The sequence below is a fragment of the Sphingobium sp. GW821-FHT02B05 genome, assembly GCF_059421905.1.
The window spans coordinates 1-108761 of sequence record NZ_JBWKVW010000001.1 but is presented as its reverse complement, the minus strand read 5'-3'; the positions used below and the strand labels follow the sequence as shown (position 1 = coordinate 108761).

The 108761-nt window shown below is 64.1% G+C and carries 124 protein-coding genes and 3 tRNA genes (1 of these 127 running past the window's edge); 55 read left to right on the top strand and 72 right to left on the bottom strand.

What is annotated here, in order from left to right; translation table 11 throughout:
- Nucleotides 1–607: the final stretch of a threonine--tRNA ligase gene (gene thrS, locus AC07UX_RS00635; protein WP_495191740.1), read on the top strand. 1391 nt of this gene lie to the left of the window's left edge; the window shows 607 of its 1998 coding nt (coding positions 1392–1998); its start codon lies beyond the left edge, outside the window; it ends in the stop codon at nt 605–607.
- Nucleotides 608–737: 130 nt separating this feature from the next.
- Nucleotides 738–1271: a translation initiation factor IF-3 gene (gene infC, locus AC07UX_RS00630; RefSeq protein ID WP_495190109.1), complete on the top strand. Its 534-nt coding sequence runs from the start codon at nt 738–740 to the stop codon at nt 1269–1271.
- Nucleotides 1272–1362: 91 nt separating this feature from the next.
- On the opposite strand, the gene msrA is transcribed toward infC, so the two are convergent.
- From msrA to pabB, 5 genes are all read right to left on the bottom strand, one after another.
- Nucleotides 1363–2049, bottom strand: a complete 687-nt coding sequence (gene msrA, locus AC07UX_RS00625) for a peptide-methionine (S)-S-oxide reductase MsrA (protein WP_495190108.1) — start codon at nt 2047–2049, stop codon at nt 1363–1365.
- On the bottom strand, nt 2021–2185 hold the full coding sequence (locus AC07UX_RS00620) for a hypothetical protein (RefSeq protein WP_495190107.1): 165 nt from the start codon (nt 2183–2185) through the stop codon (nt 2021–2023). Before AC07UX_RS00620 ends, msrA begins: the two co-directional genes overlap by 29 nt.
- A 302-nt stretch (nt 2186–2487) precedes the next feature.
- Nucleotides 2488–3690 (bottom strand): pyridoxal phosphate-dependent aminotransferase, encoded by a 1203-nt coding sequence (locus tag AC07UX_RS00615; protein ID WP_495190106.1) that lies wholly within the window; start codon nt 3688–3690, stop codon nt 2488–2490.
- A gap of 140 nt (nt 3691–3830) precedes the next feature.
- The gene (locus AC07UX_RS00610; RefSeq protein WP_495190105.1) at nt 3831–4454 is read right to left on the bottom strand and encodes an aminotransferase class IV; all 624 of its coding nucleotides are present in this window, start codon (nt 4452–4454) and stop codon (nt 3831–3833) included.
- 47 nt (nt 4455–4501) lie between these two features.
- Nucleotides 4502–5683, bottom strand: a complete 1182-nt coding sequence (gene pabB / locus AC07UX_RS00605; RefSeq protein ID WP_495190104.1) for an aminodeoxychorismate synthase component I — start codon at nt 5681–5683, stop codon at nt 4502–4504.
- A 92-nt stretch (nt 5684–5775) separates the two neighbouring features.
- Here pabB and AC07UX_RS00600 point away from each other — a divergent pair, with 92 nt between their 5' ends.
- Nucleotides 5776–6153: a DUF983 domain-containing protein gene (locus AC07UX_RS00600; protein ID WP_495190103.1), complete on the top strand. Its 378-nt coding sequence runs from the start codon at nt 5776–5778 to the stop codon at nt 6151–6153.
- A 22-nt stretch (nt 6154–6175) separates the two neighbouring features.
- Here AC07UX_RS00600 and AC07UX_RS00595 read toward each other — a convergent pair whose 3' ends face one another.
- Nucleotides 6176–6613 (bottom strand): acyl-CoA thioesterase, encoded by a 438-nt coding sequence (locus AC07UX_RS00595; RefSeq protein ID WP_495190102.1) that lies wholly within the window; start codon nt 6611–6613, stop codon nt 6176–6178.
- 236 nt (nt 6614–6849) lie between these two features.
- On the opposite strand from AC07UX_RS00595, the gene AC07UX_RS00590 reads away from it, so the two are divergent.
- Both AC07UX_RS00590 and AC07UX_RS00585 read left to right on the top strand, forming a co-directional pair.
- Complete coding sequence (locus AC07UX_RS00590) at nt 6850–8094, top strand: YceI family protein (RefSeq protein ID WP_495190101.1); 1245 nt, start codon at nt 6850–6852, stop codon at nt 8092–8094.
- Nucleotides 8095–8223: 129 nt separating this feature from the next.
- A complete protein-coding gene (locus tag AC07UX_RS00585) occupies nt 8224–9594 on the top strand; it encodes a class II 3-deoxy-7-phosphoheptulonate synthase (protein ID WP_495190100.1) in 1371 nt (456 codons plus the stop codon).
- 118 nt (nt 9595–9712) lie between these two features.
- Here AC07UX_RS00585 and AC07UX_RS00580 read toward each other — a convergent pair whose 3' ends face one another.
- Nucleotides 9713–10057 carry a DUF2322 family protein gene (locus AC07UX_RS00580; RefSeq protein WP_495190099.1) on the bottom strand — a complete coding sequence of 115 codons (345 nt, stop codon included), beginning with the start codon at nt 10055–10057 and terminating at the stop codon, nt 9713–9715.
- Nucleotides 10058–10597: 540 nt separating this feature from the next.
- On the bottom strand, nt 10598–11383 hold the full coding sequence (locus tag AC07UX_RS00575; RefSeq protein ID WP_495190098.1) for a TerC family protein: 786 nt from the start codon (nt 11381–11383) through the stop codon (nt 10598–10600).
- A 232-nt stretch (nt 11384–11615) separates the two neighbouring features.
- Between AC07UX_RS00575 and AC07UX_RS00570 the strand changes: the two genes are divergently transcribed.
- Both AC07UX_RS00570 and AC07UX_RS00565 read left to right on the top strand, forming a co-directional pair.
- Nucleotides 11616–12632: a class 1 fructose-bisphosphatase gene (locus AC07UX_RS00570; RefSeq protein ID WP_495190097.1), complete on the top strand. Its 1017-nt coding sequence runs from the start codon at nt 11616–11618 to the stop codon at nt 12630–12632.
- 408 nt (nt 12633–13040) lie between these two features.
- The gene (locus AC07UX_RS00565; RefSeq protein ID WP_495190096.1) at nt 13041–14915 is read left to right on the top strand and encodes an acyltransferase family protein; all 1875 of its coding nucleotides are present in this window, start codon (nt 13041–13043) and stop codon (nt 14913–14915) included.
- Between the two features lie 2 nt (nt 14916–14917).
- Here AC07UX_RS00565 and AC07UX_RS00560 read toward each other — a convergent pair whose 3' ends face one another.
- A complete protein-coding gene (locus AC07UX_RS00560) occupies nt 14918–15811 on the bottom strand; it encodes an N-formylglutamate amidohydrolase (RefSeq protein WP_495190095.1) in 894 nt (297 codons plus the stop codon).
- A gap of 142 nt (nt 15812–15953) precedes the next feature.
- On the opposite strand from AC07UX_RS00560, the gene cpdR reads away from it, so the two are divergent.
- Nucleotides 15954–16340, top strand: a complete 387-nt coding sequence (gene cpdR / locus AC07UX_RS00555; RefSeq protein WP_495190094.1) for a cell cycle two-component system response regulator CpdR — start codon at nt 15954–15956, stop codon at nt 16338–16340.
- 24 nt (nt 16341–16364) lie between these two features.
- Here the strand turns inward: cpdR and AC07UX_RS00550 are convergent, their stop codons facing one another.
- The gene (locus AC07UX_RS00550; protein ID WP_495190093.1) at nt 16365–17696 is read right to left on the bottom strand and encodes a dicarboxylate/amino acid:cation symporter; all 1332 of its coding nucleotides are present in this window, start codon (nt 17694–17696) and stop codon (nt 16365–16367) included.
- Nucleotides 17697–17825: 129 nt separating this feature from the next.
- On the opposite strand from AC07UX_RS00550, the gene AC07UX_RS00545 reads away from it, so the two are divergent.
- Nucleotides 17826–17900 (top strand) — tRNA-Val (locus AC07UX_RS00545).
- A 65-nt stretch (nt 17901–17965) separates the two neighbouring features.
- Here AC07UX_RS00545 and AC07UX_RS00540 read toward each other — a convergent pair.
- Entirely contained in the window at nt 17966–18118 is a 153-nt protein-coding gene (locus AC07UX_RS00540) for a hypothetical protein (protein WP_495190092.1), read from the bottom strand.
- A gap of 108 nt (nt 18119–18226) precedes the next feature.
- On the opposite strand from AC07UX_RS00540, the gene AC07UX_RS00535 reads away from it, so the two are divergent.
- Nucleotides 18227–18889 (top strand): 5'-methylthioadenosine/S-adenosylhomocysteine nucleosidase, encoded by a 663-nt coding sequence (locus AC07UX_RS00535; RefSeq protein ID WP_495190091.1) that lies wholly within the window; start codon nt 18227–18229, stop codon nt 18887–18889.
- Here the strand turns inward: AC07UX_RS00535 and AC07UX_RS00530 are convergent.
- The 5 genes from AC07UX_RS00530 to petA all read right to left on the bottom strand — a co-directional run bounded on the left by AC07UX_RS00530 (nt 18844) and on the right by petA (nt 23365).
- A complete protein-coding gene (locus tag AC07UX_RS00530; RefSeq protein ID WP_495191739.1) occupies nt 18844–19899 on the bottom strand; it encodes an endonuclease/exonuclease/phosphatase family protein in 1056 nt (351 codons plus the stop codon). The genes AC07UX_RS00535 and AC07UX_RS00530 overlap by 46 nt on opposite strands.
- A 23-nt stretch (nt 19900–19922) precedes the next feature.
- Nucleotides 19923–20459 (bottom strand): adenine phosphoribosyltransferase, encoded by a 537-nt coding sequence (locus AC07UX_RS00525; protein ID WP_120251882.1) that lies wholly within the window; start codon nt 20457–20459, stop codon nt 19923–19925.
- A gap of 168 nt (nt 20460–20627) precedes the next feature.
- Nucleotides 20628–21479 carry a cytochrome c1 gene (locus AC07UX_RS00520; RefSeq protein ID WP_495190090.1) on the bottom strand — a complete coding sequence of 284 codons (852 nt, stop codon included), beginning with the start codon at nt 21477–21479 and terminating at the stop codon, nt 20628–20630.
- Between the two features lie 15 nt (nt 21480–21494).
- Nucleotides 21495–22787, bottom strand: a complete 1293-nt coding sequence (locus tag AC07UX_RS00515; RefSeq protein ID WP_495190089.1) for a cytochrome b — start codon at nt 22785–22787, stop codon at nt 21495–21497.
- Between the two features lie 11 nt (nt 22788–22798).
- Complete coding sequence (petA, locus tag AC07UX_RS00510; protein ID WP_495190088.1) at nt 22799–23365, bottom strand: ubiquinol-cytochrome c reductase iron-sulfur subunit; 567 nt, start codon at nt 23363–23365, stop codon at nt 22799–22801.
- 194 nt (nt 23366–23559) lie between these two features.
- On the opposite strand from petA, the gene AC07UX_RS00505 reads away from it, so the two are divergent.
- From AC07UX_RS00505 to AC07UX_RS00495, 3 genes are read left to right on the top strand one after another with little or no spacing between them, the layout of a single operon-like run.
- Nucleotides 23560–24030, top strand: a complete 471-nt coding sequence (locus AC07UX_RS00505) for a tRNA (cytidine(34)-2'-O)-methyltransferase (protein ID WP_495190087.1) — start codon at nt 23560–23562, stop codon at nt 24028–24030.
- Entirely contained in the window at nt 24027–24917 is an 891-nt protein-coding gene (hemF, locus tag AC07UX_RS00500; RefSeq protein ID WP_495190086.1) for an oxygen-dependent coproporphyrinogen oxidase, read from the top strand. The genes AC07UX_RS00505 and hemF overlap by 4 nt, the downstream gene beginning before the upstream one ends.
- On the top strand, nt 24917–25507 hold the full coding sequence (locus tag AC07UX_RS00495; RefSeq protein WP_495190085.1) for a GNAT family N-acetyltransferase: 591 nt from the start codon (nt 24917–24919) through the stop codon (nt 25505–25507). Before hemF ends, AC07UX_RS00495 begins: the two co-directional genes overlap by 1 nt.
- 4 nt (nt 25508–25511) lie before the next feature.
- On the opposite strand, the gene AC07UX_RS00490 is transcribed toward AC07UX_RS00495, so the two are convergent.
- Nucleotides 25512–26327 carry a DUF7847 domain-containing protein gene (locus AC07UX_RS00490; protein ID WP_495190084.1) on the bottom strand — a complete coding sequence of 272 codons (816 nt, stop codon included), beginning with the start codon at nt 26325–26327 and terminating at the stop codon, nt 25512–25514.
- Nucleotides 26328–26406: 79 nt separating this feature from the next.
- Here AC07UX_RS00490 and lipB point away from each other — a divergent pair, with 79 nt between their 5' ends.
- The 3 genes from lipB (at nt 26407) to AC07UX_RS00475 (ending at nt 28244) form a co-directional block, all read left to right on the top strand.
- Entirely contained in the window at nt 26407–27117 is a 711-nt protein-coding gene (gene lipB / locus AC07UX_RS00485) for a lipoyl(octanoyl) transferase LipB (RefSeq protein ID WP_495190083.1), read from the top strand.
- Nucleotides 27118–27176: 59 nt separating this feature from the next.
- Nucleotides 27177–27464, top strand: coding sequence for a hypothetical protein (locus tag AC07UX_RS00480; protein WP_495190082.1), 288 nt, complete (start codon nt 27177–27179; stop codon nt 27462–27464).
- Nucleotides 27465–27551: 87 nt separating this feature from the next.
- Nucleotides 27552–28244, top strand: a complete 693-nt coding sequence (locus AC07UX_RS00475) for a hypothetical protein (RefSeq protein WP_495190081.1) — start codon at nt 27552–27554, stop codon at nt 28242–28244.
- 13 nt (nt 28245–28257) lie between these two features.
- Here the strand turns inward: AC07UX_RS00475 and queE are convergent, their stop codons facing one another.
- The 26 genes from queE to AC07UX_RS00345 all read right to left on the bottom strand — a co-directional run bounded on the left by queE (nt 28258) and on the right by AC07UX_RS00345 (nt 51983).
- Complete coding sequence (gene queE / locus AC07UX_RS00470; protein WP_495190080.1) at nt 28258–28905, bottom strand: 7-carboxy-7-deazaguanine synthase; 648 nt, start codon at nt 28903–28905, stop codon at nt 28258–28260.
- A gap of 13 nt (nt 28906–28918) precedes the next feature.
- A complete protein-coding gene (gene queC / locus AC07UX_RS00465; protein ID WP_495190079.1) occupies nt 28919–29611 on the bottom strand; it encodes a 7-cyano-7-deazaguanine synthase QueC in 693 nt (230 codons plus the stop codon).
- Nucleotides 29612–29670: 59 nt separating this feature from the next.
- Nucleotides 29671–30096, bottom strand: coding sequence for a DUF3617 domain-containing protein (locus tag AC07UX_RS00460; protein ID WP_495190078.1), 426 nt, complete (start codon nt 30094–30096; stop codon nt 29671–29673).
- 146 nt (nt 30097–30242) lie between these two features.
- A complete protein-coding gene (gene hslO, locus AC07UX_RS00455) occupies nt 30243–31148 on the bottom strand; it encodes an Hsp33 family molecular chaperone HslO (protein WP_495190077.1) in 906 nt (301 codons plus the stop codon).
- A 125-nt stretch (nt 31149–31273) separates the two neighbouring features.
- The gene (gene argF, locus AC07UX_RS00450) at nt 31274–32200 is read right to left on the bottom strand and encodes an ornithine carbamoyltransferase (protein ID WP_495190076.1); all 927 of its coding nucleotides are present in this window, start codon (nt 32198–32200) and stop codon (nt 31274–31276) included.
- 115 nt (nt 32201–32315) lie between these two features.
- Nucleotides 32316–33512, bottom strand: a complete 1197-nt coding sequence (locus AC07UX_RS00445) for an aspartate aminotransferase family protein (RefSeq protein ID WP_495190075.1) — start codon at nt 33510–33512, stop codon at nt 32316–32318.
- A gap of 153 nt (nt 33513–33665) precedes the next feature.
- Nucleotides 33666–34064 carry a flagellar export chaperone FliS gene (locus AC07UX_RS00440; protein WP_495190074.1) on the bottom strand — a complete coding sequence of 133 codons (399 nt, stop codon included), beginning with the start codon at nt 34062–34064 and terminating at the stop codon, nt 33666–33668.
- A gap of 15 nt (nt 34065–34079) precedes the next feature.
- Nucleotides 34080–35471, bottom strand: a complete 1392-nt coding sequence (fliD, locus tag AC07UX_RS00435; protein WP_495190073.1) for a flagellar filament capping protein FliD — start codon at nt 35469–35471, stop codon at nt 34080–34082.
- A 158-nt stretch (nt 35472–35629) separates the two neighbouring features.
- Nucleotides 35630–36091, bottom strand: coding sequence for a hypothetical protein (locus tag AC07UX_RS00430; protein ID WP_495190072.1), 462 nt, complete (start codon nt 36089–36091; stop codon nt 35630–35632).
- A gap of 57 nt (nt 36092–36148) precedes the next feature.
- Nucleotides 36149–37297 (bottom strand): glycosyltransferase family 87 protein, encoded by a 1149-nt coding sequence (locus tag AC07UX_RS00425; RefSeq protein ID WP_495190071.1) that lies wholly within the window; start codon nt 37295–37297, stop codon nt 36149–36151.
- 6 nt (nt 37298–37303) lie between these two features.
- Entirely contained in the window at nt 37304–38440 is a 1137-nt protein-coding gene (gene flhB / locus AC07UX_RS00420) for a flagellar type III secretion system protein FlhB (RefSeq protein ID WP_495190070.1), read from the bottom strand.
- A gap of 3 nt (nt 38441–38443) precedes the next feature.
- Nucleotides 38444–39226 (bottom strand): flagellar biosynthetic protein FliR, encoded by a 783-nt coding sequence (fliR, locus tag AC07UX_RS00415; protein ID WP_495190069.1) that lies wholly within the window; start codon nt 39224–39226, stop codon nt 38444–38446.
- Nucleotides 39223–39495 (bottom strand): flagellar biosynthesis protein FliQ, encoded by a 273-nt coding sequence (gene fliQ, locus AC07UX_RS00410; protein ID WP_056691450.1) that lies wholly within the window; start codon nt 39493–39495, stop codon nt 39223–39225. Before fliQ ends, fliR begins: the two co-directional genes overlap by 4 nt.
- 38 nt (nt 39496–39533) lie before the next feature.
- Entirely contained in the window at nt 39534–40367 is an 834-nt protein-coding gene (gene fliP / locus AC07UX_RS00405) for a flagellar type III secretion system pore protein FliP (RefSeq protein WP_495190068.1), read from the bottom strand.
- Complete coding sequence (locus AC07UX_RS00400; RefSeq protein WP_495190067.1) at nt 40351–40614, bottom strand: FliO/MopB family protein; 264 nt, start codon at nt 40612–40614, stop codon at nt 40351–40353. Before AC07UX_RS00400 ends, fliP begins: the two co-directional genes overlap by 17 nt.
- Before the next feature lie 101 nt (nt 40615–40715).
- On the bottom strand, nt 40716–41051 hold the full coding sequence (fliN, locus tag AC07UX_RS00395; RefSeq protein ID WP_056691458.1) for a flagellar motor switch protein FliN: 336 nt from the start codon (nt 41049–41051) through the stop codon (nt 40716–40718).
- The gene (locus AC07UX_RS00390; RefSeq protein ID WP_495190066.1) at nt 41048–41932 is read right to left on the bottom strand and encodes a flagellar motor switch protein FliM; all 885 of its coding nucleotides are present in this window, start codon (nt 41930–41932) and stop codon (nt 41048–41050) included. Before AC07UX_RS00390 ends, fliN begins: the two co-directional genes overlap by 4 nt.
- Nucleotides 41933–42080: 148 nt before the next feature.
- The gene (locus AC07UX_RS00385; protein ID WP_495190065.1) at nt 42081–42746 is read right to left on the bottom strand and encodes a flagellar basal body-associated FliL family protein; all 666 of its coding nucleotides are present in this window, start codon (nt 42744–42746) and stop codon (nt 42081–42083) included.
- Nucleotides 42747–42774: 28 nt separating this feature from the next.
- A complete protein-coding gene (locus tag AC07UX_RS00380; protein WP_495190064.1) occupies nt 42775–44667 on the bottom strand; it encodes a flagellar hook-length control protein FliK in 1893 nt (630 codons plus the stop codon).
- A 464-nt stretch (nt 44668–45131) separates the two neighbouring features.
- Nucleotides 45132–45557 (bottom strand): hypothetical protein, encoded by a 426-nt coding sequence (locus tag AC07UX_RS00375; protein WP_495190063.1) that lies wholly within the window; start codon nt 45555–45557, stop codon nt 45132–45134.
- Nucleotides 45554–46882: a FliI/YscN family ATPase gene (locus AC07UX_RS00370; protein ID WP_495190062.1), complete on the bottom strand. Its 1329-nt coding sequence runs from the start codon at nt 46880–46882 to the stop codon at nt 45554–45556. Before AC07UX_RS00370 ends, AC07UX_RS00375 begins: the two co-directional genes overlap by 4 nt.
- Complete coding sequence (locus AC07UX_RS00365) at nt 46879–47508, bottom strand: FliH/SctL family protein (RefSeq protein WP_495191738.1); 630 nt, start codon at nt 47506–47508, stop codon at nt 46879–46881. The genes AC07UX_RS00370 and AC07UX_RS00365 overlap by 4 nt, the downstream gene beginning before the upstream one ends.
- 55 nt (nt 47509–47563) lie before the next feature.
- Nucleotides 47564–48580 (bottom strand): flagellar motor switch protein FliG, encoded by a 1017-nt coding sequence (gene fliG, locus AC07UX_RS00360; RefSeq protein ID WP_120251857.1) that lies wholly within the window; start codon nt 48578–48580, stop codon nt 47564–47566.
- The gene (gene fliF, locus AC07UX_RS00355; RefSeq protein WP_495190061.1) at nt 48573–50330 is read right to left on the bottom strand and encodes a flagellar basal-body MS-ring/collar protein FliF; all 1758 of its coding nucleotides are present in this window, start codon (nt 50328–50330) and stop codon (nt 48573–48575) included. The genes fliG and fliF overlap by 8 nt, the downstream gene beginning before the upstream one ends.
- 3 nt (nt 50331–50333) lie before the next feature.
- On the bottom strand, nt 50334–50690 hold the full coding sequence (gene fliE, locus AC07UX_RS00350) for a flagellar hook-basal body complex protein FliE (protein ID WP_495191737.1): 357 nt from the start codon (nt 50688–50690) through the stop codon (nt 50334–50336).
- Between the two features lie 21 nt (nt 50691–50711).
- Nucleotides 50712–51983 carry a sigma-54 interaction domain-containing protein gene (locus AC07UX_RS00345; RefSeq protein WP_495190060.1) on the bottom strand — a complete coding sequence of 424 codons (1272 nt, stop codon included), beginning with the start codon at nt 51981–51983 and terminating at the stop codon, nt 50712–50714.
- A 55-nt stretch (nt 51984–52038) separates the two neighbouring features.
- On the opposite strand from AC07UX_RS00345, the gene AC07UX_RS00340 reads away from it, so the two are divergent.
- The 4 genes from AC07UX_RS00340 (at nt 52039) to mdoH (ending at nt 56800) form a co-directional block, all read left to right on the top strand.
- Nucleotides 52039–52188 (top strand): hypothetical protein, encoded by a 150-nt coding sequence (locus AC07UX_RS00340; RefSeq protein ID WP_495190059.1) that lies wholly within the window; start codon nt 52039–52041, stop codon nt 52186–52188.
- Between the two features lie 150 nt (nt 52189–52338).
- Complete coding sequence (locus AC07UX_RS00335) at nt 52339–53148, top strand: flagellin N-terminal helical domain-containing protein (protein ID WP_495190058.1); 810 nt, start codon at nt 52339–52341, stop codon at nt 53146–53148.
- Nucleotides 53149–53360: 212 nt separating this feature from the next.
- Nucleotides 53361–54848: an OpgD/OpgG family glucan biosynthesis protein gene (locus tag AC07UX_RS00330; RefSeq protein WP_495190057.1), complete on the top strand. Its 1488-nt coding sequence runs from the start codon at nt 53361–53363 to the stop codon at nt 54846–54848.
- Nucleotides 54849–54910: 62 nt separating this feature from the next.
- Nucleotides 54911–56800, top strand: a complete 1890-nt coding sequence (gene mdoH / locus AC07UX_RS00325; RefSeq protein ID WP_495190056.1) for a glucans biosynthesis glucosyltransferase MdoH — start codon at nt 54911–54913, stop codon at nt 56798–56800.
- An 85-nt stretch (nt 56801–56885) separates the two neighbouring features.
- Here mdoH and AC07UX_RS00320 read toward each other — a convergent pair whose 3' ends face one another.
- The 8 genes from AC07UX_RS00320 to AC07UX_RS00285 all read right to left on the bottom strand — a co-directional run bounded on the left by AC07UX_RS00320 (nt 56886) and on the right by AC07UX_RS00285 (nt 63203).
- A complete protein-coding gene (locus AC07UX_RS00320; protein WP_495190055.1) occupies nt 56886–57617 on the bottom strand; it encodes a sigma-70 family RNA polymerase sigma factor in 732 nt (243 codons plus the stop codon).
- A gap of 15 nt (nt 57618–57632) precedes the next feature.
- Complete coding sequence (gene flhA, locus AC07UX_RS00315; protein ID WP_495190054.1) at nt 57633–59765, bottom strand: flagellar biosynthesis protein FlhA; 2133 nt, start codon at nt 59763–59765, stop codon at nt 57633–57635.
- A 9-nt stretch (nt 59766–59774) separates the two neighbouring features.
- Nucleotides 59775–60590, bottom strand: coding sequence for a lysozyme family protein (locus AC07UX_RS00310; protein WP_495190053.1), 816 nt, complete (start codon nt 60588–60590; stop codon nt 59775–59777).
- 152 nt (nt 60591–60742) lie between these two features.
- Nucleotides 60743–61051: a hypothetical protein gene (locus AC07UX_RS00305; RefSeq protein WP_495190052.1), complete on the bottom strand. Its 309-nt coding sequence runs from the start codon at nt 61049–61051 to the stop codon at nt 60743–60745.
- A 16-nt stretch (nt 61052–61067) separates the two neighbouring features.
- On the bottom strand, nt 61068–61343 hold the full coding sequence (gene flgM, locus AC07UX_RS00300; protein ID WP_495190051.1) for a flagellar biosynthesis anti-sigma factor FlgM: 276 nt from the start codon (nt 61341–61343) through the stop codon (nt 61068–61070).
- Nucleotides 61344–61386: 43 nt separating this feature from the next.
- Entirely contained in the window at nt 61387–61977 is a 591-nt protein-coding gene (locus AC07UX_RS00295) for a flagella basal body P-ring formation protein FlgA (protein ID WP_495190050.1), read from the bottom strand.
- A gap of 63 nt (nt 61978–62040) precedes the next feature.
- The gene (locus tag AC07UX_RS00290; RefSeq protein ID WP_495190049.1) at nt 62041–62538 is read right to left on the bottom strand and encodes a flagellar motor protein MotB; all 498 of its coding nucleotides are present in this window, start codon (nt 62536–62538) and stop codon (nt 62041–62043) included.
- The gene (locus AC07UX_RS00285; protein ID WP_495190048.1) at nt 62535–63203 is read right to left on the bottom strand and encodes a MotA/TolQ/ExbB proton channel family protein; all 669 of its coding nucleotides are present in this window, start codon (nt 63201–63203) and stop codon (nt 62535–62537) included. Before AC07UX_RS00285 ends, AC07UX_RS00290 begins: the two co-directional genes overlap by 4 nt.
- Nucleotides 63204–63446: 243 nt before the next feature.
- Between AC07UX_RS00285 and flgB the strand changes: the two genes are divergently transcribed.
- From flgB to AC07UX_RS00220, 13 genes are all read left to right on the top strand, one after another.
- Nucleotides 63447–63815: a flagellar basal body rod protein FlgB gene (flgB, locus tag AC07UX_RS00280; protein WP_495191736.1), complete on the top strand. Its 369-nt coding sequence runs from the start codon at nt 63447–63449 to the stop codon at nt 63813–63815.
- A gap of 2 nt (nt 63816–63817) precedes the next feature.
- The gene (flgC, locus tag AC07UX_RS00275) at nt 63818–64228 is read left to right on the top strand and encodes a flagellar basal body rod protein FlgC (protein WP_495190047.1); all 411 of its coding nucleotides are present in this window, start codon (nt 63818–63820) and stop codon (nt 64226–64228) included.
- The gene (locus tag AC07UX_RS00270) at nt 64225–64884 is read left to right on the top strand and encodes a flagellar hook assembly protein FlgD (RefSeq protein ID WP_495190046.1); all 660 of its coding nucleotides are present in this window, start codon (nt 64225–64227) and stop codon (nt 64882–64884) included. Before flgC ends, AC07UX_RS00270 begins: the two co-directional genes overlap by 4 nt.
- A gap of 64 nt (nt 64885–64948) precedes the next feature.
- Nucleotides 64949–65791: a flagellar hook-basal body complex protein gene (locus AC07UX_RS00265; RefSeq protein WP_495190045.1), complete on the top strand. Its 843-nt coding sequence runs from the start codon at nt 64949–64951 to the stop codon at nt 65789–65791.
- Between the two features lie 32 nt (nt 65792–65823).
- Complete coding sequence (locus tag AC07UX_RS00260) at nt 65824–66567, top strand: flagellar basal body rod protein FlgF (protein WP_495190044.1); 744 nt, start codon at nt 65824–65826, stop codon at nt 66565–66567.
- 93 nt (nt 66568–66660) lie between these two features.
- A complete protein-coding gene (flgG, locus tag AC07UX_RS00255) occupies nt 66661–67449 on the top strand; it encodes a flagellar basal-body rod protein FlgG (RefSeq protein WP_184267246.1) in 789 nt (262 codons plus the stop codon).
- A 9-nt stretch (nt 67450–67458) separates the two neighbouring features.
- Nucleotides 67459–68136, top strand: a complete 678-nt coding sequence (locus AC07UX_RS00250) for a flagellar basal body L-ring protein FlgH (protein ID WP_495191735.1) — start codon at nt 67459–67461, stop codon at nt 68134–68136.
- Nucleotides 68136–69251, top strand: a complete 1116-nt coding sequence (locus AC07UX_RS00245; protein ID WP_495190043.1) for a flagellar basal body P-ring protein FlgI — start codon at nt 68136–68138, stop codon at nt 69249–69251. Before AC07UX_RS00250 ends, AC07UX_RS00245 begins: the two co-directional genes overlap by 1 nt.
- Nucleotides 69251–69580 (top strand): rod-binding protein, encoded by a 330-nt coding sequence (locus tag AC07UX_RS00240; RefSeq protein WP_495190042.1) that lies wholly within the window; start codon nt 69251–69253, stop codon nt 69578–69580. Before AC07UX_RS00245 ends, AC07UX_RS00240 begins: the two co-directional genes overlap by 1 nt.
- On the top strand, nt 69577–70911 hold the full coding sequence (gene flgK, locus AC07UX_RS00235) for a flagellar hook-associated protein FlgK (RefSeq protein WP_495190041.1): 1335 nt from the start codon (nt 69577–69579) through the stop codon (nt 70909–70911). The genes AC07UX_RS00240 and flgK overlap by 4 nt, the downstream gene beginning before the upstream one ends.
- 14 nt (nt 70912–70925) lie before the next feature.
- The gene (locus AC07UX_RS00230) at nt 70926–71768 is read left to right on the top strand and encodes a flagellin (RefSeq protein ID WP_495190040.1); all 843 of its coding nucleotides are present in this window, start codon (nt 70926–70928) and stop codon (nt 71766–71768) included.
- A gap of 127 nt (nt 71769–71895) precedes the next feature.
- Complete coding sequence (motA, locus tag AC07UX_RS00225; RefSeq protein ID WP_184267251.1) at nt 71896–72759, top strand: flagellar motor stator protein MotA; 864 nt, start codon at nt 71896–71898, stop codon at nt 72757–72759.
- 3 nt (nt 72760–72762) lie between these two features.
- Nucleotides 72763–73812: a flagellar motor protein MotB gene (locus AC07UX_RS00220; RefSeq protein WP_495190039.1), complete on the top strand. Its 1050-nt coding sequence runs from the start codon at nt 72763–72765 to the stop codon at nt 73810–73812.
- A gap of 278 nt (nt 73813–74090) precedes the next feature.
- On the opposite strand, the gene AC07UX_RS00215 is transcribed toward AC07UX_RS00220, so the two are convergent.
- The 7 genes from AC07UX_RS00215 to AC07UX_RS00185 all read right to left on the bottom strand — a co-directional run bounded on the left by AC07UX_RS00215 (nt 74091) and on the right by AC07UX_RS00185 (nt 80723).
- Nucleotides 74091–75479, bottom strand: coding sequence for a sensor histidine kinase (locus AC07UX_RS00215; RefSeq protein ID WP_495190038.1), 1389 nt, complete (start codon nt 75477–75479; stop codon nt 74091–74093).
- Nucleotides 75476–76195, bottom strand: a complete 720-nt coding sequence (locus tag AC07UX_RS00210; protein WP_120251830.1) for a response regulator — start codon at nt 76193–76195, stop codon at nt 75476–75478. The genes AC07UX_RS00215 and AC07UX_RS00210 overlap by 4 nt, the downstream gene beginning before the upstream one ends.
- A 119-nt stretch (nt 76196–76314) precedes the next feature.
- Nucleotides 76315–77016: an EF-hand domain-containing protein gene (locus AC07UX_RS00205; RefSeq protein ID WP_495190037.1), complete on the bottom strand. Its 702-nt coding sequence runs from the start codon at nt 77014–77016 to the stop codon at nt 76315–76317.
- Between the two features lie 243 nt (nt 77017–77259).
- Nucleotides 77260–77913 (bottom strand): methyl-accepting chemotaxis protein, encoded by a 654-nt coding sequence (locus AC07UX_RS00200; RefSeq protein WP_495190036.1) that lies wholly within the window; start codon nt 77911–77913, stop codon nt 77260–77262.
- A 76-nt stretch (nt 77914–77989) separates the two neighbouring features.
- The gene (locus tag AC07UX_RS00195) at nt 77990–79207 is read right to left on the bottom strand and encodes an argininosuccinate synthase (RefSeq protein ID WP_261936230.1); all 1218 of its coding nucleotides are present in this window, start codon (nt 79205–79207) and stop codon (nt 77990–77992) included.
- Nucleotides 79208–79350: 143 nt separating this feature from the next.
- Nucleotides 79351–80355 carry a hypothetical protein gene (locus tag AC07UX_RS00190; RefSeq protein WP_495190035.1) on the bottom strand — a complete coding sequence of 335 codons (1005 nt, stop codon included), beginning with the start codon at nt 80353–80355 and terminating at the stop codon, nt 79351–79353.
- 179 nt (nt 80356–80534) lie between these two features.
- The gene (locus AC07UX_RS00185) at nt 80535–80723 is read right to left on the bottom strand and encodes a DUF4169 family protein (RefSeq protein ID WP_495190034.1); all 189 of its coding nucleotides are present in this window, start codon (nt 80721–80723) and stop codon (nt 80535–80537) included.
- 142 nt (nt 80724–80865) lie between these two features.
- On the opposite strand from AC07UX_RS00185, the gene AC07UX_RS00180 reads away from it, so the two are divergent.
- The gene (locus AC07UX_RS00180) at nt 80866–81864 is read left to right on the top strand and encodes a LacI family DNA-binding transcriptional regulator (RefSeq protein ID WP_495190033.1); all 999 of its coding nucleotides are present in this window, start codon (nt 80866–80868) and stop codon (nt 81862–81864) included.
- A 3-nt stretch (nt 81865–81867) separates the two neighbouring features.
- Here the strand turns inward: AC07UX_RS00180 and AC07UX_RS00175 are convergent.
- A tRNA-Gly gene (locus AC07UX_RS00175) sits at nt 81868–81941 on the bottom strand.
- Nucleotides 81942–82051: 110 nt separating this feature from the next.
- Here AC07UX_RS00175 and AC07UX_RS00170 point away from each other — a divergent pair.
- The 4 genes from AC07UX_RS00170 to AC07UX_RS00155 all read left to right on the top strand — a co-directional run bounded on the left by AC07UX_RS00170 (nt 82052) and on the right by AC07UX_RS00155 (nt 87698).
- Nucleotides 82052–83026 carry a LysR substrate-binding domain-containing protein gene (locus AC07UX_RS00170; protein ID WP_495190032.1) on the top strand — a complete coding sequence of 325 codons (975 nt, stop codon included), beginning with the start codon at nt 82052–82054 and terminating at the stop codon, nt 83024–83026.
- A gap of 116 nt (nt 83027–83142) precedes the next feature.
- Nucleotides 83143–85314: a TonB-dependent receptor domain-containing protein gene (locus tag AC07UX_RS00165; protein WP_495190031.1), complete on the top strand. Its 2172-nt coding sequence runs from the start codon at nt 83143–83145 to the stop codon at nt 85312–85314.
- A 208-nt stretch (nt 85315–85522) separates the two neighbouring features.
- Nucleotides 85523–86638 (top strand): DUF47 family protein, encoded by a 1116-nt coding sequence (locus tag AC07UX_RS00160; protein WP_495190030.1) that lies wholly within the window; start codon nt 85523–85525, stop codon nt 86636–86638.
- 61 nt (nt 86639–86699) lie between these two features.
- Nucleotides 86700–87698, top strand: a complete 999-nt coding sequence (locus AC07UX_RS00155) for an inorganic phosphate transporter (RefSeq protein WP_495190029.1) — start codon at nt 86700–86702, stop codon at nt 87696–87698.
- A gap of 75 nt (nt 87699–87773) precedes the next feature.
- On the opposite strand, the gene AC07UX_RS00150 is transcribed toward AC07UX_RS00155, so the two are convergent.
- Entirely contained in the window at nt 87774–87950 is a 177-nt protein-coding gene (locus tag AC07UX_RS00150; protein ID WP_495190028.1) for a hypothetical protein, read from the bottom strand.
- 141 nt (nt 87951–88091) lie between these two features.
- Here AC07UX_RS00150 and AC07UX_RS00145 point away from each other — a divergent pair, with 141 nt between their 5' ends.
- Entirely contained in the window at nt 88092–89495 is a 1404-nt protein-coding gene (locus AC07UX_RS00145; protein ID WP_495190027.1) for a helix-turn-helix domain-containing protein, read from the top strand.
- A gap of 81 nt (nt 89496–89576) precedes the next feature.
- Here AC07UX_RS00145 and AC07UX_RS00140 read toward each other — a convergent pair whose 3' ends face one another.
- Nucleotides 89577–90473 (bottom strand): LysR family transcriptional regulator, encoded by an 897-nt coding sequence (locus AC07UX_RS00140; protein ID WP_495190026.1) that lies wholly within the window; start codon nt 90471–90473, stop codon nt 89577–89579.
- 223 nt (nt 90474–90696) lie between these two features.
- On the opposite strand from AC07UX_RS00140, the gene AC07UX_RS00135 reads away from it, so the two are divergent.
- Entirely contained in the window at nt 90697–90933 is a 237-nt protein-coding gene (locus tag AC07UX_RS00135; RefSeq protein WP_495190025.1) for a hypothetical protein, read from the top strand.
- A gap of 12 nt (nt 90934–90945) precedes the next feature.
- Nucleotides 90946–91833 (top strand): bestrophin family protein, encoded by an 888-nt coding sequence (locus tag AC07UX_RS00130; RefSeq protein WP_495190024.1) that lies wholly within the window; start codon nt 90946–90948, stop codon nt 91831–91833.
- A gap of 56 nt (nt 91834–91889) precedes the next feature.
- Here the strand turns inward: AC07UX_RS00130 and AC07UX_RS00125 are convergent, their stop codons facing one another.
- On the bottom strand, nt 91890–92366 hold the full coding sequence (locus tag AC07UX_RS00125; protein ID WP_495190023.1) for an SspB family protein: 477 nt from the start codon (nt 92364–92366) through the stop codon (nt 91890–91892).
- A gap of 85 nt (nt 92367–92451) precedes the next feature.
- Between AC07UX_RS00125 and hisB the strand changes: the two genes are divergently transcribed.
- The 8 genes from hisB to AC07UX_RS00085 all read left to right on the top strand — a co-directional run bounded on the left by hisB (nt 92452) and on the right by AC07UX_RS00085 (nt 97095).
- Nucleotides 92452–93039, top strand: a complete 588-nt coding sequence (gene hisB / locus AC07UX_RS00120; protein WP_311269202.1) for an imidazoleglycerol-phosphate dehydratase HisB — start codon at nt 92452–92454, stop codon at nt 93037–93039.
- Between the two features lie 21 nt (nt 93040–93060).
- Nucleotides 93061–93351 carry a YciI family protein gene (locus AC07UX_RS00115; protein WP_495190022.1) on the top strand — a complete coding sequence of 97 codons (291 nt, stop codon included), beginning with the start codon at nt 93061–93063 and terminating at the stop codon, nt 93349–93351.
- A complete protein-coding gene (hisH, locus tag AC07UX_RS00110) occupies nt 93348–93962 on the top strand; it encodes an imidazole glycerol phosphate synthase subunit HisH (RefSeq protein WP_495190021.1) in 615 nt (204 codons plus the stop codon). The genes AC07UX_RS00115 and hisH overlap by 4 nt, the downstream gene beginning before the upstream one ends.
- A gap of 32 nt (nt 93963–93994) precedes the next feature.
- The gene (hisA, locus tag AC07UX_RS00105; protein WP_495190020.1) at nt 93995–94732 is read left to right on the top strand and encodes a 1-(5-phosphoribosyl)-5-[(5-phosphoribosylamino)methylideneamino]imidazole-4-carboxamide isomerase; all 738 of its coding nucleotides are present in this window, start codon (nt 93995–93997) and stop codon (nt 94730–94732) included.
- Between the two features lie 110 nt (nt 94733–94842).
- The gene (gene hisF, locus AC07UX_RS00100; protein ID WP_495190019.1) at nt 94843–95607 is read left to right on the top strand and encodes an imidazole glycerol phosphate synthase subunit HisF; all 765 of its coding nucleotides are present in this window, start codon (nt 94843–94845) and stop codon (nt 95605–95607) included.
- A 174-nt stretch (nt 95608–95781) separates the two neighbouring features.
- Complete coding sequence (locus AC07UX_RS00095) at nt 95782–96081, top strand: PEP-CTERM sorting domain-containing protein (RefSeq protein ID WP_495190018.1); 300 nt, start codon at nt 95782–95784, stop codon at nt 96079–96081.
- A 40-nt stretch (nt 96082–96121) separates the two neighbouring features.
- A complete protein-coding gene (locus tag AC07UX_RS00090) occupies nt 96122–96442 on the top strand; it encodes a phosphoribosyl-ATP diphosphatase (protein WP_495190017.1) in 321 nt (106 codons plus the stop codon).
- 71 nt (nt 96443–96513) lie between these two features.
- Entirely contained in the window at nt 96514–97095 is a 582-nt protein-coding gene (locus AC07UX_RS00085) for a hypothetical protein (RefSeq protein WP_495190016.1), read from the top strand.
- Between the two features lie 7 nt (nt 97096–97102).
- Here the strand turns inward: AC07UX_RS00085 and AC07UX_RS00080 are convergent, their stop codons facing one another.
- Nucleotides 97103–97996: a histone deacetylase family protein gene (locus AC07UX_RS00080; protein ID WP_495190015.1), complete on the bottom strand. Its 894-nt coding sequence runs from the start codon at nt 97994–97996 to the stop codon at nt 97103–97105.
- Between the two features lie 57 nt (nt 97997–98053).
- Here AC07UX_RS00080 and AC07UX_RS00075 point away from each other — a divergent pair, with 57 nt between their 5' ends.
- From AC07UX_RS00075 to AC07UX_RS00065, 3 genes are read left to right on the top strand one after another with little or no spacing between them, the layout of a single operon-like run.
- Nucleotides 98054–99502, top strand: coding sequence for a L,D-transpeptidase family protein (locus AC07UX_RS00075; RefSeq protein ID WP_495190014.1), 1449 nt, complete (start codon nt 98054–98056; stop codon nt 99500–99502).
- Between the two features lie 3 nt (nt 99503–99505).
- A complete protein-coding gene (locus AC07UX_RS00070) occupies nt 99506–99820 on the top strand; it encodes a hypothetical protein (protein ID WP_495190013.1) in 315 nt (104 codons plus the stop codon).
- Between the two features lie 52 nt (nt 99821–99872).
- Complete coding sequence (locus AC07UX_RS00065) at nt 99873–100550, top strand: murein L,D-transpeptidase catalytic domain family protein (RefSeq protein WP_495190012.1); 678 nt, start codon at nt 99873–99875, stop codon at nt 100548–100550.
- 47 nt (nt 100551–100597) lie between these two features.
- Here the strand turns inward: AC07UX_RS00065 and AC07UX_RS00060 are convergent, their stop codons facing one another.
- The 7 genes from AC07UX_RS00060 to AC07UX_RS00030 all read right to left on the bottom strand — a co-directional run bounded on the left by AC07UX_RS00060 (nt 100598) and on the right by AC07UX_RS00030 (nt 105904).
- Nucleotides 100598–101332, bottom strand: coding sequence for a hypothetical protein (locus AC07UX_RS00060; protein ID WP_495190011.1), 735 nt, complete (start codon nt 101330–101332; stop codon nt 100598–100600).
- 143 nt (nt 101333–101475) lie between these two features.
- Nucleotides 101476–102171, bottom strand: coding sequence for an ATP12 family chaperone protein (locus tag AC07UX_RS00055; protein ID WP_495190010.1), 696 nt, complete (start codon nt 102169–102171; stop codon nt 101476–101478).
- Nucleotides 102168–102425, bottom strand: coding sequence for a hypothetical protein (locus AC07UX_RS00050; RefSeq protein WP_120251742.1), 258 nt, complete (start codon nt 102423–102425; stop codon nt 102168–102170). The genes AC07UX_RS00055 and AC07UX_RS00050 overlap by 4 nt, the downstream gene beginning before the upstream one ends.
- A complete protein-coding gene (locus AC07UX_RS00045) occupies nt 102422–103081 on the bottom strand; it encodes an HAD-IA family hydrolase (RefSeq protein ID WP_495190009.1) in 660 nt (219 codons plus the stop codon). Before AC07UX_RS00045 ends, AC07UX_RS00050 begins: the two co-directional genes overlap by 4 nt.
- Nucleotides 103078–104490 carry an RluA family pseudouridine synthase gene (locus AC07UX_RS00040; protein WP_495190008.1) on the bottom strand — a complete coding sequence of 471 codons (1413 nt, stop codon included), beginning with the start codon at nt 104488–104490 and terminating at the stop codon, nt 103078–103080. The genes AC07UX_RS00045 and AC07UX_RS00040 overlap by 4 nt, the downstream gene beginning before the upstream one ends.
- Nucleotides 104487–104873 carry a fluoride efflux transporter CrcB gene (gene crcB / locus AC07UX_RS00035; protein ID WP_495190007.1) on the bottom strand — a complete coding sequence of 129 codons (387 nt, stop codon included), beginning with the start codon at nt 104871–104873 and terminating at the stop codon, nt 104487–104489. Before crcB ends, AC07UX_RS00040 begins: the two co-directional genes overlap by 4 nt.
- A gap of 71 nt (nt 104874–104944) precedes the next feature.
- Nucleotides 104945–105904: a DMT family transporter gene (locus AC07UX_RS00030; protein ID WP_495191734.1), complete on the bottom strand. Its 960-nt coding sequence runs from the start codon at nt 105902–105904 to the stop codon at nt 104945–104947.
- 93 nt (nt 105905–105997) lie between these two features.
- On the opposite strand from AC07UX_RS00030, the gene AC07UX_RS00025 reads away from it, so the two are divergent.
- Nucleotides 105998–106483: an Lrp/AsnC family transcriptional regulator gene (locus AC07UX_RS00025; protein WP_495190006.1), complete on the top strand. Its 486-nt coding sequence runs from the start codon at nt 105998–106000 to the stop codon at nt 106481–106483.
- 189 nt (nt 106484–106672) lie between these two features.
- Nucleotides 106673–106969, top strand: coding sequence for a hypothetical protein (locus tag AC07UX_RS00020; protein WP_495190005.1), 297 nt, complete (start codon nt 106673–106675; stop codon nt 106967–106969).
- Between the two features lie 88 nt (nt 106970–107057).
- Here AC07UX_RS00020 and AC07UX_RS00015 read toward each other — a convergent pair whose 3' ends face one another.
- Both AC07UX_RS00015 and AC07UX_RS00010 read right to left on the bottom strand, forming a co-directional pair.
- Nucleotides 107058–107288 carry a hypothetical protein gene (locus tag AC07UX_RS00015; protein ID WP_495190004.1) on the bottom strand — a complete coding sequence of 77 codons (231 nt, stop codon included), beginning with the start codon at nt 107286–107288 and terminating at the stop codon, nt 107058–107060.
- A gap of 329 nt (nt 107289–107617) precedes the next feature.
- A tRNA-Ser gene (locus AC07UX_RS00010) sits at nt 107618–107708 on the bottom strand.
- Between the two features lie 102 nt (nt 107709–107810).
- Between AC07UX_RS00010 and AC07UX_RS00005 the strand changes: the two genes are divergently transcribed.
- On the top strand, nt 107811–108692 hold the full coding sequence (locus tag AC07UX_RS00005; RefSeq protein WP_495190003.1) for a peptidylprolyl isomerase: 882 nt from the start codon (nt 107811–107813) through the stop codon (nt 108690–108692).
- Nucleotides 108693–108761 lie beyond the last annotated feature (69 nt).

The following is a 108761-nucleotide window of genomic DNA, read 5'->3' as shown; positions in this document are numbered from 1 at the left end:
CAACGCGGTCGCCGCCGCTGGCCTCAACACACCCGAATATGGCTGGGAAGAATTGCCGGGCGAAGGCGCCTTCTACGCGCCGAAGCTGGAATGGCACCTGACCGACGCGATCGGCCGCACCTGGCAGGTCGGCACGATCCAGTCGGACCGCGTGCTGCCCGAACGACTCGACGCCAGCTACATCGCCGAAGATGGCGAACGGCATCGTCCGGTCATGCTGCATCGGGCGATCTTCGGCAGCTATGAACGCTTCATCGGTATCCTGATCGAACATTATGCGGGCAAATTCCCGCTGTGGCTCGCCCCGGTGCAGGCGGTGGTCGCGACCATCGTGTCGGACGCGGACGACTATGCGAAGGCGGCCGTCGAAAAGCTGCGCGCCGCCGGCATCCGTGCGGAAATCGACGTTCGGAACGAGAAGATCAACTACAAGGTGCGCGAACATAGCCTGGCCAAAGTCCCCAATCTGCTGGTCGTGGGCCGGCGCGAGGCGGATGAGGGCACGGTCGCGCTGCGCGCGCTGGGCAAGGAGGGGCAAAGCCTGCTTTCGCTCGACGATGTCATTTCTCGCCTTGCAATCGAGGCGCGCGCACCCGATATGCAGTGAGGCAGCAATGCCACAAGGGTTCGTAATTCCGTTACGGCGGGACTACGGACCCCTTTCGGCTTTGTTCAAAAGCCGCTAAGAGCCACTCGTTTCTGCAACGACCATAGGAGATACTGCTATACGTCCCCCGATGATGCGCCGCCCGCTGGCGCCGCCGCCGAAGTCCGGCCCTCGCTATAATGAATTCATCACCGTGCCCAAGGTGCGCGTGATCGATGATGAAGGCGAAAATCTCGGTGTGATGTTTACGCAGGAGGCGATCGAACAGGCCGCCGATGTGGGCCTCGACCTGGTCGAAGTGTCCCCGAACGCCGATCCGCCGGTCTGCAAGTTTCTGGACATCGGCAAGTTCAAGTACGAAGCCCAGAAAAAGGCGAATATCGCCCGCAAGACTCAGAAGACGCAGGAACTCAAAGAGATCAAGATGCGTCCGAACATCGACGATCATGACTATGATACGAAGATGAAGAAGGTCCATGATTTCATCGGCGACGGCGACAAGGTGAAGATCACCCTGCGCTTCCGCGGCCGCGAACTCAGCCACCAGCAGCTGGGCATGGCCCTGCTCCAGCGCGTGGCCGAAAATGTCCAGGAAGTCGCGAAGGTCGAAGCCTATCCGCGCATGGAAGGTCGCCAGATGCTGATGGTGCTGGCGCCCAAATAAGCCGTTCGATCATATGAACCGCAAAAAGGGCGGGGTCTGGATGCAGACCCCGCCCTTTTGCTTTACCACCCATAGCGCGATGGCAAGCCGGTCAGGCCGCCGGCTTTTCGCGATAGAATGTCGGAAACATCGCCTTGAATGCGGCCAGCTTGGGCACATCCCAGCGCATGATATAGGGATGGCGCGGATTTTTTCGCATGAAGTCCTGATGGTCGCGGGCTGCATTCTGAAAGCCGGTGAACCGCTCGACCCTGGTCACTACCGGGTCGCGCCAAAGGCCGCTCCTGCCAAGCTGCAACAGATAGGCGCTGGCCGCTTTCGCCTGCTCGTTATTCAATGGAAAGAGCGCGCCGCGATATTGGGTGCCACGGTCCGGCACCTGATAATTCAGCGTCGTGGGATCGGCGACGACCGAGAAGAAGATGCGGAGCAACGTGCCATAGCTGACCTGGCGCGGGTCATAAGTGACGCGGACCGCCTCGGCATAGCCGGTATCGCCGCCGCTCACGGTCTCATAATCGACCTTGCGGCCCCGCGGCCCGCCGGCAAAGCCCGTGACGACGAGCTGGACGCCTTTGACGTGGGAAAACACGCCCTCCACGCCCCAATAGCAACCGCCGGCAAATACGGCCGTTTCCAGCGCCCGCGTGGGCGCGGCATCGATGGTGGGGACAGGAGCGAGGATCGCGCGCTCGGCGCGCAAGGGGGTGGCGACGGCCAGCGCCGCCAGAGCAATCAAGGCAAGGCAGTTAGAGCGCAGCACCGGTGACGGGGGCATCGGTCGAGGTCGCCGCGATCGCGGTAGCGCCCAGCATCGGCGCTTCCTCTGGCTGAAGCAGGAACATGCCCACCGCACCAATGGCGAACCCGCCCAGGAAGCGCAGGAACAGGTCGGACTTCATGAATGCCAACATGGCAGACGCCTTTCTCATATATCTTTCAGGCCCTATCGACCTGCCGACTATCTCCATGCGCCTTGCCCCTGACTGAACGGTCCCCTGCCCTTCAGCAGGTTTCGACCAACGCCAGCCACAGAACGACGAATGGATGCAGCCTTTTAATCAGTTTCTCTATGCAACGGGCATATAAGCCATACTGCGTCAATCGCAAGACGGTGCGGTGCGAAAAACACCGTTTCCATTTTATGACGCATCGGAAAAAAACCGGCGCTTTCACGCCGGCCCTTCCCGTGTCGCACATGCGAAGTGGCAGACGCCTATTTCAGCGCGGCGCAGGCTTCCTGGATACGGGTGCATGCCTTCTTCAGCACCTCGTCCGACGTCGCGTAGCTGATGCGGAAGGCCGGCGACAGGCCAAAGGCGGCGCCATGCACGGCTGCAACCTTGGCCTCATCCAGGAAGTAGCCGATCAGCGTTTCGTCGCTGTCGATCCGTACGCCCTTGGGCGTCACCTTGCCGATCACGCCGCTGGCGTCGGGATAGACGTAGAAGGCGCCTTCGGGCGTCGGGCAGTCGAGGCCCGGCGCGTCGTTCAGCATGGCGACGACCATGTCGCGGCGCTTCTTGAACACGCCGTTGCGCTCTTCCAGGAAATCCTGCGGACCGGTCAGCGCGGCGACGGCGGCGGCCTGGCTGATCGAGCAGGGGTTGCTGGTCGATTGCGATTGCAGCTTGCTCATCGCCTTGATGATCCATTCGGGGCCACCGGCAAAACCGATGCGCCAGCCGGTCATGGAAAAGGCCTTGGAGCAGCCATTGACCGTCAGCGTGCGGTCATACAGTTCCGGGCAGACCTGCGCGATGGTGGCGAACGGCGTGGAAGCGTACCAGACATGTTCATACATATCGTCGGTCATCACCAGCACATGCGGATGGCGCAGCAGCACGTCGGCCAGGGCCTTCAGCTCATCGGCCGAATAGGCCGCGCCCGACGGGTTGGACGGCGAATTGAGCATCACCCATTTGGTGCGCGGCGTGATCGCGGCTTCCAGCTGGGCGGCGGTGATCTTGTAACCCTGGCTCGCGGGGCCTTCGATGAAGACCGGCTTGCCGCCCGCGAAATTCACGATGTCGGGATAGCTGACCCAATAGGGCGCCGGGATGATGACCTCATCGCCCGCATCGACGGTCGCGACCAGCGCGTTGAACAGCGTATGCTTGCCGCCCGAATTGACGCTGATCTGGCTGCGCTTGTAGATCAGGCCATTGTCGCGCTTGAACTTGAAGGCGACCGCTTCCTTGACGTCGGCGGTGCCGTCCACGTCGGTATAGCGGGTCAGGTTCTTGCGAATGGCCTCGATGCCCGCCTCTTTCACGAAATCAGGCGTATCGAAATCAGGCTCACCGGCGGACAGGCCAATAACGTCCACGCCTTCGGCTTTGAGCGCGTTCACGCGAGCGCTCATGGCGAGCGTGGCGGACGGCTGGATGCGACCGAGGGCAGCGGAAGTCTGGCTCATGGTAATAATCTTTCGAAAGAATCCCCGAGGCCCGCAATAAGGCGGACGCGGAGCGCCTTAGTGCGCAACGGACGATCCGGCAACCGGCCACTGGCCGCTTATTGGCTTTACGGCAGGATAGTGTGGCTATCGCGCCCCAATCAGTGCTGCAATGTCGCCGCCACCATGCCGCGCGAAGCGTTGCCGATGAAGAAGCCGCGCTCCAGATCATGGACGCGCAGGTCGCCTTCCACCGCTTCGCCCATCTCGATCAGGCTGCGGCGCAATATGCCCGGCAACAGGCCGCGTGATAGCGGCGGCGTCACCAGCTTGTCGCCACGCTCCACGAAGATGGAGGAAAAGCAGCCTTCCGTCAGATAGCCGGCTGCGTCGATCAGCACCACTTCATAGGTGCCGCCCCGTTTCAGCGCATCCTTGTAGAGGCTGCGATCGCTGGTCTTGTGCAGCAGGCGCTGGTCGTCGGCCGGCGCACGCCGCGGCACGGCGGCAACCCGCATGATCGCGTCGGGCCAGGTCCGATGGTCCCGCACCTCGATCGCCAGCGATCCGCCACGCGACGCCATCAGCCGCACCCGGCTGCGTTCGCGCAGGCGGAAGGTCGCGGCCTGCAATTCGTTGCGCACATCATGGCGATCGAACTGGAAGCCGAGCGCGTCGGCGCTCGCCTTGATCCGTTCAAGATGCAGGTCCAGCAACCTGATGCCTTCGAGTGGATCGAAAGCCATGGTTTCCAACAGGTCGAACTGTCCGTCAGCCAATGCCATTGAAACGTCTCAAGCCCCACAGCGCCAAAAGTCAAGCGCCCCAAAGATCATAGGAATGAAAGGAAACGCCCCTTGGCCAGGCACTCCGCCCATTCCGACCCACAATCGGAATCCGCGACGACGCCCGAGCCAAGGCCGAGCCGCCCCACCCCTGCGCCTTCTTCGACGCAAAGGGTGCGAATGGCAACATTGAACGCCGCGTCGCCCTCCGGATCGATCCAGCCCATCGTGCCGGTATAGGCGCCGCGCGGGTGCGGCTCGACCGCATCGATAATCTCCATCGCCCGCACCTTGGGCGCACCGGTGATGGAACCGCAGGGGAAGAGAATGCGCAGCACGTCGACCGGGGACAGGCCGGGCAGGATGCGCGCGCGGACCGTCGATACTAGCTGATGCACGGTGGGATAGGTTTCGACCTTGAACAGGTCCGGCACCGTCACGCTGCCGGCCTGCGACACGCGCGACAGGTCGTTGCGCAGCAGGTCGACGATCATCAGATTTTCGGCGCGCTGCTTGGCATCGCTTTCCAGCCAGCGCATCTGCGCTTCGTCCTCGACCGGGTCGGCGGCGCGGGTCGCGGTGCCTTTCATCGGCCGGGCGGTCAGCTGGCCCCGCACCTGGGTGAAGAAGAGTTCCGGCGAGAAGGACAGGATGGACTGCCCACCCGTGCGGATGACGCCGCCATAGCCCGCCGCCGCGCGCGGCCGGATCGCGGCATAAAGCGCCATCGGATCGCCCGACAGCGCCACTTCGCACGGAAAGGTCAGGTTGACCTGATAGATGTCGCCGGCGCGGATATAATCCTGCACCTGGGCAAAGGCGGCGGCATAGGCAGCCTCATCGACCATCGGCCGCAACGGACCGACCGTAGCGCCCGACGGATCGGGCAGCAGGCCGGGCACATCGGCGGACGGGATCAGCCTGACCCCTTCGAACAGCCCGAACCAGAGCAGAGGGGCAGCCGCGTCGCCCTGCGCGGCATGGGACCGGCCAAGGGCGATCGGCGCCAGCCGATCCTCCAGCGCAAGCCCCGCTTCATAGGCCATATAGCCCGCCACATGCAGCCCCTGCTCGCGCGCCTCCGCCAGCCGGTCGAGCGCAGGCTGCACTTGCGCCATGCTGTGCGCGGCGATGACCTCCACCGGATCGCGATAGAGACGCGCCGCCGCGCCGCGCGCGCGGGCATCGTCGAACAGGCAGAATTCTTCATGAGGACCAGGAAGGCGCATGGCGCTTCCTAACAGACTTTACGATCAGCGGAAGGCGATAAGGCGGCAATGCGGCGTTGCGCCGCGTCGCCAAAGCCCCTAGCGCACGGGCCATGACCGATCCCACGCCGCCTGCTGACCGTCCCGTCGCTCCCGCGATCGGCCATGGCCTGCGCGGTCGGTGCCCGGCCTGCGGCGAAGGGCGGATGTTCGCCCGCTTCCTGAAACCGGCTCCCGCCTGCCCGCAGTGCGGCCTCGCGCTGGACGGGCATCAGGCGGACGATTTCCCCGCCTATATCGTGATCCTGCTCCTGGGTCATATCCTGGTGCCGTTGATGATAGAGGTGAACGGTGCGCTGGCCATACCACTGGGCTGGCAGGCACTGATCTGGCCCGGCCTGGCGATCATCCTGGCCCTGGCGATGATCCAGCCGGTCAAGGGCGCGGTCATCGCCGTGCAATGGAGCCGGCGCATGGCCGGCTTCCGCTAGAGAAGGTCTGGTCCGGCCGTCTCTACTCAGGCTGGCGCAGGAAATTCAGCTCCATCGCCTCGCGCAGCGTGTCGTCGATCAGGCGGCGGCCTTCGGCGCCATGGGTGACGACCGTGGTGTCGCAAGTGGCGACGCACACGCCCTTCTGGAAGCCGGCCGAGCTGATGGTCCAGCTGGTGCGGCCGATATGGCCGATCGCGCAATGCACTTCGAACGGATAGGGGAAATGCGATTCCTCGACGAAGTTCAGGTTCACGTTCGCCACCAGCCAGCGCACGCCCTGTTCCTGCGGATGGCGGCCCATATGATGATGGAAACGGATGCGCGCGGTTTCGAAAATGCCGGAAATCGCCACATTGTTGATGTGGCCCATGGTGTCGAGATCCTGGAACCGCGTGTCGATGCTGGTCACGAAGCGATAGGCTTGCGGGTTCAGACGCCAGGATTCGGGTTTGGCCATGTCCTGCAATTCCTTGTCATGATCGTTGCTAGCCTCTTAACCCGGATGGCGGGTGATGCAATCATACCCGCAAAAAGTGGCACCAGTGCGGCCTTTTGGACACATAGGGCCGGCATGTGGCAACGAAGCGTTTCCGGCGCGACCGATGGACTTGGCCGGCCCGCCCTCCTAGTTTCGCGACCGATATGATAATGGATGACGCATAGGCCATGAAAGCCGTGCCAGGGAAAACGACCATGCAACGCTACAGCCGCGCCGCCATCTTCCTGCACTGGGCCATTGCCGCCCTGCTCGCGTTCCAGATCGCCGTCGGCTGGGCGCTGGAGGATCTGGGGTCGCACGGCTTCTTCCTCTATCAATGGCACAAGTCGGTCGGCATGCTGATCCTGGCGCTGACGCTCGCCCGCATCGCGATCCGTTACTGGAAGCCGCGCCCGGCAAAGCTGGAGGGCGGTTGGCAGGGCGCGCTCGCCTCGGCCGTGCATGTCGGCCTCTACGCCTTCATGCTGGGCGCGCCGCTGACCGGCTGGGCGCTGGTATCGACGGCGAAGGTCAAGGTGCCGACGCTGCTCTTCGGCATCCTTCCCTTGCCGCACCTGCCCCTCCCGGCGGCGAGCCATGCGCTCGCCGAAAACGGTCATGGCCTGCTCGCCTGGCTCGGCATCGCGCTGTTCCTGCTGCATGTCGCAGGGGCGCTGCGCCATCATGTGATGATGGGCGATGGCCTGATCTGGCGCATGATACCGGGCCGATCGCCGATCCTGCTGGTCGGCCTGCCCGCACTGATCGCCGTCGGCTTCCTTGCCGGCCGCGCGATCCTGCCGGCGCCGCGAGCCGCAACCCCCGCGCCCGTCGCCGCGCCAGCGGACAATGCGGTCGATCCGGAAACCAACATGGCGGAAACCGCCAACCTCGCCGCGCCCGCCGACAATGCCGCCGCCAACGCCAGCGAGGCCGCTGCCCAAGAACCCGCCGGCCCGCCGCCCGCCTGGACGGTGCTGCCCGGCGGCCGCATCGGCTTTTCGGTCGGCAATGATGGCGACACGATCAGCGGCAGCTTCGCCAAATGGACGGCGGCCATCGTGATGGACCCCGACCATCCCGACAGCGCCGATATCCAGGTGACGATCGGCATGGCCTCGGCCAGCGTGGGTGACGCCTATAAGGACGGCATGCTGCCGGGCGACGAGTTTTTCGGCGTCGCCGCCCATCCCACGGCAACCTTCATAGCCAAGGGCGCGGAGGCGACCGGTCCCAACAGCTACCGCGCCCGCGGCACGCTGACGCTCAAGGGCGTGTCCAAGCCGCAGAGCATCCGCTTCACCCTGTCGGGCGGCAAGGGGATGGGGGACGCCACGCGCAAGATAGCGGGCAGCGCCACCATCGCCCGCGCGCCCTTTGGCGTGGGCAATGGCGACAGCAGCAACGGCCTCGCGGCACAGGTGGCGGTGACGTTCGCCTTCACGGCGAAGCGGAAATAGGGGCATCCGATCAGCCTGATCGCGACAATTCATTGCGCACATCCATGGCCTAACTGGTACATTCTTGCCTTGGCCCCCGCTAAAGCGTAGGGGCGGCGCCTATTTTATCTTGTGCGAAGGAGACTCGACGTGGCGGCGAAGTGGACGCCGGAAAGCTGGCGGGAGCATAAGGGCATCCAGATGCCCTTTTACAGGGACGCAGAGGCGCTTGCCTCGGTAGAGGCCCAGCTTGGCCAGTTTCCGCCCCTCGTCTTTGCGGGCGAGGCACGCAATCTGAAGGCGGACCTGGCCAAGGTCGTGACCGGCGACGCTTTCCTGTTGCAGGGTGGCGATTGCGCGGAAAGCTTTGCCGAATTCCATCCCAACAATATCCGCGACACCTTCCGCGTGCTGCTTCAGATGGCGGTGGTCCTGACCTTCGCATCGAAGCTGCCGGTGGTGAAGGTCGGCCGCATGGCGGGACAGTTCGCCAAGCCCCGCTCGGCCGATACCGAGACGATCGGCGGCGTGGAACTGCCCAGCTATCGCGGCGACAATGTCAACGACATCGCCTTCACGCCGCAAGCGCGCGAACCGAACCCGCAGCGCATGGTGCAGGCCTATAACCAGTCGGCCGCGACGCTCAATCTGGTGCGCGCCTTCTCGACCGGCGGCTATGCGTCGCTGGATCGCGTCCATGGCTGGATGCTCGATTTCATGGGCCGTTCGCCCTGGGCCGCCAAGTTCGAGGCGATGGCCGACCAGATCGGTCAGGCGCTCGACTTCATGCGCGCCTGCGGCCTGTCGGCGGACACGGTGCCCCAGCTCGGCGGCACCAGCTTCTACACCAGCCATGAAGCGCTGCTGCTGCCGTTCGAACAGGCGCTGACCCGCCAGGATTCGCTGACCGGCGACTGGTATGACACGTCGGCGCACATGCTGTGGATCGGCGACCGCACCCGTTTCGAAGGGTCGGCCCATGTCGAATATCTGCGCGGCATCGGCAATCCGATCGGCCTGAAATGCGGTCCCAGCCTGGAGCCGGACGCCCTGCTGCGCCTGCTCGACACGCTGAACCCGGCCCGTGAAGCCGGGCGCATCACGCTCATCACCCGCTATGGTCATGACAAGATCGAGGCCGGCCTGCCCAAGCTGGTGCGCGCCGTGCTGCGCGAAGGGCATCCGGTCATCTGGTCCTGCGACCCGATGCACGGCAACGTCATCAAGGCGGCCAATGGCTACAAGACCCGCCCGTTCGAGCGCATCCTGGCCGAAGTGCGCGGCTTCTTTGCCGTGCATCGGGCCGAGGGCAGCTTCGCCGGCGGCATCCATGCCGAAATGACCGGGCAGAATGTCACCGAATGTACCGGGGGCGCCATCGCCATCACCGACGAAGGCCTGGCCGACCGCTACCACACCCATTGCGATCCGCGTCTGAACGCGGCGCAGAGCCTGGAGCTGGCTTTCCTGCTGGCCGAAATGCTCAACGAGGAACTGAAGGAACGCCGCGCCGCGGCCTGACCATAAAAGGGCGGGATCGCATGATCCCGCCCTTTTATGCGGCGCGACCCAAGGCAAATCTGTTCCCCGGCGCAGGCCGGCGAACGCTCAGGTCATGCACAGGGGCTGCTGCGCCCCGTCAGCCTTCCGCAGCCACCACCACGATATTCAACGCAGCGCCGCCCTCCGCGATCGCAATCAGCCGATCGACATTGGGATGCGCACCCGGACGGCTACGAGCATCGGCCACATGCTCGCCGAAAACCGCCAGCCCATGCTCTGCGGCCGCCGCGTCGAGCGCCCCGAACGCCCGCGCCAGATAATGATAGAGCGCCAGCGACCCCTGCTTGCCCGGCTGGTTCTCGATCGTCGCGACGATCCCGCCATTCGCGTCGATCAGGTCGATCCGCGCCAGCCCGTCGATCGGCGGCAATTGCGCCAGATTATCCTTGAAGTTCGCGCCTGGTTCGATGGTTGCCAGCATATGTCATGTTCCCGCATTGATAGGTCGCGGCGCCTCTCGCATCTTATAACGCCCGCTGCAATCGGCTGTCCTTCGGGCGGAGGCGGACATGGGTAGCAGTCGGAACGGCGACTTTCAGGTCCACCCCCGGAATAGCGTCATCCCAGCCTTCGCTGGGGTGACGATGAGGGTTGGGGCGATTCTGCCCATCAGCATCCCTTCCCCAATCCAACACGCTTCCAATGTAGGATTTTATCTGATCCACCCTGACAGATGGATCACCGCCTCGATCAGCATCCGCCCCTACCAACGCCGTCGCGCGCACGACGCGCCTTAGTCGCGTCATCGGCGCACAGGTGGCGCGTTTCTGTCGCCCACCTGTCGCGCCGATGGCGCATACCCGACGCATCACGGACGCGCAGATGGCGCGCGCCAGTGACCCCTATGTCGCGCCGGTGGCGCATCGGGGACGCTTCGCGAGCGCCTTGCGAGCGCTTGCGCCGCAATAGGGCCGACAACGGTGTGAACTTCGCCCCTGTCGCGTCGCAGGCGCGTTGCGACTTATGCCCCGCCGGCCCGTGCCTTGGCCTTGCGCGCGAAGATGTTCAGCACCTCGACCAATGTCGAAAAGGCCATGGCGGCGTAGATATAGCCCTTGGGCACATGCACACCGAAACCATCGGCGATCAGCACCGCGCCGATCATCAGCAGAAAGCCCAGCGCCAGCATCACCACCGTCGGGTTGCGGGCGATGAAGTTGGCGAGCGGATCGGCCGCGATCAGCATAACCGTCACCGCCACGATCACCGCGATATACATGACCGCCAGATTATCGGTCATGCCCACCGCCGTCAGGATCGAATCAAGCGAGAAGATCATGTCCAGCACGATGATCTGCGCGATCGCCGCGCCGAAGGTCATGGTCGCCACGCCCTTCTTGTCCAGCACGCCGTCCGCTGGCGCCGGATCCACGCTGTGATGGATTTCCTTGGTCGCCTTCCAGATCAGGAACAGGCCACCCGCGATCAGGATGAGGTCGCGCCAGGAAAAATCGGTTTCGAACGTCGGCGCGCCATGCTGGTCCAGCGGTCCCGAAAAGCCGAGGTTGAACACCGGCTGCGTCAGGCCGACGATCCACGCGATCATCGACAGCAAAATCAGGCGCATCACCAGCGCCAGCCCGATGCCGATCCTGCGCGCCTTGGGCCGTTGCGCTTCGGGCAGTTTATTGGTGAGGATCGAAATGAACACCAGATTGTCGATGCCCAGCACCACCTCCATCACCACCAGCGCGATCAGCGCCGCCAGGGCTGTAGGGTCGGTAAAGGCGGTAATCAGACTGTCCATGACGCTCCTCTTGGCCAATGCCCATATGGGGCCATTTGGCACGGCATCGCAACGATGGGGACGCCCGCCTGTTCCAACAGACATTGTTTGTCACATGACAGCGCTATCAAGCCACGAATGACATTGCCTGCCGCTGGACTAGGCCGCGTTGCTGCCCTAGCGAGACTGTCATTGTCCTTTTCCGTCCGGCTTTACCGTCGCGACATTCCGCCCATCTGACGAAAGGCGTTTCATGGCTCGTACCACCCTGACCCGTTTCCTGATCGAACAGCAGCGCGAGGCGAACGCGCTGCCGGGCGAGTTGCGCCTGCTGATCGAAACCGTGGCGCGCGCCTGCAAGACGATCAGCCATGCGGTCGGCAAGGGTGCGCTGGGCGAAGTGCTGGGCAGCCTGACCAGCGAAAATGTGCAGGGCGAAGTGCAAAAGAAACTGGACGTCATCGCCAACGAATTGCTGCTCGACGCCAATGAATGGGGCGGGCACCTGGCCGCCATGGCGTCGGAGGAGATGGAGACGCTCTATCCCATCCCCAACCGCTATCCCAAGGGCGAATATCTGATGCTGTTCGATCCGATCGACGGGTCCAGCAATATCGACGTCGATCTGTCGGTCGGCACCATCTTCTCGGTGCTCAAGGCGCCCGACGGCTGCGCCGGTCGCGATGTGACCGAAGAGGATTTCCTTCAGGACGGTCGCCAGCAGGTTGCCGCCGGCTACGCCATTTACGGTCCGCAGACGATCCTGGTCCTGAGCGTGGGCACCGGCGTCTTCGAATTCACCCTCGACCGCGAAGTCGGCAGCTGGGTCATGACCGATGCCGATATGAAGATGCCGCAGGGCAAGTGCGAATTTGCGATCAACATGTCGAACCGCCGCCAATGGTCGCCGGCCATTGCCCGCTATGTCGAGGAGCGCGTATCGGGCACCGCCGGCCCGTGCGGCAAGGATTACAACATGCGCTGGACCGCCTCCATGGTGGCGGACGTCCATCGCATCCTCAAGCGCGGCGGGATCTTCATGTATCCCTACGACCACCGCACGCCGGGCAAGGCCAAGCTGCGCCTGATGTATGAAGCCAATCCGATGAGCTACCTGATCGAACAGGCCGGCGGCGCGGCGAGCGATGGCTTCATGCCGATCATGGACGTCACCGCCACCGGCCTGCATCAGCGCGTCGGCGTGGTGCTGGGCGACAGCGCGGAAGTGGCGACGGTCGTCGCCTATGGCAAGGAAGCCGTGGCCGCCTGATCTGGAGCGGAGGCGGCGAGCGACAAGCGCCCCCTCCGTTCGTTTCGGGCGAAGGCGCGCGACGCTCGCATGGCGTTGAAAAAGAAAAAAGGGGGGAGAGCATGTCGCTCGATCCCCCCTGCTTCGGCTCGCCGTGCCGGTCTTAACCGGCGGCTCCTCTCCAGAAACTTTTTATATGGCGCGCCAAACAGCGATGTCGCTCTAGCCCAGTGCGATGACAAAAAAAAGGCTGATCGCGAGACCAGCCTGAAAGTTTTTAGGAGAGGATGCCTGAAAGGCACAGCCCTTTTGTCCTGACGGCCGAATTCTCGCAAATGCGAAGGGCGGAACCATGGTTGCATCAAACGCAATCCATTGCCGATGCGTGGTGCTAAGCAAATATCAGGGCTTGGCCGCTATGCCGCACCGATGCACGGCACCACTTCCCAGATGACCGGCCTGATTCGCTACCGCCGCGACATTGACGGCCTGCGGGCGCTGGCCATCGCCCCGGTGCTGCTATTCCACGCCCATGTGCCCGGCTTTTCAGGCGGCTATGTCGGGGTCGACATCTTCTTCGTCATTTCCGGCTATCTGATCACCGGCATCATCGCCCGCGAAGTGGACGAAGGGCATTTCTCGCTCGTCCGATTCTACGAACGCCGCTTCCGCCGGATCATGCCGGCTCTGGCCTTGATGATCCTGGTGGTGCTGGCTGCCGCCGCATGGCTCTATCTGCCCGGCGATCTGGAAGGCGTGCCCAAATCCGCCCTGGCCGCGACGCTGTTTGCATCCAACCTCTGGTTCTTTACCGACACCGGTTATTTTTCGGGCGGCGCGGATGTGAAACCGCTGCTCCACACATGGTCGCTGGCGGTGGAGGAGCAATATTATATCGGCTTCCCGATCCTCCTGATGCTCCTTGCCCGCTTCGCGCCGCGCTGGCGCAGGGTGGTGGTGGCGGGAATCGCCGCCCTGTCACTGGCGATCGCCATCGCGATGCAGCGCGACACCAGCGGCTTCACCTTCTATCTGCTGCCGACCCGCGCCTGGGAATTGTTCGCCGGGGCATTGCTGGCGCTGGGCGCCGTGCCGCCCCTGCGATCGCCCTGGCTGCGCGAACTGGTGGCCTGGATTGGCGTAACGGCTGTCTCGCTCGCTGTCGCACTATATGATCGCAACACCGTTTTCCCCGGCATCACCGCCCTTGCCCCGGTACTGGGCGCGGCAGCATTGATCCACGCGGCGCCGGGCACCTCCATCGGTCGGCTGCTTGGCTGGGCGCCGATGGTGGGCGTGGGGCTGATCTCCTACTCGCTCTATCTATGGCACTGGCCGCTGATCGTCTTCACCGAATATGCGACCGATCTGCCTCTGTCGGGTGGTACGCGAATCATCGTGATCGGCGTGGCGCTTTTGGCGGGAACAGCCTCCTGGCGCTTCGTCGAACGCCCCTTCCGCGATGTACGGCGCATGCCGGCGCGCATCATCTTCCGTTTCACCGGGGGCGCCATGACGACCCTCTGCCTGCTGTCGCTGGCGTTGATGGCCATGGGCGGCTGGCCCTCCCGCTTCACGCCGCAGGTGTTGGCGCGGATGGCGGGGCAGACGGATTTCGCGCCTTCACGCAAACAATGCCACGACACATATATGCGCGGTGCCCAGCCCTGCACATTGGGTGCGGATGTATCGCCCGACGCGATGCTGTGGGGGGACAGCCATGGCGTCGAACTGGCCTATGCCCTGTCGCTCGACGCGCGGGCAAACGGACGGTCGCTGGTCGAGCGCACGACATCGAGCTGCCCGCCAGTGCTGGGCTATGATGCAAAGGATCCGCGCTGCGCCGCCGCCAACCGCGCCGCCTTCGATGCCATCCGTGCCGACACGCGCATCAAGCGCATCTATCTCGCCGCCTTCTGGGCCAATGGCGATTTCGACGATCCCGCCTTCGTGGCGAGGCTGGACCGCACCATCGCCGCCATCCGTGCAGAGGGGCGGGAGGTGGTGCTGGTTGGGCCGGTCCCTCCCCAGCCCTTCGACGTGCCGCGTCACCTTGCCCATCTGGCGCAGGCAGGGCGGTCAGCGGACGCGCGGGGCGTGGATGTGGCCTGGGTAGAAGCACGGACCGTGCATCTGCGCACCCTGTTCGCGCGATGGCAGGCACGGGGCGTCCGGCTTATCGATCCGATCGCCACGCTCTGCGCAAGCGGACGTTGCGCCATCGAACATGACGGCCGGCCCCTCTACTTCGATTCGCATCATCTGAGCGTCGCCGGCGCGCGGCTGGTTACGGGAGCGCGATGATTCTATTCGGCCGCCAGCGCATAGTCGGACCGTGGCAGCTCCGCCGCCAGCGCCTCGACCATGCGGGTGACGACCGCCTGCATCCGCGCCACCCCCGGCCCCGGCCGGTCCAGGGTCACGTCCAGATAGAGCGCCCGGTCGATCTCCACCTGCAACGCATGAATGCCTTGCTCCGGCCGGCCATGGCGATCGATCATATGGTCGCCGGCATAGGGATGATTTTGCGCGACGATAAGGCCATGGCCGGTCGCGACATCGGCCGCCAGCGTCATCAACCGGCTGGATGCGCTGCGCCCGAACCGGTCGCCCAGCACCATGTTCGGGGCCAGCTGGCCAGCGGCGGGCGGCGGCAGAGGCGGCATGGAATGGAGGTCGATCAGGATCGCATGCCCATGCGCTTGTCTCGCCGCCAACAGCATGTCGGCCAGCATTGCATGATAGGGTTGGTGCACAGTCTCGATCCGACGGCGCGCCTCCGCCCAGCGCATCGGACCGCGCCACAATTCATGCGCGCCGGGCAAGCGGCGGGGAAAGAGGCCAAGGCCCCCGCGCAGCTTCGCGCTGCTCTGCAATGTGGCGTCCCGCGGCAGGTCCGCGATCATGCCGGGGTCGATTTCCCGCTCATGCCGGTTCAGGTCGATCGTGGCGCGCGAGGCGCGAGCGACGAGAACGGAAAATCCGCGCGCGATCAATGGATGGGCGAGCAGATCGACCCAGCGATCCTCCAGCCGGCGCAGGCTTTGCGGCTGAACGCGGGCGGCGGCGAGCAGATCCTCGTCATAGACGCGCCCGGCATGGGGCACGGACAGGATGACGGGCCGATCGGGCAGCGCCGGGCCATAGCGATCGAAGGCGGTCTGGCTGATGGTCGGGCAACACGGCGCGGGATGATCCAATATGGCTCCTTTCACCGGCGCGCCAAAAAAGGTTACCCGGCTGGCAAATATTTAAACCTTGTCGCATATAAGCGGGCTTCGCGCCACCCGGTCGGGTTGGCGCCAAGTGCCGTGGGACGGCCGAATGGGAATGTTGGGGGCAATGGTTCGCATTTTATTGGCCGAAGATGACGAAAGCATGCGGGTCTATCTGGCTCGTGCGCTCGAACGGTCGGGTTATGACGTCGTATCGGTGGCAACCGGACGGGAGGCCGTGCCGCATATCGAATCGGATCGGTTCGATCTGTTGCTGACGGATATCGTCATGCCTGAAATGGACGGGATCGAATTGGCGCAGCATGCTGCGTCGGTCGCACCGGACATGCGCATCATGTTCATCACCGGCTTTGCCGCCGTCACGCTGAAGGCGGGCAAGGCCGTGCCGCAGGCGAAGGTGCTGTCCAAGCCCTTCCACCTGCGCGATCTGGTGCTGGAGGTCGAACGGATGTTCGGCAGCGAGAGCGTGCCGGCGTCGACCGACACGCCCTGATCGCAGCGCGAATTCTACCCGGACTCAGTCGGGCACCACTTCCTGCATGTCTGGCGTGGGATCGAGCGGGCGGCCGGCCATCGCGGCATTGAACCGATCGCGATCCAGCCCCTTTTCCCAGACCGATACCACGACCGTCGCCACGGCATTGCCGACGAAGTTGGTGAGCGCGCGCACTTCACTCATGAAGCGATCGACGCCCAGAATCAGCGTCATGCCCGCGACCGGCACCGACGGCACGATCGATAGCGTCGCCGCCAGGGTGATGAAGCCTGCACCCGTCACGCCCGCCGCGCCCTTGGACGAAATCATCGCCACCAGCAGCAGCAAGATCTGCTGCTCCAGGCTGAGATGGACGTTGCACGCCTGCGCGATGAACAGCGCCGCCAGCGTCATGTAGATGTTGGTCCCATCCAGGTTGAAGCTGTATCCGGTCGGCACGACCAGCCCGACCACCGACTTGCGGCAACCCGCCCGCTCCATCTTCTCGATCAGGCTGGGCAGCGCAGCTTCCGACGATGATGTGCCCAACACCAGCAGCAGTTCCGCCTTCAGATAGCGGATCAGGTGCAGGATGTTGAACCCCACTGCCCATGCGACCGTCCCCAACACGACCAGCACGAACAGGAGCGCCGTCAGATAGAAAGTCGCGACCAGCCCGGCGAGATTGGCAAGCGTACCGACGCCATATTCAGCAATCGTGAAGGCCATCGCACCGAAAGCGCCGATCGGCGCCGCCTTCATCAGGATCGACACCAGTTTGAAGACGGCATGGCTGGCCGATTCCAGCACGGTCATCAGCGGCTGCGCCTTATCCCCGATCAGGGTCAGGGCGATGCCGAACAAAATCGCCACGAACAGCACCTGAAGGATATTGCCGTCCGCCACCGCCGACACCATGGTCGATGGGATGATGCTCATCAGGAAGCCGGTCAGGGTACGCTCATGCGCCTGATGCGCGTAATCGGCGACCTTGCCGGCATCCAGCGTCGCCGGATCGATGTTGAGGCCGGCGCCCGGCTGTATGAGATTGGCAACGATCAGGCCGACGATCAGCGCCAGAGTGGAAAAGGTCAGGAAGTAGGCGAAGGCCTTGGCCGCCACGCGGCCGATCGCGCCCAATTCCTTCATGCCGGCAATGCCGGTAACGATCGTCAGGAAGATGACCGGCGCAATGACCATCTTCACCAGCTTGATGAAGGCTTCGCCCAAAGGCTTCAACTGCTTGCCGGCGTCCGGCCAGACATGGCCGATCAGCACGCCCAGCGCGATCGCGGCCAATACCTGAACATAAAGCTGACGGTAGAAAGGCAGCCGTGGCGTCGCCTGAACCGGCGATGTTGGCGATGGCAGCATGATGGTCGGCGTCCCCCTGTTTGGGTCGCAGCATATGGGCGGCCCCTGCCCTGTCCAGAAGAATATCGACCTGTTCCAATTTCCTGCTTGCGCGAGTCAGCGACCCTCGTTATTGGCCCCCTCCACGGCGGGCGTGTAGCTCAGTGGTAGAGCACTGTGTTGACATCGCAGGGGTCGCAAGTTCAATCCTTGCCACGCCCACCATGACAAAGCCCGTCGCTTCATTCGAAGCGGCGGGCTTTCTCTTTTTCAGCTTTGTCCGGATCAGATCAACGAGAGGCGGCCTTGCCTTTGCTGTGCGTGCGACAGGCTGCGCGTTTTGCCGACAGGGCTCGTTCGACCTTCGCCCAGGCGACGATGTCGGCCGCGGTAATCGTCTCGTCATCGAAAGAACGGATGGGGAAGGACGTCAGAACGGACATGGACAGGACCAATGCAAAAGACAGGCGCAGGCTCGACTATAGGCTGCGCGGATGTCACGGGAGTGTCCTGAACATTACAGACTGGCAATGCGCCGGATCGGAGCGGGGATGGCAATAGCGTGCGAGATGATCGGTGGGCAGCGCGTGCTGTTCGTCATGGCGGTGGATGCCGAATATGGGCCACATCTGCGCGCGCGCTTTACGCCGTTGCTGACCGGCGTCGGACCGATCGAGGCAGCACTTGCCACCGGCATGGCGTTGCAGGCGCTGGAGCGGCAACAGGCGCTACCACAACTGGTAGTCAGCCTGGGGTCGGCCGGATCGCGCATTTGCCCGCTGGGCGAGATTTTTCAGATCGCCAGCGTATCGTGGCGCGACATGGACGCTTCACGGCTCGGCTTTACCAAGGGCGTGACGCCGCTTAGTGACCATCCCGTCGATGTGCCCCTGGTCACCCCGCTTGCCCTGCCATCCGCCCGGCTATCGACCGGTGCCAATGTGGTGGGCGGGGAGGATTATGCCGCGATCGACGCGGATATGGTCGATATGGAGACATTTGCCGTGGCGCGCGCGTGCGGGCGATTCCATGTGCCATTGATGGGGCTGCGCGGCGTGTCCGATGGTCCCGGCGAACTGGACCATATTCATGGCTGGATGGAATTGCTGGGCCTGATCGACGAGCGACTGGCGCAGGTCGTCGATTTGTTGCCCGATGCGCTCAGCGGTCAGCAGCCACCCGTCACAGCGGCGCTGCGCGGCCAGGACAGCTGATAGGTCACCAGAAAGCCGTCATGGTCGGACAGTTCGGGACCGCTGGGGCCGCCGTCGAACATCGCCTCGACGCGGATCGGTCGCACCGACACCCTGTCGCCCGGCCAGAAAAATTGCAGATCCTGCGTGTCCATCCATGGGGCGTCTCCATCCCATGACATATGCACATCGCACCCCGATACAGGCTCCGCACAGACGCGATGGACCAGGTTGAGCGACTGGTAGCGAGAGAAGTTTTCCCACCGATCTTCCGCATGGCGCATGTTGAAATCGCCGCCGAAGATCAATGGATAGGCGTCCTCATGGCTGCGGTCGATGAAAGCCGAGGCTTCGAGCGATTGCCGATCATGGGCGGCCAGATTGCGGTGCGCCGGCGCGCGGGAGGCGCCACGGCTGTTCATATGCGTGTCGTATATGTCGATCGGCGTCGGCACGCCGGGAATGGCGATGCGTGCCAGCATGATCCCCTTGTTGGCGAGGCAGTCGATCCCCGCGCAGGAGCGGCGGCCGTAGGCATGCATATCGACATGGACGATCGGATAGCGCGAGGCGATGGCAAGGCCGCTGCCGGTCAGGTGCAGGCCGAGCTCGCCGCGCTTGATGTGCGATCGGCCGGGAAGCGATTCCTTCGTCACGCCCTGCGCGCGGGTGGTGCGACGCGGGCCGGTGACGATGGCGGGATAGCCGGTGGCGGCGATCGCCTTCTTGGCCGCTCCGCTGAACATTTCCTGGAATAGGACAACATCGGGCGCCCGTCCTTCCGCACGCAGCGCGGCCAGCCGTTCACCGATGGCGCGCAGGGACGGCGCGCGGCCTGAACGGGCGGGCCAGCCCAGTCCCTCGATATTATAGGTGAGGACCGTCAGCGTGGTTGTCACCCGTTCGCGATCCGGTGCCGTGAGGATAGGCGGGCTCGCCTGCGCGCAGGTCATGGCGCTGCGGGGAAGCGGTGTGGCACAGCCGGTCGCCAGTAAGGCCAGACCGAGTGCCGCGTTGCGCAGACTCCGCATCCCCGGCATGGCCCCTGTCCGGCCTATTCGCCCTCGAAGACGATCAGCGCCTGCGACGCCACGCCATCGGCCTCCAGCGCAGCCTTGCCCCCCAGATCGGGCAGATCTACCGCGAACAGCGCCATGAGGACGCTTGCGCCCTGTTCGCGCAGCAGCTGCGCGGCGGCGAGAGCGGTGCCGCCGGTGGCGATCAGATCGTCGACCAGGATGACGCGCGCACCCTGCGGCACCTGCCCTTCATGCAGTTCCAGCCGGTCGGTGCCATATTCCAGCACATAGTCGATGCCGACGACCTTGCCGGGCAGCTTGCCCTTCTTGCGCACCGGTACGAAGCCCTTGCCCAGCGCATGGGCCAGCGCCGCGCCGAGAATGAAGCCGCGCGCCTCGATCCCGACGATCAGATCGACGTCCAGAGGGCGTGCGACATTCACCAGCCGATCGACCAGTTCGGCAAAGCCGGGACCGTCGGCCAGCAATGTGGTCACGTCACGAAACATGATTCCCGGCTTGGGAAAATCGGGGATGGTGCGGATCAGGGCCGTCAGGCTGTCGATGCTCATGCCGCCGCCATAGAGCGTTTTCAAAGCGGATGGAAACGCAGTTCGGCGGAGCCAATCATCCGCCGGTCAGGAAAACGCCTCCAGACAAATAGAGAAAGGGCGCGGTCCCCTCAAGGAACCGCGCCCTTTCTTTATGAAATTCGGCCATGCGTCGCGGACCGGCAGATTTCAGGCCGCGGCCTTTTTCTTGTCCGCCCAGATATTCTGGTAGGACATATAGGCCAGGCCCGTGGCGATCAGCAGGAAGATGATCGTCGCCAGACCCGCGCGGTGGCGGTTTTCCAGCTTGGGTTCGGCGGTCCAGGTCAGGAAGGCCGATACGTCCTGCGCCATCTGGTCCACGCTCGCCTTGGTACCGTCGCCATAGGTCACCTGGCCTTCGGCCGTCAGCGGGGGCGCCATGGCGAGGTTCAGGTTGGCGAAATAGGGGTTATAGTGCAGCCCTTCCGGCGTCTTGGCATCCGGGAAATGCTTGAGCAGTTCAGCCGGCTGATCCTGGAAGCCCGTCAGCAGCGAATAGACATAGGCGCTGCCATGATGGCGGGCCTTGGTCATCAGCGACAGGTCCGGCGGGATCGCATTGTTGTTCGCCGCCGCCGCCGCGACGTTGTTCGCGAAGGGCTTGGGGAAGTGATCGGCCGGGACCGGATCGCGGGTCGAGGCTTCGCCGGTGGCGGGATCGACCGACGGGGTCTTGATCGCCCATTGCTTGGCGATCGCCTTCACTTCGGCTTCGTTATAGCCAAGTGCTTCGAGATCGCGGAATGCGACGAACTTCAGGCTGTGACAGGCCGAGCAGACTTCCTTGAAGACCTGGAAGCCGCGCTGCAACTGCGCCTTGTCATATTTGCCGAAGGGGCCGTCGAACGAGAAGGCGACATGCTTGGGAGGCAGGTGGAACTCATGCTCCACCGTGGTTGCCGGCGGCTCCGTGACGTAGGAATAACCACCCACGAGAAAGGATATGAACAGCCAACCCGAGAAGAAGAGGCCGACGGCGATTGCACCATAGCGTACCATGTTACCTCTACCCCTTTATTCGGCCGGGACCGCGACGGTTTCGCCGTCGGTCTTGCCATATTTCGCCAGCACGGCCTCGGTGATCGAACCGGGCAGCGGCAGCGGCTTTTCAAAGCGCGCGATCAGCGGAAGGATGATCAGGAAATGGGCGAAATAATAGGCCGCCGCGATCTGCGAGATCATCACGAAAGGTTCTTCCGCAGGCGCACCACCGCAATAGCCCAGCACCGCCACGTCACCCAGAAGGATCCACCAGAATTTGCGGAAGGTCGGGCGATAACGACCCGAACGTACCGGCGACGTGTCCAGCCAGGGGAGGAAGAAGAGCAGCAGGATCGACGCGAACATCGCCAGCACGCCCAGCAGCTTTGCGGGGATGAAGAAGAAGTCCACGGTGAAGGCGCGCAGGATGGCGTAGAAGGGCCAGAAATACCATTCCGGCACGATATGCGCGGGGGTCGATAGCGGGTTCGCCTCGATATAATTGTCGGGGTGGCCCAGGAAGTTGGGCGCAAAGAACAGCAGGATCGAGAAGGCGATCAGGAACACGCCTGCACCGAAACCGTCCTTGGCCGTATAATAGGGATGGAAGGGCACGGTATCCTGCGGCCCCTTCACTTCCACGCCGGTCGGGTTGGAAGACCCCGGAATGTGCAGCGCCCAGATGTGCAGGATGATGACCCCCGCAATCACGAAGGGCAGCAGGAAGTGCAGCGAAAAGAAGCGGTTCAGCGAGGCATTGCCGGGGGCGAAGCCGCCCAGCAGCCAGGTCTGGATCGGCTCACCTACCACCGGGATCGCACCGAACAGGCCGGTGATGACCTTCGCGCCCCAATAGCTCATCTGCCCCCAAGGGAGCACATAGCCCATGAAGGCGGTCGCCATCATCAGCAGGAAGATGACGAGGCCGAGCAGCCACACCATTTCGCGGGGCGCCTTGTAGGAGCCGAAATAGAGGCCGCGGAAGATGTGGAGATAGACCACGATGAAGAAGAAGCTGGCGCCGTTGGCGTGGGCATAGCGCATCAGCCAGCCCGCGTTCACGTCGCGCATCGTCTGTTCGACGGTGCCGAAGGCGACCAGGTCATTGGCGCCATAATGCATCGCCATGATGACGCCGGTGACGATCTGGATCACCAGCGCAAGGCCGGCGAGCACGCCGAAGTTCCAGAAATAATTGAGGTTGCGCGGCACGGGATAGCCGGCACCGACCGCATTATAGACAAGGCGCGGCAGCGGCAGCTTCTCGTCGACCCACTGCATCACGGGATGCTTGGGGGTATAGTGTTCAGCCCATGGAAAGCTCATGATGGTCCCCCTCAACCCACAAGAATGGCGGTGTCGGAAGTGAAGCTATACTTCGGCACTTCCAGGTTCTTGGGGGCAGGCCCCTTACGAATGCGCGCAGCCGTGTCGTAGGACGAGCCGTGACATGGGCAGAAATAGCCGCCAAATTCGCCGCGATTTTCGCCCTCGCCCGCGCCCAGCGGCACGCAACCCAGATGGGTGCACACGCCCATCGTCACCAGCCACTGCTTCTTGCCATCGACCGTCCGCTCTTCCAGCGTCTGCGGATCGCGCAGCGTGGACGGATCGACCTTGTCGGCTTCGGCGATTTCCTTGGGGGTCAGCTGGCGCACGAACAGCGGCTGGCTGCGGAATGTGGTCTTGATGGCCTGGCCCGGCTGGATCGCCGAGAGATCAACTTCAGTCGATGCGAGCGCCAGCACGTCGGCGCTGGGGTTCATCTGGTCGATCAGCGGGAGGACGACGGCGACACCGCCGACCCCGGCGAAGCTGACCGCAGCGATGTTGATGAAATCCCGGCGGCGTACGCCATCTTCGCCGGATGGACCCGTACCGTCTGTTTGTTCAACGCTCGCCATGCACCTCTACCCTTGCAAGACTTCCCTGTCACACCGGAATGCCGTTACCGGCGCTGATTATCAAGGGCGTTGGGCACTCGACCAAGGGTCGACCCGCCTCCCCCCGGCGTGGTTCGATGGGCGTGATAACCGCACTGCGTCCGCTTTGCCAGTCGCAATATCACCTAGTCTATTGCAAATGCTCTTGATCGACTATGGCGCAACCCATGCGTATCGCCCTTTACCAACCGGAGATTGCCGGCAATGTCGGCGCCATCCTGCGCCTGGCCGCCTGTTTCCAGGTGCCCGTCGACATCATCATGCCCACCGGATTCGCCTTTTCCGACGCACGGCTCAAGCGTGCGGCGATGGACTATGGAGAATCGGCCGACGTCACCCGCCATGCCAATTTCGCCGCCTTCGATGCGGAACGGCGCGCGCAGGGCCGCCGCCTGTTGCTGATGAGCGCCCATGCCTCGCAGAAATTGCCGGAGGTGCAGTTTCAGGCCGACGACATACTGCTGATGGGATCGGAAAGCGCCGGCGTGCCGACCGACGTGCGCGATCTGGCCGATATCCGTATCCGCATCCCGATGGCGCCCGGCTTTCGATCCTTGAACATCGCCGTTTCCACGGGCATCGCGGTCGCCGAAGCCCTTCGCCAGACCGGAAAGTTTCCCGAATGACTGCCAGCAATCCTGTGCCCGCCGTGCCTTTCCCGCTCGATGCCCGGCAGCAGGCAGCGCGTGGCTGGTTCGAATCGCTGCGGGACAGGATCTGCGCCGAGTTCGAGGCGATCGAGCGGGAAGCGGGGAGCGATGCGTGCTTCGACTTCACGGCCTGGGATCGCGAAGCCGAAGGACAGGCCCCCGGCGAGGGCGGCGGCGGCGTGCGCGGGGTGATGAAGGGCAAGGTCTTCGAAAAGGTCGGCGTCAACGTCTCGACCGTGGGCGGCGAATTCGCCCCCGGCTTTGCCCAGACCATCCATGGCGCGGGCGACAATCCCGCTTTCTTCGCCACCGGGATCAGCCTGGTCGCGCATATGGCCAATCCGCATGTGCCCGCCGTGCATATGAACACGCGCTATCTGGTGACGACGAAAAACTGGTTCGGCGGCGGCGCGGATCTCAACCCGCCTTTGCCGCGAGAGGAGGATACGGCGCATTTCCATGATGTGCTGAAAGCCGCCTGCGACGCCCATGATCCCGATCATTATCCGCGCTTCAAGGCATGGGCGGACGATTATTTCTTCATCCCGCATCGCAATGTGCATCGCGGTGTGGGCGGCATCTTCTACGACCATCTGGAATGTACCGACGATGCCGCGTTCGAGGCGAATTTCGCCTTCACCCGCGCCGTCGGCGATGCTTTCCTGAATGCCTTCCCGCCGATCGTACGGCGGCGCATGGATGAAGCATGGACGGAGGCGGATTATCGCACCATGCTGGAATGGCGGGGGCGCTATGCCGAATTCAACCTGGTGCATGATCGCGGCACGCTGTTTGGCCTGAAGACCGGCGGCAATATCGACGCGATCCTGATGAGCCTGCCGCCGATGGCGAGCTGGCGCTGATGCCCTTCATTCCAGTCGAGCCGGGCATGGTCGCAACGGTCGTCACCCATCTGGAGATGCTGGAACGCCCCCGCCCCGCGCCCATCCCGTCAGCACCTTTGCGGCTGGTGCCATGGAAACAGCCGGACCTGGGTGCCTATCGGACCCTGTTCCGCCGGGTGGGTGCACCATGGCTGTGGTTTTCGCGGCTAGTGATGGCCGATCCGGATCTGGCGGCCATCCTGCATGACCGGGCAGTGGAGATTTATGCCGTCACCGATCTGCGAGGCACCGAGGTCGGCCTGCTGGAACTGGATTTCCGGTCGCTGCCCAATTGCGAGCTGAGCTTCTTCGGGCTGGTGCCCGAATTGAATGGCAAGGGGCTGGGCCGCTGGCTGATGGCGCAGGCCAAATCGCTTGCTTGGCGCAAGGGCGTGGAGCGTTTCTGGGTCCATAGCTGTACGCTCGACAGCCCGGCCGCCCTGGCTTTCTATATCCGCTCGGGTTTTACGCCCTTTGGACGCGAAATAGAAATCTTCGCTGACCCGCGACTGGCCGGCATACTCCCGCGCGAGGTGGCGCCGCATGTTCCGCTGCTGGACGTGCGATAGGCGTTCAGCGGAAAATGTCCGTCATATCCTGCGGCTGCGCCTGCCGATAGAGGCGCGCCAGCATCACCAGCATATAGACCTGTGCGATGCTGGATACCGCGGCGCCGGCCAGACCACCGGCCAGGCGCGCGGCATCCGCCCCGCCGGCCAGACCAGCCAGCGAGCCGATGATCGCCTGCGCCGCCGACCCGGCGATGGTCGATAACAGCATGACGATGATCAGGAAGCCGAACAGGCGCCAGAAATAGCCGCGTGTCAGCGCCCAAGCCTGCCGCAACGAATCCATCACACCCAGCCGCGTGTCGATCACTACCGGATTGAGCAGCACGAGCCGGATGCTGGCGAAGAAGATGATGCCCGCGAGACCGAATCCAAGCAGCAGGCCAGCCGCAGCGGCCAGTTGTTTCGAGGCCAGCGAAAAGGCCACGCCCACCAGCGCCGCCGCGATGAAGATGACGGCCACGGCGACGACCACGATCAGCGCCGTGCCGATCAGTACCGGCAGGCGTGCGAAGCTGAGGCGCAATGCCTCCCCCACACTGATACCCGGGCGCAAGGCCAGCGCAAACAAAGTGAGCGACCCGAACCAGATAAGGATGATCGTCAGCAGCATCGCCAGCCCGAAGCCGGGCGGCATCACCGGTATCGCATCCGGCTTGGGCTGCGCGAACCAGGCCTGCAATTCGGGCGGCATCATTTCCTGAAGGATAAGGCCGGGCAGTGCGACGAACAGCAGCGCCACCGGAAACAGCAGGGCCGCTTCGCGCGCGATGAAGGCCACCGCCTCCTCCCATGCCTTGCCGATCGACATTGTCGCCATATCTATGCTGCCTGCCCTATATGCTGGAAATGCGGCGCGAGACTTGATCGCTCGGCCCGCCCAAGTCAAGGAAGCGCCCATGCCTGATGTTCCTTCCGATCTGCCACCGCCCTTTCCTGCCTCCGTCGAATGGCGGGTCGATCCCGGCCTGGTCGACTATCCGGGTGCGCTGGCGGAGATGGAAACGCGCGCGGCCGCCATATATGAAGGCGGGGCGCAGGAACGGGTGTGGCTGCTGGAGCATCCGCCGCTTTACACTGCCGGAACCAGTGCCGATCCGGCCGAATTGCTCGACGCACGCTTTCCGGTACATGATGCCGGGCGCGGCGGGCGATATACCTATCATGGGCCGGGGCAGCGGATCGGCTATCTCAACATAGACCTGCGCGAACGGGGCAAGGATGTGCGCAACTTCGTGCATCATCTGGAGGGGTGGATGATCGCGGCGCTGGGCGACCTGGGCATCGCCGCCCGGCGCGCGGAAGGACGGATTGGCATCTGGACCGACGATCCACAGGGGCGGGAGGCAAAGATCGGCGCGCTGGGCATCCGTGTCCGACGCTGGGTGACGCTCCATGGCTTTGCGATCAACGTCGATCCCGACCTGTCCCATTTCGGCGGCATTGTGCCATGCGGTATCAGCGAATACCCGGTTACCAGCATTGCGGCATTGGACGGCAATGCGTCGATGGCGGCGCTCGATGCGGCGCTCAAGGCCCATTTTCCGGCTTTTATCGGCAACCTCAAACGCTGCGGCGCAGGGGTTGAGGAATGTAACATAGGCCGTTAGGTTTGACGCTTTCGCCGGGTGGGGGAATTGCCGGGCACCCATTATTCAAGGAGATCCGGATGCGTTCTGACGCAAAGACGTTCTTTACCCTGGCCCTGATGGCCTTGACCCTGCCCCTGGCGGCCTGCGGCGGTAAGGAAGAAGGCGGAAACAAGGTGCAAATGAAGGATATGGAAGTGGTGGACGGCACTGCCACCGACGCCATGACCGATCTGGATGGCGTACAGAGCGAAGGCACCGCCGTGGCGCTTCCCGACAATAATAGTGCGAGCAACAGCAGCGCCCCCGCCAAGCCCGCGCCGGAAAAGGCCCCTGCCCAAGAAGCGGAAGTCCTGTCGGACCAGTAGGACTGGCGCGATCGTTCAGCATTGGTACAAGAGGCCAGATAGACTGAGGGCGCCGGTGTTGGCGCCCGTCCAGAGAGGCAAAAATTCATGATTTCGCGTTTCCCGTTGCGCCGCGCGCTTGCCGGTCTGACCCTGGCGATCGCGCCGATAATCGCGCAGCCGGCATCGGCCCAATTCTTCTGGTCCCCACCCGACATGAATGCACCGGCACTGACGGATGCGACCGCTGCCACCGCGCTTGGCCTGCCTGGCGCTACGCCGGCGGAAATCAAGGCTGGCCTGGCCTGGAATCTGCGCGCCGCGCTGAACGTCGCCGCCCTGCAATGCCAGTTCGAACCGACCCTGCTGTCGACCAGCAACTACAACGCCATGATCGCGCATCATGACGCGGAGCTGGATTCGGCGCAGGCGGTTCTCCTGGGCTATTTCCAGCGCACCGTGGGCAAGGGCAAAGCGGGCCAGTCGGCGTCTGACATGTACAACACCCGCATCTATTCGGGCTATTCCACCGTGCAGGCGCAAAAGGGATTTTGCCAAGCGACGGCAGAGGTCGGACGACAAGCCATCTTCGCTGAACGCGGCACGCTCAATGAAGTGGGTCGCACCGGCCTGGCTTCCATCAAGAAGTCGCTCGTCGCGGCAGGCGAGCAATTTTACGGCACGCCGGGCTATGACTATGTCGTCGCCCTGCCGTCCTTCGACCCCAAATGCTGGAAGAAGGGCGTGCTACTGCCGGTCTGTCACCAGGCGTGGAACGACAAGACCGGCGTCAAGCCCTGATCAACTGACGATATCAGCGCAGGCCCAGATATTTATGGGCCTGCACCGTCAGCCGCCATTGCGGCCGGTCCATGACCAGCGCGATGGCAGCGCGGGCATTGTCGATCGCATGGGGATCGTCCAGCGGCTGGAGCAGATGATGGTCGAACGTCCATCCCTCCATCGCCGCGACATCCGTCAGGCTATGCCCGCCATCGGGTTGCGGCCAGACCAGCTTCAACTCGTTACCGGACCGCTGGACCACATCGCTGCCCGCCTTGGGGCTTATGCAGATCCAGTCGATGCCGGGATGGGCGGGAATGGTGCCATTGCTCTCGATCGCGATGGTGAAGCCGCGAGCATGGAGCGCGTCGACCAGCGCGTCATCGACTTGCAGCATTGGCTCTCCGCCGGTCAGGACGATATAATGCCCCGAAACGCCCTCACCCCAGAAAGCCAGCGCAGCATCGGCCAGCGTCGCGGCATCCGCAAACTTGCCGCCGCCAAGTCCATCGGTCCCGACGAAGTCGGTATCGCAAAAACGGCAGACTGCATCGCGCCGATCCTGCTCCCGCCCGCTCCAAAGATTGCAGCCCGCAAAGCGCAGGAACACAGCGCGCCGACCCGCCTGCACCCCTTCCCCTTGCAGGGTTAGGAACATTTCCTTGACCGCATAAGCCATCGCCGTCCGCCTTTCAGGGTCGCACGGCGTAGATGGTGGGATCGGGAAGGCCGGCTTCCTCATAGCCTTTCGACCGCAGGCGACAGCTGTCGCACAGGCCGCAATGCTTGTTGTCGGGCGTAGGGTCGTAGCAGGACCAGCTGAGACCCGCATCCAGTCCCAGCCGATCGGCTTCGCGCGCGATATCTGCTTTGCTCATATATTGGAGCGGCGTTTGGATCCGGATCGGACGGCCCTCCACCCCTGCCTTGGTCGCCAGCGTCGCCATTGTCTGGAAGGCGTCGATAAATTCCGGACGGCAATCGGGATAACCGGAATAATCGAGCGCATTGACCCCGATGAAGATGTCGCTCGCGCCCGCCACTTCGGCAAGGCCCAGCGTCAACGACAGGAAGATCGTGTTGCGTGCCGGCACATAGGTGACCGGAATCTCCTCACCCACACCACTTTTCGGCACGGCGATGTCGGCGGTCAGCGCCGATCCGCCAAACGCCGTGAGATCCAGCGGCAAGACGATATGACGGATGGCGTTGAGCGATTCGGCGATGCGCGCAGCGGCACGCAATTCGACGCGATGCCGTTGATTATAATCGATCGACAGCGCGAAGATGCGATAGCCGGCCTCACGCGCGAGTCCGCCCGCGACCATGGAATCGAGCCCGCCAGAGAGCAGGACGACGGCGAATTTTCCTTCATTGGCAACCATGGGCCCGCGCTACGCCTCGTTGCGCCGCAGTGCAAGTATGGGGAGGCCTCCAGCGCAGGTCATGGACAGGCGCCGATCCGCCGCCCCTCGGCCGCGAAGGCGAAGGGCGCGCCATCGGCAACGCCCTGCGAGCGGATCTGCACCAGGCGGGTTGTTTCCACGCGCAGGTCCGTGCGGCCATTGCCCGCCGCAGCGCAGTCATAGCTGACGGTAACGGCATGAGCGCTGTCGCTGACGGTGAAGCTGCGGCACGATGTCCGGCCATGCTGGACCTGAAGCAATTGGCGCAGATCGCTGATGCAGAGCTTGCGCGTCTGCCCCCCTTCGCCCCGGTCGCGCAATTCCCATTCGCCGGTTTCCAGCCCGTGCAGGGCCTGAAGCGCGGGCGCCGCTGCCGGTACCGCGCCAGTCACAGCGGCCGATGCGGTCGCCGTCGCCATAGTCATCGCGAGCACGCCGAGCGCGCGCCATTTCGCCCTCTTCATGTTTCCGCCCATTCCCGTTACCGGCCCTGATGCCGTGCTGAGCAACAGTTGCTCGCACGACCCCATGCAGCCCAATTGCGGCATTTTCATAACGCGCGCGGCGCATGCTGCCCTGATTGCGGATATCGTGAGCGAAACGATTATTTTCAATGGGCGACGAAACTGTCCAGCGCGAGCGGGAAGAGGCGCGAGCAAAAGGCGCAATCCACGCCGATAATGCCCTTTTCATCCGCCATTTCCGCGCGTTCGCTGGCCGGAAAACGGCCGATGACGTCGCGAATATGGGTCAGATCGCACCGGCACCCCTTGGCCAACGGCGTCGCTTCCGACACGCGCACTTCATCCTCTTCATGGAAGAGGCGCCACAGGATATCGCTCAGCGGAAGCGCGTCGTCGGTTAATTCTTCTGGCTTGAGCGTATGGGCCAGGGCCTGGACATGCTCCCATTCCGGATGGTCGTGACGCACATGCAGGCGTTCGCGCCCCACCTCTCCCTCCGGCAGATGCTGGAGCAGCAGGCCGGCCGCGATGCACCCGGCGCCAGCGTCATGCCGCGTGTCGATCTGGATGATGCTGGGGATTTGCTCGGACTGGAAGAAATAATGCTCGGCGGCCTGCGCCAACGACTGCCCCTCCAGCGGGACGATACCCTGATAGCGCTCGCCACTGACGGATTGGTCGAAGGTGATGGCCAGATAGCCCTTGCCGAACAGGCCGAACAGGGTCGGGTCAGCCCCCAGTTCCGCAAGGCGATCTGCGTCGAATTTCACATAACCGCGCAGGTCGCCATCCTTGTAATCGGCCACCAGCAGGCTGACGACGCCATTTTCGGTCTGCGCCTGTAGCGTCAGCTGGCCATTGGCCTGCTTAAGCGTACTGCCCAGCAAGGCCGCCAGCACCAGTGCGGAGGCAAGCAACCGCTCGATCGCGGGCGGATAGGCATGGGCGGCGAGCACCTGGTCCAGCACCGGCCCCAGCCGCACGAGGCGGCCGCGCGCATGACGCGAAGGGATGGTGAAGCCAAGGGCCTGGTCGAGATGGGGACTGGTCACGCTAATTCCTTCCGATCCCTGCGCGTCCCGAAAGCCGCGAAGCCCGCCCTTCGCCGTTCAGCGCAGGACAGGCCCCAACGTTCTCGAAAGGCGAACGGGAAATTTCGCCCGAATATAAGGTGCGCCTACAGCTTTCCAAGCGCCCAGAGCAGCACCGACTTCTGGGCATGGATGCGGTTTTCCGCTTCGTCCCAGATCAGCGACTGCGGACCGTCGATCACCGCTTCTGTCACTTCCTCACCGCGATGGGCCGGCAGGCAGTGAAGGAATTTGGCTTGCGGCTTGGCGCCGGCCATCAAATCCGGCGTCACCTGATAGGGCATCATCGCCGCCAGCTTGGCGTCGGCATGGGACTGCCCCATGGAAATCCAGGTGTCGGTCACGACGACATCGGCGCCGCGTACAGCCTCCGCCGCATTGCGCGTGAGCGTGATGGTCGATCCCGCCGCCCGCGCCGCGTCGGCGAAGGACGGGTCTGGATCATAGCCTTCGGGAATGCCCATGCGCACGTCGAACTTGAGCAGTCCCGCCGCCTCGACGATCGAATGAAGGACGTTGTTGCCATCGCCCAGCCAGGCCCACTGGCTGCCGGGCAGCGCCACGCCATGTTCCACCACGGTCAGCAGGTCGGCGACGATCTGGCACGGGTGCGAAAGGTCGGTCAGGCCGTTGATGACCGGGACGGTGGCATATTCGGCCATTTCCTCGATCTTGGCGTGATCGTCGGTGCGGATCATGATCGCGTCGCACATGCGGCTGAGCACACGCGCGGTGTCCGCGATGGTTTCGCCGCGACCAATCTGGCTGGTCGCGCCTTCCAGGAACAGCGACGTGCCACCCAGTTGGCGGATCGCCATGTCGAAGCTGACGCGGGTGCGGGTGCTGTTCTTTTCGAAGATCATCGCCAGCGTATGGCCGGCGAGCGGCGCGTCGGCGTCGACCCAGCCCTTGGGCTTGCCTTGCCGCGCGGCCTTGCGGTCGATGGCATCCGCGATCATCGCGGCGATAGCGTCGCCGCCCGCATCGGTGAGATTGAGGAAATGCTTGGTCATTGGAACCCCTTCACCCACATCTCCGTTGGGTTCGAGCCTGCCGCAACTGTTCTCGACGGACGCTTTTTGACAAGCTCGAAGTTGCTCGAACCGAACGGATGGGGAAAGATTGGTATCAGGCCGCCTTGGCGTCCGCGAAGGTCCGCGCGCCGGCGGAAATCTTCTCGATACATTCGGCGATGTGGTTTTCCTCGATGACGAGGGGCGGCAGGATGCGCAGCACATTCTGGCCGGCCGACACGGCCAGCAGGCCATGATGGTCGCGCAGATGGCCGACAAAGGCGCGTGCATCATAAGCGTCCTTCATCTTGACGCCCAGCATCAGGCCCATGCCGCGCACATCCTCGAACATGTCGTCATGATTGGGGATGAGCTGCTCCAGCGCCGAACGCAGGCGTGCGCCCATGGCGGTCACCTTGTCCAGAAAGCCTTCGGCCAGCACTTCTTCCAGCACGGTGATGCCCACCGCCATGGCGAGCGGGTTGCCGCCATAGGTGGACCCATGCGTGCCGAAAACCATGCCTTTGGCCGCTTCCTCGGTGGCGAGGCAGGCGCCGAGCGGGAAGCCCGCGCCGATCCCCTTGGCCACGGCCATGATGTCCGGCGTGATGCCATATTGTTCATGGGCGAAGAATGTGCCCGTCCGAGCATAGCCGCATTGGACTTCGTCCAGAATCAGCAACAGGCCATGCTCGTCGCAGGCCTTGCGCAGCCCCTTGAGAAAGTCCTGCGTCGCCGGAGTCACGCCGCCTTCGCCCTGCACCGGTTCCAGCAGGAAACCGGCGGTGTTATCGTCGATCGCCGCCAGCGCCGCGTCGAGATCGTTGAAGGGCACGACCTGGAAGCCGGGCAGCAGCGGTTCGAAGCCGTCGCGCATCTTGGGCTGGCTGGTGGCCGAAATGGTTCCCAGCGTGCGGCCATGGAAGGCGTTGTCGAAGCTGATGATCTTGTGCCGATGGGCCTGCCCGTTGGCGAAATGGTAGCGGCGCGCGGTCTTGATCGCGCACTCCACCGCTTCCGCCCCCGAATTGGTGAAAAATACGGTGTCGGCAAAGCTGTTATCGACCAGCTTCTGCGCAAATTGCTCCCCCAACGGCGATCCGTAGAGGTTGGAGATGTGCATCAGCGTCGCGGCCTGATCGGCAATCGTCTGCACCAGCCGGGGATGGCCATGGCCGAGCAGATTGACCGCAATACCGCTGGCGAAATCGAGATAGCGTTCGCCGCGCTCCCCGATCAGATAGCAGCCCTCGCCTCGCACCGGACGGACATCGCACCGGGGGTAAACGGGCATGAGCGGCGTAATCGACATGGGCCTTCCCTTTCTGGGTGATGCTGCGCGTCCTGTGCGCATTGGGTAGAACGCAAAAAGGCGGCCCCCGCCGGGCCGCCCTTCGCGAGCACCGCCTATACAAGCGGCATGTTGGGGGCGCAACCCCGCCCGGACGGGCGCTCGCGCCTGGGATCAGCGGCCGATCAGGGTCCAGGCGTCAGCGATTTCGGCGATGATGTCGCGGGCCTGCTCGACCGGTGCAGCGGATCGTTCCTGCGCTCCGACCAGCAACAGTCGGCGGGCTTCGCGATAGATTTGCGCCAGGCCGACCGAGATGTCGCCGCCCTTGTCGAAATCCAGGCTCGATTCGAGCGCGAAGAGGATCGACATGGCCCGTGCCTGCTTGTCGGAAACCTTCATCCGGTCACCATTGCGTTCGGCCAGCGCCGCCGCTTCAAGCGAGAGCAGCAATTCGTCGAACAGAATCTTGACCAATGCGTGTGGCGTCGCGCCTTCGGTACGGCTGCCCGAATGGACCGCTGCGTAACGGCGTGCCGCGCTGGCGCCTGCATAACCCTGATTGTAAAACATCGTCTGCGTCCCCGATTAACTGTCGCTGTTGTTCCAGACCTCGATCTGCTGTTCGAGGTAGCTTTGTGTGGCCTTGAGCGCGGACAGCCGCGTCTCCATTGCTGCGTAAACCTTGGTCAGCTGCGCCTCGTAATTGACCATCTTCTCATCGAGGTCTTCGAGCTGCTGGGTAAAATCCTCGGCCAGCGCGTCGTAGCGCGTCTGCGCCGTCTTGAGCGGACCGTCGGCCCGTTCGATATTGTCACGAACCGAATCCATCAGCGCGGACAGGCCCAGATTGCCGGCAGTCGACACTTTGGGGTTCACCATGTTGGTGACGCCTTCCGGGTCCGCCTCCATCGCCGCGGCCAGGCGGGCCGTGTCCAGGCTGAGTGTGCCGTCGCGGTTGGTCGACACGCCGATATCCGACAATGTCTTGAAGGTGCCAGTCGATGCCAGTTGGGTCGATGTCATGGCGGACAATTGACGCTTCATGTCGCGCACGCCCGCCACGCCGTTCAACACGCCGGAACTGGACTGGTCCGCGCCGGTGGCGGTCGCGGTGTTCAGCCCCTTCATCAGCGTGTTGTAGGCGTCGACAAATTCCTTGAGCAAATCCGACAGACCGGCCGTAGGCTGGCTCATCGACAGGGTTACATTGGTCCCTGGCGACGCCTTGTTCAGGTCGATCCGCAGATAGGGAATAGCGTCATCGATGGTGTTGCTCGCATATTCATAGGCGACGCCGTCGAGCGTGACCTTCGCATTTTGCGGGGTGGACGAGCTGGCAAAGCTCATTCCGCCCAGGATAGTGCTGCTATCGTCAGCGGTGGCGCTGACCGTGAAATCATTGTCAGCGCCGGTTTCGCCCTTGAACACCAGGCGCGTGCCTTGGGTATCGGTGACGACACGCGCGGTGACACCGGTGTTTGCAGCGTTGATCGCCGAAGCCAGGCCAGCAAATGTGTTGTTGGTGGAATCAAGCGTGATCGTCGTGGCTTCGCCGGCCGCGTTGGTGAGCGTGAAGCTGCCGGTGCCGATCGCCGTGCTCCCCGTCGCGCCGCTGGTCGTGGTCGACGAATAGACGCGCGCCGTGGCAAGCTGCTCTACGGTCAGCTGCGCGGGCAGGCCGCTGGGGCTGCCGCCGCTGAGCATCGTCACCGACGCAATGCTCGCGTCATTGGACGAGGCGGTACCGGTATAGGCGGCGCCGGATAGCACTTCGCTCAGTGCGTCGGCGAAAGTATCGAGCGAGCTGATCGCGGACGCCAGAGCGGAAATGCGCGACGTGTTGAGCGTTTGCTGACTGGTGATCGCCGTCTGCTTGGGCTCACGGGTCGCACTGACCAAGCTGGATACCAGCGCCGACGTGTCGATGCCCGATCCAGCGTTGAGCGCCGTCAAAATGCTGCTGCCTACCGCGGTCATGCGTTTTCCTTTCAAGGGGATAGAACGGCGGTAGCGGCAAGACCTTTAGGAATGATTTTCGCAACGGTTTTTCGCGGACAATGACGCACCGAAACGGCCAAAGGCATGATCCGCATCGGCGGATCATGCCTATCCCGAGCGCCCGACGGCGACGGATATCAAATGGCTGACGTTGCGATCTGCTCGACCGTGGAACGCGAAACCTGGGCGTGCGCAGCATGGGAATAGGATGCCCGCTCGACAATGCGCTTGGCCAGCACGGCGGCATGTTCGACCGCCTCCTTGCTGGCAGGTGGCAGAGGGACCAGCACCATCGGGCGCGGAATCATCGCCTGGATGGCACCGGCGGCATCGTCCACGCTGCCTGCCCCGGACTGAAGATCGGCAAGGATTTCAGCAACGCGGGCGTGAACCTCTACATATTCGGCGACGCTGGCCAGATCGTCATCCACGACGGCCTTGTCCTTCTGCGCCCCGGAATCCTGTTGCGCAGTGTCGCGGACAGGCGCCTGGGCAGACCGACCGGCTGCCACAGACTGTACGGTCTGGACAGGCGAAGGCGCACGCGACGCCGTCCGGTCTATCGGCGGCAATTCTGTCCTAGATACATAGTCGCTCATGACGCACCACCAGAATGCATCCCCACAACAGCCATTACGGCCAGTCGCGATTAAACTTTAACGGATCGGGAAATTTTTTTTGTGGTGGAACAGGCAGAGCGCGATGGCAATCGGAATGAGGCCAGGCCCCGGAAGCCCGACCATCCCTGCAACCAGTTGAAACAGAGGCAGGAAATAGGCCAATATCGGCACGGTTCGTCGTTCACCGCCGGCCAGAAATAGCACTGCCATCGCTGAAGAAGACAAGATGTCGTAGGACAGCATATAGGGCGTGGCCGATACCGCGCATGCGAGAAACAGCATGTTGGCCGACAGGTCGGTCGTGGCAGGCCGATCACGAAACCGCAGCCAGACCAGGGTAGCCGCAACACAAGCCAGCGCCATCTGGAGCGCGCTTGCGAGTGGCACGGCGACCCCGATCATGCGCAGGTTCATGAACAATGTTGCCATGAACGGACCGGCCAGATGATCCGGATCGCGCAGCACAAGCGACTGGTTGGCGATGCCGGTCTGGACATAGATGCGCCAGATATCGACGCCCCAGAGCAAGGCCACCAACGCAACCAGTGCCAGGCTGGACGCGGCGGCGGCAAGGAAGGCGCGCCAGTTGCGGGTCGCAAGGAACAGGATGGGGAAAAGCAGGGCCAGCTGGGGCTTGATGAGCAGCAGGCCGACCAATGCCCCGGCCAGCCAGGGTCGATCTTCGCGCCAGCGCAGCACGGCCAGAATGATGGCAGCGGCGAACAGGGCAAATTGGCCGGAGATGATGCCAAGTAGCGCGGCGGGCGAGGCGAGCAGCAGGACGACCGGCCGAAAATCGCGTGTCCACAAGCGCATTGAGACAGCGAAAGAGACAGCCCCACACAGCGTCCACAAGGCCAGTGCCGGCAGATAGGGCAGCAGCCCGAAAGGCGCAGACACCAGCATCGCGACCGGCGGATAGGACCATAGCTGGCCCGGATAGCCGCCCCCCACCGCCGATCCCAGCGCGGCGAGATATGTGTCCATGTCGTAGTATCGTTCAGGGCTGTCGCCCCATGCGGCGCGGCCGTACATCCAGATGTTGAGGAAGTCGCGTCCCACCACCAGCGACGTCCCGTCACGCGGCATGCCGCGGCCGGGCGTCAGGGTGAGGATATAGGCGGGCACGAAGACCAGCAGCAACAGGCCTGCCCCGACCCACAGGATGCGCAACCGGTCGGCCATGAAAGCCTATTGTTTCTGCCCGTTCGCGTCGAAGCGCATGTCTTCTGGCACGGTGATGAAGGGGCGGTCCATTTCCGTCGCCATCTTGTTTTCCACTCGAAACACGAACGCCAGCACGGTCGCCACCGCCATGAAAAGCCCTTCATTGACGATCTCCCCGGCGCGCGAGGTGAAATAGACGGCGCGGGCAAGGTCGGGATATTGAAGGACGGGCACGCTATTCTGGTCCGCCAGCTCGCGGATCGACGCGGCGATGGCGTCGCAGCCGCGCGCCACCACCACCGGAGCCGCATCCACGCCTGGTCGATAGCGTAGTGCGACGGCGAAGTGTGTGGGGTTGGTGAGGATGACGCTGGCTTCGGCCACCGCCTGACGGGTGGAGCCGTTCAAGACCTCAAACTGGCGGCGACGGATCTGGCCTTTGAGTTCAGGCGAACCTTCGCTTTCCTTATGCTCGTCCTTGATTTCCTGCTTGCTCATGCCCAGCCGCTTGGCCCGCTGCATGATCTGTGCCGGCACGTCGATGCCTGCGATCAGGAACAGGCCGCCCGCCATGACGAGGCAGGTCAGGATGAAGATATTGCCAAGGTCGGCCATGGCCGGCGCGACGCCCATCTTGCCGAGTGCGGTGATCTCCGTCAGCCGGTCCCAGATCAGCCAGACGCCGATGCTGCCGAGCAGGCCGACCTTGGCGATCGACTTGAGCAGTTCGATCAGGCCTTGTGTCCCGAAAATCTTCTTTATGCCGGCAGCCGGGTTCATCTTCGACGCCTTGGGCGCGAAGGCACCGGGGCGGAAGCCGAGCGATCCGAGCAGGGCCGGCGCCGCGATAGCCGCGATGAAGGTCGCGAGCATCACGCCAGCGGCCGGCACGGCGATTGCGCCCAGCAAGGCGGCACCGCGCGCGGCCGGCGAAAAATCGACGATATCCTCCCGCCGGAAGCGCAGTGCGTCGGCCAGCATGTCCGACAGCGCGTCGATCAACGAAGGGCCGGTTATCGCCAGCCAGGCGATGCCAGCCATCACGACCAGCGCAGTACCCAGTTCGCGCGACTGGAGAATGTCGCCCTTCTTCGCAGCGTCGCTCAGTTTTTTCTGGGTTGGTTTTTCGGTCTTTTCACCGCCACCGGGACTGTCCGCCATGGCCTATCGTCCTTCCGCGATCGACTGGGCTTGTTCCAGGCCAGCCTTGAGCGATGCGGTGATGCCTTCCGCCATGATCGGCGCGGCGATGGCCAGCAGGACGATCCCCGCCATCATCGCCACCGGCATGCCGACCGCAAACAGGTTGAGCGAGGGCGCAGCACGCGCCAGCATGCCCATGATGATCTGAACCAGCACCAGCGCGAAGCCGACGGGCAGCGCCACGGTGACGCCGGCACCGAGCAGCGATCCGCCAAAGGTCACGAGGCGCCAGACTGTGTCGTTGGACAGGATCGCGCCACCCGGCGGGATCGCCTGATAGCTTTGCACCACGAAGCTGGCGAGCAGCAGATGGCCGTCCATGCCGAGCAGGAGGAAAGTAGCAAGGACCGAAAGGAATGTGCCCAGCACCTGAGTCGATTGGCCCGAAGAGGGGTCGATCATCGCCGCGAAGTTGAGGCCCATGGCGTTGCCGATGGTTTCGCCCGCAACGAAGGCGGCGGCATAGCCGATCTGGACCGCGAAGCCGAGGGCGAGGCCCGCCAGCACTTCGCCCGCGACCATCATCACCCCTTCGAAACTGGCGATACCATCATGCGGCAGGGTGATGGTGACGCTGTTGAGCGCGGCAAGGCCGAGCGCCAGGCTGAGGATCAGGCGCAGTTGGAGCGGCACGGCGGGCGCGCCGAAGACCGGCGCGGCGATGAAGGCCGCGCCCGGCCGGATCATCGCGATGAGCCAGATCCACAACTGCGTTTCCACGCCCGTGAAACCGGGCGCGATCATTGGAGCAGGTCCGGGATACGCTCGAAAATTTCGCGGGTGAAGTCGGCGATCAGCACCATGATCGACCCGCCGAACAATGCCAGCATGCCGCCCACGACGATGATCTTGGGAATGAAGCTCAATGTCTGTTCGTTGATGGACGTCGCGGCCTGTACCATGCCGATGATGACGCCAGCGATCAGCGCCGGGATCAGCACGGGCGCGGCGGCAAGCGCCGTGATCCACAGCGCCTGCTGGGCCAATCCCATGAAGAAATCGGCGTTTTCCATGGCCTACGGCACCAACGGATGTGGGGGAAGCTGGCTCATCATGTCGCGAACGATCCCGCGAGCGACCCCATGGTCAAGGCCCAGCCATCGACCAGCACGAACAGCAATAGCTTGAACGGCATGGAAATGATGGTGGGCGACAGCATCATCATGCCAAGCGCCATCAGCGTGGACGCGACGACAAGGTCGATGATGAGGAAGGGCAGAAAGATCATGAAGCCGATCTGGAACGCCGTCTTCAACTCGCTGGTGACGAAGGCCGGCAGCAGGATCGTGAAGGGAATGTCGTCCGGCGTGTTGAAGGCCGGCGCCTTGGCGAGATTCTGGAACAGCTTGAGGTCGCTTTCGCGGGTCTGCTTGGCCATGAAGCCGTGCAGTACCTTGCCCGAACGGCCGACCGCTTCCTCGATGCTGATCTGGCCCTTGCCATAGGGATCGAAGGCCTGCGCGTTGATCGCGTCGATCGCAGGACGCATCACGAACAGGGACAGGAAGAGGGTGAGGCCAACCAGCACCTGATTGGGTGGCGTCTGTTGCAGGCCAAGCGCCTGGCGCAGCAGCGACAGGACGATGATGATGCGGGTGAAGCTGGTCATCATGAGCACGAGCGACGGCAAGACCGTCAGCAGGCTCATCAGGACGAGGATCTGGAGGCTGAGCGAGAGCGAGCGACCGTCGCCGGAAATCTGGCCCATGGCGCGGCTTAGCGCACCGCCATTGTCCGCTGCTGGCGGCGCTGCGGCGGGCGCGGCCTGTGCGAAGGCTGGCACGGTGAAAAACAGGGCAGCCAGAATCACGATCGCGATGGCTGCGACAAGCAGGCGATAGCGCCCAGCCTTTGCAGAAATGACGGGCTCAGCGCAGGCGAGCATGATCGCCTTCCGCGATCTTCTCGATCCGGCTGCGGGTGACGGACAACAGGATCTTCTTGCCTTCGAACTCGACCACGGCGAGCTTGCCGAAGGCACCCATGGGCAGCGCTTCGAGCAGCTTCAAGGACCGGTCGCCCTGCCCCGCGATCATGCCGGGCTGATATTTGCGCCACAACCACAGCGCGGCAAAGGCCATGCCGCCCACCAGCGGCAGCAGGATCAGCAGTTTAACGAAATACCAGAACATGAAATGGCCTGCCCGCAGCTATGGTTAACCACGCCTGCGATCCGCAGTTTCGCGGCGGAAGGCAAGCTTAAATTCGATGGCGCAAGATCAGATGGTCCGCATCAGCCGCGCCGTTCGATGCCGGCCAGGCGGTTTTCGGTCGCGGCGATATCCACGATGCGGATGCCATAGCGGCCGTTCACGGTAACGACCTCGCCCTTCGCGATCAGGGCGCCATTGACCATGATGTCGAGCAGATCATCGGCCTGTCGGTCCAGTTCCACGATGCTGCCTTCAGCCAGATCCATCACTTCGGCGAGCCGCAGCGAGGTGGAGCCGACCTCCACGGACATGCGGACCGGGATGTCGGCCAGCAGCTTGAACTGGCGATTGTTGGTCATGCGGCTCAGCGGATCTTCGCCGCGCTCCATGCGGGGGGCTTCGCTCATGTCGCTCATTGATCGGGTTCCTGTGCAAGCTTTTCAATCTGGAAGGCGGCACGGCCTTCCTGTTCGCCGATCGTGCCATGCGCGACGATGCGGTTTCCGACGATCAACGGCAGCGATCGGCCGATGGTCACGGGGATGACGTCGCCGACCTTGAGCTGCATCAGCTCGGCCAGCGAAAGATTGGGGCGCGCCAGCACGGTGCGGGCGGGCAAGCGGATGTCACGCATCCGCCGGGCGATCCGCGTCTGCCAGACGGGATCGCGATGCTCATCGTCAGCGGGCAGATTGCTACCCATCAACGCTTCTACGCCGCGCAGGGCTGACAGCGGGAAGACCAGGTCGATCGGCCATTCCTGCTCGCGCGTGATGGACACCATGAAACGTTGCAGCACCATCTGGTCGGCGGGCTGCGCGGCGGCGGCATAGCCGACCGCGCTCTCACGCAGGAGCAGCCCCTGCTCCAATGGCAGGATATCGGCCCAGGTTTCGACGAGCCGGGTGACGATGCTGTCGGACAGGCGCGCGATCAGCCGGTCTTCAGTCGGCGTGAATTCGCCGCGCGCCGGCAGCGCCCGATTGCCGATTCCGCCATAGAAGCAATCCACCATGGTGGAAATCATCGCCGCGTCCATGCGCAGCAGCATCTGGCCCTTCAGGGGCAGCAGACGATAGATGGAAAGGCTGCAAAAGGCAGGGACTTCGGCCGTCCAGGCGCCGAAATCGAGCACGCGGGTACCCTGTGCCACCACAAGGGGGCGAACGCCTGCGATGGGCTCGATCAGCGTGCGCATGCGCCGGCCGAGCTTCTCGCCCAGCCGGTCCAGCCCCGACAGCATGATCGGCGCCTGAGAATCCCCGCGCCCGAAGGCGTAGGTTTTTACGTCGTCCATCTTGGTCCCCTGCGCCATGACGGATCAGGGGCCATCCCGATCCTTTGGCGCAAGGCCCATTAATAACGAAAATGGTAAAATTGGAGTTAACAGGCCTTCACCTCGCCCCCGCGTCCATCGCGGTTGGAGGGCGTTTCCGAAGCCGGCCCTACTGGATCACGAAGTTCGTGAAATAAACATTGTCGATGCCGCCATAGCCGGTCTTCTGCTTCAATATGCCGTTGATAATGCCCTTGATCTTACCCTGGAGCATCTGTTTGCCCTTGGGCGTGTCGAGCACTTCCTGCGGCTGTTCGGCCAGCATCATCAGGACGGCGCTGCGGATCGGCATCTCATGCTGCTTGACCGCCGCAATGACGCGATAATCATAATAGCTCGAAACCGCGATGCTGATCTGGGCGAAGGCGTCGGTGTCCGACATGTTGGACGTGAAAGGCGCCTGAAGCTGGAAATAGGTGGCCTGATAGGCAGCCGGATTGGCAGGCGATGGCAGATCCACCCCCTTGCCCGGCGCATGGCCGGCCGAAACGGCATGGCTTTCGCCACCGCCATGGCCACCGCCTTCACCGCCGCCGCCGCCGCCCTCGCCGGCCCAGCCATGCGCGGTCGCGATCGCCTGCGCATCTTCACCCGCCAGCACCAGCACGGGCTTGTTGGGGTCTTCCTTAGGCCCTTCGGCCTTGGGACTGAAGAAGCCGGCCGCATAGAGGCCGCCCGCCGCACCTGCCCCACCCACGACGACGCCGACGACCAGCAACAGGATCATCTTCATGCTCCCGCCTTTTTTCTTCTTGGCCTTTGGCTCGTCGCTCATCTGTCTTGTCCCCTGGGCTTAAAGCTGGTCACGCATAACGCGCGCGCGCGGCTCCGCCTGCGGTATCGCCGGCGTCCATATGGTTAAGAACGGCTCCGTCATTCCCTGCTTTATGCCCGAAGGCGATATTTTCTCGCTGCTGCCCGCGGCCCTGCATATGCGACTGCGCAGAGGACTGGCCCATATTCTGGCCGGCCGCCTGACCCGGATTCTGGTTGCCGCCGCCGGACTGCTGCTGCGCTGTGTTCTGGTTGGTCGAACCTTCGGCGCGGGAGGCCTCCACGACATGGGGCGCGCGTTCGATCTTCACCTCGCTGATCCGTATCGCGGACAGGCTGGCGTCAAGTTTGAGGCGGTCGCCATCCTGCCGCAACGCCTGCTCGGCCGCTTCACTCGCCACGGTCAGGCTGATGGCGGCGCCATCGTCACCCTGGCGAATATTGACCTCAACCGGACCAAGTTCGGTCGCGTTGATCTGGAACCGCCCCTGTGCGCCATTGGCCGACAGGCTGGCAATATCGCGGGCCAGCCCGTCAATCCATTGGCCCGACACACCCATGTCGACCAGCTGCGCACCCAGGCTGGCGGATAGATCGACTGTCGGGATTGCCGGGGCGACGGTCGCAAGCGGCTGCGCGGTGGACTGCACCACCGGCATCAACGGCGTGGCGCTGTCGTTCACGGCCGTCGACAGATTCACGGTCGCAGCAGCAGGTGTAGCATCGCTGACGGGCGTCGCGGTTTCGGTCCGGCGCGGCGCACGCGGGCTCATATGGTCACGGACCAATTGGAGCAGGGAAACCGCCTCCGCGCGCGGCTTGGCGGGGGCTGTGGGGGTGGCATCCTGTGCGAGATCGAGAGGCTGATCCACGACCTCGGCCGGTTCCGACGCGGCAGGCGCGGCTATTGCGGCTGCGGTCTCGACAGTCTCCGTCATGGGCGCAGCCGCGACCGCGACGGGCGATGCCGCAGCAGCCTCAACGGCCGGGGCGGAGGCTGTGGTGGGTAAGGGGCTGGCCGCCTGCATTGCCATTGCCGGCGCGGTCTCGCTGGTCGCGCGCGCAGCATCGGGTGCAGGCTTACCAATGGACGGCTGCGTCACGGGCAGATCGACGGAGACCGTAACTGAATTCGCAGATCGCGGCGACGGGGCGCTTGCGTCCGGAGCTTCAGCAACGGGTGACAGCGGCGCAGCCTCGGCAGGCGCAGGTGCCGCGTAGTTTGACGCGATGAACGAGCCCATAGGTGTTGCGGGAGTTGGCAATGCGGGCGTATTCGACAAGGACGGCGAAGCGATGCTGACGCTGGCGTCCGACGTGTCGGGGGCAGCATCGAGCGTGGCGGCCACCTTGGTGGTTTCTGTGGGTATCGTTGCAGGTGACACGGCGATGGGCGCCACGTCCGGTGCCATGACAGTGACGGTCGGCTGAACCGACATCTGACTATCGTCCTGCACGACGAGCTTGGCGTCATCGGTAGAAAGAGCACCAGGTTCCGATGCACCGCCCGTCTCGGCGGACGGCGATTGCACGAGGATGTCCAGCGGCGCAGCTTCGTGCGGACGGACATGACGGAGCTTGGCCGGCGATGGCGCAGGTTGCTGCTCCACGGCGGCGGGCGCGACCGGTGCGAGAGCGGGCGACGATGGGGCAGCCTCATCCCATTGCGGCCGTTCGGGAGAGGGAATGGCAGCTTCCGGCACGTAGGTCGTCTCAGGCGAAGGCGATTGCACGAGGATATCCAACGGCGCAGCTTCGTGCGGACGAACCTGATGCAGCGTGACTGGCAATGGCGCAGATCGCTGCTCAACGGCGGCGGGCGCGACCGGTGCCAGAGCAGGCGACGATGCGGCAGCCTCATCCCATTGCGGCTGTTCGGGAGAGGGAATGGCAGCTTCCACCTTGCCCGCAGCAGCAGGCACCTGTTCAGCAGGGATGTCGTCAGCCAGGACGAAATCGCCCGGCTCGACAACATCCGTTGCAGCGGCAGAAACCAGCGGGGCCGGAGCGGATATGGCGGCGGCTGGGAGTGTTTCGGAGTCGGGTAGTGCGACAGCGAGTTGGACAGGTGAATATGGTTTCTGAGTATCTGGCGAGGGCGCGAGAGAGGGTGTCGAAGGCGTCGCGCTGGCGAGAGCCGGGTGCCATGTTTTTAGATTAAAATCTTGATATTCAATGTTATTTTGTGATTCTTCACCGTCTGTGTCAACCGTGACATTAGGTGCAACCGCGGTTGGTTGCGCGGCAGCGGGCGCTGTTGCACCAAGGGTGTTCAGCAATTGCACGAAGTCGGCGCTGCCTTCGGCCGGCACGGCGTCCCCCTTCACGCCGGCTTGCGCGGGGGTCGGGAACAATAGCGCCTTGAGGCTGGTCAGCATCGTCATCGTCAAACGTCCCCCGTCCGCTGCATGCGGCGATAGCGCGGCAAGGCCGCCAGCTTATTCTCCCGCCACTCCTCCAGGTTCGCGCGGGCGCGGTCCTTGAGGCGGATGGCGATTTCCTTCTCGCGGTTCGCTGCAAGAGTCATGCCTTCTTTCGCCTCGACATTGCGCTTCGCATCATAAAGTGCGCCGTCGAGTTGACGACCGGCCTGTTCGAGGCGGGTGGCGAGTTCCTGCATCGCCGCGAAGGACGCACCACTCGCCATGCCCTCCGTCTCGAACAATTCGCTGCGAACCTTGTTCAGGCGATCGATATTATGGGCGAGCGCATTGGCTTCGTCGCGGGCGCGCGCGGTTTCGGCCACGGCCATGGCATGCTGGACATGGCGCACGCGCAACACGCGCTGGCGGCGGCCGACCAGCCCCTTCATGCGCCGAACCCGGCGATCAGCGCGTTGGCGCTGGTGTCGAGGTCGATGCGGCTTTTCTGGTCCTGTCGGATGAAGTCGAGGATTTCCTGACGGCGACGGACGGCTTCGTCGATGACGGGATCATTGCCGGGGCGATAAGCGCCCATCAGGATGAGGTCGCGATTTTCCTCATAGGCCGCCCAGAGGCGGCGATAGACGGCGGCAGCCATGCGATGCTCGTTCGGCACGACATCGGCCATGACGCGCGAGAGCGACTTGCCGATGTCGATGGCGGGAAAGATCGCCTGTTCGGACAACTGGCGCGACAGGACGAAATGACCGTCCACGATGGCGCGGGCGGCGTCGACGATCGGATCGTCGGTATCGTCACCATCGGCCAGGACGGTGTAGAGCGCGGTGATCGAGCCGCCAGTGCGGGCATCGACGCCGGCGCGCTCCACCAAGCGGGGGATAAGCGCGAGGGCCGAGGGCGGATAGCCCTTCATCGCGGGCGGTTCGCCCAGCGCCAGACCGATTTCACGCTGGGCATGGGCGCAGCGCGTGAGGCTGTCGATCAGCAGCAGCACCTTCTTGCCACGGGCGCGGAAATATTCGGCGATGGCGGTCGCGCGGGCGGCGGCACGCAGGCGCAGCACCGGCGGATGGTCAGCGGGCACGGCGACGACGACGCTCTTGCCCATCGTGTGCTTGAGCTTGGTTTCCAGGAAGTCGCTCACTTCGCGACCGCGTTCGCCGATCAGGCCGACGACGACAACATCTGCTTCGGCGCCGGCGATCATCTGACCCATCAGCACCGATTTACCGACGCCCGAACCGGCGATGATGGCGATGCGCTGGCCGCGCCCTGCGGTGAGCAACGCATTGACGGCACGGACGCCAAGGTCGAAGGCTTCGGTAACACGGCCGCGATCGAGGACATTGCCCTTCACGCCATTTAACGGCCAGACGCCGCCCGCGATGATCGGCCCCTTGCGATCGAGCGGCTGGCCCATGGCGTCGATGACGCGACCGACAAGGCCATCGCCTACCTGCACCATATTCGCCTGGCTGTCCGGTTCGACGCGGATGCCGTTTTCCAGCGGCGCGTCCGCGTCGAGCGGCACCAGCAGCGCGCGGTCGCCGCGAAAGCCGACGACTTCGGCGCGACAGACCGAGCCGTCGCTGGCCAGCACGCGCGCACCCGATCCGATCGGACGGCGGAAACCGGTGACTTCCAGCATGCCCGCATCATGACTGACCAGACGGCCGACATGGCGCGGCGCGCGATTTTGCACCTGCAAATGGTCGAACAGGGTTTCGGCCTGGGCGATCTGTGCACGGATCATGGCTTGCCTTCCATATCGTCCATCAACGCACGCAGGCGCGACAGGCGAACGTCCGGGCCATCCTCGACCCAGCCTTCGCTGGTTTCGAGGCGCACGCACCCACGGTGCATGCTCCTGTCGCCCACCAGCTTGACGCCGATCGCCTCCCCTTCCAGCAGGCTGATGTCTTCGGGATGGAGGTGAAGTGCGTTCTTGCCCTCATTATCCTCGATAAAGGCGGCGACGGTGTCGCAGCGCTGGACGAGGCGTTCGATATCGATTTCCACCTCTCCGACAATCTGTTCGACGAGACGGACGACCGTGGCGGAAAGCATGGTGGAGAGCATGCCGCTGGGCGCAGGCGCCAGCATCTCCAGCGCTTCGGTGAGGCGGGCGCGCGCGTCCGCTTCCTCGCCATGGGCTTCGGCGGTGACGCGGCAGCCTTCGTCGAAACCCTGGGTAAAGGCCTCCATCCGGGCTTCTTCCAGCAAGTCGATTTCCGGTTCCGGTTCGAACACGCCATTGCGCATCGTCGCCGCGATCGGCGTTTCGGGCGAGGCATACAGCGTGCGGAAGCCGCCGCCGGCCGGGCGGAAGCCAGCGACCGCGACGGGCGCAGCGTCCTGAACGGCCTGAGCACCCCAAATCCTTCCGGTGGGCGCATTTTCCGCGTCGTCGGCAAAATGCCGACTTGAAAATGCTTCAGACAAAGTCGTTGCCCTTCCCGCCGAGCATGATGGTGCCGGCGTCGGCCATGCGGCGCGCGGTTGCGATGATGAGCTTCTGCGCGTCGATCACTTCGGCAAGGCGGATGGGTCCGCGTTCCTCGATCTCGTCGGCGATCGCCTGCGCGGCGCGGGCGGACATGCAGCTGAAGATCTTGGCCTTGAGCATGTCGTTCGCGCCCTTCAAGGCCACGACCAGCACCTGGCTGTCGACGGTGCGCATCAGCGTGCCCAGATTCTTGTCATCCATGTCGATGAGGTTGTCGAAGACGAACATCTCCTCCTCGATCGTCTGGGCGATCATCTTGTCGCGCTTGGCGACGGCCTTCATGATCCGCTGTTCATTGTCCTTGCGGACATTGTTCATGATCGCGGCCGCTTCGACCGTGCCGCCGCGTTGCGACGCCGCGCCCTGCTTGTTCACCGGACCGCGCAGCAGCAACTGCTCCAGATCCTCCAGCGCCTCGTTCGACACCGGGCCGAGCGTGGCGATGCGATAGACGATCTCTTCCTGATATTCGACCGGCAGCAATTGCAGCACGTCGGCGGCGACGGGCGCCTCCAGATGGGCGAGCACGATCGCCATGATCTGCGGATGTTCCGCTTCGATCAGGGTGCCGATTTCCTTGGCGTCCATCCATTTCAGCATTTCCAGCTGGGTAGAGCGGGTCGGCGGGGTGATGCGGGCCAGGATGGTTTCCGCGCGCTCTTCGCCCAACGCCTTGGTCATCGCGCCACGGATATGGCGGGTGGCGCCATAGCCGATGGTGGTGCGCTTCTTGGCCTTGGTGACGAAATGGTCGAGCGCTTCGTTCACTTCCTCCGGATCGACATCCTGCACGTCATACATGGCATAGCCGAGCTGACGCACTTCTTCGGGTTCCAGGCGGGACAGTATCTGGGCGGCTTCATCCTCATCGAACAGCATCAGGAGGACGGCGGCGGCGGCGCTGCCTTTCAGCGCTTCGGGGCGACCGGGGACGATCTCAGGCATTTTCCTTCTTAGCCTCCTTCAGCAGGTCGCGGACGACCAGGGCGGCACGATCGGGATCCTGCTTCACGAAGTTGCGGATCAGGTCGGCGCGCTGGGCATAGTCGTAAGTGGAGGAAATCATGTCGAGCGTGACCTTGGGCTCCCCGCCTTCCGGCGTGATGACGGCGGCCTGCTTGGTGATTTCGGTCGATATTTCGCGGCCGATGCGCTGGCCTTCTTCCGGAGTCGGCGCGGCCAGCGCGTCCTGCGGCGCGGCGCGGCGCTTGAGCAGCGGGCGGCCGATGCCGAAGATGACCAGCAGCGCGACCAGCAGGGCCGACACGTTGCGCACCAGCGGCGATACCCAGTCGGCTTCATACCAAGGGGCGACGGCGTCTTCCGTCTTGAGGAAGCTGCGCGAGGACAGGGCCACCACGTCGCCGCGGGTCTGGTCGAAGCCGACCGCACCCTTCACGAGCGCTTCCAATGCGGCGATTTCCTGCGGCGTGCGCGCCTTGCCATCGGGTGCGGTGTCGAGCGCGACGGCGACCGACAGGCGCTTGACGGTGCCGATGGCGTCGCGGGTGACCGACACTTCACGGCCGAGTTCGAAGCTGCGGTTGAAGGTTTCCTCGGTCTTCATCAGCGGATTGGGCGGCGTACCGGGCTGACCGGCCTGCGCGCCTTGTGCCGTCTGACCCTGCGCCACGGCCTGACCATTGGGATTGGTCTGGGTGACGGTGGGGTTGACGGGCGCCTGGTTGCTGAGCGCGCCGGGGATGCCCGACGCTTCGCCCGTGCCCTGACCACGCGGGTCGGACGCCCAGGTGCCCTGTTCGGTGCGCAGGCGCGCTTCGTCCTGGGGATAGGTTTCGCGGGTTGCCTGACGTTCCGCGAAGTTCAGTTCGGCATGCACTTCGGTCGAGAAATTGCCCTGACCCAGGATCGGCGTCAGCAACGCGATCACCGACTGGCGATAGCGATCCTCGATCTTGCCCTGCACCGCCAGCTGGCGATCGTCGCCGGCGTTGCTGTCATTGTCGCTGAGCAGACGGCCATTCTGGTCGACCACCGAGATATCGTCCGGGTTGAGCTCCGGGATGGACGAGGCGACGAGATGGACGATGGCGCTGACCTGCTGGTCGGTGAGTGTGCGGCCGTTGGCAAGACGCAGCATGACCGAGGCGGAGGGCTTGGACCGTTCGCGCAGGAAGACGCTGGGCGGTTCGACGGCCAGATGCACCTTGGCGGTTTCGACGCTGTCGATAGCCTCGATCGTGCGGGCCAGGTCCATTTCGCGGGCCGAGCGCAGCTTTTCGCCTTCGACGGCGCGCGAAGCGCCCATCGGCAGGCTGTCGATCATGCTGTTGCCGTCGGGCGCGCTCTTGGGCAGGCCCTGGGCGGCGAGCATCATCTTCGCCTTGAAATAATCGCCTTCGCCGACGGTCATGCCGCCATTATTGTCGAAGTCGTACTTGATGCCATTCTGGTCCAGCACCTGCGCGACGGCCGACTTGTCGGTGTCGGGCAGCGCGCGGAACAGATCGCGCTGGGGCGGTTCGCGCAGCGCGAGCCAGGCCGCGCCAGCCACCGCAACGGTGCCGATCAGGCCGAGCAGCGGCAGGCTCTTCGCCACGGCGGGTTGTTTGATGAAGCCGGTGAGGCGCGCCTTGAGCGCGTCCACGCCCTTGGCTCCGTTTCCGAAGGCGGCGCTGGAGGGGAGAGCAGGCGCGGATGCGCCGACATTGGTGCTGAGTGCGTTCTCGCTCATGGTTTAAACCGGCATGCTCATAATGTCCTTGTAGGCGGACAGGAGTTTGTTGCGGACCTGAAGGGTCGCTTCGAAGCTGACCGACGCCTGCTGCTTGGCCAGCATGACGGCGGCAATGTCGGTGGTTTCGCCACGCTCGAACGAGGCTGCCGCCTCGCCCGCGTGATTTTGCAGGCCGTTGACCTGTTGGAGCGCGCTGTTGAGCGCTTCGGTAAAGCCACCGGGCGCGGTGCCCTGGGTGCCGCCGACGCCGGGTGCGCCGACCGTACCGGTCGAGGCGACGTCGCGCAGGGCCGCATTTTTTTGCAGGATGGCGTTGCGGATCGCCATCACGCTGTCGGTCGGGGAAACGCCGTTGATAGCCATGGTTCAACCCTCCCTTTATGCTGCGGCCAGCTCGCGCATTTCGGCGAGTCGATAGCGAAGCGTGCGTTCGGAAATGCCCAGCTTGCGGGCGGCGGCGGCGCGATGACCATCGGTTTCGCGCAGGGCGATGCGGATGGCTTCGAGTTTGCTGTGATGGGCGACGTCGCGCAGGCGAACCGGCTCGACCGGGATGGAGGCCGGCGCGATGATCGGCGCGACGATGCGCAACGGCTGGGCCGCGCCCGTCAGGTGCAGGTCGTCCGCCTCGATCATCGTGCCGTCGCGCAGCACCAGCGCGCGCTGAAGCACGTTGCCCAGTTCGCGGGCGTTGCCGCGCCAGTTGTGAGTGGCGAGCTTTTCCATGGCATCGGCGGTCGGCCAGACGAAGCCGGCCTTGCCCATGTCCTGCTGGCGCAGGAGCATGGCGGCGGCGATCGCGGCGACGTCGCCGGGGCGCTCGGCCAGCGGGCGCAGTTCCAGCGGCATGACGTTGAGGCGCCAGTAGAGATCTTCGCGGAAACGACCGGCGGCGACTTCGCCCGCCAGATCGCGGTTGCAGGCCGCGATGATGCGGACATTGACCGGCACCGGATGGGTCGCGCCGACGGGGAGCACTTCGCCTTCCTGCAATGCACGCAGCAGCTTGGACTGGAGCGAGAGCGGCAGTTCGGCGATTTCGTCGAGGAAGAGCGTACCGCCGTCGGCGGCCAGGAACAGGCCTTCCGAAGCGTTGGACGCGCCGGTGAAGCTGCCCTTCTTATGACCGAACAGCATCGCTTCCATCATGGTTTCGGGCAGCGCGGCGCAATTGACGGCGATGAAGTCGTGGCCGGTGCGACCCGACTGGGCGTGGAGGAAGCGCGCCATGCCTTCCTTGCCGGTGCCGGTGTCGCCCTGAACGAGCACGGTGGCGTCGCTGCGAGCGACGCGGCCGGCCAGCGTCATCAGCCGCGCGCTGCCGCTGTCGCCGACCGCGGGAACCGAAGCCGGGCGAACGAGTTCAGCAATCAGGGCAAAGGCAAAGCCCATGTCCGCAATGCCAAAGGCGACGCGGGCCGGCAGGCCGTTGGCGGCAGCGATCAGCGACGGTGCGCCGTCGACGACGTTGATCAGGATGTCGCGATGCGTGGCATGGCCGATTTCGGTCGCCAGCAATATCCGCCGGTCGTCCCGTTCACGGGGGCTGGCGGAATCGACGATACGGACAGTGTAATAGGCATTCTCAAGCCAGTGCTGCAAGCCCGGAAGAAGCGCGCAGACCCCACGGCTCACGTCAAGCATAGACATGAACAGACCCCATGTTTTGGGCGGTTTGTGCCCCCGCACGCCCCAACCCCCTTCGATGGTTAATAAATACCCGTTCTGTGGTTATCAGATAGTTAACGCCGCACTGCCGCTTGCCGCAGACCGGCAGGTTTTTTCCGGCAAAAGCGGCAATTATTTCGACCTAAGTCTAATCCGCGCGCATCGCGTGCGCGATACGCCCGTGTGAGTGCTTTTGCGGACCAGCCGATTCGCGCCCTTTTCGAAAAAAATCGACATTCGGGCTAAAAGCTTCCCGCACCCCGCCGTTATCCCCTTTCGAGGCCGCAAGCGCTCTGACTGATGGCAGCGACCTGATATTACTCGGAAAGGGAACACCATGACTGTTATCGCAACCAACACCGCAGCGCTGCGCTCCGCCAACGCTTCTTCCGCCGCCACCAAGGCTTTGGGCACTGCCATGGAACGCCTGTCGACCGGCAAGCGCATCAACAGCGCCAAGGACGACGCCGCTGGCCTGGCCATCTCGTCGGCCATGACCGCCCAGATCCGCGGCATGACCCAGGGCGTGCGCAACGCCAATGACGGCATCAGCCTGGCGCAGACCGCAGAAGGCGGCCTGAACGAAGTCTCCAACATGTTGCAGCGTATGCGTGAACTGACCGTCCAGGCGCTGAACGGCACCAACGACACCGACGCCAAGGCGAACATCCAGGCGGAAGTCGCCCAGCTCCAGACCCAGATCACCGACACGCTGGCCAACACCGAATTCAACGGCACCAAGCTGTTCGACGGTTCGACCGGCACCGTGACGATCCAGGCCGGCGCGAACGCTTCGGACACCGTCGATATCACGCTGGACGACGTGACCACGTCGATGACCGACGCCCTGGCGATCGACGCGACCACCGCCACCACGGCCGACCTCGACACGTTCGACACCGCCCTGGCTTCGATCGCGACGACCCGCGCCAACCTCGGTGCGGTGCAGAACCGCCTCGAATCGACGGTCAGCAACCTGACGAACAACATCACCAACCTGACGGACGCCCGCAGCCGCATCGAAGACGCCGACTTCTCGGCCGAAACGACCGCGCTCGCCAAGCAGCAGATCCTGAGCCAGGCCTCCACCGCGATGCTGGCCCAGGCCAACCAGAGCCAGCAGGGCGTGCTGAAGCTGATCGGCTAAAACCCCGACACAAGATTGGTCGGCTGAGGTATTGACCACCGCCAGCCGGCCATGGTGCCCCCGGCACATCAACAGTCCCCACCGTGCCGGGGGCGCACCTTCGATCGAACGGTCAGATTTTAGAAGCCTCCGTCCCCCCGGGCGGAGGCTTCTTCATTACGACATGGATACAAGTCTTGGCTCGGTCGTTTTCCGGGTCCATGATGAACGCCATGACACAGATCGACCGGCGCGCGATGATCGCCGCCTCCGCCGCCGCCCTGCTCCTGCCCGACACGCTATTGGCGCAGACAAAAGGTGCCGCTTTCTCCTGGGAGAAGCTGATCGCGTCGGCGCAGCGCCTGTCGCGCACGCCCTATAAGGAAGTGCCGCGCCATCCCGGTGCGGCGAAGGTGGATTATATAGCGCAGCATGAAGCGCGATTCCGCGAAGAGCGGACGCTCTGGAACGACCTGCCCGGCGACACCGGCATACGCTTTTTCCCCCTGTCCCAATATTCGACCCAGCCCGTCCAGATTTCCACCGTGGAAAAGGGGCGCGCGACGCCGCTGCGTTACGATCCGACGGTTTTCGACATGCCGGCCGACAATGCCGTTGCCAAGTTGGGGCCGGATGCAGGCTTTGCCGGTTTCCGCATCATGAACGCCAAGCGCGACGGCGACTGGCTGTCTTTCCTGGGTGCCAGCTATTTTCGCGCGCCCAGCCCGCAAAAGCAGTTCGGCATGTCCGCCCGCGGCATCGCCATCAACACCAGCCTGCCGGGCAAGGAGGAATTTCCCGCCTTCACCCATTTCTGGCTGGAGCGCACCGGCAATAGCAGCGTGACCATCTATGCCCTGCTGGACGGCGCGTCGATCACCGGCGCCTATCGGTTCGTCAGCAGCCTGGGACCGGACGGCGTGAAGCAGGATATCACCGCCGCGCTTTTCCCCCGTCGCCCGATCCAGGAATTGGGGCTGATGCCGATGACCAGCATGTTCTGGTATAATCAGGCGAACAGGACGCAGGGGACCGACTGGCGCCCGGCCGTGCATGACAATGACTTGCTGTCGATCGCAGGCGCCGATGGCACCGCCCATGTCCGACCGATCGTCAATCCTTCCGCCCCGCATTTCAGTGCCTTTACCGAAGTCAGCCCAAAGGGGTTCGGGCTGTTGCAGCGCGATCGCGATTTCAGCCATTATCAGGACGACGGCGTCTTCTACGATCGTCGCCCTTCCCTTTGGGCCACGCCGAATATGCCCTGGGGCAAGGGACAGGTGCGGCTCTACGCCTTCCCCACCGACAGCGAATATACCGACAATGTCTGCGCCTATTGGACGCCGGACGGAGCGGCACGGCCAGGAACGCGGATCGACGCCAGCTATCATCTGGACTGGTCGGCCGCGCGCGCGCCGGCTTCGGCGGGCCTGGCGATCGTGCAGAATGTGTGGCGCGGCCATAGCGAACAAAAGGGCGCGGAAAAGCTGGTGATCGATTTTGCCGGCGTGGCCGCCGATCCCAAGCCCGATATCTGGGTGGATGTAAGCGGCGGCACCATCGCCAAACAGGCGGGCTATCCGGTGCTGGGACAGGACCGGCTGTTCCGGACGGTGCTTGATGTCGTGCGTCCACAGGGTAAAGCGGCAGATGTCCGGCTGCAATTGCGGTCTGGCGATCGCGCCCTTAGCGAATATGTCCATTATCCGATGGGTGCGTAAAGGGAACCGTCGGCCTGCCCAGCGGTTCCACAACCTTGGGTCAAACGGGACGGGTCTTTTGGATGATGGGGAACGGAGGCGCGCAAGTGCCGCACGGCGACGCGGAAGGCAAGCCGTTGGCGCGCGCCTTTGAACATGTGCCGGCGGAAAGCCCGCTGGCAATGCCGGAGCAGGATTTCGGTGCGAAGCCGACCCTGACCATGCGCCGCCCGCTCAACATCGACATCTGGGCGCGGCGGCTGCTGGTCGTGCTGCTCGCCCTGCTGCCTGCCGCCATGGCCGGGCATGAAATGCGCCAGTCGATCGGGCTGGATGGCATCACCCTGATGGAGGGCATCTATCTTGCCCTGTTCATCCCCCTCTTCGCCTGGATCGCCTTTGGCTTTGCCACCGCCATGATCGGCTTCCTGCTGCTGACCGTGGGCAAGGGGCGGAGCGTCACGCCACGCCCGCTCAATCCGGCAACGCCGCTGAAGGGCAAGACCGCCATCTTGTTGCCGGTGTGCAACGAGGATTTTCTCGGCGTACTGGGCCGGCTGTCGATCATGGAGCGATCGCTGGCGCAGGTGATGGGCGGTGAGCGGTTCGAATTTTTCATTCTGTCCGATTCCAATGTGGAAAGCGGTGAGGTGGAACGGCGCGCCTATCAGGAAATGCGCGATTCCTTCTCCCGCCCCGTCCATTATCGCCGCCGGGCGCTCAATATCGGTCGAAAGCCGGGCAATATCGCGGAATGGGTGCAGCGCTTCGGCGGCGGGTACGACTATATGGTCGTGCTGGACGCGGACAGCGTGGTCAGCGGCCAGACCATGGCACGCTTGGCCGCAGACATGGAGCGGCATCCGCATGTCGGCCTGATCCAGACGGTGCCCACGGTCATGGGCGCCGCCACCTTGTTCGCGCGCTGGCAGCAATTTGCCAGCCGCCTGTTCGGCCCGACATCGGCCGCCGGCATGATCTGGTGGGCCGGGTCGGAGGGCATGTTCTGGGGCCATAACGCCATCGTGCGGGTGAGCGCCTTTGCGGAGAGTTGCGGCCTTCCGGAATTGCCGGGCCGCGCGCCCTTTGGCGGGCATATATTGAGCCATGACATGCTGGAGGCAGCGCTGCTGCGCCGGCGCGGCTGGGATGTGCATATGGTCACGGCCGACGATAGCTTCGAGGAGTTTCCGCCCTCCATGCCCGACCTGTTCACCCGCGACCGGCGCTGGTGTCAGGGCAATATCCAGCATGTGCCGTTATTGGTGAAGATCAAGGGGCTGCACCCGGTCAGCCGGTTTCAGCTGCTGGTCGGCGCATCGGCCTATTGCACATCGCCCTTATGGTTGTTGCTGATGCTGGTGGTGCTGGGCGGCACGATCAGCGGGCTTTGGCCGCCCACGGCGGTGCTGCCTTCGGGCGGGTTGCTGGCGCTGACCGTCCTGTTGCTTTTCGGGCCAAAGATATTGGCGATCCTGTGGGCCATGGCCGACCCGGCCCGGCGCATCGGCTTTGGCGGTGCGGCGCGGATGACGCGCGGCGTGATCGTGGACATCATCCTGTCGATCCTGATGGCGCCGGTGGCGATGCTGACCCAGACGATCAACCTGTTCGGCATATTGATGGGCAAGAAGGCGAGTTGGAACGGGCAGACCCGCGATCGCGACGGCATGGCGATCACCAGCGCGATCTGGCTGTTCAAATGGCATTTGCTGCTGGGCGTGGTGTTTACCGCCATGGCCGTGAAGGCCGGCAGCCTGGGCTGGATGTCGCCGGTGGTCGCCGGCCTGTTCGCCGCGCCGGTGCTGGCGGCTATAACGGCCCGCAAGGATCTGGGGCGCCAAGCGGAAGAAAAGGGCCTGTTTCAGGTCGCCGATCCGTGGTGGCGCACGCAAAGCTATCGCCCGCTGCGTTTCCGCTGGCCGACCACGGATGGACGGCCGGTCGGGCCGCTGCCGGCCAACGACGAATAAAATTGCGGCGCGTGGCGAAGGTCTGTTTTGTCGATAGAGTTGGACTGGGGCCCCGGCCTTCGCCGGGGAACAGCAAGGCGTTGGATCAGTCGTCCCAATCCCGCAATTTCTCGCGCAGCTTGTCGAGCGCGGCCTTCTTGATCTGGCAGACGCGCGCTGCGCCGATGTCCAGCGTCTGGCCGATTTCCTCCAGGTTCATTTCCTCGACGAAATAGAGTTGCAGCACCATCGCCTCGCGCTGGGGCAATTCGCCGATGCAGGCGGCCAATGCCTTTTTGAGCGACTCGCGCTCCATGATGTCGTCGGCGCGATCCTCGACGTCGGCGAACCACATGGACTGGTCGGAATAGACTTCGTCCATGCTGGTGTGCTGGACCATTTCGACGCTGTCGGCGATCTCCCGATAGGCAGCCGGCTCCAGCCCCATGTCCGTGGACATTTCCGCCTCAGTCGGCAGGCGGCCGAGCTTTTGCTCCAGCCGGTTGCGCACCTTGGCAATTTCTTTCCGCCTGGCCATTGCCGACCGGCAAATTGTTGCCTGCCGCCGCAAATGGTCGATCATCGCCCCGCGCACGCGCAGTTGCGCATAGGCGGCAAAGCCAAGGCCCCGATCCTCGAAGCTGTTGGCGGCCTCCACCAGCGCGACCATGCCGATCTGAAGCAGATCCTCCACCTCGATCGCGGTCGAGACGCGGCCATGGACGTGCCAGGCGATCTTGCGCACCAGCGGCATATATTGGCGGGCGAGCCGCTCCGGGCTGTTTTCGCCGGGCTTGGCATAAGTGTGAGCGCCAGCCGAAATCTTGTTCATATACATGGCTCAACCCTCCTTTCAGGCGACCCGTTCGCGCGTTTGTTCATGGCGCGGCGCGGGATCGTGGCGGGGCGTGGGACGCGGTTCGTTGCCGACCACCGCGACCACCTCGACACCCTTGCCGTCGGGAATCTCGAGGAAGGACAATATCGGCGTTTCGGGCAGATGCGGCTTGAACAGCCGGGCAAGCGCGCGGCGCGCCACCGGCGAGGTGACGATGGCGAAGGCGCGCGCCTGACCCATCAGCGGACGGGCGGCGTGGATCACCGCTTCGACGATGCGGTTGGCCAGCGCCGGTTCGATCGGATGCTTGGCATCGCCGGCAACGCGCATGGCCTGCGCCAGCAACCCTTCCAGATCGCCGTCCAGCGTGATGACCGGCAGCGGCATCTTCACCGGGACCAGTCCCTGGATGATGAGGGCGCCGATGCGCTGACGAACTGCTTCGACCAGCTGCTCGTGGCTCATGTCGGGCCGTGCGGCATCGACCATGGCTTCGCAGATGCGACGGAAATCCTTGAGCGCGATGCCTTCCGACAGGAGCGCACGGCATAGTGCGCTGATCTGGGTGAGGCTGAGCGTGCCGGGCGTCAGGCCATCGACCAGTTGCGGCGCGGCGTCCTTCAGATTGTCGAGCAGCTTGCGCGCCTCGTCCAGGCCGAACATTTCGGCAGCATTCATCGCGATCAGCTGATTGAGGTGCGTGGCGACGACCGTCGGCGGATCGACCACGGTATAGCCGGCGACCACCGCTTCGCTGCGCTTGCCCTGCGGAATCCATACGGCGTCGAGGCCGAAGGTCGGATCTTTCGCTGCGCGGCCGGCGACCGTGCCCTCCAAGGCGCCACTGTCGAGCGCCAGCAGGTCTTCAGGCCAGATTTCATCCTCTCCGACGACGACGCCGGCGATGGTGATGCGATATTGGTTCGGCTCCAGCGCCAGATTGTCCTTCACGCGGACCATCGGCACGACGAAACCCAGTTCCTTCGACAGCTGGCGACGAATGCCGGTGATGCGGGCCATGAGCGGCGCACCCTTGCGTTCGTCCACCAGGCCGATGAGGCCATAGCCGATTTCGAGGCCCAGAATTGCGCCGTCCGACACATCGTCCCATTCGATGACGGCCGGGTTGGGGGCGGGCGGCACAGGTGCAGGCTCGGCGGCCTTCCTCTGGCTGGCCTTGCGCAATTGCCAGGCGATACCGCCGGCAATGGCCGCAGCGGTCAGGATGATGATGTGCGGCATGCCGGGCAGGATGCCCAGGAAACCCAGGATCGCGGCGACCGGCACCCAGGACTTGCCCGAACCGAACTGGCCGGCGACCTGGCTGCCCAGATCCTGCTCGCTCTTCACGCGGGTGACGATGGAGGCGGCGGCAATCGAGAGCAGCAGCGCGGGGATCTGCGCCACCAGCGCGTCGCCGATAGCCAGGATGATATAGGTCTGCGCAGCCTCGCCGATCGCCAGCTTGTGGCTGACCACGCCCAGGATGATGCCGCCCACGATGTTGATGACCAGGATCAGGATGCCCGCGACGGCGTCACCCTTCACGAACTTGCTGGCACCGTCCATCGAACCGTAGAAGTCGGCCTCCGTCGCGACTTCGGCGCGGCGGATCTTGGCTTCTTCGGGCGTCATCAGGCCGGCGTTCAAATCGGCGTCGATCGCCATCTGCTTGCCCGGCAAGGCATCCAGGGTGAAGCGGGCCGACACTTCGGACACGCGGCCCGCACCCTTGGTGATGACGACCAGGTTGATGATCATCAGGATCGCGAAGACGAAGATGCCCACCACATAGTCGCCGCCGATCAGGAAGTGACCGAACGCCTCGATCACCTGCCCTGCCGCGTCCGATCCTTCATGGCCCGACACCAGGACGACGCGGGTGGAGGCGACGTTGAGCGCGAGGCGCAGCAAGGTCGCGAACAGCAGAACGGTGGGAAAGCTGGAGAAATCGAGCGGCTTGGCAGCGTTAAGCGCCACCATCAGCACAGCGAGCGAGATCATGATGTTGGTGATGAAGCCGATGTCCAGCATGACGGCGGGAACCGGCACCATCATGAACAGCACGACCATCAGCGTCGCGAACGGCAGCACGGCGCCCTTGGCGGCGCTCATCCAGATCTTCGCTTTGACTTGGGCAGGAGACATTGCGGCCGATTACCTTCCGAGGGTGGCGAGCATGAGATAGGCGAGGCGCGCCGTCTGCGGTTGCGGCTTGACCATGATGTCAGGCTGCTCGGCGAGGCGCTGGGTTTCGATCCGCACATAGTCGGCGGGCTGCACCATCTTCGCGCCGGCAGGCAGCGCGGCGGAGGCATATTGGATGTCGCCGCCCAGGCTATCGACGCCCTTTTGCAGCTTGGACGCGAAGCGATCGCGGATTTCGGCGAAGCTGCGGGCATTGCCTGCACGATCGTAGAAGATCGAGCGGTTGGCGCGCGCCGCCGACGGGAAGAGCGACGCGGCGCTGGCATCGGGCGCGCGATCATGGACCGACAGGAATTTGGATGCGCCGCCGACGCCCAGGAAATGGGCGAGATAGAGATCGACCGGCTCGGCTTCGCGGCCCAGCTTCGATTCCAGAAACGCCTTGTTGTCGGCGGCATGTTCCGCCGCCATCACCGAAGCGGTTTCGGGATGCTTGCGCAGGTCGAGGATTTGCTGGCGCAGTTCCGGGTCGGCCACATAATAGCGACCACCGCTCTGCTGGATCGCGTTGGACGCCCAGCCAAGGCCATATTCGCTGCCATGCTTGTCGATGACGGCAAGCCAGCTCTGGTCGATGAACTGATACAGGCCGGTAGCCGACGATGTCGCCGCGCGAGCCGTGGGGTTCAGGCTCGATTCGATCTTGGCCTGACCCAGCAGGTAGGAAAAGTCGACACCAGTACGGCGGCTCGCCATGGCAATCGCGTTGGTCACGCGATTACCCGTCGAACTTCCGGTTGCTGATATGTCTGCGAAAGCGGACACGACTAAAATCCTCACTAGCTAGCGAGGACATTAGAGCAATGTTTGTGCCAAGATTTGGTTAACGCGGGTAAGGGATTTTCATCCGCACAACGAAAAACGGCGCCCGAAGGCGCCGCTTTAGCCGAAAGTCGAAATATTTTTGAAGAAGGCGTTCAGCGGCCGTAAGTGAGCGGCGCCGTCTGCGCGCCATGAGCGGCGAGAATAGCCAGACGCTGTTGCGCATGGTCGGCGAGCAGCTTTACGCGAATACGGGCGCTGTCGAGCAGCGGCATCATGACGCTCAGCCGCTCCACCACCGCCGGGTCTGATCGCCAGGCGCCGATCGCGCGGACGGACGAGGCCGCGCGGCTGACACGATTGCTGGCGAGTTCGATGGCGGCAGCGTCATTGCCGTCCAGCACAGCACGAAGATCCTCGAATGCGTCGAAAAGATCATCCAGCACGGCAAGACCCAACGGCATGACGATGTTTCCCTGATCAGGCGGCCGACAGGTCGAGCGCGATCATGCGTTCGGCGATGGCGGACGGGTTGACCGGGTAATTGCCCGATGCAATGGCCGATTTGATGGCGGCGATACGGTCCATATCGACCGGCGCCCCTTCGGCGGCCATGCGCGCGGCAGGGCTGCTCGATGCTGCGGCACCCGCCGTCGTGGTCGATCCGGTGGTGGCAGTCGCGCGCGTCTTGGCACCTTCCCGCAGGCGGGAAGCCTCGATGGCGGCGCTGATATTCTGGCCCACTGACTTGATCATTGGAAAATCCTTCACTCGTCCCTACTGACTATAACGGACAAGTTCAAAAATTATTAAATCCCGGAATGCGCACTACACCCATTTCTATGACCTGGGCAAAAATCGGTGCGCTTTTCTTGTCTTCACGCACGCGGATCGTTTCGCCCATGGCGCCATCCTCGTCCGCGACCATCATGCGCGACACGCTGAACGCCGCATTGCCAGCCATCAATTGCACCGGATCGCCCTTGCGCACGACCGCTTCCTTCGCGGCGGCGGGCGCCGGGCGGACATAGCGGTTGGTCGCGCCGTAGGTGGAGGCGGTGCGCGGCAGCGGTCCCGACGCAGCGGCGGCCGATCCGGCGACCAGAGGCACGCGGATGCGCCAGTTCAAGGCATCGCACTTCACCATGGCGGCGCCGAAGATCGGCCCTTCAACGCTGGGCGTGGTCGGACAGGCGGCGAGACGCAGCCGGCGATCGACCGGTGCGGCAGGGCCGCCCGGCTCGCCCAGATTGGCGCCGACGGTCATCGCCACCAGCGAATCGATGCGGTCGAGATTCTCGAATTTCTGATTGCCCTGCGCCTGGGCCAGCGCAGGCGACACGCTGGTCAGCGCGGCAGCGGCGAGGAGGAGGGCGGAAAATCGAAACACGGCATGTCTCCTGACGGAAGAACGGTCTTGTCAGGATTTCAGCAATATTCGTGCCAGTTATCGTTAACGGCCGGGCGCGACGTGAATGACCTGCCCCTGCCCGCCTTTGCCATCACCCTGATCGAGACCACGGATCAGCAGCCTGTCCTGCGCGATACCCTCGATGCGCAAGGCACGGGCGACCGCGCCCAGGCGGGCAGCGGCCAGATCCCAGTCGTCGAAACGCTGACGCCCGCGATCGGACCCGTCGCTGCGGATTTCCAGCCCGCCCGGCGCTTTGGCAAGGCGCTGCGCCACGGCGGAAAGACGCACGCGGCCAGCCTCGCTGAGCAGCGCCTCACCGGGCAGGAAGAGGTCGGCGGCGCGCAGGTCCACGCCCTGCCGCATCGCCCGGCCGCCAAATTGCTGGCTGACCTGCGAAAGCATCGCGTCGCGGCGCGGTCCGCTGGCCTGCAACAGCACGAAGAAGGCGAGGAGGAGGAGGAGCAGATCGGCAAAGCTGATCGCCCAGCGATTGCGCCGGGCGGAGGAGGCCGATGCCGTGGCTGAGGGCGCGGTCATGCGACCTCGCGGATCGCGGCGCGGCGCAGTGGCGCATTTTCGCGCCGGGCGATCGCCAGCATCCGGTCGGCCACTTCACGTTGCCAGGCCAGTTCCCGTTCCGACAGGTCGGCAAGGCGGGCGGCGACAGGCGCAGCGATGATGTTGGCGATGACGACACCGTAAAAGGTTGTGAGCAGCGCCAGCGCCATCGACGGGCCGAGCTTTGCCGGATCATCCATGGCGGCGAACATCCCGACCAGACCGATGATCGTGCCCGCCATGCCCAGCGCCGGCGCGGCGTCGGCGATCGACAGCCAGGCCTTGTGGACGGCGCCATGACGCTGCGCCCGGTCGGACAGCGATTGCGCCGCCCATAGCTCGAATATGTCGGTGCGTTCGCTATTGGCCAGCTTGCGCGCGGCCTCGGTCAGGAAGATATTGGCGGTTTTTACCCGGTCGGTGCAGGACAGGCCGCGCAGTTGCGCCACCTGATCGATCTTGAGCATGGCCGCGCGGGCGGCATCCCGGTCACGCGCAGGATCGGCGGTCATCAGCGGCCGCAGCGCGCCCATGGCACGCCCCATGGCGCCCACGCCATTCTGGAACGACGCCACCGCCGCGATCCCGGCCAGCATCGCTGCCAGCGTCAACGGATCGAACAAATGGCCGATTATCGCGATCATGAACGCCTGCTTCCCATCATCCTATCGACCAACGGCAACGCCCTGCCGCTGGCCGGCAAAAAATTGCCGCCCTTGCCGCCTCCCCCAGCAAGCGCCCCGTTTTCCGGGGATTTCCGTACTGCCGATGCGTCACCCACGCAAATTGGCACGGCTCTTGCTGATCTCCGACAGGATCACCCGTGGGGAGACGCCATCAGGTGTCAGAACGGCGGGAGACGCAAAACTTTTAGAGCGAATTTGACCATGTCGGTGGAAGACAATCTGTTCGGGATACACGGAAAGGCGCTGGCGCTTCGTTCGCAGCGCCTGTCCCTGCTCGCGTCCAACATCGCCAATGCCTCCACGCCTGGCTACAAGGCGCGCGACATCGATTTCGAATCCGCGCTGAAGGAAGCCACGACGCAGGCCGGCAACAGCGCGACGGACGTGTCCAAGGCGGTCGATGACACGATGGGCTACCGCGTCCCGCTCCAGCCCAGCCTGGACGGCAATACGGTCGAACTGAGCACCGAACAGACGCTGTTCGCCGAAAATGCGGTCAAATATCGCACGACCCTCTCCTTCCTGGAGGGCCGCATCAACACCATCAACCGCGCCCTGAAGGGAGAATGAGCATGAGCAACGCTACGCCCATGAACATCTTCGACATCGCCGGCCGCGCAATGAGCGCCCAGCTGGTGCGCCTGAACGCCACCGCATCCAACATGGCCAATGCCGGCAACGTCACGACCAGTGCCGGTGAAGCCTATCGTGCGATCAAGCCGGTGTTCGAAAGCGTCACCGACACGCCAGGCGTGTCGACGGTGAAGGTCAAGAATGTCGTCACCACCAACGCAGAGCCAACCAAGCGCCACGACCCCAATCATCCGCTGGCCGATGCCAATGGCGATGTGTGGGAAGCCGCCGTCGACGGCAATGCCGAGCTGATCGACATGATCGAGACGGCCCGCATGTATCAGAACAACGTCCAGGTCTTGAACACAGCCAAGTCCCTGATGATGGAAACCATAAGGATCGGCAAATGACGACCACATCCACGGTCACCGATAGCGCGGGCCTTTCGGTCTATAACCCGACCAAGACTGTCGGCACGGGCAGCGCGACGATGGACCAGTCCAGCTTCCTGACGCTGCTGACCGCGCAGATGCAGTATCAGGACCCGTTCGAACCGGTCGATAACGCGCAGATGGTGTCGCAGATGGCGACCATCACCAATTCATCCGGCATCGCGGAAATGAACCAGACGCTCAAGAATATGGCGAGCGAGCTGACCGGTACGCGGCTGGGCGATGCAGCCAGCTGGATCGGCAAGTCGATGCTGGTGCAAAGCAATATCGCCGCGCCCGATGCGACCGGCACCTATGCGGGCCAGATCACCCTGTCCGCCGCTACGGAAGGCGCGACCATCAACCTGGTCGATTCCGCCGGCAATGTCGTCAAGTCGATCGAAACCGGCGCGCAGCCCGCCGGCGACCTGACCTTCTATTGGGACGGCAAGAATGACGCGGGCGAAACCGTGTCCACCTCCGCCCTTCAGGTGAAGGTCAGCGGCGCAACCACCAGCAAGGTCGCGACCTGGGCGACCATCGCCGCCGTCCAGTCGCCCGCCGACGGATCATCCTCCAAACTCATCACCGCGCTCGGCAGCTACAGCCCGTCCGACGCGATCAGCCTGATGTAATTTCCTTCACCCTCACCCCCAATCCTTTTCACCCCCAAATCCTTTTCACCCAAGGAGCAACGCCATGTCCTTCTACATCTCCCTGTCGGGCCTCAAAGCCGCCCAGATCGACCTCGCCACCACCTCCAACAACGTCGCCAACGTCAGCTCGACTGCGTTCAAGAAGAGCAAGGCGCAGTTCGGCGACATTTTCGCCGCAGCGCCGATGCAGACCACCAACCAGGTCGCAGGGCAAGGCGTGCGCGTGCAGGACGTCGCCCAGCAGTTTACGCAGGGCACGATCGAAGGCACCGACAAGACGCTGGACCTCGCCATCACCGGCGAAGGCTTCTTCACCGTGAAGGGTGAGGACGGCACCGTGAGCTATACCCGCAACGGCGCTTTTTCGGTCAATGAAGACCGATTCGCAGTCGATACGACCGGTTCGAAGATCCAGGTTTTCCCGGTCGATGCCCAGACTGGCACGTTGACCACGGCGACGACAGGAGCCACCCCGGCCGACCTGACCGATCTCCAGATTCCCACCACACTGAACGGCGACGCCAACGGCGCCCAACTCAATAGCGTGGGCGTATCGAAGGAAGGTCTGGTGTCTGCGGTCTATGCCGACGGCACGACCGTCTATCTGGGTCAGGTCGCCATGGCGTCCTTCAACAGCCAGGAAGGCCTGCGTCAGGAAGGTGATGCCCACTGGACGTCGACCGTCGCCAGCGGTTCGCCAACGCTGGGTACTGCAAATGCCGGCCTGTTCGGCGCCGTCAACTCCGGCTTCCTGGAACGCTCCAACGTCGACATCACCGACGAGCTGGTCAACCTGATCGCGGCGCAGCGCAACTTCCAGGCGAACAGCAAGGCGATCGAGGCGGCCAACACGCTGACCACGACGATCGTCAACCTGCGCACCTAAACGCTCAAGGCAAGGCATAGAAGGTTTAGCCCATGGATCGGCTCGTCAACACGGCACTTACGGCGATGCGCGGCGCGATGGCGCGGCAGGCGTCGGTCGCGAACAACCTCGCGAACGTCAACACCGTCGGCTTTCGCGCCGAAATCGCCAATGCCGAGACGCGCTGGATCAAGGGCGACACGTTCGACACCCGTGCCCAGGCATCCGAACAGGTCATCGCCGCCGACATGGCGCAAGGCGCGATGACCGAAACCGGCAACACGCTGGACGTGGCCATGAACGGCGATGCTTTGCTCGCCGTTCAAGCCGCGGACGGCAGCGAAGCCTATACGCGCCGCGGCGACCTCAAGGTCACGGACAGCGGCTTGCTGACCACCGGCGACGGCCTGGCCGTGCTGGGCGAAGGCGGCCCGATCACCCTGCCCCAGATGGACAGCGTGTCGATCGCCAAGGATGGCAGCATCTGGGGCGTGCCGCAGGGCGGCGACCCCGCCAACCCGGCGCAGGTCGACAAGCTGAAACTGGTCAACGCCGCCGGCTCCAGCATCGCCAAGGGCACCGACGGGCTGTTCCGCGAAGTGAATGGCGGCGCATTGCCGTCCGACCCGCTGGCGACCGTGACGTCGGGATCGCTGGAAGGCTCCAACGTCAATGCGACCCAGGCCCTCATTCAGATGATCGAGGCCAGCCGTGCCTGGGAAACCCAGGTGAAGATGATCGATACCGCCAAGCAGTTGGACGATGGCGGCGCGTCGCTGATGCGCCTCGACAGTTGAGGACGCTGGTTAATTTTGCGGTTAATTTTGGCACGCATCTTGCTGTGATGGACGCATGAGCATCTCTCGGGATGCCCCCACGGAGATAGAACGATGAGCAACGCCGCCCTTCATGTCGCCCGCACCGGCCTCGACGCGCAGAACACGAAGATGCGCGTGATCGCCAACAACCTGGCGAACGTCAACACGACCGGTTTCAAGAAGGACCGCGCCGATTTCGAGACGCTGGCCTATCAGCAGATCATCCAGGCCGGTTCCAATTCGGACAGCGAGAACAAGTTCGCCAACGGGTTGAACCTCGGCTCCGGTGTGGCGCTTCAGGGCACCAGCAAGATAAACACCCAGGGTACGCTGAACCAGACCAACAATGTTCTGGATATCGCGATCGAAGGGTCGGGCTATTTCCAGGTGCAGCAGCCCGACGGCTCCATCGCCTATACCCGCGCCGGCAATTTCAGCGTCACCGCCGAAGGCACCGTCGTCACCAGCGACGGCCTGCCGCTGATCCCGCAAATCACCGTGCCGCAGGGCGCGACGTCGGTCGCGATCGGCAATGACGGCACCGTCACCGCCACGCTTCAGGGCGAGAGCGAGCCGAGCAACCTGGGCCAGATCGAAATCGCCACCTTCATGAACCCGGCGGGCCTGACCTCCATCGGCGGCAACCTGCTGACCGAAAGCGCCGCCAGCGGCGTGCCGCAGGTCGGCGTCGCAGGCCTCGAAGGCCGGGGCCTGATGCGGTCGGGCTATCTGGAAACGTCGAACGTCAACATCGTCGAGGAACTGGTCGACATGATCGAGACGCAGCGCGCCTATGAGGTCAACAGCAAGATGATCAAGGCGACCGACGAGATGCTCCAGTACGTCAACCAGAATATCTAAGGCTGAATGATGCGCCTGTCCCACGCCGCCATCGCCGCCGTCTCGCTGATCGCACTGGCCGCTTCCCCGCTGGAAGCCGCCAAGAAGAAGCGCGAGGTCGAGCGCGATTATTATATGCCCACGATCGCCCAGCCGGTCGCCCCGGCGGCGAACGGCTCCATCTTCCAGGCGTCTGTGGGCTATACGCCGCTGACCAGCGGCGCGCGTGCCACCACGGTGGGCGATATCATCACCATCGTGCTGGTCGAACGGACGCAGGCGAGCAAGACGACCAGCGCGGACACCGCCCGCAACGGCTCCGTCGGGCTGACGCCGCCTACCACCGGCATCCTGTCGAAGCTGATTTCGCCCACCGACATCGGCGCCAGCGGCCAGAATACGTTCACCGGCAAGGGCAATGCCAGCCAGTCGAACGCGCTGACCGGTGAGATCACCGTGACGATCGCGGCGGTCTATCCCAACGGGACGATGCTGGTGAAGGGCGAGAAGGCGCTGACGCTCAATCGCGGCGACGAGTTCATCCAGATCAGCGGCATTGTCCGCCAAGCCGACATCGCGCCGGACAACCGCATCGCATCGACCCGCGTGGCCGACGCCAAGATTATCTACAAGGGCAAGGGCGAGATCGCCAATGCCAGCCGCCAGGGCTGGTTCCAGCGCTTCTTCTCCGCGATCAGCCCCTTCTGATGGAAACCGCAACCGCCATGATCCGCCTGCTTCGCCTGATCCTGCCGATCTTCGCGCTCCTTGCCGTGCCGGCCCATGCCGAACGGATCAAGGATCTGGGCACGTTCCAGGGCGTCCGTCCCAACCAGCTGACCGGATATGGCATCGTGGTGGGTCTGGCCGGCACCGGCGACGACAGCATCCAATATGCGACCGAGGGCATGAAGGGCGTCGTCTCGCGCTTTGGCCTGACGCTGCCGCAGGGCGTCAATCCGGCGCTGAAAAACGCGGCAGCCGTGCTGGTCACGGCCGATCTGCCTGCCTTCGCAAAGCCCGGCCAGCGCCTCGACGTCACCGTGTCCGCGCTGGGCAAGGCCAAGTCGCTGCGCGGCGGCACGCTGATCATGACGCCCCTGCGCGGTGCGGATAACGAGATATACGGCATGGCACAGGGCAACCTGGCCGTCGGTGGCCTGGGCGTGACCGGCGCGGATGGCAGCCAGGTGTCGGTCAACGTACCGTCGGCCGGCCGTATTCCGGGCGGTGCGACGGTGGAACGGGCGGTTGCGACCGGGTTCGACACGGCCCCGTCCCTGACCTTCAACCTGGCCGAGGCCGACCTGACCACGGCGCTGCGCGTCGCAGATGGCATCAACAAGATGTTCGGCGATCGCCGCGCCCGCGCGACCGACGCCGTATCGGTCGCGATCGACGCCACGCCGGGCGCCGAAGACCGCATCCTGATGATGGGCATGATCGAGAATATCGAGATTGCGCCCGCCGACGCCCCCGCCAAGGTGATCGTCAACGCCCGCACCGGCACGGTGGTCATCAACGGGGCGGTGAAGATACATCCGGCCGCCGTGGCGCACGGCAAACTGACCGTCAGCGTCAATGAAAGCCCACGCATTTCACAGCCTGCCCCCTTCAGCCAGGGCCAGACCGCGGTCGAGCAATCCAGCAGCATCAGCATCGACGAGCAAAAGAAACCGATGATTAATTTTAAAGGTGGAGCGTCGCTGGCCGATATAGTGAAGGCGGTCAATGCGATCGGGGCTTCCCCGGCGGATATGGTCGCGATCCTCGAAGCCTTGAAGCAGGCGGGCGCGATGAAAGCGGAATTGGTGGTGCTGTGATGCAGGTAACGACGACGAACAGTGCCGCCGCGACCGGGGCCTCCCCCTCGCAAAAAGCGCAGCTGCAAAAAGCCGCCCAGCAGTTCGAGGCCGTTTTCCTGCGCCAGATGATCGGCGCGATGCGATCGGCCAGCTTGGCCGAGGGCATCAGCGATTCGAGCGCGACCCAGCAATTTCAGGACATGGCCGACGCCCGCACCGCCGACGCGATGGCGGGCAAGGGCGCGATGGGCATCGCCGAACTGTTGATGCAGCAATTTGGCAACAGGGTAAGCGACACGCCTGCCGCGGCTGATGCACCTGACGCGACGAAGGCCGCAGGCGCATGAGCGACCTGTTCGTCATCGGCGCGTCGGGCACCAGAGCCTATCGGTCGGCGATGGCCGCGATCGCGGAAAATATCTCCAACGCCAGTACCGAAGGCTATGCCCGCCGGTCAGTGACGACGGTCGAATCCGGCGCATCGACCGCGACCATGTCGCTCTATATTTCGCGCGCCAATTTCGGCGGTACGCAGGTCGCCGGCGTCAATCGCGCGTCCGACCCCTATCTGGACGCTTCGGTCCGTAGCACCGGCATGGCATTGGGCAGCGCGAACGCGCGGCTGCGCTGGCTGAGCGATGCCGAAAACGCCATGAACGACACCAGCACCGGCGTCGGCCAGCTGATGACCAGCATGTTCCAGAATATGGAAAAGCTGGCCGCCAGCCCCACCGACACGTCGCTGCGCGTCACCACGCTGGACAGCATCAGCCGGGTCGCACAGGCGTTTAATCAGACCGCTGCCGATCTCAAGACCGTATCCGATGGCATCGCGACCGAAGGCCAGGCCTCCGTCGCCACCATCAACCAGTCGCTCGACGCACTGGCCGATATCAACAACAGCCTGCTGCGCGCGCAGCCGGGCACCTCCGCTTATGCCCAATTGCTCGACAGCCGCGATTCCGCGCTCCAGACGCTGTCGGAGAATATGAACGTCACCATCAGCTTTGGCGCCAAAGATAGCGCCATCGTCAGCTTCGGCGACCAGACGCTGGTCAGCGGCAACGCCGCAACCAATATCGCGATGACCGCCAACAGCGATGGGACATTGTCACTGGGCCTGGCAGACGGCACGGCGCTGAATGCGCCGGCCAGCGGCACGCTGGGCGGCCTCTTCTCCGCCGCGAACACGGTGACGCAACGGCGCGCCAGCCTGGACACACTGGCCGCGCAATTCACCACCGACGTCAACACCTGGCATGCCCAGGGGGTAACCGATGGTGGCACGGCCGGTGCGGCCCTGTTGTCGGGCACTACGGCGGCCAGCCTATCCGCCCTGGTGACCGATCCGACGCAGCTGGCACTCAAATCTTCCGACGGCACGCAGAATGGCAATCTGCTGACGGTCAGTTCCGTCCTGCGCGGCAATGGCAGTGTGGAGCAGAACTGGACGTCAATCATCGCACAACAGGCGACATTACTGTCGTCCACCAAGGCCGAAGCCGACACGGCGACCAGCCGCAACGAACAATCGGTCGCCGCGCGCGAAGCGGTGAGCGGCGTCGACCTGGATCTGGAAGCGGCCGACCTGCTGCGATTGCAGCAGGCCTATTCGGCGTCTGCCAAGATCCTTCAGGTGGCCAAGGAAACGCTCGATTCCATCATGAACATCATGTGACGGAGAACTGAGTCATGGTAGGCATCACCAACAAGATCATGCTCGCGGAAATCCGTCGGCAACAGAAATTGTCGCAGGAACTGGTCGCTGGGCAAACCGCGATCTCGACCGGCGTGACGCTCAACAAGCCATCCGACGATGCGCTTGCCTGGGTGCAGGTGTCCGATGTCGGTCGCGCGCAGGCGCAGCAGGCAGCATGGCAGACCAATGTCAGCTATGGCACCGCGCGGTCCGGCAATGCGGAAGCCAATCTGTCGGAAATCGACAATCTGCTGACTCGGGCGCAGGAATTGGTGACGTCCGCGCGCAACGGATCGCTCAACGGAACCAACCGGTCCGCGATCGTCGAGGAAATGTCGACTATCCGCACCACGATCAGCGAATTGCTGAATCAGAAGGATTATCAGGGCGTCTCTGTTTTCGACGACGAACAAAGCATATTGGTGCCGGTGAGCCGTGGCCTCAATCTGGCTGTGGTGGGGACGAAACAGGAGGTATCGACTGTGGATGTCAACGGGACATCCATGTCGATCGACGATATATTGGCCCAGGGCATCGCTGCCGTCCAAAGTGGCGATGACAGTGCCATGGCAACGGCGGTCACGTCCGTGCAGACCGCGCAGGGGCATATCACTGTCGAACAGGCCAAGCAGGGCGTGCGCAGCGACCGGCTGGAAGTGATCGGCACGCGCCTGACCGACGTCGACCTGAACCTGACCGAGAAGCGATCGAACCTGGAATCGACCAAGCTGGAAGAGGTCATCGCCAAGGTGAAGGCAGGCCTGCTGCAACTCGACGCGGCGCAGACGACCTTCGCGCGGATCAACCAGCAGACGCTGTTCGACCTGATCAAGTGACCTGCGGCAAAAAGGCGGCCCGGTCCTAAACCAGACGCTAACCAGTCCGTATTAACCTTAAGAGCGGCGTCACCACCAAGGACGCCATCGGACTTTCGCCTGCGGGGCGTTTCAATCGGGGATAATCATGTTCGCAGCCATCGGCCTCGTCATTCTGCTCGTCATGGTGTTCGGCGGCTTTGCCTTCACCGGTGGCGACCTTGGCCCGGTGCTCCATGCCCTGCCCCATGAAATGCTGATCATCGGCGGCGCTGCCGTCGGCGCGCTCGTCATCGGCAATAGCGGCGCGGACTTGAAGGCGCTGGGCGGCGGCCTGGGCAAGGTGTTCAAGGGCGCCAAATATAAGAAGCAGGATTTTCTGGACTGCATCTTTCTGGTGAGCAAGCTGATGAAGACGCTGCGGGTCGAAGGGCCGGTCGCGCTGGAACCGCATATCGAAGATCCGTCCAGCTCCACCATCTTCACCGAATATCCCAAGTTGATGAAGGACAAGGCGCTGGTCCACCTGATCAGCGACACGCTGCGCCTGGTCGTGATTTCGTCCGGCACGCTCGACCCGCATGCGGTCGAGGATGTGATGGACAATGCGTTGAAGACCCATCACCACGAGGCGATCAAGCCCGCCGACAATCTGCAAGGGCTGGCCGACGCGCTACCTGCGCTGGGTATCGTCGCGGCGGTTCTGGGCGTGGTGAAGACCATGGGGTCGATCGACCAGCCGCCCGCCATCCTGGGCGCGATGATCGGTTCTGCGCTGGTCGGTACGTTCCTGGGCATTCTGCTCGCCTATGGCATGGTCAATCCGTTCGCCAACCGCTGTCGCGCGGTGATCGAGGCAGACGGCGCCATTTACCATGTCGTCAAGCAGATCATCATCGCCTCGCTCCACGGCCATCCGCAGCCGCTGGTGATCGAAGCCGCCCGGTCCGGCCTGACCCACGCCAACCAGCCCGGCTTTGCCGAAGTGTTCGACGGCATGCGGGGCAAATAAGCCATGGCGGAGAAGAAGCGCGGCGCGAACGAGCCGGAACCCCGGCCGATCATCGTCAAGAAGATCATCGTCGAAGGACATGGCGGCCATCATGGTGGCGCCTGGAAAGTGGCCTATGCCGACTTCGTGACGGCGATGATGGCCTTTTTCCTGCTGATGTGGCTGCTGGGCGCGACCACCGAAAAGCAGCGCAAGGGACTGGCCGACTATTTTACGCCGACTTTGGTGCAGATGAAGGAAAATTCGGCCGGATCGAATGGCCTGTTCGGCGGCGACAGCATGATGGCCAAGGAAAATTACCCGACCACCGGTGGTCAGGGCAATCTGGCCATCACCATCCCGCGCGATGCCAGCGGCACCAAGGATCAAGGCGGAAAGGCGACGCGCGCGCAGGACCGGCAGAAGTTCGAAGGGATCAAGAAAAGCCTGGAAGAACGCATGATGCGCAACGGCCTGGGCAAGCTGCGCAAGAATGTGCGCTTTACCGAAACGCGCGAGGGATTGCGCATCGACCTGATCGATGAAGCCGATTTCGCGATGTTCGCCATGGGGACCGACCGGCTGGTGCCGCAGGCCCGCAAGCTGGTGGGCGAAGTGGCGACCGTATTGCAGTCCATGCCCAACCCCGTGATCGTGCGCGGCCATACCGATGGCCTACCCTATGCGTCGGGCCGGACCATGAACAATTGGATGTTGTCATCCAGCCGGGCCGAATCGACGCGGCAGGTGCTGAACCAGTCGGGCATCGGCAACGACCGTTTTGCCCGGATCGAGGGCGTGGCCGACCGCGAGCCGTTCATCAAGAATGACGCCTATGATCCGCGCAACCGGCGCATGTCGATCATCCTTGCCTGGACCCGCGGCGGCAGCGGCGACGATCCCGACACGCCGGACCCTGAGACCCAGGCGGCGATCAAGGAACGCGACAATCCGATGCGCGTGGCCAGGGAAGAGGCACAAAAGCTGGACATGGGCGGCACCGGACTGCCCAGCGGCGCGGCCCTGATCAATCCCACCGCGCCGGGGACGTCGAGCAAACCGGGCAAGCATTGATCTTACGAGGCGGCGATGGCGACATCGCCGCCTTAACTTCGCACTTTTCCCGCCGAATGCGCAATTTCCGATCTTAAGACGGAAACTATCTTGCGAGCGATCTGGTCCAGCATAGCTTGCGGTGGGCGAGTAGGACAGGATTGGAGGAAGGCATGAGGTCCGCTTTCCCTGTCGTCGTCGCAGCGCAGGCCGGGATCTCGGCCCGCCTTGCGCTTCACGTCCCGCACCTCAGCCTTCGCCAGGGCGACTGACGATGATGATCAATCCTTAGCGGGGCCTCAGGCCGGCAGCACCAGACTTGCTTCCAGACCGCCTTCGGGACGATTTTCCAGACGCAGTTCGCCCTGATGTTCGGCCATGATCGCGCGGACGAGGGCCAATCCCAGTCCCGCGCCGCCGGTTGCGCGGTTGCGCGATCCTTCCAGCCGGGTGAAGGGTTCCAGCATTTCGGCCATGCGGTCCTGGGCGATGCCAGGCCCCTCGTCAGCGACGGCGATGCGGATAGTGCCAGCCTCATGCAGCACCTTCACATGGGCTCGGTCGCCATAGACGATGGCATTTTCGATGAGGTTGCGCACCGCGCGGCGGATCTGCTGCGGGCGGACGAAGGCGACCGCCCGGTCGCTGTCGGCCATCTCCACGGGCGATCCCAATTCGATGAAATCCTCCACCACCGCGTCGGCCAGCGCGGCCAGATCGACCTTCTGCGCGGCCTCCGTACTGCGGCCCGCGCGCGCGAGGGAGAGAATATCCTCCAGCATGCGGTTCATCTCGTCGATCGTTTCGGACATGCGGGCGCGCTCGCCCTCATCCTCCACGGATTCGGTTCGGACCCGTAACGATGCCAGTGGCGTGCGCAGATCATGGCCGATCGCGCCGAGCATCCGGTCCTTTTCGTCCAGCATGGCGATGATCCGCGACCGCATGGCGTTGAAGGCCATGGTCAGGTCGCGCACGTCGCCGGGGCCACGCTCGTCCACTGCATCGGCAAGGCCGGTGCGCGCGAATTGCTGGGCAGAACCGGTGAGTTGCTTGAGCGGGCGGGCGAGACGGCTGCCAATCCAAAGCAACGGCAGCAGAACGATGACGTAGAGGATCAGCGTCTGGCCGATCAGCCAGCCGCCAAAGCGGGCCGGGCGATTGCCGATGCGTGCTTCGGTCGTCACCCATTTGCCCGGTTCATATTCGACCGCGAGGCTAAGGCGGCCGACGCGACGGTCGCGCATGGCTTCTCCGGTGGCGCGGCTGCGTATCTGTTCCCAGCGGCGCATGGGCATGACACGACTGTCCTCGGCCGCGGCCACGGACTGGACGGTCAGGCCGATATCGTCGAACATCGCCTCCGCGCGCGCCTGAACGTCCGGCCGGGCCTTGCCCTCCAGCACGGGGCGGGTCGTGGAAAATTCGACATTGCGCCGGTCGGGGCGGTCGCGATCCTCATCGCGCCGGTCCGGGTGAGGCGGGTGGGCCGGGCGCCGATCCGGCCGCGTATCCAGCGCGTTGATCACGCGATAGACGACCGGTGCTGTCTGGCTGGTGAGGTCGACACGGTTGCGTTCGCGCAGCAGCAGGCCGAAATTGATCGCCTGCGCCACGAACAGCGCGATAGCGACCAGAATGATGATCTGGCCGACCAGGCTTTGCGGCCACAGACGAAGCCGCTTCACAGTTTGCGGACCTCCGCCGAGAGGGTGTAGCCCCCGCCCCATACGGTCTTGATGAGGGTCGGATTTTTGGGGTCGGGTTCGATCTTCTTGCGCAGGCGGCTGATCTGGTTGTCGATCGCCCGGTCGAAGGCATTGGCCTCCCGGCCCTGGGTGATGTCGAGCAACTGGTCGCGGCTCAGCACACTATTGGGGCGCGTGGCGAAGGCCAGCATCAGATTATATTCGGCGGTAGAGAGCGGAAGCGACACGCCCTCGCTGTCCACCAGCGTGCGTTCCTGCGTCTTGAGCAGCCAGCCGGCAAAACTGTAATTGGCGCCATCAGGCGCGGTGACGCGCTGACCACCGGTGGCGACGCGGCGAAAGATCACCTTGATCCGGGCGACCAGTTCGCGCGGCGAGAAGGGCTTGAGCACATAATCGTCGGCGCCCATTTCCAGGCCGACGATGCGGTCCGTCTCTTCGGTGCGGGCAGTCAGCAGGATCACGGGGATCTCGCTCGTCTCACGGATATGGCGGCACAGCGACAGGCCGTCCTCCCCCGGCATCATGATGTCGAGGATGACCAGGTCGATGGCGTTGGCGTTGAGCCGCACACGCGCTTCGGACGCGCTTTCCACGGCGGTGACGCGAAAACCGTTGCGCGACAGATATTGCGCCAGCGGTTCGCGGATCGAGCGCTCGTCATCGACGAGCAGGAGATGGGGTCGTTCGCTCATCTGGCCTGTCTGTCATGGCTGGAGAAAGGTTGGAAGGGCGAAGGCAGCGGAAAAGCCTTCGCCCTTCCCAGGTGTCGGCACGGCGCCAGGGGAGGAACGCCGTGCCGGATAGCGCTGCGTCAGTCGGCCGGCGGGGGCGGCGGGGCGTCATGGCCCGGCCCCGGTTGACCTGGACCACGGTGCCCCATGGGACCGCGCATCTGCGGGCGGGCTGCCTTCAGTTCCTCGGCGGTGACGAAGCCGTCCTTGTTCGCGTCCGCCTTGTCGAACATGGCAAGCGGGCCGGCCATGAATTCCGCCTTGGTGACGGTGCCGTCCTTGTTCGCGTCGCCGAAGCCGGGGCCGCCCGGACCACCGTGCATCATCATGCCGCCACGACCGTGGCCGCGATGGCCGCGCTTGCCCCAGCTGCGCCCGTCGCGCTCACCGGGCTTGCCGGCTTGCTCACGGCGGTCCTCCCGCTTGTCGGCGCGCGCCTGATGACCGGCGGTAAATTCGGCCTTGCTGATCTGGCCATTTTTGTCGGTGTCGAGCGCGGCGAAGCGTTCGTCGGTACGCTGCTGGCGGCGCATGTCGCGGTCCTTCTGCGTCAGCTGGCCGTCGCGATCGACGTCCATTTTCGCGAAACGGGCTTCGAGCGCGGCGGTCAGTTCCGCCTTGCTGATCTTGCCGTCCTTGTTGCTGTCGGCCATGGCCATCAGGCCACCGCGCGGGCCGGGACCACCATCGGCACCAGGTTGGGCGTAAACCACATGGGTCGCCGCAAGGCCGCCGACGAACAGCGATCCAACCGCGACCGTGGTGAAGAATGTGCGAAGCATCTGCGTCTTCCTTCTTAAAGGGTCTTGATGAACGGCGGTTCGCCGTCCTTGAAACCGTTTATGAGGGGCAGTTGTCCCGAAGATATGTCAGGTCAGCGGACAAAATGTCGCAATTTGTATCCTGCGTCAGGATTTTCGACCTAGAGCAGTTTCCGATCCGATTGCATCGGCCCGGCTGCTCTAAGTCTTTAATTTGCCGCGTTTTCCGCGTCAGCAGGTGATTCCACCTGCTTGGAAAACGCTCTAGCCAGCGATGATGGCGCGGGCACGGCCGGTCGCGGCCTGGGTATCGACCGCGAGTTTCTTCACTTCCGAAGCAACGACGGAGAAGCCCCGCCCGGCATCGCCCGCTCGGGCGGCTTCGATCGAGGCGTTGAGGGCGAGCAGATTGGTCTGGCGCGCGATGCCGTCAATCGCATCGACGATGCCGCTCACCTCTCCCAGCACATGTTCGACGACGGTGCGGCGGTCGCTTTCCTGTTGGCGCATCCGCTGTTCCGCCTCTTCGCGCGCGGCGATGGCGCGGTGTTCGGCGCTGATATCGTTGGCGAATTTGATGACGCCGGTCTGGACGCCATCCGGGCCGATAATGGGATTGTAGCTGCCACGGATCCAGACTTTCTGGCCGCGCGCGTCCAGTCGGCAATAGGCCCCCGTGTCGAAATGACCGGACAGAAGATGCTGCCAGAAAAGCGCATAGTCGCGCGACCGGGCAAAGTCGGGGTCGCAGAAGATGCTGTGATGCCGCCCCTCTACCTGATCGAAGCGGTAGCCGAACAGCGCGAGAAAATTATCGTTGGCACCCGTGACCCGGCAATCGCGATCGAAGGTGATGATCGCCGTCGAGCGATCCATCGCGCGAAAGATCGTGGCAGCTTCCAGTTCAAGCCCGTGCACAGCATAACTCCATGATGGAGCCTATGCTGTGCAAAGGTTAATCTGTCGATAACCCGAAAGGGAAATCGCGCCGGGATCAGCGGTCGCGGCGGCCCAGCAATCGCAGGCGCAGCGCGTTCAGTTTGATGAAGCCCGCAGCGTCGCGCTGGTCGTAGGCGCCCGCATCATCCTCGAACGTCACGACCTTTTCGCTGTAGAGCGAATAAGGCGACTTGCGGCCCACGACATAGACGCCGCCCTTGTAGAGCTTCAGGCGAACGGTGCCCGTCACCTTCTCCTGGCTGTAGTCGATCGCCGCCTGAAGCATTTCGCGCTCCGGCGAGAACCAGAAGCCGTTATAGATGAGCTCGGCATATTTGGGGGCGAGTTCGTCCTTCAGATGCGCGGCGCCACGGTCGAGCGTCAGTTGCTCGATACCGCGATGGGCGAGGTGATAGATGGTGCCGCCCGGCGTTTCATACATGCCGCGCGACTTCATGCCCACGAAGCGGTTCTCGACCAGATCGAGGCGACCGATGCCATGCTTGCGGCCATAGTCGTTGAGCGTTTCGAGCAGGGTCGCAGGCGACATGCCGACGCCGTTGATCGCGACGCCATCGCCACGCTCGAAATCGATGGTGATATATTCGGGCGCGTCGGGCGCATCCTCCGGATTGACCGTGCGCGAATAGACATAGTCCGGGGTTTCTTCCCACGGGTCTTCCAGAACCTTACCTTCCGAAGACGTATGCAGCATGTTCGCGTCGGTCGAGAAGGGGCTTTCGCCACGCTTGTCGCGCGGGATCGGAATCTGGTGCTTTTCGGCGAATTCGATCAGCTTGGTGCGGCTGGTCAGATCCCATTCGCGCCAGGGGGCGATCACCTTGATGTCGGGGGCGAGGCCATAATAGCCCAGTTCGAAGCGGACCTGATCGTTGCCCTTGCCGGTCGCGCCATGCGACACGGCGTCGGCGCCCAGCTGCTTGGCGATTTCGATCTGGCGCTTGGCGATCAGCGGCCGGGCGATCGAGGTGCCAAGCAGGTAGAGACCTTCATAGAGCGCGTTCGAGCGCATCATCGGGAAGACATAATCCTTCACGAATTCTTCGCGCAGGTCGTCGATGAAAATATGCTCTTCCTTGACGCCCATCAGGCGGGCCTTGGCGCGGGCCGGCTCCAGCTCTTCGCCCTGGCCGAGATCGGCGGTGAAGGTGACGACTTCGCATTGATAAGTCTGTTGCAGCCATTTCAGGATCACGCTGGTGTCGAGACCACCGGAAAAGGCAAGGACGATGCGGTTGATCTTGTCGGACATGGGCTGGCGATTCTTCCGTTAAAAAGGCGCGATAATGACCGGCGCGCCGGTAACAGCCGCTCGCCAAAAGCGCAACATGGGCCGCATAGGAAAAGGGACGGACAACCGATGGGTCGTCCGTCCCTTTTCAGCTGGGTCATGCCTTACTTGGCGGGACGCGGACGCAGGAAGCCCGACGACGCCTGCTGGCTGCCGAAGCGATAGACGGTCTGGCTGCGATCAGCGGCCGTAACCGGCGTAGGTTCCGCGTGGATCGTTTGCGGCGCAGGCGCGGTGACCGAAGCGGCTTCACGCTGGGCAATCAGATATTGGGCGCGACGCAGACGCTTGGCGCGGGTGCGGAAGGGGTTTTCCGCACTGGGGGCTTGCGCGACCATCGCTTCCAGCGTGGCATCTTCGGCAAGGCGCGGGCTCGCCATGGCGGGGCGCGGCGCGACCGGCGTTGCCATGGCTGGCATCGGGGCCATGGGGGTCATCGCGGGCTCCCGCGTGGGTTCATAGGTCGGCGCAATCGCGTCTTCCTCATCCGGGCGACGACGGCGGACCAGCGCCGCACCGCCCAGACCCAGAACGAGCAGCGCGCCGCCACCCAGCGCCCACAGCAGCGCCTGATCGGTGCGCGCGGTGGCCGGTCCAGCCGGCGCAACGGCCGGGGTCGGATTGGCTTGTGTTGCCTCTTCCTGCGCCATAGGCGTTACTGGCGTCGCCGCCGGAATTGGCTCAGATGTAGTGGCGGGCGTGACCGAGGCGGGCGCTGCCGGTGCGGCTGCCGTCTGACGTTCGACGGCGCGTACCGGGGCACGGGCCGGCGCAGCAGATTGCGCGGTGCGGGGCGCTGTGGCGGGGGCCGCAGCCTTTTCTGCCTCCACAGCGGCGGTCGCGGCGGCGATGCGTTCATCGATCGGCGGGGTAGCCTGAACCACCGGCTGGCCAGGCGTGAATTCCGGTTCCGCAGCAGGCGTGGTCGGCGCAGCGGGCGCAGTCATGGCCGGCGCCGCGGCAGGCGCAGCGTCCGGCACCATGAGTGGCGCGGCCGGCGAGGCGGCGGGCACGTCGACGGTCTGGGCCAGCAACGGGGTGGCAGTCAAAGCCAGAACAGCGGCAATCGCGGCCCTGGCGGGGCGGATGGTGCGAATATTTCCAGTCATAGCAGAAGATCAACGACCGACCACGAGATTCAACACAACACCCCCGTCGTAATCGCGACGAATTGTTACGGTTAAGCGTCGGAATGAGCGATATGAACAAATGTTCATTTTAGTATGAACGGAATATTTACAGAACAACGCACTTAATGACTTTATGCGCGTTCAATATAGCGTTGTATTTATTTACCCTCATCTCTATCGAGCCTGGCACCATCCAGTACATTGGCGCGCCGCTGTGCTTCCGCGCTGTCCGCCTGCCGCTGGGCCTTGGTCCGGCCGAAGCGTGCGCGGTTTTCCTCTGCGGTCTTCGCCTTGTCCACGCGCGCCTTGGCCTTGCGCGCCTGGCGGAGGTTGACGATGTTGGTCATGACTGGTCCTTCGTCGCGTACCGCGCTTGGCCGCCCCCTGGCCGCCGCAACCCAAGCATAAACTTCGGCCCTGCCTCTTGCCAACCGCCATCGGCTGTCGCCATGGTCGGTTTTCCCCGTTCCATCCTTTGGCCAAGGCCCCATGACCAGCATCCACGACGTCGCAGCCCTCGCCAAAGTATCGATCAAGACGGTATCGCGCGTCGTCAACAAGGCGCCCAATGTCAGCCCGGAACTCCAGGCGCGGGTGGACGCCGCCATCGCACAGCTGGGCTATCGCCCCAACCAGTCGGCGCGGCGTCTGGCCGGCGGCAAGTCGTTCATGATCGCCTTCCTCTACAACAACCCCGCCCCTGGCTATGTCAGCCGTATCCAGATCGGCGCGGCCTGGCGCTGCCGGGAACTGGGCTATCATCTGGTGGTGGAGCCGATCTCGATCGGTGGCGAGGAACGGTATGAGGTGTTGGAACGGCTGGTCGGGGCGCTGCGGCCGGACGGCGTGCTGCTGGTGCCGCCCCTGTCGGACGATGAGGGGCTGCTGGCGCGACTGGCGGAGATGAAGTTGCCCTGCGCCCGGATCGCGGGGTCGGTGACGGCGGCGAGCTTTACCATTCACACGCCCGAGCGTGCGGCCGGGCGCATGGTCGCCGACCATCTGATTGCGCTCGGCCATCGGCGCATCGGCATCATCACTCCGCCCCCAACCCACCGCGCGGCACTACGCCGGGTCGAAGGGTTTCGCGACGGGCTGGCGGCGGCGGGCATCGCCGTGGACGAAAATCTGTTCGTCGAGGGGCGGTTCGATTTCGCGTCGGGCATCGAGGCGGGCGAGGCGTTGCTGGCCCTGCCCCGGCCGCCCAGCGCGGTCTTTGCCACCAACGACGAAATGGCGCTGGGCGTGCTGACACTGGCCCATCGCATCGGGCTGCGCGTTCCGGAGGATTTGTCAGTGACCGGTTTCGACGACACGACGGCCAGCCTGACATCCTGGCCACCCCTGACTACCGTACGCCAGCCGCTGGAGGATATGGGCCGATCCGTCGTCGACGCGCTGGCCAAGGGACCGACCGACGCACCGGAATTTCTGTTCACGCTGGTCGAGCGGGGCAGTTCGGGACCGCCGGCGGGGGATGTAGGGTAAGGCTGGAGCGGGTAGCGGGGATCGAACCCGCATCACAAGCTTGGAAGGCTAGTGCTCTACCATTGAGCTATACCCGCCCGGCAGGAGAGCGCCCTGCCATTATCGGATAGCGCTCGTCAACCATGATTGCGCCATAAAGCGAAGATCGCCCCTTAACCCCCTACATCATTTGTTCTACATCCCGGGCATGAACAGTCCTTCCCTGCGCCAGCTGGATATATTCGCGCAGATGGTGGCGGTGGGGAGCGTGATGCGTTGCGCCGCCGATCTGGATGTGAGTGTCGAGCAGATATTGCAGGATCTGGCATCACTGGAGATGCGACTGGGCTATCGCTTGTTCGACAATCTGGATGGCATGGCGCGGCTGACGCCGGCAGGGCGCAAGACCGCGCAGGCTATGACGCTGCTGACGCAGGATGCGCCCGCGCCGGTGGACGAAGTACCGCTTGCGCCTGAACCCGCGCCCAAGGCTGCGGCCGCCCAACCCAGCGCGCCGGTTTTCGTCCCGCTCGTCTCTCCAGCGCCGGCCATTGTCGCCGGGCCGCCGCGACAGGTCATTACGCTGGCCGCGCCGGCACCGGTGTTCGGCCAGCTACAGGACGGCCTGACCGCGTTCGAGGCAGCGAATGAGGATATCGCGATCACGCTGGACCTGCATGTCCACACGGCAGAGGATGCGGCGAGCATACTGGCCAACGGGCGGGCGGACATCGCGTATTTCTACGCGCTGGAGGAGCCGGCCGGCTTCGGTTCGCGTTATGGCTGGTCTGAACAGCTGAACCTCTATGCCGGCAGCCATCATGCGCTGGCGCGGTCGGAGAGCGTCAGCCGCGACGATCTGGCGCTAACGCCGATGCTGGCACTGGAGACGCGCAGCGGCATGCGCGACGTCATCGAGGCAGCGCTGGCCAAGGGGCGGTTCCACAACATGATGCCGCTGCTGGAAAGCGACAATATGTTCGAGATCATCGCCGCATTGCGGGAAGGCGCCGGCTGCTTCGCGGCGTTCGGTCCGCTGGCGCGCGACATCGGGCGGATGAACGGCGTGCAGCGACTGGCGCTCGACATGCCCCTGCCCTCGATCGAGATTCGCCAGGCCATCGCGCCGCGATCGACCGACAAGCCGGCGGTCGAAGCGCTGGCGGAATTTCTATTCCTCTGAAACATGACGAAGATTTAATGCCGCGTCGCAACGAAATGCGGCGAACCGACCTTGATATGATGTATCATCCTAGATACAGGATCACATCAGACTAAAAATCAAAAGGGTTGAGATTCATGTCCCGCTTTCCGTTGCTGCGCGCTGGCTGCGCCCTGTCCGCGCTGTGCCTTGCCGTTCCCGCCCTGGCCGACGATGCCACGCCCGACGCCGCCGATGCGTCTGCCAATGGCGCCTATCATGACCAGCAGAAGGCCGACATCGTCGTCACCGCCCTGATCCCGCGGCGGCAGGGCGACATTCTTTCGGGCACATCGGTCCTGACCGGCGACAAGCTGACCCGCGACCTGCGCCCCAGCATCGGCGAGACGCTGGCGCGCCAGCCCGGCGTATCGTCCACCAGCTTTGGCCCCAACGCTTCGCGCCCGATCCTGCGCGGCTTCCAGGGTGAGCGCGTGCGCATCCTGACCGACGGCATCGGCAGCTTCGACGTATCCAACACATCGGTCGACCATGCAGTCGCGATCAACCCGCTGACCGCCGACCGGATCGAAGTGCTGCGCGGCCCGGCGGCCCTGCTCTACGGATCGTCGGCGATCGGCGGCGTGGTCAATGTGATCGACAGCCGCATTCCGCGCCGCGTGCCGGACGAGCCGATCCATGTCGATGGCATCGCCACTTATGGCAGCGCCGCCAACGAGCGCACGCTGAGCGGCGAGGTCGAAGCCCCGATCGCACAGAATTTCGTCGTCCATGTCGATGGCAGCTGGACCAAGACCGACGATCTGCGCACGGGCGGCTATATATTGTCCAAGCCGATGCGGGCGTTGGCCGCCCAGTCGGACGATGCTGAAATTCGCGAGGACGGCCAGTGGAAGGGCAAGCTGCCCAACACCGCCGCCGAAACATGGGAAGTGGCCGGCGGCTTTGCCTATGTCGGCACCGGTGGCAATCTGGGCGTGTCGGTGTCGCACAGCGAAAATCGCTACGGCGTGCCGTCGCGGATCGACGTGACGGAGGATCACGACCATGAAGGCGAGGATCACGACCATGACGAGCCGGGCCATACGCATGAGGATGTGACGCTGTCGATGAAGCAGACCCGCGCCGACCTGCGCGGCGAAGTGTCGACCGGCGGCGGCTTCCTCGATTCCATCCGCCTGCGCGCAGGCTGGGCGCAATATCAGCATGAGGAGATCGAGCCGACCGGCGAAGTCGGCACGACCTTCAAGAACCAGTCGATGGAAAGCCGGCTGGAATTCGTCCAGGCAAGGCATGGCGGCTGGGACGGCGCGTTCGGCGCGCAATTCTTCACCCGGCGGTTCGAGGCGATCGGCGAGGAGAAATTCCTGCCGCGCAACGAAACGAACCAGTTGGGCCTGTTTACGCTGCAATCGCTGGATCTGGGGGATACGCGGATCGAGGCTGGCGGCCGGTTCGAGCATAGCGAACTGGCAGCGGTGGCGGACGCAGACCTGTTCACCGCAGGCGGACGGCGCAATTTCAACGCCCTGTCCGGGTCGCTGGGCATCAGCCAGGCGATCATACCCGGCTGGCGCGTGGGATTGAACCTGTCGCGCAGTGAACGCGCACCATCGGCCGAGGAGCTGTTCGCCCGTGGCAATCATGCCGGCACGCAGGCGTTCGAACTGGGCAATGCCGATTTCAGCAAGGAAAAGAGCTGGGGCGTCGAAGGCACGCTGCGCGGCAAGGGCGAGGGTTATAGCGTCTCCTTCTCCGCCTATCACAACTGGTTCGACGGCTATATCTATGATTCGATCGTGGACGACAGTGTGTGCCAGGCGGCCAATGGCGGGGCCGAGCTGGAATTTCCCTGCTATGCCTATAATCAGGCCGATGCCCGCTATTACGGCTTCGAGGCGGAGGGCAATGTGAAGCTGGCGCAGTTGGGCGGCTATGCGATCAATCTGGATGGCGTGGCCGACTATGTTCGCGCGACCATCAAGGGCAGCGGCCCGGCGCCGCGCATTCCCCCGCTGCGTCTGCTGGGCGGGATCGAGGCGCAGGGCGATCGCATCACCGCGCGGGCGGAAGTGGAACATGTGTTCGAGCAGAACCGGATCGCCGAAACGGAAACGCCGACCGACGGCTTCACGCTCGTCAACGCATCGCTTTCCTTCAAGCCGTTCCAGGGCAATGACCGCACGACGCTGATGCTGTCGGCGAACAATATCTTCGACGTGGAGGCCCGCCGCCACGCCAGCGTATTGAAGGATTTCGCCCCGCTCGCCGGTCGCGACATCCGTGTGACGGCCCGCTTCTCGCTGTAATTTTCCGAAACGCGCGAAAGAGCGCGCTTCGGAACGGCACTAGCCCACGCCCCCACCCGGCCACCCAACGGCAGTATCATATGGGTGGCCGGGTGGGGACGTGGGCTGGTGCCGCAATCTGCCGCGCAGCGGCCAACACATGTGCTGGCGCCGTTCCGTCCCCATAGTGGAATCTTGCGCTTTGTGACAATTTCGTTACAAGCGGTCCATGCGCCAGATCGCCGCCCTTCCCTATACGACCGACGCGAACGGCGCGATGCAGATCCTGCTGATCACATCGCGCGAGACGCGGCGATGGGTGATTCCCAAGGGGAACAGGATCAAGGGCATGGCCGGCCATCGCGCCGCCGAACTGGAAGCCTATGAAGAAGCGGGCATCCATGGCATTGCCTGCCCCGCCCCGCTTGGCCGCTACCGCTATGACAAGCGCAAGCGCAACGGCAACTCCCGTGAGGCGACGGTCGAGGTTTTTCCGCTTGCGGTCACCGGCCACCTGACGCAATGGCCCGAACAGGGTCAAAGGGAGCTGCGCTGGTTCCCGGTAGCCGACGCTGCAAGGGCGGTGGACGAACCGGATTTGCAGTCGATCATCGCGGCCTTCCGCGAGCCGCCCGCTAATCCCGGCTGGTTCTTCAGGCTGTTGCTGGCGATCCGCGAAAAGCAAAGTGAAAGGACTGGAATGCTGCGCTGGTTTCATGCGTTGATGCCCAAGCAGGGGCGCTTCTTCGAACAGTTCGAGGATCACGCCGCCACTTTGGTCGTCGGCGCCGATGCGCTGGCCAAGCTGCTCAAGGGCGGCCCGGACATGGCCGAGCATATCAAGGAAATATCCGACCGCGAGCATGAGGCGGACGACATCATCCGCGACGTGTTGCAGGATGTGCGCCGTATCTTCGTCACCCCGTTCGACCGCAGCGCCATCACCGGCCTGATCGGCGTCATGGACGACGCGATCGACCAGATGAACCAGACGGCCAAGGCAATCGCGCTGTACGAAGTCAAGGATTTCGCGCCGCAGATGCAGGATATGAGCGCGCTGATCGTGGAATGTGCGCGCATCACCGCCGAGGCGATGCCGCTGCTGCGGTCCTTGAACCCGAACGCGACCCGGCTGCACGACCTGACCGAGCGGCTGGTCAAGCTGGAGGGGCATGCGGACATATTGCACGAAGCCGGGCTGAAGGCCCTGTACGAGCAGGCGCGGGCCGGCAATCCGATGGACTTCATCGTCGGCAACGAGATTTACAGCCATCTGGAAAAGGTCACCGACCGGTTCGAGGATGTCGCCAACGAGATTTCCGGCCTGGTCATCGACCACGCCTGACGCTTCGCCTTCCCACATGCCCCGTTCGTTTCGAGCCATGCAGGACAGAGTCTAACTCGCCATGGACCCCATCGCCCTACCCCTGCTGATCGCGCTGATCGGTGTCGCCTTGCTGTTCGATTTCCTGAACGGCCTGCACGATGCCGCTAATTCGATCGCGACCATCGTATCGACCCGCGTGCTGAAACCGCAATATGCGGTCGCCTGGGCCGCCTTCTTCAACTTCATCGCCTTCCTCTTCTTCGGCCTGCATGTGGCCGAAACGGTGGGCAAGGGCATTGTCGACGCCAGCATCATCGACCCACAGGTGATCTTCGGCGCGCTGATGGGCGCGATTGCCTGGAACCTCATCACATGGGGGCTGGGGATTCCGTCTTCCTCCAGCCATGCGCTGATCGGCGGATTGCTGGGCGCGGGCACGGCCAAGGCGGGGCTGGGCGCCGTCGTGTGGAGCGGCGTGTTCAAGACCAGCGCGGCGATCGTCATTTCGCCCGCCGTCGGCCTGTTTCTGGCGCTGATGCTGGTGCTGATCATCAGCTGGATCTTCCGCCGGTTCACGCCGCAGGGCGCGGACAGGGTGTTCCGCAAGCTGCAACTCGTTTCCGCCTCGCTCTATTCACTCGGCCATGGCGGGAATGACGCGCAGAAGACGATGGGGATCATCGCCGTGCTGCTCTATTCGCAAGGCATGTTGACCGGCGGTTTCCATGTCCCGCTGTGGGTGGTGCTGAGCTGCCAGGCGGCGATGGGTCTGGGCACATTGCTGGGTGGCTGGAAAATCGTCCACACGATGGGGTCGAAGATCACCCGGCTGACCCCGGCGCAGGGTTTCTGCGCGGAAACCGGTGGCGCCATCACTCTGTTCATGGCGACTCATCTCGGCGTGCCGGTATCGACCACCCATACCATTACCGGCGCGATCGTCGGCGTGGGCGCATCGCGGCGACTGTCGGCGGTGCGATGGAACGTGGCGTCGAGCATCATCGTCGCCTGGGTCGTCACCCTGCCCGCCTCGGCCGCGATCGGCGCGCTTTTCTACGGGCTGACGCGACTGTTCTGAAGTTAGCTTGTCCTGAATATCACAAAGGGCGCGGGAATGATCCCGCGCCCTTTGTGTCACGCTATCGCTGACCTCTCAGGCCACGCGGCCAAGGCGGTGGTAGAGATTTGCATATTTGATCGATTCCGGCTGGTCCTGCACTTCTGTCAGATAATGCGCGATGGCGGTGCGAATCAGGCCGAAATCCTGCTGGGAAAAAACGGCGCGCGAACGGCTCGGCTCGCGGGTGCGGTCGATCGTGTCGGTGGTCATATCTTTGTCCTTCGCGGCTGGCGCCCGTTCGGGCTGATGAACAACGAGATAGACAGGTCATGCGCAGGCGGTAAGGCCGATGAGTGGCCGCAAGTCATAATCAAACTTGGTCATTTTGTCGTTCTATGACATTATGACTTTATGGCAGAACTCACCGACCGCAAACTCTATCTGGGGCCAAAGCTGCGCGTGTTGCGCCGCGAACTGGGCCTGAACCAGACGCAGATGGCCGAGGAACTGGGCGTATCGCCCAGCTATCTCAACCATCTGGAGCGTAACCAGCGGCCGTTGACGGCGCAGATGCTGTTGCGGCTGGCCAATACCTATGACATCGACATTCGCGATTTCACCGCGCAGGCGCAGGAGGGCGGCCCCGGCGAACTGAGCGAAATCCTGTCCGATGCGCTGGTCCGCGACATCGGCATCGCGCGCGACGAAATATTGGAGGTGGCGGAAAATTATCCCGGCGTCAGCGAGGCGATCGCCCGTTTCTATCGCGCGCTGAGCGATTTGCGCCGGTTGCCAGGTGAGGCGGTAGACCGCAGCGGCCCCGCGCCGTTGGTCGCGCCGGTCGATTGGCTGCGCGAGACGATATCGCGGGCGGGCAATCATTTCGCGGAAATCGATGCCGGGGCGGAGGCGGTCGCCGCCGACCTGCCGGACGATCCCGCCTTGTTTCAAGCCGCGTTGCGTGCCCGGCTGAAGGACCGGCACGGCATGAGCGTGCAGGTGGTACGCGGCGACGTGCTGGCCGGGACGCTACGCCATTATGACATGCACCGGCGACGGCTGCTGCTGAGCGAGCGACTGCCCGCGTCCGGGCGGCTGTTCGCCATCGCCTACCATCTATGCGCGCAGGAACTGGCCGATGCGATCGCGGCGCAGATCGCCCGCGCCGCGCCGCCGGACGAGGACAGCCGCCGGCTCGCGGTGATGGCGCTGACCAACTATGCCGCTGCGGCGCTCATCATGCCCTATGACCGGTTCCGGCAGGCGGCGGAGCAGAGCCGGCACGACCTGCCGCTGCTGCGCGACCGGTTCGGCGTATCGGCCGAGCAACTGGCGCATCGGCTGACCAGCCTCAACCGCACCGGTGCGCGCGGCATCCCCTTTTTCATGGCGCGGATCGACCGGGCGGGGATCGTCTCCAAGCGCTTCGATGGCGAGGCCTGGCCGTTCGCGCGCTTCGGCGGCACCTGCCCGCGCTGGGATGCGCATGGCGCGCAGGATAGCGACCGGGTGACGTCACAGCTGATCGAGACTCTGGACGGGAAGCGGTTCCTGACGCTGGCGATCGGCTTGCCGCAGGGTGCTGCGCGCGGGAAAGCCGTGATCGCACTGGGGTGCGAGGCGAAGCATGGCGGGAGGATCGCCCATGCCGACGGGATCGAGCTGGACAAGGGCGACGCCACCGCAGTCGGGCCGACCTGCCATTTGTGCGAGCGGCGCGACTGTCCCGACCGGGCGTTGCCGCCCGTCACGCGCGCATTGGACCTGCACAGCTATGAACGCACGATCGCACCCTTCCCGTTTCGGCGGGTTTAGGAGGAGCGCGACTTCAAGCGCTTCTCGACTTCGCTCGAAGCGAACGGCGGACGGGAAGTTCGCCGGGTTGAGGCCCGCGGTTCAGGCGGCCTTGGCCACCCAATCGCGCTTGAGGTGGCGGGCGAGGAAGTCGAGGCAGGAGCGAACCTTGGCCATTTCCCCCTGTCCCGGCACATAGAGCGCCACGATGGAGGAGGCTGGCAGGGCGAGGTCGGGCAGCAATTGCTGGAGCCGACCCGTGTCCAGATCGTCCGCCACTTCCCAGAGCGACTTGATGACGATCCCGGCGCCGTCCAGCGCCCAGGCGCGCGCCATTTCGCCATCATTGGTGCTGAGCGTCACGCGCGGGCCGTTGCCGCTGCCAACGACCGAGCGCCAGATGTCCTGCTGCGCTTCGCCCACGACGATATTGTCGTGGAGCGCGAGCTCGGCGATGCTGTTCGGCCGGCCGCGACGGGCGAGATAGTCCGGCGAAGCGCAAAGAAGGCGTGGATTGTCGGTCAGCCGCTTCATCGTCAGCATGCTGTCGGGGGGCGGATCGAAGCAGATGGCAATGTCGTGCCCCGTCTCGACGATGTTGGTCGCCTGTTCGGCGGTTTCGAGATGGATGGCGACATCGGGATGCAGCGTCGCATATTCGCGGAATAAAGGCGCAAGACGCATGCGCGCAGCGTTGATGGTCGTCACCACCCGCAGCAGGCCGGTCGCTTCGGTCGCGCGGCGCATGACGTCGGTTTCGACGTCGTCGATGGCGCTCAAGGCCCGGCCCGCCTTGTCATAAAGCAGCGAACCTTCTTCCGTCAGCGACAGGTGACGGCTGTTGCGACGGATCAGCATGACGCCCAGCCGTGCCTCCAGCTGAGACAGGCGGCGACTGGTCGCCGCCAGCGACAGGCCGAGGCGACGCGCCGCTTCGGACAGAGTGCCCGATTCGGCAATCTTCACGAAAGATTCGATTTCGGCAAAGCGGTCGGGCATTCGACCAAGCTAGGCACTCGATGCTGCAACGCAATAGATCGGCCGTTGCGATACGGTATGGTTTTGTTGCTGCGTCTCTCCCGATCGACGTTTTTGTAAGCTTTTCTTGCCGGATTTCACGCAACGCAATCTTGCCTTGCGTGTGGCGCATGGCGTTGACGGCGGCTTTTGCGCCGCATCATTTTCGTGGGGAAGCCCCCAATTTCACCACGGAGTTTTGCCCATGCCGATGCTGAGCGCCCGTCGCGCCAAGGTCGATCCGCCGATCGCCTGGAACGATATCGAAGCCCTGCCCATCTATGCCGCGATGCTGCTGTGCCTGATCTGCCTGGGCCTGGCGCTGATGGATTCGACGCCCAGCCTGCATGCCACCATGCTGAAGGTCGTGGGCATCTTCGGCGGGCTGGCCTTGCGCCATGCCTGGTTGAAGCTGGACGATGAGGGCGGCGACGCCTTTTAAGAGATAATCCCTATGATCGTCGGACGGTCCCCCCGTATCCGCCAGAGCTTCCAGAAGGCATGGAGCGCATTGATCGCCCTGTTCTTCTGGGATCTGGCCGTCACCATTTTCTACTATATCTCGCCCTTCACGGCGCCGGCATTGCCGCTGACCATATTCGGCACCGCGCTGGCGCTGGTGCTGGGCTTCCGGGTCAACAGCGCTTATTCCCGCTGGTGGGAAGGCCGCATATTATGGGGTGCGATGGTCAATGTGTCGCGCAGCTTCGCCCGCGCGGTGCTCGCCTACCTGCCCGATACGCCCGATGCGCGCGCCATGGGCGTGACGCTGGTGAAGCGCCACATCGCCTATGTCCATGCGCTGCGTTGCCAGTTGCGGCGGGAAGACCCGGCACCCGACATGCAGCGCATATTGGGTGACGACGGGGCATTGCCCGAACTGGAGCGGCGCAACCCCGCCAATGGCGTGCTGGACGGATCCGACCGGCGGTTGATGGAAGCGGTGCGGCATGGCTGGATCGACACCATCCAGCAGACGCGCATTGAAGGCATGCTGGTCGACATGTCCAACGCGCAAGGCGGCATGGAGCGGATCAAGAACACGCCGCTGCCCGCGCAATATCGCGCCTTCCCCAAATATTTCACGCGGCTGTTCTGCATATTGCTGCCGGTGGGGCTGGTCGAGACGCTGGGCATGGCGACGCCGGTCGGGTCGGCGGTGGCGGGATTCATGTTCCTGGCGGTCTTGCAGATTGGCGACGATCTGGTCGATCCGTTCGGCAACGATGTCCACGACCTGCCGCTGACCAGCATCACCACCACGATCGAGGGCGACCTCAATCAGGCGATCGGCCTGCCGGCGCCGCCGCCCTTGCAACCGGTCGATGGGGTGCTCTGGTAAGGGCGACAATGTAAGGGAAAAAAGAAAAGCGCGGTCCGAAGGGAGCGCGCTTTTTCTTATTTCTTCTTGCCGAAGTCCACGGTGACGACATTGGAGCCGTCTTCGCTCGTCACCTGCGGGCCGTCATTTTCGGCCTCTTCATGCGGTTCGGGCAACTCGTCCGCCGCGACCTGGAATTGAAGGGCGAAATTGACCGCCGGATCGACGAAGGCGGTGATAGCGGAGAAGGGAATGGTCAGCTGCGCCGCGACCTGGTTGAAGGTCAGGCTGACCTGGAACAGGTCGCTCTGTACCTTCAAATCCCAATATTTATTCTGGAGGACGATGGTCATTTCGTCCGGGAAGCGTTCCACCAGATGCTTGGGGATATCGACGCCCGGCGCGCTCGTCTTGAACGTGATGTAGAAATGGTGCGCGCCCGGCAAGCCGCCGGACTGCTGTACTTCGCCCAGCACGCGGCCGACGACTGCACGCAGGGCCTCCTGCACGATTTCGTCATAGGGAATCAGGCTATCGGGCAGGTCTTCACTCATGCGCCAATGTCCTAACGGCACGAAACCGACGGTCAACCCCGTCCTGACAGATTGCATGAATGGCGACAGGCGCTATAGGGCGGCCATGCGCACGGCCGAGATTCACCGCAACACGGCGGAAACCCAGATCGACGTCACCGTCAACCTCGACGGGACTGGCCTCTATACGGTGTCGACCGGCATCGGCTTTTTCGATCATATGATCGAACAGCTGTCGCGCCATTCGCTGATCGACATGACCGTCAAGACGGTCGGCGACCTGCATGTCGACCAGCATCACACGACCGAGGATACCGCGATCGCCATCGGCGAAGCGGTGGCCAAGGCGCTGGCCGACAAGCGCGGCATCAGCCGCTATGGCAGCGTCTATTCGCCGATGGACGAGACGCTGAGCCGCGTGGCGCTCGATATTTCGGGCCGCCCCTGGCTGGTGTGCAAACTGCCCTTCACCGTCACCAAGATCGGCGAATGGGACACGGAGATGGTGGAGCATTTCTTCCACAGCTTCGCGCAGGCGGCCGGCATCACGCTGCATATCGAACTGCTCTATGGCAGCAACAACCATCATATCGTCGAAAGCGCGTTCAAGGGCCTAGCCCGCGCACTGCGGCAGGCGGTGGAGATCGACCCGCGCAAGGCGGACGCGATCCCGTCGACCAAGGGCATCCTGTAAATCTTACCGAAGGGTCATTCCATGTTCGTCATCGCGCTCACCTATACCGCTTCGATCGAAGTGCTGGACGGGCATCTGGCGGATCATCGGGCGTGGCTGGACCAGGGGATTGCCGATGGCTGGCTGTTGCTGGCAGGGCGGCGCGAACCGCGTACCGGCGGCATCTTGCTGGCACGGGGCGAGCGGAGTGAGGTCGAGCGGCTGGCCGCGACCGATCCGTTCGTGCTGAATGGCGCGGCCACGGTCGAGGTGATCGAATTCCATCCGGTGCGCGCGGCCGGTGGCGTCAGCCTGGAGAGCCTGCTGGCATGACCATCGCCCTGATCGACTATGGCGCGGGCAATCTCCATTCGGTACATAATGCCCTGCGCAAGGCGGGCGCGGAGAATGTCGTCATCACCGCCGATGCAGATGTCGTGCGACAAGCCGACCGGATCGTGTTGCCGGGTGTGGGCGCCTTTCGCGCCTGTCGCGATGCGCTGGTGGCGATCCCCGGCATGGTCGATGCCATGAACGAAGCCGTGAACGAGCGCGGCAAGCCGTTTCTGGGCGTTTGCGTGGGCATGCAGTTGCTGGCCGATGCGGGCGAAGAATTTGGCCGACATGAAGGATTGGGCTGGATTCCCGGCACGGTGCGACTGGTCGAGCCGACCGACGCGACCGTCAAGGTGCCGCATATGGGCTGGAACGATGTAGTGCTGAACGGCCATCCCCCGCTGATCGAAGCGGGTGAGGCCTATTTCCTGCACAGCTATCATTATGAAGCGGCGAACCCCGCGCATGTCGCCGCCGTGACCGACCATGGGGGGCCGCTGGTCGCCGCCGTGGCGCGCGACACCATCATCGGCTGCCAGTTTCACCCGGAAAAGAGCCAGCGCTACGGGCTTTCATTCCTTGCGCGGTTTCTGGACTGGAAGCCGTGAAATAATGCAACCTCCGTTTTGGAATTCGGATTATGTCCCTGATCGTCTTTCCCGCCATCGACCTTAAAGGCGGCCAGGTCGTGCGCCTTGCCGAAGGCGACATGGAGCGCGCCACCGTCTATGGCGACAATCCCGCCGCGCAGGCGCTGCTTTTTGCGGAAGCGGGCGCACAGCATCTGCATGTGGTCGATCTGGACGGCAGCTTTGCCGGCCACGCCGTCAATGCCGCAGCGGTCGAGGCGATCGTGGAGGCCTTTCCCGGCCATGTGCAACTGGGCGGCGGCATCCGCAACCGGGAGGCGGTGGAGCGCTGGTTTGACCTCGGCGTATCGCGCATCGTGATCGGCACGGCGGCGCTGAAAGATCCCGCTTTCGTGAAGGCGGCGGCGCGCGACTTCCCCGGCGGCATCGTCGTCGCGGTGGATGCGCGCGACGGCTTCGTCGCGACCGACGGCTGGGCGGAAAAGAGCGACATGCCGGTGATCGACCTGGCCCGCCGGTTCGAGGATGCCGGCGTCGCCAGCCTGCTCTTCACCGATGTGGGCCGCGACGGGCTGCTGAAAGGCGTGAATATCGACGCGACCGTCGAATTGGCCCGTGCCACCGACATGCCGGTGATCGCCAGCGGCGGCGTGGCGGGGATTGCGGATATCCGCATATTGAGCCTGCATGCCGATGACGGGATCGAAGGCGTCATCACCGGCCGCGCGCTCTATGACGGGCGGCTGGACCTGAAGACCGCGCTGGCCGTGGCGCAGGCGGCGGCGTAACCGATACTCAATGACCGTTCGCCCTGAGCCTATCGAAGGGTTCGCCTGAGCGCAGCGAAGGCAAGGTGTTTCGGCTTCGCTCAGCCCGAACGGATTAGGGAAGTTCAACCATGACTGTCCGCACCCGTGTTATCCCCTGCCTCGACGTCGCCAATGGGCGCGTGGTGAAGGGCGTCAATTTCGTCGATCTGAAGGACGCCGGCGATCCGGTGGAGCAGGCCAAGCTCTATGACGCGGCCGGGGCGGACGAACTTTGCTTCCTCGACATCACCGCCACGCATGAGGCGCGCGGGACGATACTCGATGTGGTGCGCCGTACCGCCGAAGTCTGTTTCATGCCCGTGACCGTCGGCGGCGGGGTGCGCACGCCGGAGGATGCGCGCGCATTGCTGCTCGCCGGGGCGGACAAGGTGGCGGTCAACAGCGCGGCGGTAGCGCGGCCCGAACTGGTGGCGGACATAGCCGACCGCTTCGGTGCGCAATGTATCGTGGGATCGGTCGATGCGCGCAAGGTGGGCGAGAATCGTTGGGAAATCTTCACCCATGGCGGCCGCAAGCCGACCGGCATCGACGCGCTGGAGCATGCGCTGCGCCTGGCGGAACTGGGTGCGGGCGAACTGCTGGTCACGTCGATGGACGGGGACGGCACACGCCAAGGCTATGACCTGGCGCTGATCCGCGCCATCGCCGACGCGGTGTCGGTGCCGGTAATCGCCAGTGGCGGCGTCGGCACGCTCGACCATCTGGTCGAAGGGGTGGTCGAGGGCCATGCCAGCGCCGTGTTGGCGGCCTCCATATTTCATTTCGGTCAACATACTATTGCTGAGGCGCATCAGGCTTTGGCGGCCGCCAATATCCCGGTGCGCAGCCATTAAGATTTACGCCGCCGTAAAATGTCGGGTTAATTGACATTAACCATATTCGTCCACCTAAAGCCGCGCCAGATAATCACGCAAAAGCGTCACTTTGATCGAACTGGCACGCAACCTGCGAGGATGAGGCAGGGTCGTTTCAGAACGATGCGTTCTTTTCGAAACAGGGTGACGAATATGAAAATCAGCAAACTTCTTCTCGTTGCCGGCTCTGCCAGCCTGATGGGCCTGGCGACGCCGGCGCCCGCCAACGCCACCTTCTGGTGCTGGTTCGGCAAGTGCGGTGGTTCGTCCAGCGGTGGCACCAGCAGCACCGGCGGAAATGGCAGCACGGGTGGCAATACGAGCACCGGCGGCAACAGCTCGTCGGGCGGCACGCCGACCCCGGTGCCGGAGCCGGAACAGATGGCATTGTTCGGCATGGGCGCGGCCGTTCTGGCCGGCCGCATGTTCCTTGCGGGCCGCAAGCGCAAATAATCGATTGACGGGTCGCGCGCACGGCGCTTCATGCGCTCCCATGCGCGCGACCCTCCACACTCTCGAACAGACCATCCGCCAGCGGCGGAGTGCCGATCCTTCGACATCCTACGTCGCCAAGCTGGCCGCCAGAGGCCGCGCCAAGATTGCGCAGAAGGTCGGCGAGGAGGCGGTCGAGACGGTGATCGCCGCCATGGCGGACGACCCTGCCGACATCATCGGCGAAAGCGCCGACCTCATCTTTCACCTGATGATGTTGCTGGCCGACATGGATGTGCCGTTCGACGCCGTGCTGGACGAACTGGATCGGCGCGAAGGCGTGTCGGGCATCGCCGAAAAGGCCGCGCGTCCCAAGGCGTGAGGCGCGGAACGGACATATATCATCCCTTCTGCGTTGATGCGGCAATTGGCACGGCATGAAGGGGGAGACATATGATACGCACATTGATCGGGGGGCTGCTGGGCGGCCTTGCCATGTTCATCACCGGTTTCATCTTCTGGGGGACACCGCTGTCCGCGCTGGCATTGAGCCGCGTCGGCGATCAGGCGAGTGCCAATTTGCAGGCGGCCATGGCGCAGGCGCTCAGCCTGACCGGCACAGGCGTCTATGTCATTCCCGATCCGGCGACCGCGCAGGGCACCATCCTCTACGGTCGAGGGCCGGTCGCGCAGGTCTTCTACAATGAAGGCGGCTTTCCCGTGATGGATAGCGGCGCGCTGATCGGCGGACTGATCCTGTCGCTGGTCGTCGGTGTTATCATTGCCCTCGCCCTGCGTTTCGCCCTTAGGGATTTTGCAAGCCGGGCGCGCGTCACGATCCTGTTCGCGCTGGCGGCCGTGCTGTGGCTGCATATCGGCCAAGCTGTGTTCAACCATGCGCCCTGGGGCTACATCATCTACCTGAGCTTCAGCGATTTCGTGGCGCTGGCCGTCGCCGGCCTGATCGCCGCGAAACTGATGGACAGCAAGGCTGACGCAAGCGTGGCGACGGCGGACGCGGGTACGCTGCACTAAATCACCCCTAAATCTCCTGCGCCATACGGATCATGCAGGCGGCGTGACGGTGGGCGACGGCCATGCGGTCTTCGCCATAGCCGCCGCCCATGGTGCTGGCGACGGGGATGCCCCGCCGCCGGGCCTGTCGCATGACATAGCGGTCGCGCGCATCCAGACCCGCATCGGTCAGCGCCAGCCGGCCCAGTCGATCCGCCCCATGTGGATCGACGCCAGCCTGATAAAGGATGAGGTCGGGCACAAAATCGGCCAGTACCCGCGGCAGCGTGTCCATCAGTATCGCCAGATAGGCTTCATCGCCGGTGCCATCCTCCAGCCCGATATCGAGCGTCGAGCGGGCCTTGCGCACCGGGAAATTCTTTTCCGCATGGATCGACAGCGTAAAAATGTCCCCGCGACCCGCCAGCAGCGACGCGGTGCCATCCCCCTGATGCACGTCGAGGTCGAGGATCAGGATACGCGCGGCATCCCCCTCCGCGACCAACCGGTTGGCCGCGATGGCGAGGTCGTTGAACACGCAATAGCCCGCTCCGGTATCGGCCAAAGCATGATGGCTGCCGCCCGCCGCATTGGCGGCATAGCCATGGATCATGGCCAGTTTCGCCGCAACCCAAGTGCCGCCGGGCGACAGCAGGGATCGGCGCATGACCCGATCCGTCACGGCAAAGCCGATCCGCCGTGCTTTTTCCGGCGGGACGGTCAGGGTCAGCACTTCATCGACATAGGCCGGATCATGGACCGCATCGATCCACGCGCGGGGCATGGGTTCGGGTTCAACTATCTGGAAAGGCGCCGCGGTTTCACGCAGCGCTTCCATCACCAATCCATATTTATCGAAACGAAATCGACTGCCAGCTGTTGCAGGGGAGACATAGGCGGGATGGTGAACAACGTGCAGCATGATCTTTTCCCGCTATCGCGATTCCCACTTAGGTTGCTTTGCGCTATCTGGTCCAGCATGAACCGTTCCAAGATGATCCGTATCCCCTTGCTGGCGCTTGCCGGCTTCACCGCGCTGCCGATCGCCGCGCAGACGCCGCCGCCCGCCGTGGCGCCCACCCTGTCCGTGCCGACGGTACAACCCATTCCCGCGCCGCCGCCGCCAGTCCCGATCCCGGCCCTGTCACCGGCGCAGGAAGCCTGGGCCAACGACTGGCTGAAGAGCGGCGCGGCGCAGGGGCTGATGGCGCGGCAGAAGGCCAGCGGTCCGCTGAAGGGCGATGCGCTGGTCAGTGCCCTGCTCGACCGGGCGAAGGCGCTGAGCACCGGACGGGTCGATACGGCCGACTTCCTCAATATCTGGGCGTTGCGCCCCGCCGCTTTCGATCCGCGTCCGGGCCTAGCCAAGGCGGTGAGCGAGGATCGGCTGGCGCAATGGTCCGCCGGACTGACGCCGCCCTGGGCAGGCTATGACACGCTGCGCAAGGGTCTCGCCAAATATGAGGCGATCCGCGACAAGGGCGGCTGGCCCATGCTGACGGCCGCATCCGCGCCCGATGTCGTGCGCGCGCGCATCGCACTGGAAGATCCCGCCGTCACGCAGGACGAAAAGCTGGTCGACGTGATCCAGCGCGCCCAGCGCCGCTATGGCCTCGAACCCACCGGTTCGCTCGGCACACGCACGCTGGAAGCATTGAATGTCGGCGTGGACGATCGGATCGCCGCGATCATGGCCAATATGGAACGCTGGCGCTGGATGCCGCGCACCCTGCCGGTCAACCGTGTCCAGGTGAACATCGCCGCCGCCGTGCTGACCGTGTTCGAGGGCGACCAGCCGGTCAGTTCCATGCGCGCCGTCACCGGCAGCCCGGACAATGCGACGCCGATGCTGTCGTCCAGCATCCATTCGATCGTGGTCAATCCGCCGTGGAATGTGCCCATGTCGATCGCCAAGCGCGAGCTTTTCCCCAAGGGCCGCGCAACGCTGGCAAAGCAAGGGTACAAGATCGTCAAGACGCCCGAAGGCGGGGAACGGATCGTTCAGCCGGCAGGACCGAACAGCGCGCTCGGCCGGTTGAAGTTCGACTTCAACAACCCCTTTGCCGTCTATCTGCACGACACGCCGTCGCGCGGGAAATTTTCCAGCTATGACCGGCTGGCCAGCCATGGCTGCATCCGCCTGGAAAAGCCCGTCGCGCTGGCCGAGCAGATGGTCGCGGCCGACCCGAACCTGAACGGCCAGATCCAGACGCTGATCGACGAGGGCAAGACGCAGCGCGTGTCGCTGCCCAGCCAGGTGGCGGTCTATCTGCTCTACTGGACGGCCTTTGCCGGCAATAACGGCACGGTCAGCTTCCGCGCCGATCCTTATGGCTGGGACAAGCTGCTCGCACAGAAGATCGAGGCATCGAGCCGCCGCGTCGATCCTACCGCCGCCCCCTCTCCCGCTATCGCATCGAAGGACTGATCCATGCGCAAAATCGCTTTCATCGCCCTCGCCGGCGCACTCGCCCTCGCCGCGTGCGGCAAGAAGGAAGAGCCGGCACCCGACGCCACGAACAATCTGGTGGAGCCGCCAGTCGAGAATGTGATCGTCGAGGAACCGGAAGCGCCGCTGCCCGAAGTGCAGAATAATGCCGCCGCGACTCCGGCCGCCGCGCCACCCAAAGTGTCGGAACAACAGCAGATTCTGGATGATGCCGAAGCTAGCGGGATGACGGCGCGCTTGCCCGAAGGCGGCGAACAGAGCCAGCCTGCGGACGAAGCGAGCAAGACGGGCCAGTGATAGCCCGCGCCCCGGTCTTGGACCGGGGCGTCGCCTTTGCTATATTGCGTCCATGGATCGCCGCAATTTTACGAAGTTCGCTTTAAGCGGACTCGCCTTTTCGTTTCTGTCGGACAGCATGGGCCGTGCCGCGCTGCCTGCTACAGGCCCTGAACCCGTGACGCCGGCTTCGGTTCCGACGGTGCCCGCCACGCCGCGTGCGGTTGCGCAGAAGCCCTATGCGGCGTTGCTGGAGCGCGCCAAGGCCGCGCTCGACGATCATGCCCATCATTTCGAATTGCGCGATCGTCTGGCGATCGTGGATTTCGACGCGCCGTCGAAAAACCCGCGCATGCATATCGTCGACCTGATCGGCGGGCAGACCAGCAGCTATCTGGTGTCGCATGGTCGCGGGTCCGACCCGGCCCATTCGGGTTGGTTGCACAGCTTTTCCAACGAGTTCAACTCGCTGGCCAGTTCATCCGGCGCGTTCAAGACCGGCGACATGTATTTCGGCCAGCATGGCCGCTCGATGCGCCTGCTCGGCCTGGACGCACAGAATAGCAACGCCGAATCGCGCGCGATCGTGGTCCACGGTGCCGATTATGTGAGCGAGGACCATGTCGCGGCCTGGGGCAAATGCGGGCGATCGGAGGGATGCTTTGCCGTCGCGCCGCATATCGTGCCGCAGGTGCTGGGCCTGCTGGGTCCAGGGCGGATGCTCTATGCCGACAAGATCGGCAATGGCTGATGATATGAAATCCTGCCTATGCGCAGCATGGAGAGGATTTCGGTAGCTTAGCCCTCGGTCGCTGGGGCGCCAGTCATCGTGTCGATCTGCGGCTTGTTCACTGCGTCGATCGACCCATCGGCGATCATCGCCTGGCCCATGCTGATCGCCTCGTCACGTATGCCTTCTTCGGTGCCGGTCTGGCTGGCGCCGACCAGGGCGGCCAGCAGCACGTTCTTCGATGCCGCATCGGCGGGTTGATCCGCGACCGTCTGGCGCGCCAGTTTCAGCGCTTCTTCAAAGAAGGGATCGGCCCCGCCCCGGTCATGGTCGCGAAGATTCTGGTTGCCTAACTGGATCAAGATGCCGGCCAGTATGTTGCGGCTGGCGACCTCGGTAGGCTTGGCCTCCACCACCTTGCGCCAATAGGGGACCGATTCGTCGTAAATGGGGATGACCCGGTCCATCTGTCCCAACGCGCCATAGGCGGCCGCCTGCGCATACAGGGCGTTGGCGAGGAAATTGAGATTGTCGATCTTCGCCGGATCGGCTTGCGCAGCTACACGGATCGCCGGCAGTGCCGCGTCATATTTGGCAACGGCGGTGGCGTTGTCGCCCTTCTGCTGGGCAGTCTGGCCGGCGGTGAAATCGGTCACGGCCTTGTTGAACGCCGCGATTTCCGCCGATGTCAGTTCCCGCGCGACGGGGACTTCGGCCGCCGGGGCAGCCTCCTCCATCGGGGGGGCTTCAGGCGGGGGTGCGTCGGGCACCTGCTGGGCAAGCGCCGGCGCGGAAACAGCCATCAGGGCCGTGATAACGGATTTTGCGAACGTCGAGGTCAACGTCGAAGTCTCCTATAGCGTTGCAGCAGGATGGATGCCGGACATAGGCTGTCCGTGCTGGCGGCAGAATGAACGAAGCCCCGCTCCGGTTCCAGCGCTTGTTCTTATCCCCGGCTTAATGCGCAAAAAGCGCCGGCGGTGGCGAAGTCATCGGCGCGGCGGACACTGCGCGCCGCGGCCTCCGCATCCTCGCCCCATTGTTCGACCTGCCAGGCCTCGTCGATCTCCGCCGCCGCCCATATCGCGCCGATCTCATGGCCGCCCTCCACCACCGCAAGGGCGCAGACCAGCGATCCGCTGAGCGTCACCAGCGTCGACAGTCCGGTAAGGATGAAAGGATCGAGCGCCGCGACGGCCGCGCCCAGCCGGTCCAGCGTCTCGTCGGGTTGGGGCACGGGGATGATCCCCTGCGTCACGGCGAAGGTCACGTCATAGCGGCCGCGCGCCCAGTCGAGCAACGGCTCCCAGGCCGCCGCCTGCCGCGCGACCAGCGTATCGGGACCATTGGCGCGATAGCAGAGCAGGTCGGACTGTGCATAGCGGGCCACCCCCTCGGCAAAGCTGGCGCGGTCAGGCGCGACATGGTCTATCGCCGCGTTGGCAAGGCCCGTCATGGGCATGGCGGCGGGATCGATCACTTCGCCCTGCGCCCGCCATTCCTGCGCGATCGCGTCGGCCAGCGCGGCGGTAGGCAAGGTCAGCGACGCGCGCGCGGGCGTGCGGACCGGGCGTCCGTCCAGCCGGATGGCATGGCCGCCGTCATCGGCAACCACGGTGACATCCGTGTAGAAACGCTTCATTGCGGCGGCCTCTTGCGGAAGAGCGCCAGCAGAAGGCGGGGGACGACGACGAACTGGAACAGGCCGGTGACGACCATGATCGCGCCGAACGCCTTCGCCTTGTCCCCCTGAACCCAGGTGAAGCGCTGCATGATGGCGAGGAAGCCGAACATGACGATGAAGGCGCCCGACAGGCGGAACAGGCCGATCGCGAAATGGCGCTGACGCGCGACGGAATCGGGATTGGGTGGAGGCGGCGGCGGAAGGTCGGTCATGGCGCGCCGATATGGCCGCGCAATTGCGCGCTGTCCATCGCCACCGCATGCGCGCCCGCCGCGATCAGCTCATCGGGCAGATGATAGCCCCAGGCGACGCCGATGCTGCGCACGCCCGCAGCCCGGCCCATTTCGATATCGAAACTGGTGTCGCCGATCATGACCGTCGTGTCGGGGGCTGCGCCGGCCTCCGCCATGGCGGTCAGCAGCATGGAGGGATGCGGCTTGGACGGATGGCGGTCGGCGGTCTGGAGCGTCACGAACCGGTCGATGATGCCATGATGGGTGAGGCACAGGTTAAGGCCCCGGTCCGACTTGCCGGTCGCCACGCCCAGCAGCCATCCGGCCGCGTCCAGTTGCCGCACCAGATCCGCGATACCCGGATAGAGCGGCTCCTGCACGCCCTGCTCCCGCCGCATCGCCTGAAAGGCCAGCTTGTAGCGATCGGCGAGGTGATCGTGAAAATCCCCCTCCGCCTCCGGCAGCAGGCGCGCCATCGCCACGGGCAACGACAGACCCACCGCCGCCAGGATCGCCAGCCGGCCCGGCGGGGGCAGCTTCACATCCTCGAACGCGCGCACCATGGCAGTGCAGATGCTGTGCTGGCTATCGACCAGCGTGCCGTCGCAATCGAAGACGACAAGGCGATTGGTCATCCCTGACGGCTGCTCCCACGCGACCGCCGTTCGCCCTTGCGATCCTTGCGGACCTGCTTGGCATGCTGGCGCGCGAATTTCTTCTCATCCTCGCGGGTCGGGGTCCGGTCGATCTCATCGTCCAGCGGCATGTCGCCCAGCTTCAGGTCGAATCCCAGTTCCTGAAGGCTGTTGGCGAAATGGGTCGGCAGGTCCGCCATCACATCCACGCGCCCGCCATCGGGATGATCCACCCGGATGCGCCGTGCATGCAGGTGCATCTTGCGGCTGATCGTGCCGGACAGAAACGCATCCTTGCCACCATATTTGCCGTCGCCCACGATCGGGAAGCCGATCGCCGCCAGATGCACGCGCAACTGATGGGTGCGGCCGGTATAGGGTTGCAGTTCCACCCAGGCGGCGCGGTTGCCGGCCCGTTCGATCACGCGATAGCGGGTGCGGGCGGGCAGGCCCTCCTCCTCATCGACGTGCATCTTTTCACCGCCGGTGCCCGGCTGCTTGCCGATCGGCAATTCGATCATGCCGTCGTTGATCGACGGCACGCCGATGACCAGCGCCCAATAGACCTTGCGCGCGGTGCGGCTGGAAAAAGCCTTTGCGAAATGGGCAGCGGAGCGGCTGGAACGCGCCAGCAACAGCGCACCCGACGTATCCTTGTCCAGCCGATGGACCAGCTTGGGGCGCGATTCTGCGTCGAACAGCAGGCCGTCGAGCAGCTTGTCGACATGCTCGTCGGTCTTGGTGCCGCCCTGCGTGGCGAGGCCGGGCGGCTTGTTGATGACGATCGCCTGTTCATCGCGGTGGATCACCATGTCCTGGACATAGGCGATCTCTTCCGGGGTCAGGTCGATGACGCGGACGCGCTTGGGGCGTTCGGCGGCTTCGGGCTTGGCTTCGGCCGGGGGCACGCGGATCATCTGGCCTTCGACGATGCGGTCGCCGGGCGCAGCGCGCGCGCCATCGACGCGGAGCTGGCCCGTGCGCGACCAGCGCGACACCAGGTTGAAGCCTACATCGGGCAGGTGGCGCTGGAACCAGCGGTCGAGGCGGATTCCGTCATCGTCGGCCTGCACGCGATATTGCCGCACGTCGAGCGAGACGCCCTTGGCCGGGTTGGGCCTGGCGGGCTTTGCGAGCGCAGCTACCACCGGCTTGGTCGCAGCCGATTTCGCGGCGGCCGGCGCCTTGGGCTTGAAGGCGGGCTTGCCATCCTTGAACGCAGGCTTGCCGTCCTTGCGCGGGCCAGCGGGTTTGCCGCGACCGGTCGCAGGGCCGGCTTTGCGGTCGGAGGGCTTGCGGTCGGAGGGCTTGCGGTCGGAAGGCCGGCCGCCCGAAGGCCCCTTGGCAAACGGTGCCTTGCCACCGCGCGACCCTGCGCCGCCACTCCTGGCTGGAGGACGCCCCTTCATGCCGCAGCACTCCGCATGACGGTGAGGCCGAGCGCCACCGCACCGACCGCGCCTGTTACCGATGCCACCGCATAGCCCATGGCGAGCGCAGCCTGGCCGCGTTCGATCATCAGCATGGTGTCCAGGCTGAAGGCGGAGAAAGTGGTAAAGCCACCCAGCACGCCGACGCCCAGCAACAGGCGGATCGGTTCGCCCGATGCAGTGTTACCGCGCGCCAGCCAGCCGGCAAGCAGCCCCATGGCGAAGCCGCCGATCAGGTTCACGGCAAAAGTACCCCAGGGCCAGGCCGTACCGGGCATCATTTGCCCCGCCAGCCGACCGGTCAGATAGCGCGCCAGCGTGCCTAGCGCACCGCCGCCCATCACAAGAAACATGTTGGTCATGAAACCCGCCCTATAGCGATTCCGCAAAAGGGGAAAGGTCGCAATACCGCTCTTCCCGTTCGGATGTGGGTCTAGATGGTCGCCGCTGCATCCGTGGCCGGGCGCCGATGAACGGCGATGCAACCGATGACGCTGGCCACCACCAGCACGAAGGCGGCGCTTTCCAGGAGGGTCGGCAGACGCTGTTCCCACAGGAAGCCATAGATCAGCGCGAAGCCGGTTTCGAACAGGATCATCTGCCCCACCATGGTGAGCGGCAGCAGCCGGCTCATCCGGTTCCAGAGCATGTTGCCGACGATCGAGGCGAACAATGCGACAGCGAGTGAGACAGCCAAAAACTTCGTCCAGGCTGCGGCATCATGGTGGCCAATGCCCATGGCCAGTGCGAACGGCAGCAGTGCGAACGCCTGCGCGCCGGTCATCAGGCCGATCGCTAGATTCCAGTCCTGCGCCGATATGCCGCCCAGACGGCCGAGCCAGCGGCTGTTGCCCACGGCGAAGGCGGACCAGGAGACAAGGGCGCCTGCGGCACAGAGAAAGCCGATGATCCGGGGGCCGAGCGAGGAGGTGCCCGGCACCGCGATCGCCTGCCAGCCGATGCACAGCGCGCCTGCGCCGCAGAGCAGCAGGGAAGGCGCCAGCCGGCGCAGCGACACCGCGCCCCGTTCCCGACTGCCGATGATGGTCACCGCCACCGGCAGGAAACCGATCACCAGCGATGTCATGGCGATGCCGCCCATCTGCACGGCCGTCGCCAGCAGCACATAGTAAAAGAGATTGCCGGCGAGGGCGAGCCAGCCGAGCGCCCACCAGGCGCCCGACGTCATCTGCCCGACCAGGCTGCGCCAGCGCGGTGCGATCAACAGGCCCGACATCAGGCCGTAGGCAAGATAGCGACCGATGGCGAGGTCGAGCGGGCGGAAATCCCGTACCAGCGCCGGGGCAAGGAAGACCAGACCCCATAAGGCGCCTGCCCCCATGCCGCACAGGATGCCGGTCAGCTGCCTATGCTCTCTGGATGTTCCGTCCATGCCATGCCCTTCGATCATGAGGACGAGAATTATCATCATTGCAGCGGGAAAAATGCTCTTGATTGGGCATGTGATTGCAACAATTACCCGATCATGCCCGCTCCGACGCCGCCTGCCCGCTCCCTCGACCCGTTCGACCGGGCGATCCTGCGAATCATCCAGCGCGACAACCGGACGCCGCAGCGCGCCATTGCCGAAGCGGTGAACCTGTCCACCGCTGCCGTGCAGCGCCGGATCGCCGCGATGGAAAGGAACGGCGTCATCGCCGCCAATGCCGCGATCGTCGATCCCGATGCGGTGGGTCTGGGCGTGACATCGATCGTGGAGGTCAATCTGGTCGATGAGAAGGCGGCCACCGTCGACCGGGCCAAGACGCTGTTCCGTAACGATCCGGACGTACAGCAATGCTATTATGTCACCGGCGGGCGCAGTTTCATCATGGTCATCGTCGCGCCCGACATGCGCAGCTATGAAGCGACCACCCGCCGCCTGTTTGCGGAAAATGACGCGGTGGGAAGCTATCACAGCTATCTGGCGCTCAGCCGGGTCAAAGCGGGGATGGAATTGGGGATCCCCTGATCGGGCGGCGGGCGATAGGTAAAAACAACCCCGCCGGAGAAAACTCAACGGCGGGGCCAAGGTTCAGGGAGTCACTCCAAAGGGGGAAGAGTGACAGGACCTAAATAGGGCGATAGGATGAACGTTCAATGACTATTCTCCGATAAAAATGTCCGGGGAACCACTGGCACCAAGGCGACTTTAAAACATATGCGCGAGCCTACATCCCTCTCCCTCACCTTCGACTGCTGGACCCTCGGCCTGGAAGTCTGCTCGGTGATCGGCATGCGCTTGCCCCGATTGATGACCGGAAACGCCGCCGCCATGGCAGAAGCCCAGTTGATGGTCAGCGAAAAGGTCGAGGCAGTCGCCCAATTGCAATGGAAGATGATGACCGGCCGGCTCGGTTCGTCCGGCCCCGCCATGCTGGACGCATCCGTCGCCCATTATCGCAAGGCCGTGCGGCGCAACCAGCGCCGCCTTGGGAAAACCGCCAAGAGCCGATAATCCATCAGGATCAGAATAGCATCCTGATTGCCGTTGGCCTGCACGATGACCGTCGCGTTCAGCGGCCAGATCAGCCGCCCCGGCAGTGCTACCTGCGTATCGTCGCTAGATTATGGCAGGATTGCGTCCGCCACTGGCCCGCCTTGATCGTCCAAAAAGCCTGTTCCCGAATGGGCGACGAACCCATGCGCGTTTGCCAGGCCTGAAATTCGGCCAGGCCGATCGCGCCGTGGCGGTCTTTGTCGATGCCCATGAAGCGGGTGCGGATGATATGGTCGCGGCACAGCGGTACCACCGGCCGCCATTCGTTCATCGTCACCAGCCGTCGCCACTGCCGTACGCCTGCTGGAGCATGGCGGCCCCGGCCGTGCCGACTGCGTGCGCTTGACCGGCTTCATCTCGCGCGGCTTGGCCGGACGCCTCTGGCCATTGCCGGGCGGGCCATCGCCGCTGCCCTCCGGAGAGCCACCCATACCGCCCCCGCCCATGCCACTCTGGGCCAGAAGCGGATCGAACCGAGCAGCAACGCCGCCCATCGCGAAATAGCCCCGCAGTTCAGCGAGGTTCGATGAAAATGCTGGATAACCTGTGGGGCGGCGGATGCACATCTTCAACAGCCATTTAGAATCATGGGCTTTATGAAGGTCTTGGCGGAGCGGGAGGGATTCGAACCCTCGATACGCTTTTGACGTATACTCACTTTCCAGGCGAGCGCCTTCGACCACTCGGCCACCGCTCCGCATTTGCACTGGAGGCGGCTCCCTATCGCGCGGCGCGCGGCTAGGCAAGGGGGGATGGCAAGGCGCTTTACTTTATCTGCCAGCCGCTGTCTGATCGCGGCATGATCCGCCTCCTCCCACTGGCATTGTCCGTTACCGGCCTTGCATCACCCCTGGCAGCCGCCACCACGCCTGCGGCGCTTGTGGCGCAGGCACCGGCCGCCGTATGGCAGCCCATTGCCGCCGACGAACTGCTGGTCATGACCCTGGAAGGGGGCAAGCGCGTGGTCATCCAGTTGGCCCCCGGCCTGTCGCCACGCCATGTCGCCAATATCGTGAAACTGGCCAAGGCCCATTGGTGGGACGGGACTAGCATCAATCGGGTGCAGGACAATTATGTCGCGCAGTGGGGCGACGCGACCGAAAGGAAGCCGGTGCCGCCGGGCCTGTCCGCCACCAGCGCGGACGATTATGAACTGTCGCTGGCGAACCGGCGGCTGGCGATCACGCCGCTGCCCTATGCAGATCCCTATGCGCCCGCGACCGGCTTCGTCGCGGGATGGCCGGTGGCGATGGATGGCAACGCCGCATGGCTGCCGCACTGCTATGGCTATGTCGGCGTGGGGCGCAACCTTTCACCCGATGCGGGGACAGGGGCGGAACTCTATGCGGTGATCGGGCAGGCGCCGCGCCAGCTTGATCGCAACATCGCCGTCGTAGGGCGCGTGATAGAGGGGATGGCGACCCTGTCCAGCCTGCCGCGCGGATCGGGTGAACTGGGGTTTTACACGCCGCAGGAGCATCAAGTCCCGATCCTGACCGTGCGCCTGGCCAGCGAATTGCCGCAGGCCGAGCGGCCGCGTTTCGAGATGATGGATACAGGCTCACAAAGCTTCGCCGATTATCTGCGCCTGCGCGCGAACCGGAAGGATGATTTCTACGAACGGCCGGCCGGCGGCGTGGACCTATGCAATGCGCCAGTCCCGGTCAGGGCCTCGCCATAACCATAAGGCCCCTGCCCGGCCTCCACGACCGGGACGATGTCGAACTCAGCACAGGTCGTGGAAGGTAAA

What these genes read in the sequence shown, in the direction of transcription:
- AC07UX_RS00065 (WP_495190012.1), top strand. Translation starts at nt 99,873, where the DNA reads ATGGATCGCCGCAATTTTACGAAGTTCGCTTTAAGCGGACTCGCCTTT.
- AC07UX_RS00220 (WP_495190039.1), top strand. Translation starts at nt 72,763, where the DNA reads ATGGCGGAGAAGAAGCGCGGCGCGAACGAGCCGGAACCCCGGCCGATC.
- AC07UX_RS00425 (WP_495190071.1), bottom strand. Translation starts at nt 37,297, where the DNA reads ATGGCCGACCGGTTGCGCATCCTGTGGGTCGGGGCAGGCCTGTTGCTG.
- hemF (WP_495190086.1), top strand. Translation starts at nt 24,027, where the DNA reads ATGACTGCCAGCAATCCTGTGCCCGCCGTGCCTTTCCCGCTCGATGCC.
- AC07UX_RS00615 (WP_495190106.1), bottom strand. Translation starts at nt 3,690, where the DNA reads ATGAGCCAGACTTCCGCTGCCCTCGGTCGCATCCAGCCGTCCGCCACG.
- AC07UX_RS00205 (WP_495190037.1), bottom strand. Translation starts at nt 77,016, where the DNA reads ATGCTTCGCACATTCTTCACCACGGTCGCGGTTGGATCGCTGTTCGTC.
- AC07UX_RS00320 (WP_495190055.1), bottom strand. Translation starts at nt 57,617, where the DNA reads ATGTATATGAACAAGATTTCGGCTGGCGCTCACACTTATGCCAAGCCC.
- AC07UX_RS00185 (WP_495190034.1), bottom strand. Translation starts at nt 80,723, where the DNA reads ATGACCAACATCGTCAACCTCCGCCAGGCGCGCAAGGCCAAGGCGCGC.
- AC07UX_RS00400 (WP_495190067.1), bottom strand. Translation starts at nt 40,614, where the DNA reads ATGTTCTGGTATTTCGTTAAACTGCTGATCCTGCTGCCGCTGGTGGGC.
- AC07UX_RS00620 (WP_495190107.1), bottom strand. Translation starts at nt 2,185, where the DNA reads ATGTTGGCATTCATGAAGTCCGACCTGTTCCTGCGCTTCCTGGGCGGG.
- AC07UX_RS00290 (WP_495190049.1), bottom strand. Translation starts at nt 62,538, where the DNA reads ATGACCGCGCCCTCAGCCACGGCATCGGCCTCCTCCGCCCGGCGCAAT.
- fliP (WP_495190068.1), bottom strand. Translation starts at nt 40,367, where the DNA reads ATGCTCGCCTGCGCTGAGCCCGTCATTTCTGCAAAGGCTGGGCGCTAT.
- mdoH (WP_495190056.1), top strand. Translation starts at nt 54,911, where the DNA reads ATGATGGGGAACGGAGGCGCGCAAGTGCCGCACGGCGACGCGGAAGGC.
- AC07UX_RS00270 (WP_495190046.1), top strand. Translation starts at nt 64,225, where the DNA reads ATGACGACCACATCCACGGTCACCGATAGCGCGGGCCTTTCGGTCTAT.
- AC07UX_RS00375 (WP_495190063.1), bottom strand. Translation starts at nt 45,557, where the DNA reads ATGAAGGGGCTGGTCGGCCGCCGCCAGCGCGTGTTGCGCGTGCGCCAT.
- AC07UX_RS00370 (WP_495190062.1), bottom strand. Translation starts at nt 46,882, where the DNA reads ATGATCCGTGCACAGATCGCCCAGGCCGAAACCCTGTTCGACCATTTG.
- fliD (WP_495190073.1), bottom strand. Translation starts at nt 35,471, where the DNA reads ATGACCGCGGTAGGCAGCAGCATTTTGACGGCGCTCAACGCTGGATCG.
- flhB (WP_495190070.1), bottom strand. Translation starts at nt 38,440, where the DNA reads ATGGCGGACAGTCCCGGTGGCGGTGAAAAGACCGAAAAACCAACCCAG.
- AC07UX_RS00565 (WP_495190096.1), top strand. Translation starts at nt 13,041, where the DNA reads ATGCACGGCACCACTTCCCAGATGACCGGCCTGATTCGCTACCGCCGC.
- argF (WP_495190076.1), bottom strand. Translation starts at nt 32,200, where the DNA reads ATGACCAAGCATTTCCTCAATCTCACCGATGCGGGCGGCGACGCTATC.
- AC07UX_RS00155 (WP_495190029.1), top strand. Translation starts at nt 86,700, where the DNA reads ATGGACCCCATCGCCCTACCCCTGCTGATCGCGCTGATCGGTGTCGCC.
- queC (WP_495190079.1), bottom strand. Translation starts at nt 29,611, where the DNA reads ATGGTTGCCAATGAAGGAAAATTCGCCGTCGTCCTGCTCTCTGGCGGG.
- AC07UX_RS00040 (WP_495190008.1), bottom strand. Translation starts at nt 104,490, where the DNA reads ATGAAGGGGCGTCCTCCAGCCAGGAGTGGCGGCGCAGGGTCGCGCGGT.
- fliG (WP_120251857.1), bottom strand. Translation starts at nt 48,580, where the DNA reads ATGCCTGAGATCGTCCCCGGTCGCCCCGAAGCGCTGAAAGGCAGCGCC.
- AC07UX_RS00440 (WP_495190074.1), bottom strand. Translation starts at nt 34,064, where the DNA reads ATGTTTTACAATCAGGGTTATGCAGGCGCCAGCGCGGCACGCCGTTAC.
- AC07UX_RS00340 (WP_495190059.1), top strand. Translation starts at nt 52,039, where the DNA reads ATGGTTAATAAATACCCGTTCTGTGGTTATCAGATAGTTAACGCCGCA.
- hisH (WP_495190021.1), top strand. Translation starts at nt 93,348, where the DNA reads ATGACCATCGCCCTGATCGACTATGGCGCGGGCAATCTCCATTCGGTA.
- AC07UX_RS00195 (WP_261936230.1), bottom strand. Translation starts at nt 79,207, where the DNA reads ATGTCCGACAAGATCAACCGCATCGTCCTTGCCTTTTCCGGTGGTCTC.
- infC (WP_495190109.1), top strand. Translation starts at nt 738, where the DNA reads ATGATGCGCCGCCCGCTGGCGCCGCCGCCGAAGTCCGGCCCTCGCTAT.
- AC07UX_RS00075 (WP_495190014.1), top strand. Translation starts at nt 98,054, where the DNA reads ATGAACCGTTCCAAGATGATCCGTATCCCCTTGCTGGCGCTTGCCGGC.
- AC07UX_RS00495 (WP_495190085.1), top strand. Translation starts at nt 24,917, where the DNA reads ATGCCCTTCATTCCAGTCGAGCCGGGCATGGTCGCAACGGTCGTCACC.
- lipB (WP_495190083.1), top strand. Translation starts at nt 26,407, where the DNA reads ATGCCTGATGTTCCTTCCGATCTGCCACCGCCCTTTCCTGCCTCCGTC.
- AC07UX_RS00525 (WP_120251882.1), bottom strand. Translation starts at nt 20,459, where the DNA reads ATGAGCATCGACAGCCTGACGGCCCTGATCCGCACCATCCCCGATTTT.
- AC07UX_RS00330 (WP_495190057.1), top strand. Translation starts at nt 53,361, where the DNA reads ATGACACAGATCGACCGGCGCGCGATGATCGCCGCCTCCGCCGCCGCC.
- motA (WP_184267251.1), top strand. Translation starts at nt 71,896, where the DNA reads ATGTTCGCAGCCATCGGCCTCGTCATTCTGCTCGTCATGGTGTTCGGC.
- AC07UX_RS00570 (WP_495190097.1), top strand. Translation starts at nt 11,616, where the DNA reads ATGGCTCGTACCACCCTGACCCGTTTCCTGATCGAACAGCAGCGCGAG.
- AC07UX_RS00050 (WP_120251742.1), bottom strand. Translation starts at nt 102,425, where the DNA reads ATGACCGACCTTCCGCCGCCGCCTCCACCCAATCCCGATTCCGTCGCG.
- AC07UX_RS00250 (WP_495191735.1), top strand. Translation starts at nt 67,459, where the DNA reads ATGCGCCTGTCCCACGCCGCCATCGCCGCCGTCTCGCTGATCGCACTG.
- AC07UX_RS00260 (WP_495190044.1), top strand. Translation starts at nt 65,824, where the DNA reads ATGGATCGGCTCGTCAACACGGCACTTACGGCGATGCGCGGCGCGATG.
- AC07UX_RS00020 (WP_495190005.1), top strand. Translation starts at nt 106,673, where the DNA reads ATGCGCGAGCCTACATCCCTCTCCCTCACCTTCGACTGCTGGACCCTC.
- hisB (WP_311269202.1), top strand. Translation starts at nt 92,452, where the DNA reads ATGCGCACGGCCGAGATTCACCGCAACACGGCGGAAACCCAGATCGAC.
- AC07UX_RS00550 (WP_495190093.1), bottom strand. Translation starts at nt 17,696, where the DNA reads ATGCTGCCATCGCCAACATCGCCGGTTCAGGCGACGCCACGGCTGCCT.
- AC07UX_RS00575 (WP_495190098.1), bottom strand. Translation starts at nt 11,383, where the DNA reads ATGGACAGTCTGATTACCGCCTTTACCGACCCTACAGCCCTGGCGGCG.
- flgK (WP_495190041.1), top strand. Translation starts at nt 69,577, where the DNA reads ATGAGCGACCTGTTCGTCATCGGCGCGTCGGGCACCAGAGCCTATCGG.
- AC07UX_RS00140 (WP_495190026.1), bottom strand. Translation starts at nt 90,473, where the DNA reads ATGCCCGACCGCTTTGCCGAAATCGAATCTTTCGTGAAGATTGCCGAA.
- AC07UX_RS00190 (WP_495190035.1), bottom strand. Translation starts at nt 80,355, where the DNA reads ATGACTGGAAATATTCGCACCATCCGCCCCGCCAGGGCCGCGATTGCC.
- flgB (WP_495191736.1), top strand. Translation starts at nt 63,447, where the DNA reads ATGTCGGTGGAAGACAATCTGTTCGGGATACACGGAAAGGCGCTGGCG.
- AC07UX_RS00210 (WP_120251830.1), bottom strand. Translation starts at nt 76,195, where the DNA reads ATGAGCGAACGACCCCATCTCCTGCTCGTCGATGACGAGCGCTCGATC.
- AC07UX_RS00230 (WP_495190040.1), top strand. Translation starts at nt 70,926, where the DNA reads ATGGTAGGCATCACCAACAAGATCATGCTCGCGGAAATCCGTCGGCAA.
- fliF (WP_495190061.1), bottom strand. Translation starts at nt 50,330, where the DNA reads ATGAGCGAGAACGCACTCAGCACCAATGTCGGCGCATCCGCGCCTGCT.
- fliN (WP_056691458.1), bottom strand. Translation starts at nt 41,051, where the DNA reads ATGAGCGACATGAGCGAAGCCCCCCGCATGGAGCGCGGCGAAGATCCG.
- AC07UX_RS00045 (WP_495190009.1), bottom strand. Translation starts at nt 103,081, where the DNA reads ATGACCAATCGCCTTGTCGTCTTCGATTGCGACGGCACGCTGGTCGAT.
- AC07UX_RS00480 (WP_495190082.1), top strand. Translation starts at nt 27,177, where the DNA reads ATGCGTTCTGACGCAAAGACGTTCTTTACCCTGGCCCTGATGGCCTTG.
- AC07UX_RS00135 (WP_495190025.1), top strand. Translation starts at nt 90,697, where the DNA reads ATGCCGATGCTGAGCGCCCGTCGCGCCAAGGTCGATCCGCCGATCGCC.
- AC07UX_RS00590 (WP_495190101.1), top strand. Translation starts at nt 6,850, where the DNA reads ATGCAACGCTACAGCCGCGCCGCCATCTTCCTGCACTGGGCCATTGCC.
- fliQ (WP_056691450.1), bottom strand. Translation starts at nt 39,495, where the DNA reads ATGGAAAACGCCGATTTCTTCATGGGATTGGCCCAGCAGGCGCTGTGG.
- AC07UX_RS00085 (WP_495190016.1), top strand. Translation starts at nt 96,514, where the DNA reads ATGATACGCACATTGATCGGGGGGCTGCTGGGCGGCCTTGCCATGTTC.
- AC07UX_RS00090 (WP_495190017.1), top strand. Translation starts at nt 96,122, where the DNA reads ATGCGCGCGACCCTCCACACTCTCGAACAGACCATCCGCCAGCGGCGG.
- flgG (WP_184267246.1), top strand. Translation starts at nt 66,661, where the DNA reads ATGAGCAACGCCGCCCTTCATGTCGCCCGCACCGGCCTCGACGCGCAG.
- AC07UX_RS00005 (WP_495190003.1), top strand. Translation starts at nt 107,811, where the DNA reads ATGATCCGCCTCCTCCCACTGGCATTGTCCGTTACCGGCCTTGCATCA.
- AC07UX_RS00160 (WP_495190030.1), top strand. Translation starts at nt 85,523, where the DNA reads ATGCGCCAGATCGCCGCCCTTCCCTATACGACCGACGCGAACGGCGCG.
- AC07UX_RS00285 (WP_495190048.1), bottom strand. Translation starts at nt 63,203, where the DNA reads ATGATCGCGATAATCGGCCATTTGTTCGATCCGTTGACGCTGGCAGCG.
- AC07UX_RS00445 (WP_495190075.1), bottom strand. Translation starts at nt 33,512, where the DNA reads ATGTCGATTACGCCGCTCATGCCCGTTTACCCCCGGTGCGATGTCCGT.
- AC07UX_RS00245 (WP_495190043.1), top strand. Translation starts at nt 68,136, where the DNA reads ATGGAAACCGCAACCGCCATGATCCGCCTGCTTCGCCTGATCCTGCCG.
- cpdR (WP_495190094.1), top strand. Translation starts at nt 15,954, where the DNA reads ATGGTTCGCATTTTATTGGCCGAAGATGACGAAAGCATGCGGGTCTAT.
- AC07UX_RS00505 (WP_495190087.1), top strand. Translation starts at nt 23,560, where the DNA reads ATGGCGCAACCCATGCGTATCGCCCTTTACCAACCGGAGATTGCCGGC.
- hisF (WP_495190019.1), top strand. Translation starts at nt 94,843, where the DNA reads ATGACTGTCCGCACCCGTGTTATCCCCTGCCTCGACGTCGCCAATGGG.
- AC07UX_RS00165 (WP_495190031.1), top strand. Translation starts at nt 83,143, where the DNA reads ATGTCCCGCTTTCCGTTGCTGCGCGCTGGCTGCGCCCTGTCCGCGCTG.
- AC07UX_RS00055 (WP_495190010.1), bottom strand. Translation starts at nt 102,171, where the DNA reads ATGAAGCGTTTCTACACGGATGTCACCGTGGTTGCCGATGACGGCGGC.
- AC07UX_RS00240 (WP_495190042.1), top strand. Translation starts at nt 69,251, where the DNA reads ATGCAGGTAACGACGACGAACAGTGCCGCCGCGACCGGGGCCTCCCCC.
- petA (WP_495190088.1), bottom strand. Translation starts at nt 23,365, where the DNA reads ATGGCGAGCGTTGAACAAACAGACGGTACGGGTCCATCCGGCGAAGAT.
- AC07UX_RS00030 (WP_495191734.1), bottom strand. Translation starts at nt 105,904, where the DNA reads ATGGACGGAACATCCAGAGAGCATAGGCAGCTGACCGGCATCCTGTGC.
- AC07UX_RS00180 (WP_495190033.1), top strand. Translation starts at nt 80,866, where the DNA reads ATGACCAGCATCCACGACGTCGCAGCCCTCGCCAAAGTATCGATCAAG.
- AC07UX_RS00520 (WP_495190090.1), bottom strand. Translation starts at nt 21,479, where the DNA reads ATGGTACGCTATGGTGCAATCGCCGTCGGCCTCTTCTTCTCGGGTTGG.
- AC07UX_RS00515 (WP_495190089.1), bottom strand. Translation starts at nt 22,787, where the DNA reads ATGAGCTTTCCATGGGCTGAACACTATACCCCCAAGCATCCCGTGATG.
- AC07UX_RS00335 (WP_495190058.1), top strand. Translation starts at nt 52,339, where the DNA reads ATGACTGTTATCGCAACCAACACCGCAGCGCTGCGCTCCGCCAACGCT.
- AC07UX_RS00490 (WP_495190084.1), bottom strand. Translation starts at nt 26,327, where the DNA reads ATGGCGACAATGTCGATCGGCAAGGCATGGGAGGAGGCGGTGGCCTTC.
- AC07UX_RS00095 (WP_495190018.1), top strand. Translation starts at nt 95,782, where the DNA reads ATGAAAATCAGCAAACTTCTTCTCGTTGCCGGCTCTGCCAGCCTGATG.
- hisA (WP_495190020.1), top strand. Translation starts at nt 93,995, where the DNA reads ATGTCCCTGATCGTCTTTCCCGCCATCGACCTTAAAGGCGGCCAGGTC.
- AC07UX_RS00475 (WP_495190081.1), top strand. Translation starts at nt 27,552, where the DNA reads ATGATTTCGCGTTTCCCGTTGCGCCGCGCGCTTGCCGGTCTGACCCTG.
- AC07UX_RS00460 (WP_495190078.1), bottom strand. Translation starts at nt 30,096, where the DNA reads ATGAAGAGGGCGAAATGGCGCGCGCTCGGCGTGCTCGCGATGACTATG.
- crcB (WP_495190007.1), bottom strand. Translation starts at nt 104,873, where the DNA reads ATGACCAACATGTTTCTTGTGATGGGCGGCGGTGCGCTAGGCACGCTG.
- AC07UX_RS00345 (WP_495190060.1), bottom strand. Translation starts at nt 51,983, where the DNA reads ATGTCTATGCTTGACGTGAGCCGTGGGGTCTGCGCGCTTCTTCCGGGC.
- AC07UX_RS00115 (WP_495190022.1), top strand. Translation starts at nt 93,061, where the DNA reads ATGTTCGTCATCGCGCTCACCTATACCGCTTCGATCGAAGTGCTGGAC.
- AC07UX_RS00070 (WP_495190013.1), top strand. Translation starts at nt 99,506, where the DNA reads ATGCGCAAAATCGCTTTCATCGCCCTCGCCGGCGCACTCGCCCTCGCC.
- flgC (WP_495190047.1), top strand. Translation starts at nt 63,818, where the DNA reads ATGAGCAACGCTACGCCCATGAACATCTTCGACATCGCCGGCCGCGCA.
- AC07UX_RS00580 (WP_495190099.1), bottom strand. Translation starts at nt 10,057, where the DNA reads ATGCTGGCAACCATCGAACCAGGCGCGAACTTCAAGGATAATCTGGCG.
- AC07UX_RS00080 (WP_495190015.1), bottom strand. Translation starts at nt 97,996, where the DNA reads ATGCTGCACGTTGTTCACCATCCCGCCTATGTCTCCCCTGCAACAGCT.
- fliR (WP_495190069.1), bottom strand. Translation starts at nt 39,226, where the DNA reads ATGATCGCGCCCGGTTTCACGGGCGTGGAAACGCAGTTGTGGATCTGG.
- AC07UX_RS00540 (WP_495190092.1), bottom strand. Translation starts at nt 18,118, where the DNA reads ATGTCCGTTCTGACGTCCTTCCCCATCCGTTCTTTCGATGACGAGACG.
- AC07UX_RS00305 (WP_495190052.1), bottom strand. Translation starts at nt 61,051, where the DNA reads ATGCCGTTGGGTCTTGCCGTGCTGGATGATCTTTTCGACGCATTCGAG.
- queE (WP_495190080.1), bottom strand. Translation starts at nt 28,905, where the DNA reads ATGGCTTATGCGGTCAAGGAAATGTTCCTAACCCTGCAAGGGGAAGGG.
- AC07UX_RS00430 (WP_495190072.1), bottom strand. Translation starts at nt 36,091, where the DNA reads ATGAGCGACTATGTATCTAGGACAGAATTGCCGCCGATAGACCGGACG.
- AC07UX_RS00060 (WP_495190011.1), bottom strand. Translation starts at nt 101,332, where the DNA reads ATGGCTGTTTCCGCGCCGGCGCTTGCCCAGCAGGTGCCCGACGCACCC.
- AC07UX_RS00390 (WP_495190066.1), bottom strand. Translation starts at nt 41,932, where the DNA reads ATGGACGACGTAAAAACCTACGCCTTCGGGCGCGGGGATTCTCAGGCG.
- AC07UX_RS00385 (WP_495190065.1), bottom strand. Translation starts at nt 42,746, where the DNA reads ATGAGCGACGAGCCAAAGGCCAAGAAGAAAAAAGGCGGGAGCATGAAG.
- AC07UX_RS00025 (WP_495190006.1), top strand. Translation starts at nt 105,998, where the DNA reads ATGCCCGCTCCGACGCCGCCTGCCCGCTCCCTCGACCCGTTCGACCGG.
- flhA (WP_495190054.1), bottom strand. Translation starts at nt 59,765, where the DNA reads ATGTCTCCTGCCCAAGTCAAAGCGAAGATCTGGATGAGCGCCGCCAAG.
- flgM (WP_495190051.1), bottom strand. Translation starts at nt 61,343, where the DNA reads ATGATCAAGTCAGTGGGCCAGAATATCAGCGCCGCCATCGAGGCTTCC.
- AC07UX_RS00595 (WP_495190102.1), bottom strand. Translation starts at nt 6,613, where the DNA reads ATGGCCAAACCCGAATCCTGGCGTCTGAACCCGCAAGCCTATCGCTTC.
- AC07UX_RS00530 (WP_495191739.1), bottom strand. Translation starts at nt 19,899, where the DNA reads ATGCGGAGTCTGCGCAACGCGGCACTCGGTCTGGCCTTACTGGCGACC.
- AC07UX_RS00130 (WP_495190024.1), top strand. Translation starts at nt 90,946, where the DNA reads ATGATCGTCGGACGGTCCCCCCGTATCCGCCAGAGCTTCCAGAAGGCA.
- AC07UX_RS00600 (WP_495190103.1), top strand. Translation starts at nt 5,776, where the DNA reads ATGACCGATCCCACGCCGCCTGCTGACCGTCCCGTCGCTCCCGCGATC.
- AC07UX_RS00265 (WP_495190045.1), top strand. Translation starts at nt 64,949, where the DNA reads ATGTCCTTCTACATCTCCCTGTCGGGCCTCAAAGCCGCCCAGATCGAC.
- AC07UX_RS00610 (WP_495190105.1), bottom strand. Translation starts at nt 4,454, where the DNA reads ATGGCATTGGCTGACGGACAGTTCGACCTGTTGGAAACCATGGCTTTC.
- AC07UX_RS00145 (WP_495190027.1), top strand. Translation starts at nt 88,092, where the DNA reads ATGGCAGAACTCACCGACCGCAAACTCTATCTGGGGCCAAAGCTGCGC.
- AC07UX_RS00535 (WP_495190091.1), top strand. Translation starts at nt 18,227, where the DNA reads ATGGCAATAGCGTGCGAGATGATCGGTGGGCAGCGCGTGCTGTTCGTC.
- AC07UX_RS00170 (WP_495190032.1), top strand. Translation starts at nt 82,052, where the DNA reads ATGAACAGTCCTTCCCTGCGCCAGCTGGATATATTCGCGCAGATGGTG.
- AC07UX_RS00125 (WP_495190023.1), bottom strand. Translation starts at nt 92,366, where the DNA reads ATGAGTGAAGACCTGCCCGATAGCCTGATTCCCTATGACGAAATCGTG.
- AC07UX_RS00150 (WP_495190028.1), bottom strand. Translation starts at nt 87,950, where the DNA reads ATGACCACCGACACGATCGACCGCACCCGCGAGCCGAGCCGTTCGCGC.
- msrA (WP_495190108.1), bottom strand. Translation starts at nt 2,049, where the DNA reads ATGCCCCCGTCACCGGTGCTGCGCTCTAACTGCCTTGCCTTGATTGCT.
- pabB (WP_495190104.1), bottom strand. Translation starts at nt 5,683, where the DNA reads ATGCGCCTTCCTGGTCCTCATGAAGAATTCTGCCTGTTCGACGATGCC.